The organism is Terriglobus saanensis SP1PR4, from assembly GCF_000179915.2.
Taxonomy (GTDB): Bacteria; Acidobacteriota; Terriglobia; order Terriglobales; family Acidobacteriaceae; genus Terriglobus; species Terriglobus saanensis.
Genome location: NC_014963.1, coordinates 3,736,422 through 3,849,431 on the forward strand (window position 1 = coordinate 3,736,422; position 113,010 = coordinate 3,849,431).

Consider the following 113,010-nt stretch of genomic DNA (forward strand, 5'->3'; position numbering starts at 1 on the left):
TGATCGGACCACGGCGAATCCTTACTCTCCGTTATCGGCCGAAGATCCGCATAGACCGGCTGCACCCATTCATAGAAGGTGTGCCAGACATCGTAGGTCTCCAGATGGCCTTTTTTGATAAGAAGACCAAGATGCTCATAAAAATCCAGCACCTCAAACGCGCTTACCGGCGGGTCTTCAATATCAAGCGCAAGAAGCTCCCCTTGCGGGTCAATCCGCGCCTGTGCCAAAGTGCGGCGCGCGCTCACAAACTTGTCGGAGTGGAAGAAGGCAAGCTGCTTTTCGAGGTTCGAGACGGCGCGGTACCCGCGTTCATGCCGCAGCTGCAAACCGGCATAGCCAATGGCCGCCGCGGAGGTAACCACCAGAGCGACCGTACCGATGGCCTGCGCCTCATTCCAATCAATGAACATTATGCGGGCACCTTCATACTGTGAGATGCGGGCGCCTGACAATTGGGACACCAGAAGAGATTGCGTCCTGCCATCACCTGCGTCAGGATCTTCGTTCCGCAGATCAGGCAAGGTTTGCCCTGGCGACGATAGACGTAATGCGCCTCTTCTTTCAACGGTAGACCCGTCTTCTTCGTCGGCCTGTCCTTCGGCTTCGTCGTAATGATGCGCCGGTCCACCATACCCGCCTTCATCAGCGGAATCGCATCCTTCCAGATGGCTTCGAGCGTCTTTTCGCTCACCGCGTTTCCAGGAGTAAACGGATCGAGCTTCGCGCGGAAGAGTAGCTCGGCGCGATAGATATTGCCAACCCCGGCAGCAATGGTTTGATCCATCAGCAGCGCCGCAACCGCAGTCTTTCGCGCGCGCACCTTCTCGACGAACTTCGTCGCGGGATCGCCGTTCAAAGGATCAGGCCCGAGCCGCGCTTCCAGCGCCTCCCACTGCTGCTGCGAAAAGACAGAACAGTCCGTCGGTCCGCGAAGCTCTACCCAGGCCACCTTCGCGGCCTCAATATGCCCGGTGCCGTCGTCATTGGAGTACCACGCATGCCGCTTACTCTCGCCGGGCTCTACCGGCCCCTTGATCGCCTGCGCGTCGTAGAGGCGAACGCGGAGCGCGCCTTTCTCCGGCGGCAGAGGTCCAGTGCCCTCGGAGAAATCGCCGTACATACCGAGGTGAATATGCAGGATGCGGTCTTTACCGAAGTCATAGCCGAGATGCTTGCCTACTGCAATTACCTTTTCCAGCTTGCGGTTGTCCACGAGCGCTGCGTCCTGAAAGCGGCTGCCCTCGGGAGCGTCGACGCGAATCTTCTTTCCTGCAAAGGCGGCGTTGTGTCGCTCGGCCCAGCGATGGATCTCATTGCCTTCAGGCATTGTTTCTCCGGTTAAGCAACGCGGCGACGTACTTCTTTGTTGATGACAGAGACGGCCTGTTTATAAGTAATCGCGAGTTCATAATTGGCCTGGAGATTCATCCAGAACGACGCTGGCCCGCCAAAGTATGCGGCAAGCCGATAAGCAGTATCTGCAGTAATTCCACGACGCTCGGCGACGATCTCGGTGATGCGCGTGGAAGGCACGCGGAGCGCGATCGACAATGCATTTGCGCTCAGATTCAGCGGCACAAGGAAATCTTCACGCAGAATCGAACCTGGATGAACTGGGAAGCCGGGATGATTTGGATCTCTTGGAATCGACATGAAGCACCTCAGTGATAATCCACGATTTCAACGTCTTCTGCCCCGGCCTTCGTCCATCGGAAGCATATTCGGTACTGATCATTGATGCGAATACTATGCTGACCAGTACGGTCTCCACGAAGCACTTCCAGACGATTCGCTGGAGGAAAACGAAGCGCCTCCAGATCAACTGCCGCATTAAGAGCAGCCAATCTGCGAAGCGCTGCCGAAGTAATAGAGCCAAACTTCTTGTGACGACCTTCTTTGAACAGCGTCTCCACTGCACGGTCGCGAAAAGAGAGAATCACGCGCCAAGCGTACCACGTTGAACGCTATGCGTTCAACGTGGTACGAACTAGTTTAGTTCCAGACATTCTGAATCGGCATGGCTTCAATGCGCAGCATGATATCCGGGGAAACTCCGTTGAGCTTCCGGGCGAACTCGCGGGCCTGTTCCTCGCTATCGAAGACGCTCTTTTCTTTCAATTGGCCTGCGAGGTACTGCTCACACGTCCAGAGAATGGTTTGCATAGTGGGCCTCCTTTCAGGCCTTTGATACAGTGAGGGCGCTCAGAGCATGATTGCTTGAGCGCCCTCTACTTCTTAGACACAAGTTACGCAGATTCGATTCTGCCGGTTCCCTCGTATCCGTTACCGCGTGGTGCGTTTACTTCTTTTCGTCCGCGACATCGACATACTCCGCGTCGATGACGCCTTCATCCTTCTTCGGCTCTTCGGTCGTTCCCTCTGCGGCTGTTGCGCCGTCCGTGGGACCGCTTGCGTTGGCCTTGTACATCGCCTCGGCCAGCTTGTGGCTTACGGCGGTCAGGCGGTCATGCGCTGCCTTGAGCTCGGTGGAAGAAGGCGTTCCGGTCAGCGTGGTCTTCGCATCAGCAAGGGCAGTTTCTACCTCGCTGCGGTCGGACTCGGCTACCTTGTCGCCGCTCTCCTTGAACATCTTGTCCACGTTGTAGACGAGCGAGTCGAGCTGATTGCGTGCCTCAATCTCCTCACGCTTCTCCTTGTCCTCGCCTGCATGCGCTTCGGCTTCCTTCGCCATGCGCTCAATCTCTTCCTTCGAAAGACCCGAGGAGCTGGTGATGGTGATCTTCTGGTCCTTGCCCGTGGCATTGTCCTTCGCCGTCACATTCAGAATGCCGTTCGCGTCGATGTCAAAAGTGACTTCGATCTGCGGCACACCGCGCTGCGCGGGAGGAATACCGGCGAGCTTGAACTTGCCGAGCGTACGGTTCTGCGCGGCCAGCGGACGCTCGCCCTGGAGGACGTGTACCTCAACCTCAGTCTGCGAGTCCGCAGCCGTGGAGAAGGTCTCCGTCTTCTTCGTCGGGATGGTCGTGTTGCGCGGGATCATGCCCGTGGCAACGCCGCCCATGGTCTCGATCGAGAGCGTGAGAGGTGTGACGTCGAGGAGCAAAAGGTCCTTGACCTCGCCGCCCAGAACGCCGCCCTGTACCGCCGCGCCGATCGCGACAACTTCGTCAGGATTCACACCCTTATGCGGTTCCTTGCCGAAGAGCTCCTTCACCAGGGCCTGCATGCGAGGCATACGTGTCTGTCCGCCCACGAGAACGACTTCGTCGATCTTGCTTGCGTCCACACCGGCATCGGACATCGCCTGCTTGCAGGGTCCGACCGAGCGCTGCAGAAGGTCCTCAACGAGAGACTCCAGCTTGGCGCGCGTCATCTTCTCTACGAGATGTTTCGGTCCACTCGCATCCGCCGTGATGAACGGCAGATTGATCTCCGTCTCCATCGTCGTGGAGAGCTCAATCTTGGCGCGTTCCGCCGCGTCACGCAGACGCTGCAGGGCCATTTCGTTACCCTTCGCGCGCAGGTCGAGGCCTTCCTTCTTCTTGAACTCGTCGATCAGGAAGTCCACGATGCGCTGATCCAGGTTGTCGCCGCCAAGGTGCGTGTCACCGTTGGTGGACTTTACTTCGATGACGCCGTCGCCCACTTCGAGAATCGAAACGTCGAACGTTCCGCCGCCGAAGTCATAGACCGCAATCGTCTCGTCCTTCTTCTTGTCGAGACCGTAAGCAAGTGCTGCCGCCGTGGGCTCGTTCACAATGCGCTTTACATCCAGACCGGCAATCTTGCCTGCGTCCTTGGTGGCCTGGCGCTGTGCGTCATTGAAGTACGCCGGAACCGTAATGACGGCTTCCGTGACGGACTGGCCGAGATAGTCCTCTGCCGCCTTCTTCAACTTCTGAAGAATCATGGCCGAAACTTCAGGAGCAGTAAACTCCTTGCCCTGCGCGGAGATAGCGATGTTGTCGCCATGCGCAACGACCTTGTACGGCACCATCTTCTGTTCTTCGCTGACTTCGTTGGGACGACGTCCCATGAAGCGCTTGATCGAGTAAACCGTATTCTCAGGGTTGGTGATCGCCTGACGCTTGGCGACCTGGCCGACGAGACGCTCGCCGCTCTTGGTAAACGCAACAATCGAGGGGGTCGTACGCCCGCCTTCTTCATTCGGAATAACTTTGGCCTCGCCGCCTTCCATCACGGCAACGCACGAGTTGGTGGTTCCGAGATCAATACCGATAATCTTGCCCATAATGCTTTTGAATCCTCCGTGGCCGCGATGGGCCAGATGTGCAGCCGTCTCAGGGCTAGATCCAAGATCGCACCTTGAGTGTGTTGCTGTCAAGGTATCTGATGCAAATTATGCATACCAGGATGCAGGAAACCTCGGCTAAGATGTCGCCATGCGCAAGCTCTTCTCCGTTGCCCTGCTTTGTGCCTCCGCTTTCTGTCAAACCCACCCCCTTTTCGCCCAATGGATCGAGCTGCACTCCGGCTCGACCGCCAGTCTCCGCGCCGTCGATGCTGCAAAAAGCGTCGTCTGGGCCAGCGGTACAGACGGAACAGTCCTCCGCTCCGTGGATGATGGTTCCACGTGGAACAAGTGCGCCGTACCGCAGGGTGCCGCCAAGCTCGACTTTCGTGGAATCCAGGCCGCCGACGCAGAGACCGCCGTAATCATGTCCAGCGGAAAAGGCGACCTCTCCCGGCTCTATAAGACCGTCGACGGTTGCAAGACCTGGAAACTCGTCTTCACCAACCCCGACGCCACAGGCTTCTTCGACGCCATCCGGCATGTAACCGGACGGCAGTTCTACCTTCTCGGCGATCCGGTCGGCGGGAAGTTTGCCATGTTCTTCTCGCAGGACGGTGGCGACACCTGGTTTGCCACGGATGATCCTGGCCTCGACGCCCCTTCGGGGGCCTCGGCCTTCGCCGCCAGTAACAGCGTGCTCGCCAGCGTAGGCCCGTTCCTAGCCTTCGGCACCGGCGGAACCTCGGGTGGAGCTGTGTATACGACCTATGCCAAGTGCGCTACAGGAAAGAGCGATGAAACCTGTCCTCTGGCCTGGCGGCGAGTCGCTGTGCCCGTGGGCGTGGCAAACGCGAGCGGAGGCGTCTTCTCCATTGCCGGTCGGACAACGATGTCCATGAGCGGCAAACTCACAGTCATCTGGGTAGCCGTTGGCGGCGACTACTCCGCCCCGAACGCCACCACAACAAGCGCCGCATTCTCAACAGATGGGGGAGCAACCTGGACGGCTGCGGCTCAGGGGCCGCCGGGATACAGATCTGCCGTGGTCTACAACACAGCCAACTGGCTCACGCTCGGCCCCGGCGGGACAGATCTCAGCGTCGACAATGGAAAGACATGGATACCCGTGGCAGGGGAGGCTGGCGTATGGAACGCCGTCTCGATGCCCTTCGCCGTGGGACCGAACGGTCGAATTGGCCACTGGTCCGCGACCGCAACCCGTTAGAAGAAAGGGAATTACTGAGGATTGTTCGGGCTGGTCGTCGGCGAGGTTGGAGTAGTTGGGGACGTAGTAGTAGTCGAAGATCCAGAGCCGCTTCCGAAACTGGAGCTACTTCCAAAACCACTGCCGAAGCTCGATCCGCTTGAGCCTGAGCTGCCCCCGAAGCTCGTCCCACTGGAACTGTTCCCCGTGCTCCCGCTGGCTCCGAACGAACTGGAACTGCTGCCGAGATTGGATCCGCTGCTGGACGCGATGCCGCCACCCAGGATATTGGATTTCGCCTTCATCAGTTCAATGCGAGGGTCGTAGAAAAACTCCCACTTGGCGAAGTCCTCTTCGCCGTTCCAGGCAATGATCGCCTTCCCCGTCTTATTGGTGCCCACGCCAATAAAGGGGCCCGAGCCTCCCTTGAAGTCGGACGCGGAGGTTCCACCGATCCCGCCGGTCGATCCGGAGGCACCTGTCGTGGAATTTGTCCCGAAGCTACTTGTAGAACCAAAGCTGGAAGAACCACTGGTTCCGGAGGAACTACCCGCCCCATACGAACCACTGGAACTCGAACTGGATCCAAAGCTCAATCCCCCGCTGCTGCTCGTTCCGGTGCCCGTTCCCGTCCCGGTGCCTGTACCCGATGGTGAGCCGATCCCGGCGCCCGCGCCGGTGGTGGCAAGTCCGGCAAGCGGCTCTCCGAAAAATCCCTTCAGTGTGGTCTGCTGCGTTCCCTGGCCGATCAGGCGGTACTCCTTGCCCGTCAGCGGATCGAGATAGTGCTGACGGAGATACCGGATGTTATTGGCCTTATCCAACTGGTCCATCGAGGTGGGAAACGCGCCGGACTTCTTGTAATAAAGCTGGATCGCCCGGACATACTGCTGCGCGCGATGAGTAGATTCGATTTCGCGCTCGCGCTCCAGGTCCTTGGCAACCGAAGGCGCGGCGACAGCCAGCGCGAGGAGCAGCAAAAACACGGCAACCGTAAGACCGATCAGAAGATAACCCTCTTCCCCGGTTGCGTGTTGGCGCTGGTTCGTCATATCTGTACTTTATTGGACGGTGAGAGGCAGCCGCTGGGTATTGTTGTTTTGCAAGTCCGTGACTTCGATCGAGTTCGGGCTGATGGATTTCAACTGGTAGCGGCGGCTTACGATGTCGCCCTGCGCCGCCAGAAAGACGTCGTCTCCCCGGAGCAGGAATGCCTGTCGCGAACCGTCCGCCTTGGTCGCGACTCCGAAAAAGCGCAGATCGATCGGTGGCGGTGGCGGCGGGCCGGTGAAGACGGGAGCACTTACAGCGGCTGCGCCGGTGCGGGCCGACGCAATAGCCTTCGGAATTACGGCCAGCGGCGCAGAGTTCGGGGAGAAGATATTGCGGCCATTCCCGGTATATTCCAGCGACTCCGTCAACAGCATGGCTTCCATGTGCAGGGTCGGGTCCAGCCGCGAAGAGGAAGCGACCACCTTCGCCGGACGTCCTGGTGTTCCAGGGGTGACCACGGGTGCATCCGCCACCACCGGAGTCGTGGGCGCGGGCGCTGACGGCGAAGAAGCAAACTGCGACACCATATAGATCACGCAGACGACGGCGATCACGCCAACGACTGCGGCGAGGATGGTCTGCTTGCGGTTTTCCGCGGAGATCTTCATTGCGCAGCTCCTTCACCGTTAGCAGCGGAAGGCGCAATCGGCATCGGCTCGCGCAGGTACGTCATCAGGCGCAGACGAAGATTCACAATCCCGGTCTGCTGTCCGGTAAGGCCGATGGCGGAGATCAGAAAGAAGCTGCGGTCGCGTTCGAGGCCATTCACAAATCCGGCGAGCGAGCGGTACTCCCCAGTCAGCGCCGCATCCATGACGACTTCAGTCACGCCATTGGCGGGAGGCCTCTGCAGATACTGAACACGTGACAGACGGACATTGTACTTGGTCTTCAACGCGCCCAGCTCCGCCGCAACGTTGGAGTACGCATACGGCAGGCGGCCTTCGTAGAACTTCGTCGCCTCGGCGTTCGAGACCTCGATCTTCGTATCCAGCCCACGCAGAGGACGCGCCGCCACTTCGGCAGCGACCTGTTCCGCCCGGGCAGAAGCGAGAGCATCGTCTCCCTGTGTTCCAGAGTTGCTCCAGACCAGGGCGATATGAACCAGGAGATACAAGTTCACCAACGCAAGCAGAGCCGCTCCCGCGATATGTAGATTCAGTGGAGCCAGCCAGCTGATGGCCTGTTCGCGGCTTACGCTGATCTTCATGGCTGCACCTGCTTTTCCTCGGCCGCTGCTTTAGCTTCACTTGCGCGAGCGCGTGGCTGCAGTGGGTTGTAGCCAGAGACGATCTCAAACTCTACGCCGCCCGGAAGAACCGGCGGGCCGATGTTGAACTGCGGCCCTTGCTGCTGTCCGTTTTCCTTCTGTTGCTGCGCCGACTCACCGACGAGACGAGGGGAGATAAAGCGCTTCCCTTTTTCCAGATTGCGCACCAGATCGACGGCGCGGTCGCGATCGCCAGCCACACGCATCCGGATCAGAACATCGCCTGTCACAGAGATCTGCGGTTCGATACTCAACACCTGCACACCCGCCGGAAGCACCTGCTCCAGATCCATTAGCACCGCCGTCCAGCTGAAGCTCTTGTGCGCAAAGAGGAGGTTCAGAAACTGCGCGCGATCGAGCACTGCGGCGTTCTGCGGCTGCTTCATGCGCGCTTCATTCTGGTGCCGTTCGTCCACAAGCTTTGCCGTCTGTGCGTGGATCGCGTCGAGCTTCTTCTGCTGCTCGCGCGACTTTGCCGTCAGCGTGTGCAGCCAAACCATTAGAGCGATGGCCACCACGGCCAGAGCGCCCATGGCGATGCGCAACCGCCGGAAGATCGGGCCGAGTTCAACATAGGGCCGCGTTGCGAGATTGATGGTGATGCGCATTAGAAGGAGGTCGCTCCTCGAACGCCCGCGAGATATGCTCGCGGAACCTGGGATGTCGCCGTGGCCAGCACGTCCTCCGAAGCCAGCACCGGCTTCGGCTCCAGATCAATCTCTTTGGCAAACTGCGCCGCCTCAGCATCGCGCTCGCCCGCGATGAAGATCTCGCGCGGGCCGAATCCGAGAGAGTCCTCGAAGTACGCGGCCGCTACTGTGATGGCCTGCTGCATCTCGACGGCGACAAAGTCGCTCTTTTCAAGCGTTGTGTAGGGCACGAGCGGTGCCGGGGCTTCGCCCTCGCTCTCTGCGTTGACGGGTATCTCCACACGGACGACACGCGCCAGATCCAGCGTCCGGTGCAGCAGTACTTCTCCACGACGCGTAATTGCTGTCGTGATCGAGTCGGTTCCGGCATTGACCAGAAGCACGGGCTCCGTGGCCTGTAGCGCGCCCACAGCCGCAAGGGTGCTGGGCAGAACGGAGCCGGGCTCAAAGCCGGCATCGCGCACGGCGCTCTCATACTCCGCAAGAATCGCACGCGGCATGGCAACGGCCAGCACCTGCAACGCACCACGGCCCTGCGAGATGACCTGATAGCTGACCGCAGCCGTCTCCGGTTCAAAGGAAAGAAGCTTCGTGAGGCGGAAGCGCACAACGGCCATCGCATCGGCAGCCTTGCTGGGCAGCGTATCGAAGTCGAGGAGGAGCACACGAGCGGTCGCGTCTGGAACAATCAGCGTGACATCGCGCGTGCGCATGCTGACGGATTCGAGCGCCTTGCGCAGGGCCGCGACCAGCGCGGGACGGTCCAGCACATTGCCCTCGCGCAAGGACGGCGCAAGCGTTCCATCCTGAAGTTCTGCAAACGCAACCTGTGCCAGCTTCCGCGTGGCATCGTCGGCGCGCGCGGCTGTGACGCTGCCGCTGCGAATTTCACAGACGAGACGCGGTCGCAAAGATCCTGACGAGATGGAGGAGAGAAATCGCATGGCGGGGCTTTCGCTAGTTTACTGACGGATTCCGTTTCTAGCGCATGGCCTCGATGAAGGTGACTTTGTTAATCTCTCGGAGCGTCGTAATCCCGGCACGGACACGTTGCAGAGCGGAGTCGCGCAGGAAGCTCATGCCCTTCTCGCGTGCCTTCCTTCGGATCTCAGACCCCGGACGTTTCTCCAGAAGCATATCGCGAATCTCATCGTCGAGCTCCAGCAGCTCGTGGATCGCTGATCGGCCACGATAGCCCGTGCCGCCGCATTCGATGCAGCCGGTGCCCTCTCTGAACTTGAAGTCCTTCCACTCTTCAGGATTCAGGCCGCTCTCGACGAGCTGCTCGTCGTTGTACTCCACCAGCACAGAACAGAAGTCGCAGTTCTGACGCACCAGCCGCTGGGCCAGGATGCAGTTCAGTGCAGAGACGAAGTTATATGGCTCGACGCCCATGTTCAGAAAGCGACCCAACACATCGACCACGTTATTTGCATGGACCGTCGTGAAGACAAGATGGCCCGTCAGTGCGGAGTTGATGGCGATCTGCGCCGTCTCCGCGTCACGGATCTCACCGACCAGGATCTTGTCCGGGTCATGGCGCAGGATGGAGCGCAAACCGCGAGCGAAGGTAAGACCTTTCTTCTCGTTGACCGGAATCTGCGTGATGCCGCGGATCTGGTACTCCACTGGGTCTTCGATGGTGATGATCTTGTCTTCTTCGCTCTTGATCTCGTTGAGCGCGGCATAGAGCGTCGTCGTCTTGCCGGAACCAGTCGGTCCGGTCACCAGCACCATGCCGTACGGCTCTTTAATATAGCGGCGAAAACGGGCGAGGTCCTCTTCGCCAAAGCCCACGACATCGAGCGAAAGCTTCTTGAACTTCTCCGACATCGACTCTTTATCGAGTACGCGGAGCACGGCGTTTTCACCATGCACCGTGGGCATGATGGAGACACGGAAATCGATCAGGCGGCCCTTGTAGCGCACGCGGAAACGTCCGTCCTGCGGAACGCGGCGTTCGGCGATGTCCAGCTCAGACATGACCTTAATACGCGAAAGAATCGTCTGGTGATGCTCGCGAGCAATCGGCGCCATGGCGAGTTGCAGTACGCCATCGATGCGGTACTTTACCAGCAACGAGTCGTCGTAGGTCTCAATATGCACGTCCGAAGCGCGGCGTTCGAGCGCGGAGAAGATCGTGGTATCCACCAGACGGATGATCGGCGAGATATCGTCTTCGCTGGTCAGCCGCTCGATGGAGATGTTCTCGTCCGGATTGTCGTCGGAGGAGAGAACGTCGAAGGTCAATCCCTCCGTGGCTTCCTCAAGAACGCGCTGCGACTGTTCCGTCTTCTTCAGAAGCTCATTGATCTGCGAGAGCGTGGCGACGCGCGTGACCAGTCGCTGTCCCAGCAGGCCGGAGATCTCGTCGAGCACCATCAGCTTCGACGGATCGCTGACCGCGATGATCAGTCGTCCCTCGTGCTGCTCCAGCGGGACGAAGTTGTAGCGGAACATCAGTTCCACGGGCACGGCCTTGAAGAGCTCATGCTGGATCTTGAAGTTTTGCAGGTCGACGTACTCGCAGCGATAACGCTTCGCCAGAAGATGCGCGCGCTCTATCTCGCCAAGCTCGGGGTGCGGAATTGGGATTGCCAGCGGTGCTTGTGCCATACGTGGGTTTGACTCCGAGGATACGGGAAGGGCTACCTGCTCTTCTGGAAATCTTTCGCGCTTGAAGTTCTAGTGATTGACTGCGCCTGCACCAAGTTGCAGGATCGGAAGGTAAAGCGCCATGAGAATGATGGCGACCGCAATGCCCATCACGATCAGAATCGTCGGTTCAATCAAGCTCATCGCCGCCGTCAGCGACGTTTCTACATCTTCTTCAAAAAATCCGGCGACCGAGTTGAGCATGGCGGGAAGAGCGCCGGTTGACTCACCGACCTCCACCATCTCGATGGCCAATTCGGGAAATACTTTTGTCGTCTCCATGCTGAAGGACAGGTTCTTGCCCTCCCGCACGCTCGTAACCGAGTTGAACACCGCATTCGAGATCTGGCGCGAAGAGATCGAACGTGCAGCCGTTTCAAGCGACGGCACCAGCGGAAGTCCGCCCGTAAGCAGCGTCGAAAGTGTTCGCGAAAAGAGTGCCACCTGGTACTTCAGCCATACCGCGCCAAACAACGGAATCGCCAGGCGGAACCGGTCGACCATCAGGGCACCGGCGTCCGTCTTCGACCAGCGAAAGAGTAGAAAAACGGTGATGACGAGGACGACCGCGATGTAAATCCCATAATTCTGCGCGATGTTGCCCACATGCAGAAGGAAGACAGTAATCGCAGGCAGAGGCGTGTTCAGCTGATCGTAAAGTGTGGCAAAACGTGGCACGACAAACGTAATCAGAAAGATAAAGAGCGAAAGCACCAGCGTGACCAGCAGCACCGGGTAGACCATCGAAGCCTTAAGCTTTTTCCTAAATGTCAGAGAAATTCGCTGAAAGTCGAGATAGCGCTGCAGCACCTCTTCCAGGTTTCCGGAGCGTTCACCGGCCAGAAGTGTCGTGGTGTAGACGAGCGGAAAGCCCCCTTGTGCATCGAAGGCGGCGGAGAGCGATTCTCCCGTCTTTACGCGCTCGGCAATATTTTCCAGCTGCGCCTTCAGGCGGAGGTCCTTCTGCCGCCGCCCCAGCAACTGCAGTGATCCCGGAATGGGCAAACCCGCCTTGATCAGGGTGACAAACTGCTGGTTAAAGATCAAAAAGCTTTCGAGCTTGACCTTTTTGCGCTTGCTCGCCGAACCGACGCCACGCGGTTTGACCGAGTAAACGTAGTAACCCGCCTGCGTAAAACGGCTGCGTAACTCGTCCGCAGTCGCAGCCGGAAGGGTCTGCTCCTGTACTCGGCCACGTTCATCGGCAAGCTTGATGACAAATTCGGTCATGAATGGAGTTGCAAAAGCACCTGTCTGATTTTAGACGTCATAACGTCGAGAAGGTTCGGAGGCCTGCAACAGAAAAGCCCTGCCGATGGGCAGGGCTTTTGCTTTCAAATACTTTGACTTAGACCGAGAAGGAAGATCCGCAGCCACAGGTGCTCTTGACCTGGGGGTTCTCGAACTTGAAACCCGCGGCCTCAAGCGTCTCCACGTAATCGACCGTGCAACCGTTGAGGTACATGGCGCTGGTGGCGTCGACAAAGACCTTCAGGTCATCGAAACGGACGACCTTGTCCATCATGCCCTGCTGGTTCTCAAAGGACATCGAGTATTGGAAGCCCGAACATCCACCGCCGACCACACCAATGCGAAGACCGGCGGGATGCGGATCCTGCGTCGCCATGATTTCCTTCACCTTAACGATCGCAGAAGCCGTCAGATTGACCGGCTGGGTCGATACGGGAGGTGCGTTGACGACTTCGGGAGTAGTAATGGCAGTGGCCATGTGGGTGTTCTCCTTTGCAAACTGCGCTTCGATCAATTTTATGCCTGCTGGACCCTCGCGGCAAGCCGCGATTTCGCCTGCAAGGAACACTACGGAAATTAGACGCAAAAAACGACCTCAGGATGCAGAGTTTGCCATGTACAGAGGTGCAGAAGTAGGCGTATGCTTGCCGCCGGGCGGCCCCGCCTACCCTCCGAGCCTGTGAACGTGAGCACAGACCCGCCCGGCAGAGGGACCGGTTCCACGGAACTGGAGGCTCATCATGCGCATACTCTTGATTGTCTGGGCTGGCGTTACGGCAGTGGCTGGATGCCTTCTGTTGTACCGCGCCATGCTCACACGTTATGAAGAAGATCAACTCTTTCTCGACGACGCGATCCTTTCAGAGGAACGCGAGCGCCAGAATAAGCTGCAACAGCGGCTCACACAGATTCAACCCTACCTCCGCGTTGCCGGAGGAGCGGCGGCCCTGATGTTTGTCGCCTTGATCGGTTCGCTCACCTGGCAGGCCTATCAGGCGCTTCGGTAGCCGCGAAGATTAGAACTTAGCTTATAAAGGAGTCATCCCGTTTCCCATCTGGAGGACTCCTTGCACGACTGCCTGCGCTTTGTCGCCCCCATCTGTCTGTTGTCCATGATTCCGCTTGCTCTTGCGGAACACACGCCTCGCCACAACGTCACAGACGCCGAGGTGAACGCGATCACGCGCTCCGCCCTCCTGATGGACATGCACAACGACGTCACCTCCGAGACCGTGGAGGGCTTCGACATCGCCGGGACCAACACTCGCGGGCAGACCGACCTGAAGCGCATGAAAGGCTTTCTGGGAGCAGAGTTCTTCGCCGTCTACGTCGGTGCAAACTACGTCAAGGACAATCACTCGGCAAACCGGGCCCTCCAGATGATCGACACGGTGCGTCACGACATCGTGGAAGGCCACCCCAAGGAGTTTGCCTTGGCAACCACGGCGGACGAGATACTCGCAGCCCGGCAACAGGGTAAGATCGCCGCCCTGATGGGCATCGAAGGCGGGCACGCCATTGAAGATTCACTGCGCCTGCTGCGCGACTTCTACACCCTCGGCGTCCGCTACATGACCCTGACGCACTTCAACACCAACAACTGGGCCGACTCGCAGGGCGATATCGACGATCCCAAGATCATGCATCACAACGGCCTCACACCCTTTGGCAAAGATGTCGTCCGCGAGATGAACCGCCTCGGCATGATGGTCGACATCTCGCACACGGCCGACAAGACCTTCGCCGATGCGCTCGAAGTCAGTACCGCTCCCGTAATCGCTTCGCACTCTTCCTGCCGCGCCCTCAGCGCACACACACGCAATCTCACCGACGACATGCTTCGCCAGCTTGCAGCCAAGGGCGGCGTGGCCAACATCAGCTTCGGCTGCGACTTCCTCTCCGACCGCTACTACAAAGCCGAAAAGCCTCTTGAGGCCGGGATGCGTGCACAGTACACGAAACTGATGGAATTGAAAGACCCGGCCGAGCGCGCGGAGAAGATGAAGGCCCTTCAGACCGAGATGGCTGCCAAGCTTCCTCCGGCAACGCTGGCCGACGCGGTCGCGCATATCGACCACGCCGTCCAGATCGCAGGCGTCGACCACGTCGGCATCGGCACAGACTTCGACGGTGTAGGCTGCGTTCCCGAAGGGCTCGACTCTTACGCGAAGTTCCCCAACCTCACACGGGCCCTGCTGGAAAAGGGCTACACCGCGGAAGAGATCAAAAAAATCTACGGCGGTAACATGCTCCGCGTCATGCGCGAGGTAGAAGCCCAGGCAAAAACCCTCCAAGCGAAGAAATAACGCCCGTGCCCCATTCTTCGCGGCTTCATCGCGAAGGGTGGGGTCGCGCGGAGCGCACAAACCAGATCTATCTGGGATTCAAAAAAGCAGATCCCTCCCCGCACATCGCAAAGAACGCGATGTACGGGGCACCCAAACTCTTGACCATCGAAAAATTTGTCATCCCGCAGCGAAGCGAAGGGATCTGCTTTTAAACTACCCGCCGATGTTCGCAGGTTCCATCGGATGCGGCTTCCTATGCACCCACCGCGCCAGCAGATACCTTCGCGACGGCGTCTCCACAAAACGAAACGCAATATAAGCGACGCCGATAATGATGACGTATGAAAGCCAAGGATCCAGCGTCGCAAGGTGCAGCCGGTCCGGAACATGGAAGAGATGCAGCAGAATCCATGTATTGAAGTGCAGCAGGTAGAGACAAAAGCTTGCCTCTCCCAGGATCGCAATCGGCCTCAGCGAAAGAAACCGCGTCATCCAATGCGAGCCGGTGAGCCCGAAGATCAGCGTTGCAAAGATCGGCGTCAACAAACCGCCATGCAGCATGACATAGGGCAACTTCTCAATCACCGTGTAGAAGATCGTCAGCACCGTACCCGCTGCGCTAACAGCCATCCACATCCGCACACGATCGCTCACATGGACGATGCTATGCAGACGTCCCAGCGTAATCCCCGCAAGGAAGATCGGTACATACGGAATCGGCGTGTACTTCACCGCGCGAATCCAGAACCCGTACGAGTACCTGTCCATGTGGGCGAGCCCGTCCGGATTGATCAAAAGATACGCCGTGGGTACGGTAAGCTCCAACAGCCAGAAACCGAAGAACAATGCGATGAGTCTGGAAGGAGACTTCGGCCACCAGTTTGCCCGATTGAGAAACGGAAACGCAAGGTAGAGCATCACCTCGGTCGACAGCGTCCACGCCACTGTGTTCCAGAAGGTCGCCAGCATTGGGTTCCATCCCTGCAGCAGCAGCGGCGTCAGGATGGTGCCTTCCCAGAAGTGCACATGCGTCTGGTAATGCCACTCCTGCGAATACATCTGGAGCGACACGATCAACGAAAGCAGGTAGACAGGATAGAGCCGCGCCATGCGCGCGAGGTAGAACTCGCGCACCTTCAGCGTAGCCGCACGTTCGCTGTAGTTATACGAAAGAATGAACCCCGAGATCAGCAGAAAGAAGCTGATGTAGGTAAATCCACTTTCGATCACCGGTTTGATCCACTCAATATGGGGCGGTGTGAAATGAAACAACATAATACCCAGCGCCAGAAACGTCCGCACTCCCGTCAATCCCGGAAGAGGAGGTTTGCGCACGGGCTTCAAGGGTACTTCCGGCATCTCTGAGTCCCGCTACAGCTAAGCCTTGTCCGAGATGACCAGGGAACCGATCTCTTCGCCCTGCACCGCCCGCAGAATATTTCCGCGCTCGCGCATGGAGAAGACCAGCATCGGCATGTTGTTATCGTGACAGAGCGAGACCGCAGCCGTATCCATGACCCGCAGCCCGCGCTGAATAATATCCATGTAAGTAATCCGGTCGAACTTCGTCGCATCCGGATCCTTCTTCGGATCGGCCGTATAGATACCGTCCACCGAAGTCGCCTTCAAGAGCACGTCGGCCTTGATCTCCATGGCGCGCAATGCAGCGGCAGTATCCGTCGAAAAGTAAGGATTCCCCGTGCCAGCACCGAAGATAACGATACGGTTCTTTTCCAGGTGACGCAGCGCGCGGCGACGAATATAAGGCTCCGCGACCTGGTGCATCGCAATGGCGGAGAGCACACGGCATTGGACGCCCTGCTTCTCAATGGCATCCTGCAACGCAATCGCATTGATCACGGTCGACAGCATGCCCATGTGATCCGCCGCGACGCGGTCCATGTGGATCGCCTGCTCCGCGACGCCACGGAAGAAGTTGCCGCCGCCCACAACGATGCCGACCTGGCAACCGCTGGCATGAAGCTCTGCAATCTCTTCCGCAATCCGGTGAACAAAAACGGCGTCAATGCCAAAACCACGGCCCGCAGCCAGCGCTTCTCCCGACAGTTTTAACAGGACTCTTTTGTACATTTCAAAATTGAGTATCGCACGAAGGCCTGCTTCCGGGCTCACTTTCAGACCGCCTGAAGCCCTTCAGGCCAGACGAACGAAGTCCTTGCGAAACCGCTCCCACCCTGCCTCCGCAAAGCAAATCAGCACTGTATCGCCAGGCACCTCCAGAACCTTGCCTCACCGAAGTGCGGGTGGCGCACGATGTCGCCTGAGCAAATGGCATGTTATGCATTGAGTCGTCTCAATTGGGAAATACCCCGTGCCCCATTCTTTCGCGGCTTCATGCGAAAGGGTGGGGTCGCGCAGAGCGCACAAACCGGATTTGTCGGGAAGCGAAAGAAGGAGATTCTCTCAAAAGATTTCAGAGACAATAAAAGAGCCCGGACCGAAGTCCGGGCTCTTCCAACTCAAAACAAATTACGCCTGAGGCTCTTCCGTAACAACCTTTGCCTGGGCGACGGTGAACGTCGGCTCACCCACCTTGAAGCGTGCGAAGCGGCGAACGGAGATATTCTCGCCGAGCTTTGCAATCTTCGTAGCGATGATCTGCTTCACCGACTGGCCCTGCTCCTTGATGAAGGGCTGCTCCAGGAGGCAGACTTCTTCGTAGAACTTGCTCATCTTGCCTTCGACGATCTTCTCGACGAACTCAGGCTTCTTGCCGGTGGCCAGGGCCTGTGCGCGGAAAACATCCTTCTCGCGAGCGAGATCGGCTTCGGTGACTTCTTCCTTACCCACATAGCGGGGATCGGTTGCAGCGATGTGCATCGAGATGTCGCGGAGAAGCTCCTGGAAGTCTTCCGTGCGGGCAACAAAATCGCTCTCGCAGTTCAGCTCCAGAAGAACGCCGATCTTGCCGCCTGCGTGGATGTACGTACCCACAGCACCTTCGTTGGTCGTGCGCGAAGCCTTCTTCGCCGCCGACGCCATGCCGCGCTTACGCAGAACGACGAACGCGTTCTCCATATCGCCCTGTGCTTCCTGCAGCGCCTTCAGGCAGTCGCCCATGGGAGCACCGCTCTTCTCGCGGAGTTCCTTCACCAGTTTCGCGTCAATCTTCGCTGTTTCGGTTGCCATGATGATTTCCTTTTCTAGGTTCAGATCTTATGTTTTGTGCGGCCAGCATGTGTGGACGCAAAAAGAGCGTGGCGCCATCTGGAAGCAGGCAGCCACGCTCTCAATGAGGAATCGTGAACAGCCTCTTACGCGCCTGCCTCGGCTGCAACCACTTCGGGCTCAGCTTCAGTCTCGCTCGCAGGGGCCTTGCGGATACCGCCGCCAAGAGCAGCTTCGAGGTCAACAGTCTCTTCCTCGTCAGCAGCTACCGGGGTGGACTCGGCAAATGGGGTAGCAGCGGGAGCAGCTTCTGCTTCCTCGCCGAGGAAATGAGCTTCCGTCATCACGGGCATGATGTCAGAGGTCTCCTGCGCAAACGCCTTGTCGGAGATCATCTGCACGCCTTCCGCAGCGGAGTCAGCAATCTTCGTGGTGAAGAGGCGGATCGCGCGCAGGGCGTCATCGTTACCAGGAATCACGTAGTCGACCACGGTCGGATCGCAGTTCGTATCCACAACCGCGACGACTGGGATACCAAGCTTGCGAGCTTCTGCGACGGCGATGGCTTCGTTGTTCGAATCCACAACAAAGATCGCATCGGGAAGACGACGCATCGCCTTAATACCGGAGAGGTTCGTCGCCAGGCTCTTGCGCTCGCGCTCCAGCTTGATGACTTCCTTCTTGGTGAGAAGCTCGTAACGTCCATCGGTGGACATCTCGTCCAGCTCCTGGAGGCGCTTGACCGACTTCTGTACCGTAACCCAGTTGGTCAGAAGACCACCGAGCCAGCGGGAGTTGATGTACGGCATGCCCGCACGGGTCGCTTCTTCCGCAATCGCATCCTGCGCCTGGCGCTTGGTGCCGACAAAGAGGATCAGCTTGCCGGAAGAGGTAAGGTCCGTCACAAACTTCGACGCTTCCTTGAACATCTTCAGGGTCTTCTGCAGATCAATGATGTAAATACCGTTGCGCTCGCCGAAGATATATTCCTTCATCTTCGGGTTCCAGCGCTTCGTCTGATGTCCGAAGTGAACGCCAGCTTCGAGCAACTCCTTCATCGTTATGCTTGCCATATCTTCAACTCTTTCTTGAGAGCATCCTCGGCAATGGCCGGGATTGGTCCCTGGTTCGGGAAATTTGACTCCGGTTGGTAGAACGAAACCGGAGCGCGAAGACCGAAGTCTCCGCGCCCCGGCAGGAAGATTACCGCTTCGAGAACTGGAAGCGCTTACGTGCGCCCTTCTGACCGTACTTCTTACGCTCCTTGATGCGAGCGTCGCGGGTCAGGAGGCCGTCGGCCTTGAGCACCTTGCGGAGCTCGATGTTGAACTCAAGCAATGCACGAGCGATACCCATCTTCACAGCATCGGCCTGCGCCATGACGCCGCCGCCCTTGACTGTGGTGATGATGTCGAACTGGCCTTCGACCGAGGCAGTCTGCAGAGTCCGCTTGGCGGACGCGCGCTGCTGCTCGGTCACGAAGTAGACCTCAGAGGCCTTGCCGTTGACCGTAAAGTTTCCGCCGCCAGGACGAAGAAATACGCGAGCGACCGCAGACTTGCGACGCCCCGTGCCGTAGTACTGAACCAGATCTGCCATAATCCCTCGAAACTCCCTTTATGCCGTTACTTCAAGCGGTTCTGGCTGCTGAGCCAGATGCGGATGCTTGTCGCCGCGATAAACCTTTAGCTTCGTCGCCATCTGGCGGCCCATCTTGCTCTTGGGCAGCATGCCCTTGATCGCCTGCTCCAGAATCATCTCCGGCTTGCGAACGAGCAGCTTGGAGAACTCTTCCTCACGCAGACCGCCGGGGAAACCCGTGTAGCGGCGATACATCTTCTGCTGGCTCTTGAGACCCGTCAGAACAATCTTCTCCGCATTGATCACAACAACATGGTCGCCCACATCGATGTAGGGGGTGTACTGGGTGCTGTTCTTGCCCGTCAGCACACGTGCTGCGCCGCTGGCGAAACGTCCCAGTGTCTTGCCGGTGGCGTCCAGGACGAACCACTTGCGCTTGATATCTTTCGAGCTCGGTACAAAAGTGCCCATCGTGTTTCTCCGCTCTAAAACTCTTGAATCTAAAACCCTTGCAAACTCTTCGCCATGGGAAATCTCAACCTGCAGAACACAACATCCAGCCAACACGAGCCCAAATTCCGGCCACATGCTTGGAGCAAATGGAGTGGGTGCTTTGGGGGCCCGACTTCTCTCTGGAAACAGCTTGCCGCAATCAAGCAGCCGAGCCACTCTCCGGAAGGTAGTCCGCTGACCAATAGCCAGCTTTGCCCCGGGTGGATCCACCACGCGTTCACGTTACAGTTCCAAAAGACACAGGAGGCCGTAGCGCGAATCTACGCGAGTCCTAAGAATAGCCGGAAGAGGCTGTAGAGTCAACCAAAACGGGGCGGAAAACCTCTCGCCAGCCGCTAAAGTTTACCCACCAGGGTGCCCTTTAGGGAATGGACCGCCGGCACGAGCTTTTTCTTCGGATCCAGGCGGTAAACAATCAGCAGATTGCGGTCCGGATCGTCCATCGCTGGAAACTCCGCCACCCGCGTCAACTGGTAAAACTGCGCGAGCGAGTCCATCTTGTCGTCTTCCACATAATTCCAGGCGATGAACCACCCCGGCTTGTACGCCGCAATCCGGTCCTGCAACTCCATCGTCCCGAAGTCGTCGCAGATGGAAGGCAGCCCCGTCATCAGGGTCAGGTCGCTTCCACTGATCGAAAGCACGGTGCGGCTATGACCGTGCTCCGCATCGACGACACCCTTCACCCTGGCTGCTGCATCCGCAAAGCTGTACTGAGGATGCCGGACAAAGTGCAGCGTCTCCCGCGCGTGTACCGCGCCCACCGCCGCGAAAATGCACGCAAAGACTACAGCCGCAGGCTTCCATTCGCTGGACAAGTCCTCGGCCCCGCGCACCGCCAGGATCGTCAACGGGACCGCCACCACCATGTAATACCGTGGCTGCAACGAGGCGTGATACGCCAGAAAAGCGAAGTAGCCCGCGATCCATAGTATGCAACCGGTAAACAACGGATCGCTCCAGATCCGTCTGCGAAAAATCGCCACAACGACAACAAAGACCGCGATGACGCAGATCGCTGGGCTCGTCCAGGCCGCGTTGTGAATGGTGTCCGTCACGACACTCCAGAAGGTCGCCCGCGTGATCCCCGTGTATTGGTTCGCCTGGAAAAGGTATTTGAAATCAGCGAGATAATAAGGCCGAATGGCCAGGACGAAGTACGTCCCAACGATCGCCGTCGCCGTCACACCCGCCATCACCGTTGAGAGGGCAAACCTTTTCCAGACCCGTCCCTCCCCGCACCATAGCATCCACAAGACTGCAGGCATCAGGCAGATAGCCGTCGTCTTTGTCCCGATCATCAGCGCCGCCAGGACGCCCAGACCAATCACTCTGGCCCATGACTTAATCCTGTTAGGAAAGGGGGTCCAAGCCAACCACATGGCCATCAGGGTTAACAGGATCAACATCGGTTCCAGGATTGCCATCCGTCCAAAAGCGTAAAGAAAGGGACTCACAGAAAGCATCGCCACGGCTACCGCCGGGGAGAGTTGTGCCACCAGCGCCGTTTCCCTTCCCGTGCCCCGTTTTCGCATCAGGACATAGACTGCCATCACGATGCCCACAAACACCGCGACCGCCAGCGATCTGGCCGGAACGATACCTACCCCCGTCACGCTGAAGAGCATGCCTTCCAGAAGAGGCCAAACCGGAAGCGCTGCTGCAGGATTGAAGTCCCCCGGAACTTGCCACGCCCCACGCAGGTAGTAGCGGATGGCGGCGTCTCCGTACCAACCCTCATCCGTGTATTTGGCCCAGTCCACCCAGGGAGAGTGATTGGGAAAGTCGGCCCGCAGATGCAGCGTGTGCAGAAAAAGAAAAACCCCGGCGATCGCAAAAAGGGTGACCTGGCCCAGACGGTTCTTCAAATCTTTTCCTCCACCAAACACGGAGATATCTGAACAGGAAGGACTTTTGCTTGCCGACATGTTAAACGGGAAAATCCGGATTCAGTTCCCAAAATTGCTCATTCGTAGGAGAGCGCGTCGATGGGATCTTTCCGTGAAGCCTTCCAGGCGGGATACAGCGCGCCTAACAGAGCTCCCACAAAGGCGATGAGAACGGAGCGGAGTACCCAGGCGGGTGTGACCGCAAACTCCATCGTCGGAAACTTGACGTGAAAAATGGAGCGCATCAGATACGTCACGCCTACGCCCAGAGCGATCCCGCAGACAGCCAGCATTCCCGTTTCACGCAGCACCACCGAGAGAATATAAAACCGCGATGCGCCCAGAGATTTCAGAATGCCGATCTCGCGCGTCCGCTCCATGACCGCCGTATACATCGACTGGAAGATCACGATGAAGCCGATGATGATGGCGATCCCAATGACCACGTTCAACGCAATGTTGAATCCCGGAAACTTCTCGGGCGTCAATGCTGAAAGAAATTCATCCAGCGTCTGTACGTCGTACTGCTCCATACCGTCCGTGTGTTTAATCGCCTGGCGGATCTCTTCCTGGTACTTCGGCGAGTCTTCCGTTTTGAGGTAGAACATGCTCGCCCGGCCCTCGGAATGCTCGATCGAGTTCATCGTGTCGATCGGAACGAACTTGCGTCCGCCTTTGCCATGTTCCACAATCCCGCTGACGCGGAAGGTGTGATGCATCACGTCCATGGGATCGCCTATATGAAGGCCCTTGCCGGAGTTCGCCGTAAAGTCGTCAATGATAATGTCATCCGGTCCCTGGAACGGGCCACCCTGCAGAAAAACAAAGGGCTTCAGGGCATTGAAGCTGGCATAGTCGATGCCATAGATGTTCTCGATCGACGCGCCCGCGGTCAGCTGAATATAGACAGGCGAGGCCACCAGAACGTGCGGGATCTTCTCGAAGATCGCCGATGCCTTCGCAGGCGCTGCCGCTCCACTGACGCCGATGAGGTTGCTGGTCGTTCCGGGGCGGGCAATCATGTCCATGCCGATGCCGCTATTGCGCGTCTTCTGTCCGTTCAACATACCCAGCATGATCGCCGCAATGGAGAGGATCATGATGACCTCAATCGCAACGGCAAGCGCGCTGATGATGGAGCGGAGGGGACGATATACCAGATTGCCAAGTACAAGCCTGTTCATGTCTGTCCATTGTACTGTTGGCAGACTTTGAGACAGGCGATGGAGGGCTAAGCCCCCACCACAGGAGCCGTAATCGGAGCCAAAGGGTCGCCTACTTTTACTGGCAAAGGAACCGCAACGCCATTCTTGTCCACTTCATTCGATTCGACATAGAAATGGGTGAGATTGGCCTGTCCGAACGACGTCGTAATCGCAACATCGGCGGCATCGCGTCCGGCAGCCATTAACAACCGTCCCATTCTGGGCTGATTGTGGCGCGCATCCATATCCCACCAGCGTCCACTCAGCCAGACCTGATACCAGGCACTGAAATCTCCCGCGCCCGCATACGGCACGCGAATGTCACCCAGATATCCGGTCACATAACGCGCCGGAATGTTCATCGCACGGCTCAGCGTGACCGCAAGATGTTGGAAGTCCCGGCAGACGCCTTCTCGCTCGGTGAAGACATCCATTGCCGTCTTCGTCGAGCGGGCTTTCTTGTAATCAAACGCAACCTTGTCGTGGACCCAGTCACGGATCGCCGATGCCCTGCTCCATCCTGGAAGCGTCCATTGGAAGAGATCGCTCGCAATCGCACCGAAGCGGTCCACCTCGCAGTAACGGCTGGAGAGTAGGAACTGCAGGGTATGATCCGGAAGATCCTGGATGGGGTGCTGGATCGCGTTGTATCCCTGCAGGTCCGGCTCTCCGCCGATCTCAACAAGATTCTTCCCACACAGACGCAGTGCTCCTGGGGGCGCCGTAAAGCGTGAGCACCTGTTTCCGAAGGAGTCCAGGTAATCGAAGGGCGTGAGTTCCGTCCGCGAGTTCATGTTGATATATTCCACGTTCAGATCGTCGCTGCTCCGCAACGCACCATCCAGCGACGGATGCAGGTGCAACATCGTCACCATCGGTGTCTCAACCGGCAGGTGGAACTGAATATCGAACTCCGATCGGATCAACATAGTCTTAATTTTATGCAGATTGCAGCATTTTCGTTGCTTGCAACTACTATTGCGGGCTTAAAACGACAACAGGCGAAGGTGGTATGGACCCTCGCCTGCTCTCATTCTTTCGCACCCCTATGCCTGACTTCAGGCTAACGGCTGGCGACAACCTCGCCCACACCAGCGCCGACGCGCAAGGCTTCAGCCTTGTCCGTCTTCTCCCAAGTAAACGTGTCGCCCGAACGTCCAAAGTGGCCGTAAGCAGCTGTCAGCTTGAAGATCGGGCGACGCAGATCCAGCGTTTCGATGATGCCCTTGGGCGTCAGCTTGAAGTTTTTGCGGACCAGATCTTCCAGCTTGTCTTCGGCAACCGTTCCGGTACCGAAGGTGTCCACCAGAACGCTGACCGGTTCGGCCACGCCGATTGCGTAAGCCAACTGCACTTCGCAGCGATCCGCCAGACCCGCCGCGACGATGTTCTTCGCCACATAACGCGCCATATACGCCGCAGAACGATCCACCTTGGTGGAGTCCTTGCCGCTGAACGCTCCGCCGCCGTGGCGTCCCATGCCACCATAGGTGTCCACGATGATCTTGCGACCCGTGAGACCCGTATCACCCATAGGTCCACCGATAACGAAGCGTCCCGTCGGATTGATGTGATATTTCGTGTCCGCATCCAGGAGCTCCGCGGGAATCACGGCCTGAATCACATTCTTCAGGATGTCCGCGCGCAGCGTCTCATTGGTGACTTCTTCCGCATGCTGTGTCGAGATAACGACCGCATCCACACGGACAGGCTTGTGGTTCGAGTCATACTCGACCGTCACCTGGCTCTTGCCATCGGGACGGAGGTACGACATCAGACCGGACTTTCGCACTTCGCTGAGCTTGGAAGCCAGCTTGTGCGCGAGCGAGATCGGCGTCGGCATGAGCTCAGGCGTCTCGTTGGTTGCATAGCCGAACATCATTCCCTGGTCGCCAGCGCCGCCGGTGTCCACACCCTGCGCAATGTCAGGAGACTGCTTGTTGATCGTCGAAATCACCGCGCAGGTGTTCGAATCGAAGCCATAGGCGGCGTTGTTGTACCCGATATCGGAGACGGTATCACGCACCAGCTTCTGAAAGTCGACATACGCTTCGGTCGTGATCTCACCGGCGATGACGACCAGGCCTGTGCAGGTCAGCGTCTCGCATGCAACACGGCTCATCGGGTCCTGCGCCAGGCAGGCATCCAGGATGGCATCGGAGATCTGGTCGGCGATCTTGTCGGGATGGCCTTCGGTAACGGACTCGGACGTAAATAGGAAACGATCGCGCTTAGACAAAACTTCTCCTCCACCTGCAAAACCTTTGAATTAACTCATATCAGTTTACCGTAAAGGCAAAATCGACTCTACCAGACTGATTCTGGGGAATTTCAACTGGGCGGGTTTTCAGACGAGTTCCCGCCTAATGAGCGGTCTAAACTAATAGCCCTTTTATGCAAGGCCCTTGCATAGAGCGTTCCGTCCAAGCTCTCAGTCAGATAGAGGAAGACAAACTATGCCAACGAAGCAACAACCGATCCACTCCGGTTTCGGATCGAACACCACCGCTGCGGAGACGTTGAAAGGCATGAACCTCAGCGGCAAGGTAGCCATTGTCACGGGAGGATATGCCGGGATCGGTCTCGAAACTACGCGTGCCCTCGCTGAAGCCGGTGCCACGGTGCTCGTCCCGAGCCGCACCCCTGAGAAAGCACGCCGGGCCTTGCACGGCATTTCCCATGTAGAACAGGGCCGTCTCGAACTCTTCGATCCAACTTCTATTGATGCCTTCGCCAGCGAGTTCCTTGCAAGTGGCCGCCCACTGCATATTTTGATCAACAACGCCGGCATTATGGCGTCGCCCCTGGAACGGGATACGCGAGGGTACGAATCGCAGTTTGCCATCAATCATCTAGGCCACTTTCAACTCACAGCGCGCCTTTGGCCGGCTCTCCGCAAAGCAAACGGCGCACGGATCGTATCGCTTTCCTCCCGCGGTCATCAGATCACCGGAGTCGACTTTGGCGATCCCAATTTCAATCGTCGCCCCTATGACAGATGGTCTGCTTATGGCCAATCAAAAACAGCGAACATTCTGTTCGCCGTGGAACTTGACCGGCGTGGCGAAGCGAGTGGAGTGCGTGCCTTTTCGGTTCACCCTGGGGCAATCTATACAGACCTCGCTCGTCATATGACAGACGAGGAACTCAAAGGCCGAGGATTTACCCGCAACGATCGCCACGGATCCAGTCCGGCAGGCCAATCAGTTGAGGAAGGAGGCGAATTTAAGACTCTTGAACAGGGTGCGGCGACATCGACCTGGTGCGGGACCAGCCCTCAACTCGCAGGAGTGGGCGGCGTTTACTGCGAGGACGTTGAAATCGCCCAGATCTCGGAATCGAACATTCCACTCAAGCCCGGCTTGAGACCTTACGCTATCGATTCAAAGGCAGCGAAAGGCTTGTGGACCCTCAGTGAAGGACTCACAGGAGTGAAGTTCCACGCTTAACTTGGGTCAATCTCAAAAAGAAGCACGAATTGACACAGGTCGATCACGCGTTTGCTCTGTAATCATTCTTATGAAAATTTCTTTCATCACTCTTCCCGTATTCGGCCATTTGAATCCCATGATCGCGTTAGCGCGGAAAGTTCAATCGCTCGGCCACGATGTTTCTTTAATCTCCGCAGTCGACGCGGAGCCGTTCGCCCGAACTGCCAACCTGCGCTTCATCCCTGTGGGTGAGAACGAATTTCCAATCGGGTCCCACGTCTACGTGGAGAAACTTCACAGTGAGCTGACCGCAGGTGAGGAAGGCCTTCGCACCGTCTTCTCGCTTCTGGGCCACGTAGCCGGGTCACTGTTACGGCCTTTGGAACAAGCTCTCGTAAAAGAGGGGAGCGAAGCAGTCGTGCTCGATACGTATCAGAAATATATGGAACTGGTCCCGATCCATCTGGGTCTGCCTTATATCCATGTGTCGAACGCATTGCATTTCGATGTTTCCGGAGAAACTCCGCTCTGCTTTTTCGATTGGCCGCACAGCACCGATCCGGAAGCAAAGAAGAGAAATCTGGAAGGAGTAGAAGTTTTCAGATCGCTTCTGGAGCCATCTCTCGAAGCAGCAAAAAAATATGCCGAGGAAGTCGGTCTCAGCGTGGATTGGAAGGACTTATCCACGACCACTTCGAAGCTCGCCTGGATCACACAAATCCCTAAAGACCTGGATTTTAGTGGCCCGGAGCCATCGCCTTACACCAACACCGGTTCTTTTCAGGACGACTCCGCGCGGCCTGAAGTGGCTTTTCCCTGGGAAGAACTCTCCGATGCGCCGCTTGTGTACGCCTCCATGGGAACGCTGCAAACTGGTCTGCGCCATGTATTCGAAATCATCAGGAATGTGGCAGCGGACCATAGCCAATACCAATTCGTGATCGCGATTGGTGGTGTTCTTGATCCTGCGCAGTTCGACCCGCTGCCGAGTAACGTCATTCTGGTTCGTCGCGCGCCACAACTGGAGCTTCTCAAGCGGGCCCACCTGTGCATCACCCATGCGGGCCTGAATACTGTCCTTGAGGCATTGTCGCAGGGCGTTCCGTTGGTTGCTATCCCTGTAACCAACGACCAACCCGGCGTAGCAGCAAGACTTGTGGCGAAAAAGGTCGGTCTGGCGACTTCGCTGGAAGAGCTGACCCAGCCACGGCTATCGGAGTTGGTCACTGAAGTTCTAGAGAATCCTCTTTATCGGAAGAATGCGCAAAAGATGCAGGCAGCGATCTTTTCCAGAGATGGTCTCTCGCTCGCTGCGAACCTGATTGATAAAGCGTTCAGTCAGGCTCAGAAGAGTCAGTAAGCGAGTAAGTAGAACCCCGAGTCAAGCTGTCATCAACGTATGGGGTGGTCACTCTGAGACGGACTGACCATCGCTACTTCCGCTATCGCGCCACAATCTTGTAGTGCCGTATCCACCACCAGACGCCAAAGGCCAGCGCACCAAGCACCAGCACCATCAACACCACGCCTGCCCACTTCCACAGGTCGCTGTTGCGCCGCTTGCCTCGCTGATTGCTGACATTTTCGGCAAACTCGCTCCACTCCTGCTCTTCATGGCTGCGCACACCGGACCGCCGACAGGCATCCATAAACGCGGAGACGGTCGCGTGCTCATCCAGATTGAGAAAGCGTGCGTAACTCCGAACGATTCCTTTATTGAAGACCCCACCCGGCAGCTCTCCAAACGCCTCTTCTTCCAGGGCGCGCAGGTGCCGTACGGTAATACGGGTCGCAGCGGAGATATCCTCTAACTGGATGCCCTGCCAGTTCCGTTGCTGCTTCAGTTCGCTTCCGAAATTCGCCATAGGATATGACACAGATGACCCAGTTCTGAAGACTTTATAAGATGTAAAGCGGGCCCGAAGTCTATATACGCCATCATCGGAAGAATAGTGGACACCTTTAGGTGGGTCAAAAGAATCCGCACAAAAGTAACCTATTTAGCTTTTCTAATTTGAGCGCAAGATTCGGAGTGCTCCCCCATTCCTTCCGCTCGAAGATACTTTTATGTCAGATCTCATGTTCAACCCGCCCACTACCGCACAGGTCTTCCCAACGCTTCTGCAGGATCCCCGCTGGCGCATGGTGCTGCAACGGGAACCCAGCAATGACTTTGTCTACGGCGTGACCACAACGGGAATCTTCTGCCGATCGACCTGCCCGAGCCGCCGCCCCGAGCCCGCAAACGTCCGCTTCTACAACAACGGAGCGCAAGCCCGGTCTGCTGGATTACGCCCCTGCAAACGGTGCCAGCCGGAAGATGACTCCCTTGCCCCATCCGCTAAGACAGCTGGGTTGGTCGCGAAGGCCTGCGCCTATCTCGACCTGCAGAGCGACCGGACGGTGCCGCTCTCCAAACTCGCCGAGCATGTCGGTCTTTCGCCCTTCCATCTGCAGAAGCTCTTCCGCGCAACAGTTGGGGTCACACCGCGCCAATATGTCCACGCGCAGCGCATGAAGCACTTCGCGGAACAGATCGAAGCCCACTCCATCACCGATGCCCTCTATCAGGCAGGTTTCCAGTCCTCCAGCAGGCTCTATGAAAACGCCGCGCGCGACCTCGGCATGCATCCAGGCGATCTCCGTCGCAAGGCCGCTGGATTGGAGATTCTCTACAGCATTGCAGCCTGCCCGCTGGGACGCGTCCTCGTAGCCACTACCGAGAAGGGCATCTGCGCCATAGCGCTCGGAGACACAGACGAAGAACTCCTCGCGGATCTCCAGAGACGCTTTGCCAAGGCCGACTTAGTTCCCGCTGACGACCAGGTAGCTCTCCAGCAGGTCATCGCCCTGATCGCCGAACCACAGGCGGCCCTGGCTCTCCCCCTGGACCTTCGCGCCACGGCTTTCCAGCTTCGTGTCTGGCAGCAGCTTCAACTGATCCCACGTGGCGAGACACGCTCGTATGCCCAGGTTGCCGTTGCTCTCGGAAAACCGACCGCCGCGCGAGCCGTCGCACGGGCCTGCGCCTCCAACCCGGTTGCTCTCGCCATTCCCTGCCATCGTGTCGTCGGATCTTCCGGCGCCATCACCGGATATCGCTGGGGTGTTGACCGCAAGGAAAAACTGCTCGCTATGGAGCAGGCTCATTGATCGAGCCCTGCTATCCTTAACCGTCAATCCAGGACGATCAACGAGGTTATACCGAATATGGCAACTGCAGCTCCCGCTACCACCCTTCCCTACAAAGTCGCAGACATCGCCCTCGCCGACTGGGGCCGTAAAGAGATCACCGTCGCCGAGCAGGAGATGCCCGGCCTCATGAGCATCCGCGCCAAGCATGCCGCCGCCAAGCCTCTCGCTGGCGTCCGCATCACCGGTTCACTGCACATGACCATCCAGACCGCCGTTCTTATCGAGACTCTCGTCGATCTCGGCGCGGATGTCCGTTGGGCTTCCTGCAACATCTTCTCCACACAGGACCACGCCGCCGCCGCGATCGCGAAGACCGGCGTTCCCGTCTTCGCCTGGAAGGGCGAGACGCTCGAAGAGTACTGGTGGTGTACCGATCAGGCGCTCAGCTTCCCCGGCGGCCTCGGACCACAGCTCGTCGTCGATGACGGCGGAGATGTCACCCTCCTCATCCACAAGGGCGTAGAGCTCGAGAATGGCGACCGCACCTTCGTGGACAATCCTGAAGGCAGCGAAGAAGAAGCCGTCATCAAGGCGATGCTGAAGCGCATCCTTGCGGAAGAACCGAAGCGTTGGAACAACGTCGCCAAGGAATGGCGCGGCGTCTCCGAAGAGACCACCACTGGCGTGCATCGCCTCTACGACATGATGCGCGCGGGCAAACTGCTCATCCCCGCCATCAACGTCAACGACTCTGTCACCAAAAGCAAGTTCGACAACCTCTATGGCTGCCGCGAGTCGCTCGCGGACGGTATCAAGCGCGCGACCGATGTCATGATGGGCGGCAAGATCGCCGTCGTCTGCGGCTACGGTGACGTAGGCAAAGGCTCCGCACAGTCTCTCCGGGGCATGGGAGCTCGCGTCGTCATTACGGAGATCGATCCGATCAACGCCCTGCAGGCTGCGATGGAAGGCTACGAAGTTACGACGCTCGAAGACACGCTCGGCCGCGGCGATATCTACGTCACCTGCACCGGCAACGTGGACATCATCACCTTCGAGCATATGCAGAAGATGAAGGACCAGGCCATCGTCTGCAACATCGGCCACTTCGACAACGAGATCCAGATGGAGCGCCTCAACTCCGCTAAGGATGTAGAGAAGCTCAACATCAAGCCCCAGGTGGACAAGTACACCTTCCCCTCCGGTAACCAGATCTTCATTCTCGCCGAAGGCCGCCTCGTCAACCTCGGTTGCGCGACCGGCCATCCGTCCTTCGTGATGTCCAACAGCTTCTCCAACCAGACCCTCGCGCAGCTGGATCTCTGGAAGAACAAGGACACCTACAAAGTCGGTGTCTATGTTCTGCCGAAGCTTCTGGATGAGGAAGTCGCTCGCCTCCATCTCGAAAAGATCGGTGTCAAGCTTTCCACCCTCTCCAAGAAGCAGGCCGACTACATCGGCGTGCCGGTCGAAGGTCCCTACAAGGCTGAGACCTACCGCTACTAGCCCCACCGCATCAACGCAGAAGAGGCCCTCCGGATGGAGGGCCTCTTCTGATTACAGACATCAATTCTGTTCGCGCCACTTCCTCATCCACTCGTCATCTCGACCGGAGCGACAGCTTTATCGTCGCGTAGCGGAGAGATCTGCTTCCTGCCTGTGCCCTGTAAAAAATTCAAACAATAAAATTCCCTGAACAGCAGGTTCCTCCGCTGCGCTGCGGAATGACAAAGTGTAGCGGATAACAAAACATTGGAATGACAAGTCTGCGGCATGACAAAATGGTGCAAATAAAACCCGCCTTGCGGCCTAACTCGTAGCCGTTGCCGAATCGTAGTCGTTCGCAGTAATCACCTGCACCGCAGGAGCTGTCGTAACCTGTGTATCCAGTAGCACGATCGTTCGCGCGCTTCCCTGCGGATAGGTGACGCTTGAGCCTGTGTACGTGGGTACCGTATCTGCTGAGACAACGGTTCCCGTCGGCAGGATATAGAGCTTGTAGGTCCCCACGGGCACGTTCAGGTAGCCCGTGTTGGTATCGAAGACGACGCCCGTGGCGATCGCGCTCGTCGTCAACAGAGTAGCGGAACTGGGCACAAGGTAAATATCCAGTGCGCCGATCTTGGTCGCCTCATTGAGAAAGCGAAGAGCAATCTGGCCCGAAGGTGCAGGTCCGCTCTGGTCCGCGAGCACCAAGCCTTCAAGACCCGCATTCACATTGCCCACCAGCAGCGTGAACTGCTTGCTGGCCGGAAGCGTCGCTTTGGTCGAGAGGACGGCCGTGGCCGATCCCGCTGGCTTGACCTGCACTGTGTAGGTTCCCGGAGTGATCGCTACGTACGAGGTAATCGTCCCGAAGCCAAGGTTATATGCCAGGGCAGTCCCACTGGCATAAATGTCCAGGCCACCGGAGTCGGGACTCGCGTCGATGACCCGCAACTGCGAGAAGGTTGTGCTTCCGGTCACGGATCCGCAGCCCGTCATTGCGAGTGACGAGGCCGCCATCACGGCAAGGCCGAGCGCTCGTACAACGGTCTGTCCCATTCTGGAAATCATCTGGAGGAAGCACCAGCCAGTGTGCAACGGTGCCTCTTCACTCTATCCGAATCTATCTGGCCCCACTACCGGAAAACGCTGAAACAGTACTGAAGGTACCTAAAGAAAGCGCCATTTGATATCACGAACGACCTGTTACGGCTTCGCAACACGATGCGCCACGATCCTGTCCTTGATCTTGTCGTAGGCTGTCTGCGGCAAAATGCCCTTCTGCACCAGCTGGTTCTTCATCGTATAAGGCCGTCCCTCCACAACGCGCCTCACGTAGGCGTCGCCCATGCCCGGCAGCGTCTTCAACTGCGCCGCCGTCGCCGTATTCAGATCCAGTAGCGCGTCGGTCGTCTGCGCCGCACTCCAAAAGCCCGCCAATGCCAGCACGCACACTGCAAACTGTTTCCTCATCGGCCGTTCCTCCGCTTACATTGTCGCCAAAAATACGGGCCCACGTTGACACCCCAGAGAACCCCAAGATAACCTTGAAGACAGAATGAGCACACGCTTCCATCATCACGGACACCATACCCACGCTCTCAGCGTGCCGGCGTCCGTTGCTGTGAAGGCGTAACACCGCTCACACAGATTCAACGTAACAAGACCCAGGCCCGCTGAAGCGCATAACCGCTGGCGGGCTTTGTTGTGTCCGCCGCAGAATGAAACCTAGCTTCGGCCACAACCACCAAAGGACACGGAAAGCAATGTCAGACGCAATCAAGATCGACTTCGCCAAGATGGACGGCCTCGTCCCCGGCATCGTGCAGGACGCCACGACCGGCCAGGTCCTCATGCTTGGCTTCCTCAACGAAGTCAGCTACGCCAAATCCCTCGAATCCGGCTTCGTCACCTTCTGGTCGCGCACGCGCTCGAAGCTCTGGATGAAAGGCGAGACCTCAGGCAACCGCCTGAAGATCGTCTCCGTCGCAACGGACTGCGACACCGACGCCCTTCTCTTCCGTGTAAACGTGGAAGGCGACGGCCTCACCTGCCACGAAGGCACCGTATCCTGCTTCACCAAAAATATTCCTCTGGAGACCCTCTAAACGTCATGGCAAACAAACTTAAACTCGGCATCCCCAAGGGCTCCCTCCAGGACGCTACCCTCGACCTCTTCAAGCGCGCAGGCTGGGAGATCTATGCCTCCGGACGCAGCTACTTCCCGACCATCAACGATCCTGAGATCGAGTGCATGCTCGTCCGCGCGCAGGAGATGGCCCGCTACGTAGAGACAGGCGCGCTCGATGCCGGACTCACAGGCAACGACTGGATCCTCGAGAACAACTCCGACGTCGAGCGCGTTACTTCGCTTACTTATTCCAAGGCTTCGCGCCAGAAGGTGAAGTGGGTCCTTGCCGTTCCGGAGAACTCCACCTTCCAGAAGCCGGAAGATCTCGCAGGCAAAGTCATCGCGACCGAGCTTGTGGAGTACACCAAGCGCTACTTCGCCGAGAAGAACATCCCGGTGAAAGTTGAGTTCTCCTGGGGCGCAACCGAAGTGAAGCCGCCCATGCTCTGCGACGCCATCGTGGAAGTCACCGAGACCGGCAGCTCGCTCCGCGCGAACCGCCTCCGCATCATCGAAACCCTCATGGAGTCGGAGACGCAGCTGATCGCGAACAAGGCCTCCTACACCGACGAGTGGAAGAAGAAGAAGATCGGCAACCTTTCCATGATGCTCAACGGCGCGATCGCTGCTCTCTCGCAGGTTGGCCTGATGCTGAATGTGCCTAAAGCAAACCTGGACGCGGTGCTCAATGTGCTTCCAGCGCTCTCGTCGCCCACCGTCTCGCATCTGCGCGACAGCGACTGGGTCGCCGTAAATACGATCCTGGAAGAGGCTGTCGTGCGCGAAGTCATCCCCAGGCTGAAGGCAGCAGGTGGCAGCGGCATCGTCGAATACCCGCTGAGCAAAGTCGTCCTCTAGCTCTTGTCACCCATTGCCCCTTTTTTTCATCCCGTAGCGCAGCGGAGGGATCTGCTTTTCCCCTTAGCTGCGCTATAAGAACCACCGAAAGCAAATGGGGCCCAGCCCCGAGGTAAAGCAATGAAGCTCATCCACACCTTCGGCGAATCCAAAGAGCGCGCAGACAAACTGCTTGCCGAGCTCGAAATCCGCGGGGCCTCCAACACCGCCAAGGTGGACACGACCGTCCGCACCATACTGGCCGACATCCGCCATGGCGGCGACGCCTCTCTCATCGAGTACGCCGGCCGCCTCGACGGCCTTCGCCTCGGCTGTCCCGAGAAAGGCGAGCCCGACCAGTCCTTCCGTGTCACGCGTGAAGAGATGCTGGCCGCATGGAACGACACCGAGCCCGCGCTGCAGGCCGCCATGCGTCTCGCGCAGGCGAACATTCTTGCCTTCGCCGAGCGTCAGCTTCCCAAACCCTTCAGCTTCCGCCCCGTCGAAGGCATGGAGGTCGGACAGATCGTCCGTCCTCTCTCCTCGGTCGGCTGTTACGTCCCCGGCGGACGCTATCCGCTGCCTTCGACCCTGCTGATGACGGCCACCCCCGCGCAGGTCGCTGGTGTGAAACGCATCGTCGTCTGTTCGCCCAAGCCCGCGAAAGAGACCCTCGCCGCCGCGCATCTCGCAGGCATCACCGAGTTCTATCGCATCGGCGGAGCGCAGGCCATCGCCGCGATGGCCTATGGCACCGAAACCATCAAGCCTGTAGACAAGATCGTCGGCCCCGGCAATCTCTACGTCACCGCCGCCAAGATCGCTGTCTCGCACGAGTGCGGCATCGACATGCCTGCTGGCCCTACGGAGATCGTCTACACCTCGGAGATCGGTAACCCTGCAGGCATCGCCGCTGATCTCGTTGCGCAGGCCGAGCACGACCCTGAAGCCCTCGCCATCCTCATCACCACGCGCGAAGACCTCGCCAAGCAGGTCATCGCCGAAGCCGAGCGTCAGTCCGCAGACAACGAGATCGCCAAGCAGTCGCTCGCAGCGCAGGGCTACGCCTTCGTCACCGACACCATCGAAGAAGCGCGCACGCTCACCAACCGCCTTGCGCCCGAACACCTCACCGTGGACACCGGAGCGGATCTGCGCTGGGTGCAGAACGCGGGTTCCGTCTTCATCGGCCATCACACGCCGCAGTCCATGGGCGACTACATCTCCGGCCCCAACCACGTTCTTCCTACCGGACGCGTCGGTCGCATGCGCGCCGGTCTCTCCGTGCTGGACTTCGTGAAGATCATCACCGTGCAACAGTACACACGCGCGGCGCTGCACGAGATTGGCCCGCACACCATCACCCTTGCCGAAGCTGAAGGCCTGACCGCCCACGCTGAGTCCGTGCGTGTCCGCATGTTGCTCGACGACCAGGGCCAGGACCCCGAAGGGAAGATCCAATGAGCGTTAATCCGCGCAAAGGCATTCTCAGCATGCCGGAGTACCACCCGCCACTCGCGGGCCGGAACGCCATGCGTCTCGACTTCAACGAGAACACCTTTGCCCCTTCACCGAAGGTGCTCGAGGTTTTGCAGAGCACCACGCTCGAAGACCTCACCATCTACCCGGAGCGCGAGCCGCGCGAACGCATCGCCGCAGCACACCTCGGGCTTGCGCCGGAGCATGTGCTGCTCACTAACGCCGTCGATGAAGCCATTCACCTCGTCACCTACACCTTCCTCAATGAAGGCGATGAGGTGATCTTCGCCGTACCCAGCTTCTTCATGTACGACGTGAACTGCATGGCCATGGGAGCGAACGTGATCCGGGTGCAGGCAGAGGATACGCTGGCCTTCCCCTACGAGCGCCTCCTCGCAGCCATCACGCCGAAGACGAAGCTCATCATCCTCTGCACGCCGAACAATCCCACGGGCACCACGATTCCGAGCGCGCAGATCAAGACCATCGCCGCAACCGCCCCGCATGCAGTGGTTCTTCTCGATGAAGCGTACTTCCACTTCTTCGGCGAGACGATGATGCCCGAGATCGACACCATTCCGAATCTCGTCATCGCGCGCACCTTCTCCAAGGCCTACGGCCTGGCGAACCTGCGCATCGGTCTGCTCGCAACCAACACTGGACTAATGAAGCATCTGCGTAAAGCTGCGTCGCCCTACAACGTGAACGGTATCGCCCTCCGCGCGCTGGAAGCCGCGATGGAAGACACGACTTATCTCGACTGGTACTGCGCACAGGTCACCACGGGGCGAGACAAACTCGCAACAGCTTTGAAGGAGATGCAGATTCCCTTCTGGCCGTCGCACGCTAACTTCCTTCTCACGCGCATCGGGCCGAAGCATAAGCAGCTTATCGCCGCCATGCGCACGCGCGGCATCCTTCTGCGCGATCGCTCCTCCGACCCCGGCCTGCAGGGATGCGTGCGCATCACCATCGGCGTGGAGGAGCAGTTAGAGAAGTGCATCGTTGCGCTCAGAGAATCATTAAGTGAAATCAACTGGACACCTGCCGACGCAAAAATTGTCGACACCGAAACCGAACCAGCGAGGGAATATGAGTAAGTCCGCAAGCAAGACCGTGAAGAATACAGCCGCTCTACCCGAAGTCGTTGCCGTACCGAAGGCGCTCAAGCCCCGCACCGGCAGCGTAAAGCGCGACACCACTGAGACGCAGATTGCGTTGAAGCTGATCATCGATGGCCAGGGCGTCTACAAGGTCTCCACCGGCATCCGCTTCTTCGACCACATGCTGGAGCTCTTCACGCGCCACGGCGGCTTCGACCTCACGCTCACCTGCACCGGCGACCTCGACGTCGACCAGCACCACACCGTGGAAGACGTGGGCATCGCGCTTGGCGAAGCCTTCGACAAGGCCCTGGGCAACAAGAAGGGCATTCTTCGCGCGGGCTACTTTGTCATGGCCATGGACGAGACGCTTGCCGTCGCCGCCGTCGATCTCTCAGGCCGCGTCGCTTACATCGTCGACGACAAGGTCAAGACCCGCCTCGTAGGCGACTTCCAGACCGAACTGCTCGCAGACTTCTTCGATGGCTTTGCCCGCGGCGCTCGTGCCAACGTTCACGTCAAGACGATGTACGGACGCTCGAACCATCACAAGATCGAAGCCATCTTCAAAGCATTCGCGCGGGCACTGCGTGGAGCCTGCTCACGCGATGAGCGCATGAAGGATTTGCTGCCCAGCACCAAAGGCTTGCTCTAAAAATCGAAACTGAATGTTAAAAAACAAGACATTACGACTGGTTTGCCATGCGCTCAGCGCATTCAGTCTTTTGTATTTTTGCGATCTCCTTCTGGCGATCTGTTCAGTCAATGTTCCTACCCCATCGATGTCACCTTCTCTGTGGGTTTGGTCGTTCTTGTTTTTCGCGGTTGTTCCATTGCTTTCTGGATTCTTGGCATCGCGGTGGTGGTTCATTCTTGCAGCAGCGTATTTCATAGCCATCGTTTTCGTATTCAAGCAAACGTTTCTCCCGAGACCCCTATGATCGAAGTCATCGACTACAAAGCCGGAAACCTTACCTCCGTAGTGAAAGCTCTCAATTTTCTCGGAGCGGAGACACACGTCACTCAGTCCCCCGACGACGTGCGGAATGCCACAAAGATCGTCCTCCCCGGCGTAGGACACTTCCGCGCCACGCAGCTCCTCCACGATCTCCAGCTCACCGTAGCTACACGCGAAGCCATCGCCAACGGCGTTCCCTTCCTCGGCATCTGTGTCGGCCTGCAGTGGCTCTACGACGGCTCCACGGAAGCTGACACTACCGACGGCCTAGGCCACTTCAACGCCACCGTCGAGCGCTTCCCCACACACTTCCAGGACGCCGAGCTCAAGAGCCCGCACGTAGGCTGGAACTCCCTCGAAGCGATCCGTGAAGATTCGCGTCTCCTGCGTGGCATCGCCCCCGGTTCGTTCGTCTACTACACCCACTCCTGGCGCGCGCCCGTCAGCACAGACACCGCCGCGGCCACGGAGTACGGCGGTCTGTTTACCGCCGCCGTCGAACGCAACAACGTCATGGGCGTCCAGTTCCATCCAGAAAAATCCGGCGAGACCGGCCTCCAAATCCTTCGCAATTTTTTAGAACTGTAATGACCATGGCATCGCAAGACCGGATAGAAAAATCATGCTGACCAAACGCATCATCGCCTGCCTCGACGTCCGTGACGGACGCGTCGTCAAAGGCATCCAGTTCCTCGACATCATCGACGCCGGTGACCCTGCCGAACTCGCCCACCGTCACGCTGCTCTTGGTGCGGACGAGATCGTGCTCCTCGACATCACCGCCACGCACGAGGGCCGAGGCACACTCCTCGAAACCGTGAAGCGCGCCGCCTCGCAGCTCTTTATCCCCTTCACCGTCGGCGGAGGCATCCGCTCCGCAGCGGACGCCGAAGCCGTCTTTACCGCAGGCGCAGACAAGGTATCCATCAACTCCTCCGCCATCGCGCGGCCAGAGCTCATAGGCGAGATCGGAGCGAGCTTCGGAGCCCAGGCCGTCATCGTTGCGATTGACGCACGCCGCTCCACCACCGGCAACGCCATCACCGACGCCGAGGTCTACGTCTCCGGAGGCCGCAAGCCCACCGGGCGCAAGGTCATCGACTGGGCGCGCGAGGCCGAAGATCGTGGCGCAGGCGAGATCCTTCTCACGTCCATGGACTCTGACGGCACACGCTCCGGCTTCGATGACGAACTCACCGCCGCCGTCTCCAGCGCCGTGCAGATCCCCGTCATCGCCAGCGGAGGCGCGGGAAACGCGCAGCACTTCGCCGATGTTTTCAAGGCAGGCCGCGCCGACGCCGCTCTCGCCGCCAGCATATTTCACTTCGGCGTCACCAGCAGCCGTGCCCTGAAAGAAGAACTCGCAGCGCAGGGAATCCCCATGCGCTTGCCGTGCTAATCGAATATCCAGCTAAGAAATAAAGAAGAGGCAGAATGCTTATCCCCTCCATTGACCTTATGAACGGCCAGATCGTCCAGCTTGTCCAGGGCGAAAAACTTAAGCTCGCCTTTGACGACTTCGATTACTGGATCGACCGCTTCAGCAAATATCCGCTTGTGCAACTCATCGACCTCGACGCCGCCATGCGCCAGGGCTCGAATGCCTCGCTCATCTCGCGCTTTACGGACAAGCTTCCCTGCCAGATCGGCGGAGGTCTCAAGAGCGCCGAAGACGGCCAGCGTCTCCTCGATCTCGGCGCCAAGCGCGTGATCTATGGCTCATCGCTCTTCGGTGGCGACAACGAGGCCGACCGCAAGCGCCACGCGATCCTCAATCTCCCCTTTGCCGAGAATCTGAAGAAGCAACTGGGCGAAGAGCAGCTAGTCTTCTCCGTGGATACCAAAAACGGCAAGGTTGCCGTCAAGGGTTGGAAGGAATCTGTCGACCTCACGCCGGAAGAGGCCGTCACCTGGCTCGAAGACTCCTGCGCCGCCTTCCTCTACACCCACGTCGATACGGAAGGCACCATGAGTGGCTTCCCCATCGAAGTCGCGGCGATCCTTCGCGCCTGCACCGCCAAGCAGCTCATCGTCGCCGGTGGCATCAAGTCCGCGGACGAGATCACCGAACTCGACAACATGGGCGTAGATGCCGTCGCGGGCATGGCCGTATACTCGGGGGCGATGGAGGCCTAGCCCCTTGCGCGTTCTCGCCCTCGCTGTACTTCTGCTGACGACCAACATCCCCGCACAGGAGCCAGCGCCGACGGCAGAGCAACTCCACGGCCAGCTTCCGCCCAGCAGTATCTACGACGAGATCATGCGCCCACTCGACGCCACACGCGCCGATGTGGGCAACTGGTCCGATACCGAACTCATGGCTCTCACCTCGGCCATGAACCTCTCGCACACAGAGTGCGAACGCCTCGATCCTGCTCCACACGTCGGCGAAGAGCTCTACTCGTATGCGCGCCTATGCTCACTTGGCCGCGACTGGAAGCGCACCTATAAGGCAGCCACAGAGTACGTCCTGGACGACAAGGCCCCACATCGGCCGTCCGCGTACTACCTCGCCGTGCAGGCCGACCTCAACATGCACCACGTGGAAGACGTTCTCCTTCTTCTGAAGGACATGGACACACGCCTTCCGCTTACACCGGAGACGAACGCCGTCTACGATTACGTCCTTGGACTCGTCGAGTTTGCCGTCCCCTCCGCGGGCATCGACGCCGCACTCATCCGTCAGCCCAAACTCCTTGAAGCTGTCAGCGGTCACAATCCGCTTCTCACGCCCGGCGTTGCGGAAGTCTCCGCCTGGCATCTGCAGGAGTTGCTCCGCTTCGACAACCGCGTCCCTGCCGAGATCGCCGGAGCACTCAACGATCTCCAACTCGCCATCGCCGCTCGCACAGCACCGCTCACCGCAACGGACGCGTACGCCGCAGCTGTTGCGCAGCGACGCTATGAAGCCATCGGCAAACCGATGCCTGCCTTCGACGTAAGCCGGACCGCCGGTCCAAAGACCTACGGGGCACACCTCTCCGACGTGAATCTTTACGTCCTCTATCCCGAGGACTGCGCCAGTTGTGCCAGCATCCCGGAGGCGGTGGCTGTCCTTCGCAAAGGCCTTAACATCCGCGCCCAGGCGTGGCCTCTTGTGGAGGTACGGCCAACGGAGATCAAACCTTCGCCAGCATCCACACCCAATCCGAAGACCGATCCACCAACGCTCTACACCCACGCGGAACTTCTCAAGCAGCTTGGCGCGACGGCGGTCCCGTTCTTTGTCCTGACCGACGGAAAGGGCAACGTCCGCCTGCTTACGAATGGCTCACGAGGCTGGCTCTACTCCGACGGCAACGGAGATATCCTCGCGCAGACCATGATGGAGCGCATCGTTGCTCACGACGACAATGAACGAGGCGCCGCTATGGACAAAGCCGCGCACGAAAAGCTGACCCAGCCGCAATAGTCCTTATTCGGTGTTGGCATCCGCCACGGCATAGTAGCCCTTGCGCGCCTGTACCTTGGCATCTTTGCCGCAAGTGATCTTGATGTTGCGGAAGGTACCATCCAGTTCAGCATTCTGCGGCGTATAGCTCACCAGGTACTGCGTCCGCAACTCGTCAGAGATCTGCGCAAACGCATCTTCCAGCTTTTTCCCGTTGTTGCCGACGTTGATCATGCGGCCGCCCGTCTCACGAGAAAGCCTGTCCATATCGCCCGACCCGCCAAAGCTGAAGTTGCCAAAGCCCCCCCGGTCGGCGATTAGAATCACGTAGATGATGGCGTTCGCCTTCTGCGCCGCCTCAATGGCATCCTGGAGCTTCAACTGACTGCCCTGGTCGCCGCCGTCCGTCAGAACGACCAGCACCTTCCGGCCAGCCTCCTGCCGCAGCTTGTCGTGTGCGCCGAGATAAACCGCGTCGTACAGCAGCGTGCCGCGTGGAGTTCCGTTTCCCGTAACCGACCCGGTCCCAGCGCCCGTGTTGATCTCTGCCTTGTCCAAGGCCCGCTTCAACTCGCGCGGGCTGTTGGTGTAGTCCGCCAGCATGTCCACGTTGATGTCGAATTTGATCAGAAACGCCTCGTCCTTCGGCTGTAGGACGTCCTTTAGAAACTGCGCGCCCGCGTCTTTTTCCAGCGGCAACACATTCATCTGGCTTCCGCTGGTATCCAGCAGAATGCCGATCGTCAGGGGGAGCGTCTTTTCCTGGGTAAAGTTCTTGATCTTCTGCGGGATCTTGTTCTCTTCGATCGAACAATCCTCTTTGTGCAGCCCCGTCAGAAAACCCTGTTTGTCGCGCACGCTGAAGTAGGTGTTCACCAGGTTCACGCGCACCTTGAGAGTACCGGCGCTCGAAAGCTGCGAATCGTCCTGCAAAGGAGCGGCGTCACTTGGTGGTGGAGGTCCACCCGGGCTCGGCGCTTCCTGCGACCACGCCCCACACGACAGAAGACCAAAACCCAGAACCGCAACCGAAGTGACTCGAAACATACGCATACTTCAGTTTGACGGAAAAACCTGCTTCTTTGTCTACACCTGTCCCAGAATGATCCCAGAGACACCCTAATCTTCACCAAGTCGTAGCCGATCTGGGTTCCTACCGCTCCTCGGCACAACACGCTGCGCCCTCCCGCGCGTCCAACCGAGTGACACTGATAGTCTTATTGAGCAGTTAAAGCACGGGGGTTCGCAGGTGAAGTTCAGTATTCTCGCAGTTGCCATGTCCATGATGTTCGTCGGCCAGCAGGGCCCAGAGGCCCAACAGCAGCTGCCCGACAGCCCCGCCCCCCAAATGACGGGGGTCAGCAACGTCGCGCCCGGCAAAGGCACACCACAGAACCTGCCCTCCACCTCGAGTTCGCCTGATGAGCAGGCCCCTCACCCCACTGCCCCCTCCGGCAAGAACGGCAGCGCCACCACTGCCGCCGCGGATCAGCAGGCCGAACCGGAAGGCACGACTCCTGGCGAAGGCCTCAAGGCCTTTACCCTTGCCCGTGTTCAGGTTAATTATGTAGAACTCCCCTTCACGGTGAAGGACAACAAGGGCCAACTCGTTCCGGGCGTGGATTGGCGCGAAGTACGCGTCTTCGAAAATGGCGTCCGCCAACATATCGCTTACTGGACCGTCGACGCTTTCCCCATCTCGGCGGCGTTTGTGATCGACCAGTCGCTGCCTTTTAACGTCATGGAGCGCGTCAATAACTCTCTTGCCGCCGTGCAGGGCGCCTTCGCTCCTTACGATGAGCTCGCCATCTTCACCTACAACAACGGCCCCACCATGCGCACAGACTTTACCGGAGCGCAGTCGGCCCGCGTAGCCGCTGTCCTGGAGCGCTCCAAGACCCCAGGCCGTGAGGCGCCGATGTATTACAACTCCGGCCCGCTCTCGCAGACGACCAATATTAACGGCCATCAGTTCGATCCCAACACCGCGCCCGTTCGCAACTCGAACTCCAACACCATCACCATTCCTAAAGAGATCCATACCTTGAATGACGCTATCTTCATGGCTGCGCGCTCACTTGCCGACCGTCCAGTCGGCCGCCGCCGCGTGATTTACGTCATCTCCGACGGCAAGGAACAGGGTTCCAAGGCCAAGTACAAGGAAGTCGTCCAGTATCTTCAGACGCACAACATCACCCTCTATGCCACACTGGTGGGAGATTCGGCGACGTGGGGCATCGGCTTTCTTGACCGCTATCATCTGCCGTTCATGATGCGCGACAACATCCTTCCCAGATATGTCGCAGAGACCGGCGGACAGGCTGTCTCCGAGTATCGTCAGCGCGGCATTGAACAGAGCTTCCAGAAGATCGCCGAGCAGGTCCGAACCCAATACACCATCGGCTACTACTCGCACGAACCGTTCATCGACGGAAAGTACCGCTCTACCGAAGTGACGGTTTCGCGTCCCAATTTGGATGTCATTACCAAAAAGGGATACTTCCCAACGCCCTATGACATCCGTCCCAAGACGCCCACCCCCCCTGCAGCCAAGCAATAAGAACCATAAGCGCTAGGGAAGGCTAAGATCTGGAATGCCCTTCGCTACCAATGCGATCCTGAGCCTCGGTGCCGCGCTGTGCTGGGGCGGCGGGGACTTCGGCGGAGGCATGGGCGTCAAGCGCCTCGGCGGTTCGGTCCGTGGCGCTCTCCTGGTCGTTCTTCTAGGACATTCACTTTCGCTGGCCATCGTGGGATCCAGTGCGTGGTTCCACGGAGATCCCTTCCCCCACGGCGCTCCGCTCTATTGGGGACTCGCCGGTGGCGTGGTCGCCGCTCTCTCGTTGATGGCTTTTTACATCGCCCTGTCGGCGGGACATATGGGCTCCGCCGCCGCGATCAGTGGCTTGCTCTGCGCCGCTGTGCCAGCCATTGTGTCCGCCTTTACGGAAGGCGCACCCGGCATCCTGCGCGTCATAGGCTTTGCCCTGGCGGCGATCGCAATCTGGCGGATTGCCGCGCCTGGAGCGGAAGACGCGGCGAAGCACACCAGCGATCCTCTCTTCGAACCCGGGGACCTCGATCAAAGCAGCTACCACCGCTCTTCCCTGCTCGCCCTGCTTGGCGGCCTGGGCTTCGGCTTCTACTTTGTCTCGCTGAAATACGCTGGAAATGCGGGCATTCTGTGGCCCCTGGGAACCGCCCGCATCGGCTCGACGATTACCTGCGCGCTCTCGCTTCTGTTTCTCTACGCAACGAAATCTGCAGCTCCCACGGAGACCCCAGGCCTCACCCGCAAGACGCTGCTTTGGATCGCGGCCGGAGCAGGCCTGGACACTACGGGCAATCTGCTTTTCATCGCCGCCACACGCTTCGGACGTCTGGATGTCGCGGCAGTCATCTCTTCGCTCTATCCGGCGTCCACGATCCTGCTAGCCGCATGGCTTCTGCGCGAACGCACCACGCGTCGTCAGATGATCGGCATGTTCCTGGCGCTTCCCGCAGTGGTCTTGATTACGCTTTAACCGGGTTCAGGCGAAACGCGCTGCGTCTCAAGCCTTCAGCTTGGAGATATCCACAGTACTCACGGGATATTGCAGATCCATCCCATCCAGAGCATCCACAAGGATCCTGGAGATCGCAACATTCCGGTGCCACTTGTGGTCGGACGGAATCACAAACCAGGGGGCATGTTTTTTACTCGTGTTTTCCAGAATGCTTTCGTATGCCGAAACATATTTGGGCCAGAACTTTCGCTCTGCGAAATCGGCTGGACTGATCTTCCAATGCTTTGAAGGATCGTCGAGGCGCGATTGCAGACGTCTGCCCTGTTCCGCATGGGAGATATGCAGGAAGAACTTCAACACCACGACATCGTTTCGCACCAGCATCTCTTCGAAAGCGTTGATCTCCGCAAAGCGTTCCTTGGCAGCCTTGTCGCTGACCATGCCATGGACACGTGGAGACAAAACATCTTCATAGTGCGAACGGTTGAAGATACCGATCATTCCACGCGGTGGGACTGCGGCATGGGCGCGCCAGAGAAAATCATGACGAGCTTCCAGCGGCGTCGGCACTTTGAAGGGTGTGACGTCACATCCCTGCGGATTGATGCCGGTAAAGATATGGCTGATCGTGCCGTCTTTGCCCGCAGTATCCATTCCCTGCAGAACGATCAGCAGACTCTTCTGGGCACCGGCATAGAGCTTTTCCTGCAGTGGGGCCATCTTGACGCGATGCTTTTCCAGTTCCTTCTTGGCGGCATCTTCGTCGTGAAAGTTCCCGCGTGTGGCCGTCGATAACTTTTCGAGGCGCACTTTTGTGTCCGGCTCAATGAGCCAGGGCGAACGAATTTTAGGAAAAGCGATTTTCATCCAAGCTCCACCCACTGGCCAGCAGAAGAACGCTGACCCGCGCCCTGCCTATTTAGGCTGCTCGTCCGGCTTCGGCGTCACAATGTGGGCTGCATCCTTGGGGTCATCGCTGATGCCCTTCATGCCGTCCTTGAAACCACGCAAACCTTCGCCCAGACCTTTTCCCAGTTCAGGCAGCTTGCGACCACCAAACAAAACCAGCAGAACAACGCCGATCACCAGCAAATGTGTCGGCTGAAACAGTTCACCCATGACTTCCTCCCGCGACGTACCCAGCCCGCTTGCGCAGGCTGTCCGTGCGCCTCCATTGTCGCACAATGGAATCACTGCTTTCTCTGCGTGTCTGCACGCGAACCGCCACCTTCCTGCCCCAAACGGTATATCTTTAGAGGGACGCACCATCGATCCGGAGGAACATGCGACACATATCCGCCCGGCCAGCTTTTGCCGGGAATACCCTGCTCCAGCCAGCCCACACCAAACGTACCCGCAGTGCATCCAGGATTCTTCTCGGTTTCGCGCTTCTCGCCTCCTTTTCATTCGCCGCCAAGGCGCAGGATGTGTTCAAACCGGCAGCGCCCGTCACCTATACGGAGAAGTACGAGATCTATGGCGGCGCCAGCTTCCTGAACGGCCAAGCCGGACAGAACATCCCCAAGCGCATCAACATGGGTGGCGGTGAGGTCATGGCGACTTACTTCATCACCCCGCGCATCGGACCTGCGGTCGACTTCCGCTACGAGTGGGGCACAACCCCTGTTTTCCCGAACAGCTTCTCGATTCCGACGCGTCCGGTCGTTTACCAGACCATCGGTTTGGTCGGCCTTCAGTATCACGCCTTCGGTAATCAGCACTTCGGCATCAACTATCACGCCTTCGGTGGCGTGTCGGCTGGCAAGTTCGACTCCGACCTCAAGGGCATTCCGCCTGCAGAAGTTGGCCTCTATACCAACCGCGTCAAGCCAATGGCTGCCCTTGGTGGATCGCTGGACATCAACCGCTCCGCCCACCTGGCGGTTCGGCTGTCGCCGGACATCATCATCGAGCACTTCGGAACGGAGACACGCGAGTTTTTCTCGATCTCCGCTGGCGTGATCTATCGCTTCGGACACCGCTAAACGGCTTAAAAGAAAACGGCGGAGGCCTAAGGCCTCCGCCGTTTTCTTTGCCCTGAAACTAGAACCCGTCGTGCCGGGTTTCGATAAAGTCCGTCGATACAGGGTTTTCGTAGATGGAATAGTCCCGCGTCACCACGGTAAGACCCTCCGGCGTGACAAAGTACTTCTTCCGGTCTTCCTGCGAATCATAGCCAATCACCGTCCCGTCGGGGATCTGTACGTCGCGATCGATGATCGCTCGACGGATGCGGCAGTGGCGGCCGATGTTAACGTGCGTGAAGATGATGCTGGAATCCACATCGGAGTACGAGTTCACGCGTACGTCCTGCGAAAGCACGCTCTCCCGAACGACTGAACCGGAGATGATGCAGCCCGGCGAGACTACCGAGTTGATCGCCATGCCCGTCCGTCCCGGCTCGCCGAAGACGAACTTCGCCGGCGGATACTGCGTCGGGCGCGTACGCATCGGCCACGACTTGTCGTAGAGGTTGAACGTAGGCGAGATGGAGCACATGTCCATATTTGCCTCGTAGTAGGCCTCAAGTGTGCCCACATCGCGCCAGTAAAGAGCTTCCTGACGGTTCTCGTCCACGAAGTTATAGGCGTTCATCTTGTGACGACCCAGCAACTTGGGCAGGATGTTGTGCCCGAAGTCATGTTTCGAGTCCGGATCTTCCGCGTCTGCGATCAGCTCCTGCAGAAGCACGTCGGTATTGAAGAGATAGATGCCCATCGAAGCATCCACCTTGTCCGGATTGAAGGGGGAGCGCATGGTGGTCGACTTCGGCTTCTCCTGGAAGCCTGTAATTTCACCATTCTTCGCCACTTCCACCACACCGAATCGTGAAACCTCGTCGGGATTGATGGGCAGCGTAGCGAGGGTTACGGCGGCGCCGGAGTTGCAATGCGCCTCCATCATCAAGCCGTAGTTCATCTTGTAGATGTGATCGCCGGAGAGGATCAGACAGTACTTCGGCTCCTCGGAACCGATCGAGTAGATGTTCTGGTAGACCGCGTCCGCAGTCCCCTCGTACCAGTTCTTATTAACGCGCTGCATCGGCGGCAGAATCTCGCAGAACTCGCCGAGCTCGCTGGCGACAACCGTTCCCCAACCTTCGCGAATATGACGGTTGAGGCTGAGCGCCTTGTACTGCGTCATGATGTAAACCTTGCGCAGGCCGCTATTGATGCAGTTCGAGAGCGTGATGTCGATGATGCGATATTGTCCGGCAAACGGGACTGCCGGTTTGGCGCGGTCTCGTGTCAGTGGAAACAATCTTTCGCCGGCTCCGCCAGCCAGCAAAATTCCTAACGTATCCTTCATCGTCGTTCACCCCTCGTCATGACTGCGTTCGTCTGGCTCGACAACCTGGCACATTACCTTCTGTGCAAGAGACCACTTTTCTTGGATGCAAGTTAACCGCCATAAGCACTGTCTCGCGAACTTATAGCCCCCAAGCTACTCTTTCGCTTCAAAATGAAGCAAATAGAAAAGCCGCCCCGAAGGGCGGCTCTTGAGCTATGCCGCTAATCGGTCGGTTCTTTTCCTTCATCGGGCAACGTGATGCGTAACGACTTCAAAAAACTGAGATCGTTTCGCGTAAAAGGAGCGGCACCCTCTTCCGCCTCGACGTCTGCTTCTTCGTCTTCCTCTTCCACTTCATTCAGACCGATGGTGGCTTCCAACATCAAAAGCACATCAAAACCCTGTTCGCGGATGTCCTTCACGACGCCAGCAATCTGGTCACTCTCCGAAACGGACTCGTGGATCGCCTCGCCAAGCTTCTGAATTAGTTCTTTTACCTTTGGACTCATTTGCACCTCCGCGGCGTTTCTGATTGGACGAAGAGAATCGGGCATAGATGCGTGCCCGACGAAACATCTCTTTACCTTACGTCCCGAACCGATCCATCGCAATCCGAGTCCCTGGAATTATGCCTGTCACTAAACTTTCGTGTGATGATCCGCCCAGGCGTGTTCCAACTGGTGTGCAAGTTCCTGCACCGGCTCAATCCGCTTTTTCCCTAGAACGATCCAACCTGCAGCTGCTGCGCACAAACCACCCACGGCCCATAAGAAACTTTTCATTGGAGATCATCCTTTCAATGTAACGTCAGCGAATTGGATGCACGGTCGGCCAACGGCGTCACTCGGCATTTACACTCTGGGAATGGATAAAGTACGACTAGGCCGCATCCTGGGTGCAGGCGCACGCCACGCCGCCCGCACCGCCGTACAGGCCATGGATGCAGCTACGGCTCCCGATCCTAATCCCCAGGCCAAGCGGCCAGAAGTGCTCTCCCCGCAGCAACCCCGCAGATCTCCCGAGGCAACACTCGCCTCCGTTGCACAGACGGTTCGTGCCGTGGACCAGGCCAAGCGCTCCGCAAAGCAAGCAGCGCTTGCTCCACTGAAAAAGGCGTCGAAAGCCCTCTGGCTCGAAGTCACAGGAAGCTTCTTTCTCCTCTTTGCCTTGGCCTTCGCCGTCAACGCTGCAAAGGTCCGTGACGGTATCCACATGGCTTCGGCGAATCACAATCGATTTCTTCTCTATAGTGCGCTCACGCTGCTCTTCGGATACTTCTCGGTTTCCAGCTTCATGAACGCCAACAAGCGCTGACCGCGCATCCCGCTCTCCCCCGCGATACCATGAACCTCGGAGATCTACAGATGTCAGAAACACCCTTGCGTAAAACAGCCCTCAACGCCACCCACCGCGCCCTGAAAGCCAAGATGGTCGACTTCGGCGGCTGGGACATGCCCGTCGAATACTCCGGCCTGATGGCCGAACACAACGCTGTCCGCAACGGCGTCGGCGTTTTCGATGTCTCGCACATGGGCGACATTCAGCTGCGCGGACCCGGCTCGCTCGACGCCGTGCAGAAGTTGCTCATGAACGACGCCAGCAAGCTGCAGATCGGGCAGGCACACTACTCCGCCATGCTGACACCGGAAGGCACCTTCGTCGACGATGTCGTTCTGCATAAACTGTCTGAGAACGACTACCTCATTGTCATCAACGCCGGAACGCGTGAGAAGGATGTCCAGTGGGTGCGCCAGACCATCGGCCAGATGCCCTCCACACACATCAACGACTACTCGGACATGTACACGCAGATCGCCATCCAGGGACCGCGTTCCATCGATGTCCTGCAGAAGCTCACCGACACAGATCTTTCCACGATCAAGAACTACTGGTTTACGTGGGGCAAGGTCGCCGGTCTCTATAACGTGATGATCGCCCGCACGGGCTACACGGGGGAAGACGGCTTCGAGATCTATATCCCTTCGGACGAAGCCACCAGCGCACGCGTATGGCAGGAGATCTTCGCTGCGGGTGAGGAGTTCGGCATCCTTCCCTGCGGTCTTGGCGCACGCAACACGCTCCGCCTCGAATCGTCCATGGCGCTCTACGGCCATGAGATCTCGGACACGATCAACGTTTTTGAAGCCAACCTGGGACGCTACTGCAAGCTCGACAAGGAATCCGACTTCGTCGGCAAATCCGCCCTACAGACGATCCAGAATGCTGGTGGACCGAAGCGCAAGCTCGTCGGTCTTGAAATCGTCGAACGCGGTATCGCCCGCGATGGCTACCCTGTAACGACGCTTGACGGCACCGTAATCGGCGAAGTGACCAGCGGCTCGCCTTCCGTCACGTTGAAGAAGAACATCGCCCTGGCCTATGTGCCGGTGAAGTACACCGCTCTGGATACCGAAGTCGCCGTCACCATTCGCAATCAGCCCGTAAAGGCAAAGGTCGTTCCAACACCCTTCTACAAACGCGCCAAAAAATAGACTTCCCACGCGGCGAATTTCCACCGCGAGCCAACCTCAAGTGCTTTGGGCCAAACGCCCGAGGCTCTACAATCACCTTCGGAGACGATCACGATGGCTTATCCCGAAACATACAAGTACACCAAAGAGCACGAGTGGATTGAAGTCGACGGCACCACTGGCACGATTGGTATTACCGACTACGCGCAGTCCTCGCTTGGCGACATCGTCTTCGTCGAACTGCCCAAGGTGGGAGACAAGCTCACCGCGCATGAGACCTTCGGCTCCGTCGAAAGCGTCAAGGCCGTCAGCGACCTTTACTCCCCCGTCGCAGGCACAGTCACCGAGGTAAACTCGGCCCTCAACGACGCGCCGGAGACCATCAACACCGATGCGAACAGCACATGGCTCGTCAAAGTCGCGCTGACGAACGCTGCGGATCTCGACAGCCTTCTGGACTCCGCCACCTATACCAAGTACGTCGAAGAAGAGACCGGGCACTAGGCTGAAAGCAATAAAGACAAACATCGCCGTCGCCAATCGCGGCGGCGATGTCGTTAACCTCACTGCGTCAACACAACGTCCGTCACATCCCCACCGTGCACCGCCACCCCAATGCCCGTGGCAGTGCCTACCGTCCCTCCACCCGCCACGGTGATCGTGTAATCCCCATCCGGGACCTCTTCCATGCGGAAGCTCCCGTCTGCAGCTACCAGTGCGTTCCGGCTGAAAGCAACATCACCCGTATCGTGAAGCACCACGCGGCGACGGCCTCCGTCGTCCGTGCTTCCTGAGAGATGTCCACTCACCACATGGAGCCCGCGCAGAGACACTGTAATCTCCACCCCGTTGTGCTCATCCCCTGACCCCAGCGTGAAGGTCGTCGCCCCCGACCGATGAAGGGTAGCGGGCGCATACACGATCAGGTTGGTTCCCGGATTGAACGTTCTTCCGCCGCCGGAAGTGGGCGCGGGGGCTGGCGTCGCGGCCGCGGGCAGCACCACGTTCGCGGAGACCATATAGTCTCCCGGCGGCAACCCGGCAATCCGAAATACCCCTCGGTCGTCCGTCTGCGTCGATCCGCTACCCCGCACGCCCCCTGTGCCAAGCCCGCCTCGTCCGAACTGGCTGGCGGACGTCACCGTCGTTGCGTTCGTCGCCGTTGCAACCGGAGGTGTGTAGACGCTCACAAACACATTGGCCGCAGGCGTTCCATCGTCGAACCGTACGACTCCACTGATCGCGGATCCGCGATCCACGGTCACATCCACACGCACAGACTCCGCGCCGCTCAAGGTCACCATTTGGACCTTCTGCCGCACACGAAGCTGGGCGTCCGCGCTGGAATCGGTCAGATCCGCAGAGGCCACACTCTGCAAGGGACTCACATATCCCGGCATCTGCACGTTGACGTAATAGCTGCCAGGAGCCACCCCCTGGATCAGAAACGCTCCATCCATGTCCGCCGTGACCATGCCACCGCCAAACCGCCCGCCGCCCTGCGAACCTACCTGCGGCACAGGAGACAAGGAAACATGCGCCAGGTGAGCAGGCGCGTGCGTATCTCCGCAATAAACGTGGCCCACTACCGTTCCGCCGCCGGCTTCCGGCTGAGGCCGGGCCTGAAGTGCAATCGTCGGGCCCGGTTGCCCCGCCTGTTGTGCCTCGACTGTCATCGCACCAAGAAAAAAGACCATGAGCAACCGCCGCATCGAAGCCTCCGCGTCTTATCTCACAACTTAGACCCATACTGGCGCTGCGCGGTAAGCGCATATCCGCGCAACACTCTAAAATCGTAATTGATGCGCTATCTTCCAAAGTCCCCTGCTGACCGTACCGCCATGCTTGCCGAGATCGGCGCCGCCTCCATTGACGATCTCTTCGCCACCATTCCCGCGGAGTACCAGCTCAAACGCGACCTGGACGTTCCCCGCCAGCACGGGGAACAAGAGGTCATCGAAGCCTTCAAGGCCTACTCCGCACAAAACGCGACCGGATACGCCAGCTTCCTCGGCGCTGGAGCCTACCGCCACTACCGCCCCGTCATCATCGACTCCCTTTCGCAGCGCGGTGAGTTCCTGACGAGCTATACGCCCTACCAGCCAGAGATCGCCCAGGGCACCCTGCAGGCGCTCTTCGAGTTCCAAACCATGATCTGCGACCTCACCGGCATGGAGATCGCCAACGCCAGCATGTATGACGGCTCTACCGGCGCAGCCGAAGCCGTCATGATGGCCGTCCGCGTCACAGGCCGCAACGGTGCCGTGATCGCCCGCACCGTACACCCGGAGTACCGCGAGGTTCTTCGCACCTACGCGCAGCACCAGGGCATTCCTCTCACCGAGGTGGACTACATCGGCGAATCCGGACGTGTCGACCTGGCCAAGCTCGATGCCGCCATCACCGAAGACACCGCCTGCGTTCTCATCCAGTCGCCCAACTTCTTTGGGACGATTGAAGATGTAGCTGCCGTCGCGGAGATCGCTCACGCCAAGGGAGCTCTGCTGATCGTCTCCATCGCGGAGGCTGTCTCGCTTGGCATCGTCGCTCCTCCGGTTGAAGCAGACATCGTCTCGCTCGAAGCCCAGTCCTTCGGCGTTCCTGTCGGCTTTGGCGGACCTTACTGCGGCGTCATCGCCTGCAAGGAAAAATTTCTCCGCCAGATGCCCGGGCGTCTCTGCGGTGAGACCACGGATACCGAAGGCCGTCGCGGCTTCGTCCTGACGCTCTCTACGCGCGAGCAGCACATCCGCCGCGAGAAGGCCACCAGCAACATCTGCACCAACCAGTCGCTCGTCGCTCTGATGGTCACGATCTTCCTCACCGTCTACGGTAAGATAGGCCTCCGCGAACTCGCAGAGCAAAACCTGGCCAAGGCGCACTACGCCGCAAACACCATCGGCGCCAACGGCAAGCTTCTCTTCAACTCCGCGCCGCGCTTCAACGAGTTCGTTCTGGAGACCAAGGACACCACGGAAGCCGCTAATGCTGGCCTTCTGAAAGAGAAGATCATCGGCGGCTTCCCGCTTGGCCACCACTATCCGGAGCTTGGCGCGAACGCCTCCCTCTGGTGCGCGACCGAACTCACCACTCGCGTACAGATCGACGCTGCCGCTGCAGCCCTGAAGGCATAGCTATGGATCTCGATCTTCTCAACGGAGCCGAACTGACAGCAGTCGAATTCGTTCTCGACTTCCTGCAGCTTCGCTTCGACGACAGCTTACTGACACTGCTCGCCTGGCCCGTTATCGCCGACGCCAACGGAGTCTCGATCGGCTTCGGCGACCCCGGCTATCGCGACGCCCTTTGCTTCGTCATCAGCGAAGAGGTCAAGACCGCACTTTATAACGAAGGCAATGAACTGACGCTCGAATTTGAGAACGGCGTCGTCATCGCCCTCTCTCTTCGCGAAGAAGAACTCAACTCTCCGCAGGCGGGCAGCTTCACCTCTCCAGAAGGGTTCTTTGAGTTCTAAAGGTTGGCTGCTCGTCGCGTGGGGAAAAGCAGATTCCTCCGCTTCGCTGCGGAATGACAAATTTGGTTAAGGGCACGGCTTCAGCCGTGCCACAGAGCGCGAGAAAATCGGGGCTTTAGCCCCTGAGGTCAGAAGATTATGTCAGACGAAAAGTTTATCGGCACACCGCGCAAAGCGACCACGCACACCTCGCAGAACGAGGGACTCATATTCGAGAAGTCTTCCCCCGGCAAGAAGGCTTACCGCCTCTCCGAACTCGACGTGCCTGCGGTCGACGCGTCGACTCTTCTCGGTAAATCCGTGCGTAAAGAGTACGGCGCTCTCCCCGAACTCAGCGAAATCGAGATCGTTCGCCACTTCACGCGTCTCTCCACCTGGAACTACGCCATCGACCTCGGCATGTTCCCTCTCGGAAGCTGCACGATGAAGTACAACGGCCGCGTGAACGAAGCCGTCGCGCGCTTCGAAGGCATCGCCGAAGCCCATCCCTACCAGCCCGAGTCGCTTTCGCAGGGCGCACTCGGCATCATGCACGATCTCTCGCAGTACCTCATCGAGATCACCGGCATGGACGCGATCACGCTGCAGCCCGCCGCGGGCGCGCATGGTGAATTCACCGGCATCCTGATGATCCGCGCGTATCACGAGAGCAAGGGCAACGCCCGCAAGAAGATCCTCATTCCCGACTCCGCGCATGGAACCAATCCCGCGACGGCTGCCGTCGTTGGCTACCAGGTGCAGAACCTGAAGTCGAACGCCGAAGGTATGGTCGATCTCGCTGAGTTGGAAAAGCTCGTCGACGAAGATACCGCAGCGCTCATGCTCACGAACCCGTCCACCATCGGCGTCTTCGAGAGCGAGATCCACAAGATCGCGGACATCCTCCACGCCAAAGGCGCTTTGCTCTACATGGACGGCGCGAACATGAACGCGCTCGTTGGCAAGACGCGTCCGGGCGACTTCGGCGCAGACGTGATGCACCTCAACCTGCACAAGACCTTCTCTACCCCGCATGGCGGTGGCGGCCCAGGCAGCGGCCCGGTGGCGTGCAAGGCCATCCTGGAGCCCTTCCTGCCCACGCCTATCGTCGTCCGCAAGGCGGACAAGAGCCTCGGCTTCGACTACGACCGTCCGCTCTCCGTCGGTCGCGTCCGCATGTTCTACGGCAACTTCGGCATGTTCGTCCGCGCACTGGCTTACACGCTGGCCAACGGACCCGACGGCCTGCGCCTCACCACGGAAGACGCCGTGCTCAACGCGAACTACATCCGCGCCAAGCTGGAAGGCTACTTCGATCTGCCCTTCAAGACACCATCGATGCACGAGGTCGTCTTCTCCGACAAGCTGCAGGCAAAGAACGGCGTCAAAACCGGCGACATGGGCAAGCGCTTGATCGACTATGGCTTCCACGCCTACACGGTCAGCTTCCCGATGATCGTCTCCGGCGCGATGATGATCGAACCGACCGAGAGTGAGTCGCGCGAAGAGCTCGACCTGCTCATCGATGCGCTCCAGCAGATTGCCCGCGAAGCTGCTGAAAACCCGGAGCTGGTCAAGACTGCTCCGCACACGACGCGCATCCGCCGCCTGAACGAGACCGCAGCAGCCCGCAATCCCGTCCTCCGCTGGAAGGCGCCGCCGTCTTCCATTTCGCTCACACCGGACTCCGCAGCGAAGGAGTGGTAGCCATGGCAGAATCCATCTTCTGGGACCGCAAGGAAGAACTCGAAAAGTACGAGTTCATGATGGGCACGGAACGGGGCCGTCTGGCGGTCACCATGGACGTCCTGACGGACTCGCTCGCGCTGATCGGCCAACACGGTGTCTACTGCACCTCCAACCGCAACCCGGCCGTACCCGCGCTTGACCTGCAGGCCGTCCTGGCAGGCATCAACGGTGCAAAGGAACTCATCTCCTCCGTGATGGAAGAGATGCGCAAAAAACGTGATGCCGAACTGCAGCAGCCCCCGGTGTAAACTGAACACGCGCACCCGTAGCTCAGCTGGATAGAGCGGCAGCCTCCGAAGCTGTAGGTCAGAGGTTCGAATCCTCTCGGGTGCACCATCTTTCGACACTTTGTAGATCCGAAAGGACTTACAAAGATGCTCAAGAGAGAAAAAGCTTTAGAACGGCAGCCGATCGGTCGGCTGCCGCATGTTCCTCGACTCAACCCCCTCAAAAAAGCCCTTAGCTTCATCAGCGCATTCTTCTGCAACTGTGAGCATCGTGATGCCTCGCACCCTTACCTCGGCATGCAGTTCTGCTGGGCCTGCGGCCGTGTGCGCAAGTATCGACATGGCGTGTTCTTCAATGGCTTCTGGCACCGGGAGGCGCGCTGATGGTCGCCCGCCACGTCCACTCCCAAGACCCGTCGAAGAACAAGCATCGCGGCAGAGCGGCAAGCAACGCCGCCTTCCTCGCAGCCAAACAACAGACCGAAGCCGTTCGCGAGCAGATCCTCGCTGAGCTTCGCCGGAAGCCTTTTGGTCTGACCTGCAAAGAATTGGCAGAGAGGGTCGGTCGTCCGATGCACTCCATCTCCGGTCGTATTGCGGAGTTGAAGCTGGCGGACCGAGTCCAGGCCACGGACGAGCGCCGCGACGGTGGAACCGTCATCGTCGCCCTCAATCCCCAGCGCGGCCTTCTCTCCGGAATGGAGGCACAACAGTGACCCTTCCTAATCTCGAAGCCTTCGACTTTGGGGAGTTCTTGGTCGAGGACTGCCGCCCGTTCAACCTTGCCAGCATCATCAGCTCCTTCAGCATGGCCATGGCCGCACTCGTCACTGGCGCCTTGATCGCAGGCCGTATCGGCTTTCTATGCGGGTGGTGGTAGCTATGGCAACCTGTCCAGCCTGCACGCACCCGCGTCCGACCCAAGCGCACTTCCAGATGCACCTACGGAAGAAGGAGCTGGTCACAACGAAGATGTTCATCCTTGGCCGCTGGGAGTTGGTCTATGTCCTTCCCTCGCCACAATCGTTGAACGATGGAGGGACGAAATGACCGCTATTTCGCTTAGAGTTCCGTTGGTTCCACCCTCGGTCAACCATTACAAACTACCGATCGAGCGCAGGAGCCGTTTAGGTCGCACGTGCCTCGGATTTCGCGTAACACCGGAGGGCAAGGCGTTCAAGGCTGCAATTGCGATTGCAGCAAAGGGACAGTCGATTGCGCCAGCAACGCAACGTGAACGCGACAAGATCCGCTACTACCTCGCCGTAACTATCGTTCTTGGCCCTGGACAGCGAGGCGACGGCGACAACTTCTGGAAGTGCATCGCGGATGGCTTGGTCGAAGCAGGCGTAATCCATTCCGACGCACGTGTAAAGGTCTGGCACCTCGAACTTGACGACGAAGACCGCACCAATCCGAGGACGGAGATCTTCGCCTCGGTCATGAATGGAGAGAAGTGATGGCAGACGTAAAGATGAAGACCAAGATGCTGCGGTCGGCAGTGGAGATTGTTCGCCCCGCGATTGCAAAGGCGTCCGTGGGCATCCCAGCCCTTCGGACAATCAAGATGGAGAAGATGCCCGAGGGCATGGGCATTTCGGCAAACAACCTCAACGTCGGAATTCGCGTGAACCTGCTGACAGAGTTTCCTGACGATAGGCCGGTCGCAATCTCTGCGGAGCGCCTCCTTAATTATGTGAAGTTGCTCGATACCGAAGAGGTGTCGATCACCTTCAAGAGCGACAAAGCCCGCTTCAGCTCCGGAGCCTGCCGCGCCCAGGTGCCGACGGTCGAAGGTGCTCCTGAGTTTCCGATGCCCACAGAGGGGCAGACGATCGCTATGGCTCAGGACGTCCTTTTGCGCGCCCTTCGACACGTTGCATTCGCGATGACAGAATCGGAAAACCGGTTCGTTGTCGACGGTGCCCTTCTCACCGCGAAAGATGGCTACCTGGAAGTCGCCGCCCTCGATGGGTATCGGATCTCGGTCTATCGAATCGAGATGAAGGGCCTTCCCGAGTGCGAGATCCTTCTCCCCGGTGATTTATGTGACGCGCTGCTGGCCACGCTACGCGATTGTGATGCGACCGTCTCGATACAACTTGGCGAAAGCGCAATCGGAGTTCGGATGGAAGGCATCGAAGCGCAGATCATCGAGATCCGTGCAGGCCGCCTCGCGAAGAAGTTCGCGCCCTACAACAAGATCCTCCCGGAAAACCGTCGCCTAGCGATAGTGCTTCCTGCACCGCGTCTACTGCTCGCCGCACAGCGCTGTATCGCGATGGCGGACATTAAAACGCAGTGCATCCGCATGTACTTCGAGCGTGAGTCGATCACCTTGAACGGCGCGACGCCTGACTCGGGCGACGCCGACGAGGCCGTTTCGATTGAAGGTGGACCTCAAACGAAGCTGGCCATGGCATTCAAAGGTGAGTACCTGGTCGACGCTTTGAAGAAGCTGCGCGGCGATGTGACGGTCGACATCGGCGAGAAAGACCAGGTCATGATGCTCTACGCAGAACCGTTCGAGGGAGAAACCTTGCGCTACGGCGTGATGCCCATGCGCGTGTGAGGTAGCCGCCTCCCAACGGATCAAATTTATTCGATCGAAACAGTTGTCGAACTGGTGGCGAAGGCCACCCGAAGGACGGAGCACGTTTTGAAGAAAGCAACTACGAAACAAGAGAGGAAAAGTGATGTACTCAACGCTCAACGGCCTGGAACAGTTGTCAGTGTTCTTGCTGATAGTAATGGTGACCATGGTGCTCGTCTGGCTGGTGATTCTCGTGTGCCTTTCCAGAGAGCACGAACGGGAAGAGCACACGCGGGCGAGATCGGTCAGAAGCAAACTCCCTCCACACTTCGGAAACAAGCCGGGCCCGCCCGCGAACTTGGTGATGCCATCCCCGGCTCCGTACAAAGCCGCAAAGAGATAGCAGGCCCAAGAGTGAAGGGAGGCTACGCGCAGGACCGGTGCATGACCCTTGAAGAGATCGCCAAAATTGAAGGCGTTACACGCGAACGGATACGTCAGATCGAAGCGATTGCATTGAAGAAGCTGCGGGAGAGCGGCATCACGCTCGGCATCCTGAAAGAGCTCGACGCCACTCCTTCGGCACGCCAGTATGCACGCCCAACTGGAGCTGCACGTATAGGAGGCCAATGAGATGGCCGAATTTACAGTCGGTTCGCTCTTTGCTGGTATCGGCGGCATTGACCTCGGTTTCGAGCGGGCGGGGTTCCGCACCGTTTGGCAGGTCGAGATCAACCCTTACTGCCAGCGTGTGTTGGCCAAGAACTTTCCCCATGCGGAGCGGTATGCAGACATCAGAGAGTGCGGAGCCCACAACCTCAAGCCAGTCGACGTCATTGTCGGAGGTTTCCCCTGCCAGGACATCAGCAATGCAGGAAAGCGGGCAGGAATCACCGGAGAACGGTCTGGACTTTGGGGAGAGTACGCACGCATCGTTCGCGAGCTACGACCCCGCTTCGTCTTCGTGGAGAACGTCGCAGCTTTGCTTGGACGGGGAATGGGAACAGTACTCGGAGACCTGGCCGAAATCGGGTATGACGCGGAGTGGGAAATCGTATCTGCTGCCGACGTCGGCGCTCCGCATCTCCGCGAAAGGATCTGGATTGTGGCCTACCCCAACTGTGGGCGGCGGTGGCCAAACGCTGCCAGATGGAACTACTCCTCAAGGGAAAACACCGGAAGGGCGGAAGCAGACGGTGTGCTTGGAGCGATACGTAAAGCAAGTGGAGCGCGGCATGTGGCCGACTCCTCGTGCGAACGATGCGGAGAAGCGCGGCAACTTCGATGTGATGAACCCCCGGAACGGTCTACCTGCGGCAGTGAAGATGCTGCCAACACCGAAATCCTCGATGGCGGACAAGGGAGGCAGGGGAGATCTACTTGCCATAGTGAGAACGGGCAAAGTAAGTGGCCGAAAGCATTGGCCGACGCCCAGCACGATGGATCACATCGAGCGCAAGGGAATGAGGCCGAGTCGGGCAGCGACAGGGCGGACGACAGGTTACCTGAGCGAATCAGTCAGTGGGCAGTTGAACCCAACGTGGGTCGAGTGGCTCATGGGATACCCGCTCGGGTGGACCGACTTAGAGGACTCGGTAATGCCGTAGTGCCGCAGATACCGGAAATGTTCGCACGACAGATCCGCACAGCACTGGAGGAGCAGGTGAACAATGCCTAGCGAAACGCCCACTCTGAATCGCAAGAAGATCCCGACCCAGAAGTCGCTTGGCGAACAAGCCGACTGCTTCACCAAAGACGGTCGCTATGTGTGTGGCGGAACCGTAGTCGGCTACAAGAACTCTCCCATGGTCTGCCTAGAAGATCCATTCGGAAACCAGACCTGGGCACGGGCAGACATGTGTCAGGTCCGCGATGACGCGGACGCAGCGTAGGAAGGAAAGGAAGTAGACCGTGCCGGAACCGTGGCAGAGCTGGGTAAAGATCGACATCGATGCGTGGCAAGGAAGCGCCACCGTCCAGGAGATGACGGACGCGGAGTATCGCGCTTACGACAACCTTTTGAAGGCACAGTTTCAGCAGCCTGACGGCATGCTGCCGAACGACGAGAAGGAGCTTGCAAAGCTGAGCCGCAAGCGTGCTGACTGGCCGCAGATCCGCGAGCATGTGCTTGAGCAGTTCAAGCAAGGCCCGGAAGGTCGCATCTTCAACGCGCGCATGTATAACGAATGGCTCAAAGCTCAGGAACTTCACCTCAAAAGGAAGAACGGCGGCAAGGCAACATCCGAGAGGCGATGGGGAAGCACTCCGGAAGACGAAGGTTCTAGCACTCCACAAGCTGAGCAACAGACAAACAATAGCTCACCTATAGCTCAGCTACCTGATTCCGAAGCTGAGCAACCGGTAAGAACGGTACGGAACGAGACGGAACGGAACGCCACGGAACAAGAACGGCAAAAGCCTTCCGCGACCCGCGTGGTGGAACTTGCCGAGGAGTATGAATCCATCGCAGCGCAGATCGTCTGCGCCCACCCTAGCGCGACTTCGCGCAGCATAGGGCCGATGGACGTGACACATGCGCAAGTGACTGCTGTTCTCGAAGCCGTCACCGCTGAGTGCTTGTCCACCGGTTGTTCACGCGCTATGGCCGAAGAAATCATCCTGCAGCTTACGCAGGACATCGCGAAAGCCGTCGCGCAGTGGCCACCGGGTGACAAGGGATTCTTGAGCCGCATAGAGCGCTTCTTCCGTGAGCGCGAGTACCGCAAACCAATCGAAGAGTGGCAACGAGGAGAGAAACATGCAGGCCGAAGCAATCGAGCGCAGGAGCGCACAAATCGCAATGTCGCCGCCTTCCAGCGCGCTAGCGGACTTCCGAACGACCCTGGCGCAACTCATCAAACCGGATGACTACCAGCGATCCATCAACCGTCTTCTGCTCACGATGGCGGAGGCACGGCAAGCGTCCCTCAGCGCAGAGACGTACCTGATCTACGGCAAGGCGCTGTCACCTTTCGATATGCAGGACGTCCGTGGTGCGATCGCGGAGCTTGCGATGGAGATCCGCGGCGAAGGACAGACGGCAATGCCGGAACTTGGTCGCGTGTTGGCAGTAGCAAAGCGGCTGCGTGGCCAGCGTCTCGAAGCTGAGCGACAGGAGAAGGAGCGTCGTGAGCATGAAGAGTGGGTCGAGTATCTCCGAAACAATCCGGAGGAGAGGCGGGAAAATGCCCGCATCTTTACTGACGCCGTGAGTCGCATGACGGATGATCGTCACCAGGCTGCGCCGATGGATCAGGACGAAAAGCTCCGCAGGCTTCGCGAATCCATGGCGGCGCGCACGTACGAGTGCGCTGCATGCGAGATGCGGAAGTCTTTTACACCGGCAGACTTTCGCGCTGAAGCGGACAGACGCGAGCAAGAGAGTGCGGAGAAAGAGAACGCCGCCCGATTCGCCACGGAGATGGAAGCGATCGCGCAAGGAGGTAGCGATGGAACAGCAGAATGAGAATGGAGTCCCTGACGGTGTGCCGACAGGCGAAAAGATCGTGCAAGAGCGCAGGACGTGGCTCGGAGGTTTGCTGCCACGCTTCAAACAACCGGAAGCGCTTTACTACTTCCGCATGATTGAGGTTGCGCTGGAAGAAGCGCAGGATGGGAAGAAGGGCGCACCTACAGACGAGGCTCTGCTCGCGCGCGATTGGATCGCCCGTCCAACGCCCAAGATCAGTGACCGCCTGGCGTATCTGACGAGCTTTAGTCACGCGTGCTTCGTTCTGGAGTTAGCTGAAGATGTCATCCGCTGCAGCTTGTTAGGTGTGATCGATAGAAAACAGCGCTTCGATACGCGCGAATGCGCTGAACGATTGGCTGAGCTTCAATCTCATCCTCTCGAAGGTGACGAGGTAGAACTCTTCGATGCGCCCAGAGTGGTGCCCGTTCGCGATCAGGGGGTACTTTTCGCGTGAGATGCTCCGTCGGACTCCCCTCAACAAAGTACGCGAACGCCCACGGCGTAAAGGCAAAGCGATGCCTAAGCCTGCGGTGCGTATCATGCGCGACGGCCGCGAGATCTGCACCGAAACCGCCCACGGTCGCGCGGAGTATCGACGGCGCCGTGATGCGATGTGGAGCCGGGATCACGGTATTTGTTGCATTTGCGGAACGCACGTTGATAGTGAAGACGCGACCTTTGAGCATTGGGAAGGGCGTGGGATGAACGGCGGACATCGAGACGACCGCATCGAACGAGACGGCAAACCCTACAACGGCATAGCGCACGAGCTCTGCAACAGCTTGAAGGGATCGCGGCGACAGTCATGAGACGGGCGATTCTTCGTCTCGTCCACCCGTTCGATCAGTCGTGCATCTCCGGCTCCGGGATCGCTTGCCCCTTAGCCGCACGGAAGTGGAGATTGAGAAGTAGCGACCGCAGAGCCAGGACTGCGCCCAGCGCAACCTCCCCAGAGTCCGGCCCGGACTCGGCCGACGCCTACAGCAACGCTTCCCGAACCCACTCCGTCAGGCGCATCTCGGCATCACGCGCACGTTCCTCCAGCAAGGCAGGTCACTCCGCCTCCGAGATCTTCCCGCCGACAGCCTTCGTGTATAAGGGCGGCTTCATAGAGCACCGCTTGGTCTGGATTTTGATGGGAGTTTGGATCGTGGCCGCACACTGCCTGCGCGTCGATGACAAGACAGCAAGGGGGCCGGAGGTGGGCTAAGGATCTGCAACTTCTAGAGTTCCCCTACAGCAACGTGCGCACGACTCCAGACTAACGCTTTTGCTGGCGTTTCTATTATCCGCCCTGTTTTCATGGGTTCCTGTACAGCAACCTAAGGTTGTTGTACAGGAACCATTCTGGGGTGTTGTGTCATCCCCAACCCCATGCGAAGCATGGCATTATCGCTTCTCGTATACCAGCCGCGTTTTTACGGTGAGGGCTCCCGGCTTCCACGTCTCCTCCGTAATGCTCTGGCCGTCCGTCATTCACAACAACGCCATTGAGCTTCTCGACCGTAAGAAGTCGTCGAGAGGTTTCCGATTTTATGGACAGCGTGGCTCGGGTGCCACTGTATGTTCCATGGATTACTGATTCAGCCCATCCAGCCTTGCGTCGGCGTATTGCCTCTCCATCGGGAAGCTTAGATGGAAGATCATTCCGTTCACCGCCGTAACCAGTCTTTGCGGTCGTCGATCAAGAGCTTCCATACCAAGACCGGTGCACTCTTGGGCACGATGACAAACGCGTAGATGCCTAACGCATGAACCAGTAGTCCTAACAATCCGAATTGTGCCAAATCCTTGCTTGGAGCTTTGCTCATGAGTTCACCTCTGTGAGAGGAACAGCCGCAGCACCCTGCAACTTCCTGAACAAATCGTTCTGGCTTGAGCAGTTGATTTTGAGGCAGCCTTCCGAGCTAGGTCGGAGATGACCGCCGTGTGACAAAAATCCACTCCGCCCATATCCAGGAGCTGCACATACTCGGTAAACTACGCCGCGATTGCTCGCCAGCGAAGCATCGAACTTCGCGTCTCTTTTATTGAATCGCGATCGCAGATAAATAGGGATACATTGACACTGCTCGATCAACCCAGTCACTAGGCATCCAAAGATGGCCTCCGTCACTAAGCGCAGACCGTACGGCATGTACAAACCATCGCTTCGACGGTGGGACAATCACGCACTCCGTGCAGTTCGTTCCCAATGCATCTGCCGGACTTTCCTCTGGCCCATCGTTGAGCCACTTGATGTAATCCCTTGCTGTAGCTCCTCTTCCAACTTCGATGGCTGGAAAGGCATTGAATAGCCTATGAAAGTAGTAGATTGGGTCCGGTTTTAACACAACATACGAAAAATAAGGATCTCCTGACCATTTCAGTAGCTCCTGGAGCATATTCGCAAACTCAATGGTGCAAATCTGCGCATCATCAAAGGTCAGCCTTTTGAAGGCGGTTGGTAGACGACCACTGTCGGTATCAACACATGACTTCGCCTCGAGGTAGAGATGATCGAAACGATCCTTATCCAAAATCCAATTCATATACGCACCTATTTGAGCCTGACTTTCCCCACCACGCTGCCATTATCTTTGACCTGAGCTGATGGGCCGTCTGTCGATCTAGCTTGTGAATATACCGTATATTGTCTATCTCCTTTGACATACACGGGAGTTCCATCGCTCGCCGCCGATTTTGTGAATCCACCATCTTGGAGCTTCGCTCCAATTTGGTCAGGTGTGAGCTTGATACCCTTGTTATCGATGGATCCCGGTTTGGTGAGATCCTCAATCTCATCGCTTGCGAGGCCTAGATCGCTCTCTAAGATTTCCGCCAGCAACACAGCCCATTGCGCGCTTTCAACAGATCGAGGATTTAGCTTCTTGCTCAGCCATTTATTAACTGCCAGATTGTTACGCCAATTCATAAAGTTGTCATGGGTCTGGCGAATAATTTGACCTCTCGTTAGAGGATCAGGTAGATCAACGCAGCTACCCGACGTCAGGGTATTCGTTTGTGAATTCCATAGATCAGGACCACATAAAGTAGCGTGACCATCCTCATCCCGCCTCGTCATGGGGTTATTGTTTACATAGCTATATAGGTTGAGGCTTTGCGGGTTAGCGAGAAGAACCCAGGGAACGGGGCTCGGACTATCCGCCCAGTCTGGTGACATAAATCTGCCCAGGCTGCTCGCGTAATACCTCGCCCCGAAGTTATCTAGGCCGCTTTCGGCGTCTCGTTCTTTGCCGGTAAATTTGTAACGGTTCGTAGTGGCGGCGGGATTTGGCTCTTGGCCGAAGGGCAGGAATTCCCCTTTCCACAGAAGGGTACCTGAGGCATCTAACTCCAACTGAGACGTCCCTACCTGATCCGCGATCATCCAGCGATAGACATTGTTTGGGTCGACACGAGCTATTTTCTTCCCGTTAGCGAAGATGTAGTCGGTCCACCAACCGTTCTGGTCTTTCTCGCTTAACAACTCACCGCCGAAGGAGCTGTATTCCCGGAAGGATATGCTGTGGCCTGAGCTATCCAACTGATCGGCCCGAACCCGTGCGCCCATCGCGTCGTAGCTATAGAGCGCCTTCAGATTTAGCGTACTATTCTGTGCCGCATAGAGACGGGACATGCGGCTTTCCGCATCCCACGTGTACGCCTGTGCATTACTGTTCGGCGTACCCCAGCACAATAGGTTTCCCGCTGCATCGTAGCCCGTGGTCTCTCCGTTTGCGCCGACACAACTGAACCGCGCTTCAAGTGCGGAGCCGCCGCGGAGGTACCGATTGTTCGCATCGTAGTCGACGCTGGGGGCAAGCGCTTGCGTCCCCGGGACCTGCGTCATGTTTCCGAAGGAGTCATAGCCATACGCCATCTGTTGCATACCGACGAAGTTCGGTCCAGTCCATGAGATGAGCCGATTGAGGCTGTCGTAACTCATGGATTGGCTGTAGAGTGCGCCCGCGGTCCCATCCGCAATACTCCAGATGTTGCCGTTATTGCTAGATTCGCTGCCGCAAGCACCTGTTGCATTCGGCTGAAAATGATAGGTCTTGTTTAGGTAAGTGTTCGACCCTTGAGTGACCACATCGGTGCATGTTTGTAGCCGATTGTTCTGTCCAAATTTTTCTACAACACCATTGCCGTAGCTCAGGCTCTGAACGGCACCGTTGGGGAAATAGCTCATCGCCGAAACCATCACTTTGTTCAGGCTTTCATCCGTCACTGCCGTTAAACGGCCCGCCGCGTCATAGTCCTTCCGAAGTGTACGTCCATCAGGATAGGAGATCCGCAGCGGATTGCCGGTCAGATCGTATGTAGTATTGATGCTGTGCGACGTGGATCCCCATTCAGAGGGCGGCGCTCCAGTCCAGTGATTGAGCCGGCCAACGTTGTCATAACCAAAGTATTGGTCGTCACAGTTCTTACGACTATTGATGTCGCAGGTATTGCCAGCTAGGTCTGGGTTAAACGATCGGATAAAGCTTAGATGCCCGACCAAATTGCCGCCAAGCAACGAAGTAGCTCCCCAGGTTCCCACTAACCCGTCATAGAAGTAAAGATCCGTCGACGCGCCCAAGCGTGATTTCGATGTCAGGCGATTCAACGCATCATAACCGTAGGTCGCTGTTGCCCCGCGAGCATCAGTTTTCGCCATAAGGTTCCCATTTGCGTCGTAACCATTTGAGCAAATTCCACTAGTCCAAGTTCCGTAGCAGATTGTTCCCGTCTCCGGATTGGTCGCTGTGATAAGCCGCGAAAGCGAGTCATACGTGAAGCTGCGAGAACGCCGAGCATCGCCCGCAACTCCAGTCTGGGTCGCAGTCGTAAGATTCCCGAGAGAGTCGTAAACATAGCCGGTGGAAGCACCGGTTGGCTCGATCACATTGCCGAGGCGGCCTAGCGCATCGTAGTTTCGTGACCAGGTGTGTCCGGTCTCATCGGTAAAGACGGTCTGGCTACCGTTATAAGACCACTGTTGGGTAGAGCCATCCGGCTGCGTCTGGAGTGTCTTGCGGCCTAGTGAGTCGTAGGTGTAACTGGTCGTTGCAAATGAAGAATCAGTAAGGCGATAGGGATTGCCCGCCGTGCTGATTCGGCCAAGATTGTCGTAGCCGTAATCCGCCGTGTAAATTTGGCTACTACCGCTTTCCGTAGTCGTCGCCGTCAAAACGCGCCCCAAGCCATCAAAGGACTTTGCTTTGTTTATCGTCTGCCCAGCAGTGTTCTCGGCGATCTGGACATTCTCAAAAGCGGGGGCGGAGTCGGAGCGGGAGAACTGCTGCCATCCACCATCCGGAAAGCTGATCCGATTCACTCTCGCGAAGTTGTCATAGGACGTCGTCGTCCAATTGTTGTTTAGATCGGACGCCTCCAGCCGGGTTCCAGTGCAGAAGTTGTACCGGAAATTAGAAGTATGCTGAAGCGCATCCTGAACCTGGGTGAGATATGCAAATTCATTGCTGGATGACGGAGCGCATCCCAGCGAAGACCACGCGTCTTGATAGTGGAAATTCGTGACGTGACCGAGCGGATCTGTAGTGGCGACCACATTGCCTGTGTCATCGTAAGACTGAAGACTATCGATCGGTCCGGTACCATTCAGGGTGTAGCGTCTGACACGAGTGAGATTCCCTCGATAATTTCCTACTTGGATATGGGTTGAGCTGTCCGCTCCCGTTACAGCCAGACCATTGCTATAGACATCGTATTCGTTGTCTGTTTTCGCCATGCCACCGCCCGTGCCCGTGACCGTTTGCGAAGAGATGAGGCTCCAGTTGTATTGCAAACCTTGCTCATAACCGGTTGGTGTGGTCTCTGTATCCCGGATAAGCGCCCCGTCGAAGCCGAAGATTTTCTCGCTCGTGACAATCGGGCTTTCACCAGGCGCAGGAGTCTCGTTACAGTTGGTCTGGGAATAGGGATACTGCGGGCAAATAAAATTCTTGGTGAAGTATCCATAGGTTGCCTTGGTCGCTACCTGGGGCTGTCCCCCCGAATAAAGCGTTGTTGTGACTTGACTCTTTTGTTCGGCCGTATCGTATTGCGTACTGATGGCTTGTAGCGGTGTACTCTCTCCCTGATAGATCACGCGATTCGATTCGAGGGCCTGGTGCTGGATCATCGGGATGAAATCCACATGCGTCCGTCCGTCGCTATTGCGGACATCGATTCCACTATTCTCACCTAGCCCAAGCGTGTGAATCGTCGGAGTATAGGTGGTTCTCACTTCTGGGGAACACCGCCCTGAAGAATTGGAACAAAAATACTTCGCGCTCACTTCACGATGCGACATGTTCGAGCAAGTGATGCCAACATAAGCTCCGTTGACCTGCTCTGATCCAGGAAAGTCGGTGTACTCATAACGAACATATCCTCCCGTGGGATAGTTCACGCGTGTGAGTTCCTCCATTCCGTTCAACGTCAGTGTATAGGTCCGTGAGGGTGAACCCGAAAACGTGACGGTGTAGATGCTTCCTAACGGAGAGAGTGTCGAGGTCGTATTCTGCGACTCGCCGACCGAATCTGTGCAGGTTGCCTGTAGTGTAATGGGGTCGCTCGTGAGCACGCGATGGATGCTGATCGTGCGGTCTTGTCCATCCTCCCCTTTATAGGTGACAACCCAATCGGTCGTTGAACCAGGGCTCAACTGTCCTTTGGAGTCCGTGATTGGATTACTACTCGTCGTGATGGTTACGGTTCGACCGACAGTATCTTTGATACTGTAATTCCCTGTGAAGCCATCGAAGGCATACGTAATGACGTTGCCGTTTTTATCGGTATCCTGGTTTCCCCGAAGTTGCGACCCGTCCGGGCGAAAAAGGCCGCCATTGTTGAAGTCCAAGCGATAGAGCGAACCATCGTAGGCATCCGACACATGCTTTTCCAGCTCTGGATGAGCAATGTCCCCCATGCAGTTGGTGATATTGCCAAAGGAGTGAGGTGCCCCAGTTTCATCGAGATACACATATCCAGCCGAGCAAATGATATTGACGTAGCCGGAGGGCTGTCCAAAAGCATCGTGCAGAACATCTTGTCCTACGACGGGATTGGATGAAGCCACAATTTGCGGGATATGAATCGGACTGTCAGTAAACCAGTTTGGCAATTGCCAGCCTCCAAAGACTCCGTAGGCCGAGGTCTCATTGACTGGATCGAAAGGCCTCTCGTTCAGCGTTGGAGAGAGCGCCTTGCTGTTGAAAACGAGATTGAGATGCAGATCATGCCCGGCTCTGCCGGGAAGCGAAACGAGTGGCAGCGTAAACTGCACGTTCCCATTCGTGAGATTAATATTCTCGTCGTTTGGGGAATAAACGCCGTCCGCAGGGAGCCCCGTTTCATTCGCGGGCGTGATGGGCGACTGCGCCCAGAGAGAAACGACGGACTGGAGCAAAATGAAGGCGAGGGCAGGCAGAATCTTGCGCATAGTAGGCATCGGAGTCTTCCGGAATTACTGCAAGGGCTGAAGAGCAAGTGTGATGGGCGCGACGTTCCCGTGTTGCAGTGTGATCTTCGAAGGAAGAGCAACTCCAGAGACATTCATGTAATTGGAATATTCGAGAGTCGTCAACGTGAAAGAGTCGGGGGAACTTGGAGGATGGCCGCAAATTCTTATTATTTTTACAAGACCACTTTGTGGATCCAATTCAACTTCGGCTGCGGCGGAAGTCGCTGGCGCAACGGGCTCTCTCTGAATGAGAAAAAGCGTGTCGCTCTTCCTTGAAACCTTCACCTTGCCGCTGCTGACCAGATCTTGAGGCAGCAGATCCTGGGGAAATATGAAACGGTGCGTCAAGTTATCTCGTAAGGGCTTACCCCCTGCAAGCAAACGCGTCCGATCCTTATTCAAATCGATTTTGAGGTTGGACACGACCGACGTTTGAACAGCTGCGGAGAGGCTCAGTTGGCCTGCGAGCTCGATGTGACCTGAACCGATGGGAGTGATGGCCTTCTCTAGCGCTGCCATAGCGGCGTCATCGGATTGGAGCGACTCGAAGGCAGGAGGACGACATAAGGCAGGATGTTCCTCTGCGACATAACGGTGGAGCACAAGGGTCTGAGAGTGAAGAGAGCCCGCCTGTAGAAGCAGGATGGACGCCATAATGCAAAACACGATTTTTGCGCGTTTCAAGGAGACCCTTTCGTGAGTCTTTGATCGAATATCCACTTCGCAGGATTTCGGTTAGGTGATGTGCTTTGGGAAGCCTAGACGAAACAGATAGTACAGGAACGATGAAGTGAGGGCCGAAAAATTTGTATAAATTCTCGCTTTCGACTGCAACGAAAACAGATCTTTCTAGCCCCGCCGATGGATGCGCTTCTCCGGGCTCCTAACCGAGGAGTGACGCCGGTCCCTGATTCCGAAAGGTACTTCCCGGATCTTCGCTTTTGCGGGTGACGCGCCACCGCACGGTCGACCTAGCGACAGGGTTTTTGCCAGTTCATTTCCATTTCCATGATTCTCCGGGTTAGATGCCCGCAGATTTGCCCAATGAGATGGAGTGCCTCGACATAGAGGACGTAGCTTCCATGCTTGGCAAGTCTGAGCGGATGATCCGTAACTACATCAAAGACAATGGGTTGCCATTCGTTGGCGATGGACGAGAGCGGCGCTTTATCTGGGCAAAGGTGCTGGAGTGGTACGTCGCTTATCGGATCAATCTTGATGGAAATCGCGGAAATGGACTCGGCGCTTCGTCCCTCGCTCCGCAAATTCCGACTTCCGAAACTTTCGACGAGGCCGCCCTCCGAAAGTTGAGAGCTGAAGCTGACCTGGTCGAACTCAAGCTCGCCAGTGCGCGCGGCGAAGTCGCGGCCATCGCCGACGTCGAGCGCGTACTGGCGGCGTCGAGCATTTCAATCCAGACTCAGCTTCTCGCCGTGCCGTCCCGCCTTGCGACGCAGATGCTTGGCCTGGAAGACCACGGGCGCGCCATTGCGATTCTCGAAGCGGAGATGCGTCAGGTCCTTACCAACCTCTCCACAATTGATGCCGTGCGCGAAGCTACCGGCCTGGCCGACCGCGAGGCGGATCTCAGTTGAGCCCGTACGCGACATCTCTTGAGGGTATAGAGCGCCTTCGGGTCGCGTTCACCAAGGGGCATGCCCTTCTCGCTCCTCCTCCGCCGCTGACGCTCTCGCAGTGGGCTGACCTGTACGCGTATGTTCCGCCCGAGGCTGGCGCGTTTCCGGGTAAGTTCTATACCGGCAGCGCGGAGTATCAACGTGGCATCCAGGACGCGATCACTGACCCGACCATCGAGACCATCGTTATGCAGATGTGCTCTCAGAGCGGGAAGACGCAGATCCAGATGAATACCCTTGGCTTCTTCTCTCACTATCAGCCATCGCCGATCTTGTTTGTACAGGCGACGGAGGGTGAGGCGGAGAAATTTTCCAAGAATCGCATTGCGAAGATGATTCGCTCTACTCCCGTGCTTAGGAAGCTCTTCCCGTCCCCTCGCGCGCGTGATTCGGGAAATACGCTGCTCAATAAGGAATTCCCAGGCGGTGTTCTTATCCTCGCGGGTGCTAACGCCCCGGCTGGACTCGCCTCCATGCCCATTCGCATCCTGGAGATGGATGAGGTCGATCGTTATCCGGAGAGTGCGGGCACTGAAGGCGACCCGGTCGATCTAGCCCGCAGGCGCACGTCGACGTTTTGGAACAAGAAAGAAATCCTAGCCTCGACGCCTGGCATTAAGAACCTCTCCAGAATCGAGAAAGCAGAGGAGGAATCTGATCGCCGCCGGTACTTCGTACCGTGTCCGCACTGCGGAACGTTTCAGGATCTCCGGTGGAGGCGGCTTCAATACACCATCGACGGCGGCACTGGCCGGATCATCGATGTCTTCTATGCGTGCGAATTCGGCTGCGAGATCCGCGAACGGTCGAAGCACGAGATGATCCGGAAAGGAGAATGGCGAGCGACGGCCGAGAGCCGCGATGGAAAGACCGCGGGCTTCCACCTAAATGCTTTGTATCCTCCGTGGCTGAAGTGGACTGATCTGGTGAGCGAATGGCTCACGGCGAAGACATCCCTCGAACGTAAGAAGACCTTCATCAACACACGCCTAGCTGAGACGTGGGAAATCCGCGGCAAGGGTGCCGACCTTCACGAACTGGAGAAACGGAAGTCTGAACTGGAATTCGCCGAAGAATTACCGGCTGGAGTGTTGTTTATCACTGCTGGCGTTGATGTGCAGGATGACCGCCTGGAGTGCACCCGCTTCGGTTGGGGAATGGATGAAGAGCGCTGGGTGATCGATCATGAGATCTTCCGTGGTGATCCCTCTTTGCCAGAAACCATTACAGGTGAAGACGGGAAAAAGATCCGAAATGTAGATAGTCCGTGGGCTCACCTCGAAGCGCATCTCCGCACGTCACTGTCCCATACGCTCGGCGTCACAATGACCGTCGCATGCGCGCTGATCGACTCCGGTGGTCACCATACGGCGCGGGTCTACGAGTTCACGAAGAAGAACGCCGCGCGGCGCTGGCACGCCATCGTTGGCCGCGCCGGTATCGGGAAACCGCTGGTCAGCAGGGGGAGTGAGCAGGGACCGTCGCATGCCATGCTCTACACGGTCGGCACGGACACAGCGAAAGAAGACATCTTTACAAGCTTCCAAGTGAAGGAAGAGGGTGTCGCCTACTGTCATTTTTCCAAGGGTTTAGCTCCGGAGTACTTTCGTCAGGTAACCAGCGAGCAGTTGGTGAAGGTGACAAGAGATTACGTAACGAAGCTGGAGTGGAAGAAAAAAGGAGAACGGAACGAGGCGCTCGATTGCTTTGTGTACGGCCGCGCTGCAGTTGCCGTACTTCAGCCAAAGTACAAGTCCATCCAGCAACGATTGACGGAGCGCGTCGAGAAGTTGAAGGAAAAAAGAATGAAGGAAGTCGCGCTCCCGGAAGAGAAGCTGCCAGATCCTCCTCCAGAGCCGGAAGTTCAAAAGGTGAGTACCGCGCGAGTTCCGAAGCGGAGAAAGCGAGGATACGTCAACGCGCACAAGCACTGGTGAGTCGGTTTCGATGGTGAGAGATATTCGGCTATTGATGGTGTCGCTCCTGAGCGCATACGAGCGCTACATGATGCATAACAATAGGAATCTAATGTTATACATTCGTGTTTGTCGACCAGCAGGAGGCGACGAACCAAGATGGGACACGGAATGGATTCGTCCGAAATTGCATAAGCGAATAAAAGGCGAACGCAATATGATCTCTCTCAGCACTCAATAGGACATATAGCCTGCCCGGCATGCCGGCTGGCGAACGAGAAGATCATGAGCATTGACACTGGACTACCTGGACTTTACTTCCCTGTTGCTGCGGACCGATGGATGGAATGGCGCCAGCCCTACCTGAAAAATGGAACTGCAGGAACTTACCTAACCTACATCGCAGGTCTTGACCGCTTCTTTCGAGCTCTTCGACTGGAAGAGATAACCCCTGGCCACATGCGTGAATACCAGATACATCGCTCCCGAAATGAGGGCGGATTCTGGGCTAAAGCCGCAGGTCCCAGCGTCGTCAATCACGAACTCAATACGCTCTCTCAGATCCTCGATCACGCTGGCCTGTGGGAGCCGATGAAGAAGTTCTACACCCCTCTAAAACTCCCCCGGTGGACCCCGCCCCGAACTATGACGCAAGCGGAAGAGGATCAGCTATTCGCTATTGCGGCAAGCAATCCGGATTGGGAGCTTGCTTATCTTGTCGCGTCGATCACGAACAATACGACTGCGAGCGGAGTCGAACTTCGCTATCTGAAGATCTCCGACGTCATGCTCCACACGAACCCGCCTCAAATTCACATCGCCAGCGATGCTGTGAAGAACGAGTTTCGTGGAAGACGTATACCTCTCAATGAAACCGCTCTAAAGCAGTTCGAGCGAGCGTTGATGAGGGCACACAGGCTGGGATCTACGCAGCAAACTCATTACCTCTTTCCTCTTCGAGTCCACCGTGGCGCATATGACCCAACGCGTCCTGCAAGTTCGTCATGGCTGCGTAAGCCATTCGACGAGCTACGTAAAGCTGCGGGCCTGCCTTGGCTTCGTCCACATGATCTTCGCCACCAGGCAATCACCCGCATGCTTGAGTGTGGTGCACCCGAAACGAGCGTCATGGCAATCGCGGGTCACGTTTCACGTCAGATGATGGAGCACTATTCACACACACGCATGGACGCAAAAATGGAAGTGCTTCGCGCGATCGAGCCGCAGCGGTTTTCCCCAGCTCTTCGCAGAAGAGCCTAGATACAAGCTTTAGCTTGCATAAAAATAGCTGTTGACGAAGAGCGAATGTTTCTCTAGATTCAGTTTCATACACACAAGGTTTCAATACCTTGTTTCACCCGGAAGCTTAGAGCGGCAGCCTAAGAAGTAAGAGCGGCAGCCTCCGAAGCTGTAGGTCAGAGGTTCGAATCCTCTCGGGTGCACCATATCGAGAGGCCTCGTACATCCGAAAGGGTTACGAAGATGCCCAGAGCATTACACACTTAGAGCGGCAGCCGATTGGTCGGCTGCCGCTTATTCTTTATTTCCATCCCTTCCCTCACCTCGGACTTGTGCTCAACTGCGTTCCGCGCATCTTTGCCAACGCGAGCCTCGTCCATTTAGGCAGACGACTATGACCCTTACCACCTCGCTTCGCTTTCTAATAGCCGGATGCTTGTTTGGCCCTGTGATCTCTCCTGTGTCAGGGCAGCAGCGGACCCAGTCCGCAACACAATACAGGGCCGAGCAGTTCGCCGGGGTCGACCTTGGGGCAAAGATCGTGGCCGCCGACGCGGCCATGAAAGCAGCTGGGGTGGCTGAAGGTACGATCAGCGTGAATGCCTCGGGAAGCGTCCCCAGTCCCATCTCCCTGAGTCAGGGGCACTCCCTGCGTCTCAATGCCCCGGTGACACTCAATGCGGTCATCACGCTCACCGGCAATAATAAGGTGAGCTGTGCTTCTGGCGTTTTGATCACCGTGCACGCGGGTTTTGGTTTTAAATCGACCGGCGACAACCCAAGCTTGCAGGACTGCAAGTTCGCTGGTGACGGCTCGGCCGATGCGACCGCCCTGTCTACCTCCAATTCTTCTCACATAAAAATGAGCAACGTCCAGGGTAAGAACATCGGCATCGTCCACACCATGGGAGGTGCGGATCTGCAGGTCTCTCATGTTTCGGTGACGGGAGCGGTCTACGGCGTGGTGTTCCAGGGGACCAACAACGTGACTGCCGAGGATGTCGCCTGCGACGGTACCGCGAACTGCGTGCAGTGGTTCAATCGCGACTCCAACTTCAACGCCGGTGGCCCGAACTCAAGGGCGATGGTGCAGTCCATGGGTGCGGGTCATTACCGTCTTAACAACATCCGATGTCATAATGTGACCGCCTGCGCCTGGGGCTCCGTGGGATACGACGCCGTGGTCTCTAACAGCGTAGCGGTCAACTGTGCGGACGTGTGTTTCGATGCGGAAGGTTCCATGGACATCAACTTTCTGAATGACACAGCAAGCGGCGGCAAAAACGGCGATGGTTCGGTCTTTTTCTTCAGCAACAATGTAAGTTTTACGAACCCCCACTTCACTGCCGCCGGATTTCTCATCAAGGTCTACAACTCGTCGCTCAACCCGAACCTGAGCTCGGGCCTTCACGTGACCGGAGGTCTACTGGATTGCGGCAAGAGCATCTGCACGGGCTTTGGCGGAGACGCATGGACGGACCTGACGATCGAGGGCGTCGAATTTCGCAACGCGACCATCACAGCGGCCACGCAGGGCGGCGGATCGCATCTGCGCAATAACCATCTGCTCTTCAACGTGGAAGCTGGCGCTCCTTTCAGCGCCGTTGGACTTCCAACCCGTATCTTCGGTTCGCTCACCGAGATCGAAAGCAACCGCATCGAAGGGGTAACGCAACCCGCAAAATCTTCCGGAATTACGGTGGAATCGAGTTACTTCAACGCAACCCAGACCTTCCAGATTCGCAACAATACCATTACCGGCTTCCCCATCGACATCTACACGGCAAATGACGGGGCTAACGTCGGCGTCGGCACCGATGTGGTTCTCGACGGGAACCGAACGGGATCGAATACCGTGATCCACGTTCATCCCGGAGCCAACCACGACACTTATTCCGAAACCAGCCGCTTCACTCTGAGCGGGGGGAAATGGATCAAGGCGGACCTATCGCAGCCGGGACCTGCGAAAGCTTCTCCCCGGTAAAGAAAGTCCAACGCCGCATCCTGCGCTACCTATTCTTTCTTCTCGCAAAAAATCGCACTGGATAGCAGATGGGCAGCTTGATCGATTTCTGCTGCGTAACCCCGTACATGGACGGTGGACGACCCGTCACGTTCGATCAGGTAGGCCAGACTTCGAATGCGCTCGAGTTCCGATGAAGTTAACTGCGCAATATTTTCGGATATATCAGGTGTGCGACAAGCTCTTACTGCGGATTTCTTTTCGGCTGTTATATACCTTTCGTTCATGGCATCACCCTTTACCCACAGCATTTTTTGAGATGCTTTCAAATCAGTCAGTCAACGGACTAGATCGTTACTGCGGATTTAGGGAGTCGTTTTCTGACATATTGTGGCGAGATGTGGCATCGCTTATGCCTGTTAGTGGTCTAAGTTATGTAAGACTCGAACTCTTCAAAGCAGAAGCAACGCAGAAAAGCCCCGACGGCTGCCAGGGCTTTTCTGATGCTTCTGCTTTCGGGTTAGAAGAATAGCTTTGCGGTGAACTGCATCTGACGCGGCCCAAACAGGACGCCGGAGGTGGAGCTCGGTGTTCCAAACGCTGGGGTACCAGTGTAAGGAACGATATCCGTCGTGTTGCTGTATTGGAATGCCGTCGTGTTGTACGACAGAATCTGCTTCCGGTTGGCTACGTTGAATGCTTCGACAAAGAGCTGCATTTTGACGTTTTCGTGGATGGGGAAGTCACGCGAAACGCGGGCATCCACATTGCGAACGCCGTTGCTTGGAAACGCATTACGCTTGAACTGGGGTGCACGTCCAGTGGAGGGCGATGGGCTGTTACCCACCGAACCTCCTGTCACACCACCTTCAAAGCCGCCGGAAGCATTACCACTCATACCAGCAGTGAGAGGAGTTCCAGTCTGCTCTGTTGCGATGACTCCCAGACCCCAGCCGTTCACGGCGTAGCTTGCAAAGTGATTCGACAGAGCAAGTTTCGGCGACCACACAAGGCTGCCGACAAAACGACCGCGCATATCCAGATCGGAACGGCTGTATTCACTCAGCGTACCGGGGTTCTTCAGATTGAACGGATCCAGAATCGTGTCGGTACCGTTGAAGGTACCGAACTGTCCGGGAACCTGTCCGCCGTCGATTGCCTTGGCCCAGGTGTAGTTAACCAGCAGCTCGATCTGATGGCTGAAGGGCTTGCGAATGGTAAAGGCAGCGGAGTGATACCAGGAGTTCACACCCGAGTAGCCTACAAGGATTCCGCCATCGTTCGGAGAAGGACGGCCCAGAGAGCTGGCGTAGAAAGGAACGGTTACCTGGCTCGTTACCGGGCCAGTTGCAGAAGTACGAATGGAGTAAGTCCGCGTCTGCGTTGTGTGGGGTTGGTTTGCGTCGATGAAGTAAGGCAGACGCATACCGCGCGTTCCAACATACGCAACCGTCAAGCTGACGTTTCCAGGAAGCTGCTGTTCGACCGCAAGATCCATGGAGTGGGTGTAGGGATTGGTGAAGTTTGGATCCTGACCTCGGAAGGAAAGCTTCTGCAAGCCTGCCGAACCATTGACAGTGGGAGTCACTGCACCAGCGAATGGAGCAGCCAAGGGCAGGCCCGGCGGCGTGAACAGAACACCGATGTTGCTCGGCGAACCTGCGGGGAAGGTATACGTTACGGGAGTGATGTTGGCATTTGCAGGGGTGGACTGCGCAACGCTCAGCGAATACGCCTGCTGATAGACACCGTTCTCCACCCGCGTGGCATAGAAGGTTGAGTTGGAGGTGAGGCCATAGAAGATGCCATAGCCTCCGCGGACTACAGTGCCCGTATAGGGGGACCACGCAAAGCCGATACGCGGCTGGATCATCTTGTAGTTTGTCTTGATCGTTTTGGTAAAGAAGTTACCGAGCGGAGAAGCTACACCGTTAAAGCTTGTGGTGTACGGATTTGGAGGTTGAGGCACAAGTTGCGTGTCGTAGCGTACCCCGATGTTCATCGTAAAGTTCCCCGAAGGCTTCCAGGTATCCTCGATGAACCCCGCGAGATCCTTATTCCAGAAGTCGTCCGCACCGATATGAGTGATGGGATCGTTCACCTGCGCGAAGCTGGAGTAATGGCGTCCACCGTTTACACCAAAGACGTCCTGCACCCAGTTATTGAAAGCTGCCTGCGTTCCACTGACCACGTTATTCGCCGTAGCGCTGCAAGGAGTGATGCCTTGAACTGTAGGATCCGCGCACTGGTTATTGAGTGCGGCATAGGAATATACGCCGCCGCCCTGGAAAAGATTTGCGAGATACTCGTGGATCAGGTTCACATCAACGCCTGCCTTGAAGATGTGGCGTCCCCATACCTTGGAAATCGTGTCAGCAGCTTGCCAGCGATGCTCGTCAGGAAATGCGAGACGAGGAAGGGCATTCGGCATGCCGTAAGCCTGTACGCCCGAGATCGTAACCGAAGGTCCAGGAGCATTCGCCGAGGTAACTTCGAGATCGCGGCCCCATTGGAAGCGAAGCGCATTCGTCATGGTGGAACTTAGAACCGATTCCCAGTTCGCGATGAAGAACCGCTCATGGAAATCGGCGCGACCGTTTGCCGAAGCAGAATTTGCCGTAGCCGTTGTTGCCGTGTTGTAACCATTGGGCAACTTGTAGTTTTCGAAGTTGAATTCAGCGCTGATATGGTTATTGCCATTGAGCTGATAGTCAAGACGCGGGAAGAAAATGTCCTGCTTCAAAACTCGGGGAGCGGGGCCCGCAAGGCTGAGGAGGTAATTCTTCGCCAAGGTGCAGTTGGCTGCGTTCACACCGTTGGGGCAGGTAAAAGTGGAAATCGGCGCGGAAGAGCTATAGAGAAGCGGGCTCGAACGGCGGAATCCATCATAAGTAAAAAAGTAGAAGAGCTTATCCCGAATAATTGGACCACCCACCGAGCCGCCAAACTGCTGCTGCTGGTGAATTGCCGGCTGAAGCAGTGCAGCATTCGCGCCGGGCTGACGTCCGTTGAACTTCGTAAGCGGATCCAGCGCATTCAAGGTCGGGTAACGGAGGTAGTAAAACAGATCACCGTGAATGGTGTTCGTTCCATTCTTCGAAACGGCATTAATCTGTCCGCCCGCAGCCTGACCGAACTCCGCAGAGTAACCAGAAACAGAAGACTGGAATTCCTTAATCGAGTCCTGCGAGAACACGTACGGTGCACCGCTGGTACGGCCGCGGCCTTCTGAAAAGAACGCCTGCTGATTGTTCGCGCCGTCGATCAGGTTCGTGTTGTAGAGACCCGAAATACCGCGATAAGAGATAAGACCGCTGCTGCCATCGGGAACTACGTTCGTGCCAAGCAGTACAAAGTTGTCATAACGACGACCCGCTACCGGCAAACCACTGACCAACGTCTGATCGATGGTTTGCGAGACGTTCGTCTTGTCTTCCTCGATGAGGGGTGGAGCATCAGTCACGGTCACTTCCGCATTGACGGAGGCCGCGGGAAGACTCGCATCCACGGTCAAAACCGCACCTACGGTTAGAATCAGGTTTTTGTGGTCTACCTTGCCAAACGAACCGCCGCCAACAATCACTTCGTAGCGACCAGACTGCAGAAAGGTCGAGTTGAAGCTACCGTTTCCATTCGTTGTCAGGGAACGCGTCGCGCCCGTGTCGGTGTTGATGATTTGCACCGGGGCATTGGGAATCGCGGCACCCGAGCCGTCCGTCACATTACCTGAGATTGTGCCGTTACCGGCGGTCTGTGCATAGCCCGTCGTTGCCGTCAGCGTACAGGCAGCCATAACCCCAGCCGCAAGGACACTACTGAATACCAGATTCTTAAATTTCATAAATTGCGTCGCTCCTCAGAATTGTTGCGTCCCGCCCCCGCGAATTGCGGCGATGCGGGCTTAGAGAAATACGTTCGGCTGCTCGCTCGAACTCTCGAAAACACACCAGAGTTCCCCGTTCAGTGAACACATGAATCAGGATTTTGGTGATATTTCTAGCCTCAGGGACACCCCTCCCCCATGTCAAGGACATTCCCCGACGAAAAGACAAAAGGCAGCCCTTGGGGCTGCCTTTTCCACAGTATGGATAAGAAATTTACTTGGCTGTCATCGCAAGCTGCTGCTGGTACTCCTCGAACGGGCCCTTGTGGTCCACGATCTTGTTGTGCTCGAAGTGCCAGACGCGCGTTCCAACTTCTTCGATCAGATCCTGATCGTGCGTCACCAGCAGTACCGTACCTTCATATTTCTGGATCGCCTGGTTAAGGGCATTAATGCTCTCCAGATCAAGATGGTTCGTCGGTTCGTCCAGGATCAGGATGTTCGGCTTCTGCAACATCAGCTTGCAGAAGAGGAGCCGGGCAGATTCGCCACCGGAGAGGGCCTCGGTCTTCTTGGTTCCCTCTTCGCCGCGGAAGAGCATCTGTCCCAGAATCCCGCGGATCTCTTCGACGGTCTTCTTCGGGTCATAGCCGTGGAGCCACTCGGAGACCGTGGTTCCCTTGCGGATCGCCGCCGTATGGTCCTGCGCGAAGTAGCCAATCTGCGCCTCGTGACCCCACTTGACCACACCGGAGGTGCGCTCGAAGTCGTTGTCCTGCACATCGTCCACACCGCTCAAAAGCGACTTTACCAGCGTCGTTTTGCCTGTGCCGTTACGTCCGATGAGAACGACCTTGTCGCCTCGTGTCAGAGAACTCGAAAACGGCGCGAAGACTTCCTTGCCGTCGTAGTTCTTCGTCACGGCTTCAATCTCGAGCACATGTTTGCCCGAAGGACGCATCTGGTCGAAACGGATGAAGGGGCGCTGAATGTTGGAGCGAGCAAGCTCGGTCGTGGCCAGACGCTCCACCTCCTTCTTACGGCTGTTCACCTGACTGGAACGGGTACCGGCGCTGAAGCGGGCGATAAAGTCGTTGAGCTGGGCGATCTTCTTCTCGCGCTCTTCGTTCTGTCCTTCGATACGCGTACGAACGCTGGTCTTCTGCAGCACCATGTCGTCGTAACCACCGTTGTAGGTGATGATCGTCTGATAGTCGATGTCCGCAATATGCGTGCAGACATTGTTCAGGAAATGCCGGTCATGCGAGATCGTGATCAGCGTTCCGTTGTAGCGCTGGAGAAAGTCCTGCAGCCAGTGGATCGAGTCAAGATCGAGAGAGTTTGTCGGTTCGTCAAGCAGCAGGGCCTGCGGATCGCCGAAGAGGGCCTGCGCCAGAAGCACACGCACCTTCTGTCCGCCCTGCAGCTCGCTCATCTTGCGCTCGTGGACTTCATCGGGAATGTCGAGCCCCTGCAGCAGGATGGCCGCGTCGCTCTCGGCTTCGTAGCCGTTTTCTTCGCCGACAATGCCTTCGAGTTCGCCGAGGCGAATGCCGTCGTTGTCCGTGAGGTCGGGCTTGTTATAGAGAGCCTCGCGCTCTTCCATCGCCGCCCAGAGCGGCTTGTTGCCCATAATGACGGTGTCGATCACGCGGTAGGCGTCGAACGCGTACTGGTCCTGGCTGAGTACGCCGAGCTTCTTCGGGCGTACGACATTGCCCTTCTGCGGCTCGTGCTCGCCGGTGAGGACCTTCATAAAGGTAGATTTCCCGGCGCCATTCGGCCCGGTCAGGCCATAGCGACGGCCTGCGATAAAGGTTGTGCTGACGTCCTCGAAAAGGATCTTCGAACCGTAGCGCATAGAGACATTCGAAACTGAAATCATGGCGTTACTTCTATTGTACCCCTCGGGCAAAAGCCCCGTTTCCAGTGCAATCTCGCCTCCATCCCATGAAATCGGCTACCATCGGAAAGCGCCTCAGAAACCTCAGGAGAGACACCAGACATGAAGCCCACCCCCGGAAAACTCGCCGGTCTGAAAGCCGTCTCAGACGCCCGCGGCGTCATCGCCGCCGCCGCCATGGACCAACGCGGATCACTCAAGAAATCCCTCGGTGCAGCCCGCGGCGCGGACGCCAACGATCACGATCTGGAGGTCTTCAAGACCCTCGTGACCCGCGTGCTCACGCGCTATTCCTCCGCGATCCTCCTCGATCCGGAATTCGGCCTTCCTGCCGCCAAGGAGCGCAACAGCGCTGGCCTTCTGCTCGCCTACGAAAAAACCGGCTACGATTCCGCCACGAAGGGCCGCCTTCCTGACCTCCTCGACGTCTGGAGCGTCCGCCGCCTGAAGGAAGCTGGCGCAGATTGCATCAAGATCCTGCTCTACTACTCGCCCTTTGAAACCACTGAAATCAATGACCTGAAGCACGCCTGGGTCGAACGCATCGGCGACGAATGCAACTATCACGACATTCCCTTCTTCCTCGAAACCGTCGGGTACGATGTCGATGGCAAGGGCGAAAAGACTCTCGATTACGCGAAGAAAAAGCCCGAAGTCGTCTCCGGCTCCATGGCGGAGTTCGGCAAGGCACGCTACTCGGTCGACGTTCTGAAGGTGGAAGTTCCCATCGAGATGAGCTTCGTCGAAGGCACGCGCGCGTACAAGGGAGAATCCGCCTACACCCGCGCGGAGGCCCTGCAGCACTTCCGCGATGCAGAATCGATGACGCACAAGCCCTTCATCTACCTCTCCGCTGGCGTCTCCAACCCGGTCTTCATTGAAACGTTGGAACTCGCCGCCGAAAGCGGAACGAAGTTCAACGGCGTCCTCTGCGGCCGCGCCACATGGAAAGACGGTATCGACGTCTACGGCAAGAAAGGCGCGGATGCCTTTGAAGCGTGGCTCGAAGACGAAGGCGTAAAGAACATCGAAAACGTCAACGCAGCTCTCAAGGCCGCCACCCCCTGGTACACGAAGTTCGGCGCGAAATCGCTGGCAGAGCTCGGCTAGCCCCTTACCCGTTTGTCATCCCGTAGTGAAGCGAAGGGATCTGCTTTTACAGTTATCCATGCCGCAAAAAAGGCCCGAAGCGACTGCTTCGGGCCTTCCTCTTTCGAATCGCCTCAGTGCGTTTTATGCAGCGCCGTCGTAGCCAGCATCCCACCCAGCCCCATCGTCTCCACCGCAGAAGACGGAACGATCACCATCGATCCACGTTCCTTGATGGCTTCATAAAGCATATTCATCGCTCGCAGATGGAGCGCAGTGGGATTGTTGGCGTAGACCTCAGCCGCCTCCGCGAACTTCGCTGCAACCTGTAGCTCTGCGTCACCAAGGATGATCCGGGCCTGCCGCTCGCGTTCGGCCTGCGCCTGTTGCGACATCGCATCTTCCAGGGCCTGCGGAATGCGGACATCCCGAATCTCCACGGACTGCACCGTAATCCCCCACGGGTTCGTCTTGCTGTCGAGATTCCGTTGCAGCTCCTGTCCAAGCGTTTCGCGGCTTGTGATCATCTCGGCCAGATCATGCCGCCCAATCGATTCACGCAACGCTGTCTGTGCGCTGCGGCTGATGGCGTCTTCAAAGTTAGCCACTTCCAGAATGGACTTCTCCACGTTCCACACCAGCCAGAAGATGATCGCATCCACATTGACTGGAACCGTATCCTGCGTCAGCGCGGACTCCGCCGTCACCGTGCTGATACGCACGCGTTGATCGACGAAAGCACTGAGCGTGTCCACGATGGGGATCATCAGGAATAACCCCGGCCCCTGGAGTCTGCGGTAGTGTCCGAAGCGAAGCACAGCTACCTTCTCCCACTGCCGCACCACCTTCACGGAAAACAGGAAGAAGGAGCCAATGAGTGCGGCCACGACGATCGGAATCGGATTGGCCGCCCATGCTGCTCCGGTACCACCCACCGCCACGCAAACCACCAGGATGGCTACTCCCGGTGTGCTGATCTCCATAGGAATACGCATTGCTTATCTCCTCCGTGTAGCTTCCTTGGTCGCGTACTTTTTCAGGGCTTCTTCCAGCTCGTTCAACGTAAACCCACTGGCTCCAGCGCGGGCGACGAACTCATTTACAAGTTGTTCCATCTGTCTCTTACGAACGCCGCTGTCCCGCTCCGTCTGCTGTTCCGCGATAAAAGTTCCGGTCCCCTGCTGGGTCTCCAGCAGGCCGCGAATCTCCATCTCGCGATAAGCGCGCGTCACCGTATTCGGATTGATCGCAAGATCGACTGCGAGCTGTCGCACAGTAGGCAGCTGCTCACCAGACTTCAGTCCGCCCGATGCCAGGGCGCCATGCACCTGGTCGATCAGCTGTCGATAGACAGGCACACCGGTCTCCGGATTCAGATGGAAGCGGAATGAAAGTCGCGCGCTGGAGTTCTTGCTTTTCATTTCTATTGACTAGTGTACTAATTGTTTAGTACACTAGTCAAGCGCAGGAGATTAGAAAATGATCTGCTTCCGGCGAAACATCCTTTGTCTGTTTGTCCTCATGGCAACATCGACCTTTACTGCAGAGAGTCAGATGTACCCCGCCAAAAAGCATCAGCTCTATCTCAACTGCATTGGCGAACGACGCGGTCCGGTCGTGGTCTTCGAATCCGGCCTGGACAACACAAGTTCTGATTGGAGCAAGGTACAGACGGAGGTCGCGAAGTTTACCGAAGCCTGCAGTTACGATAGGGCAGGCCTCGGCAAAAGTACGACCGATGCCACACCCGGCTATGGTCCGGCAGCCGACACTCTGGAGGAGAAGGTTGAGGACCTTCGTCAGTTACTTTTGTCCGCTCATATTCCGCCGCCCTACCTGAGCGTGGGCCACTCGGCAGGCGGCATCCTCGTCCGCAGGTTTGCCTCAAAGTATCCCGATACGGTGCAGGGAATGGTGCTGGTCGATTCCGCTCACGAAGAACAGGTGTGGCGCTTTATCGATATCGATCCGAAGGTCATTCAGGGCGTTTCGTTGAAACCAGACGACCTACGCAAAGGAGGCATGCTGCCTGCGCGCGAACGTTTCGCGTGGAACACTCAGATACCGCTCATTGTGATTGAGCATGGTCGTTCCATCACAAGAGACGGCCTGACGAAAGCCCATGAAGCAGAGTTTGAAGCCGCCATGCACTGGATGCAAAAAGACCTCGCCAGTCGATCTCCCCAGGGCGAGCTGCGCACAGCCAAACACAGCGGTCACGACATCGAGCTAGAAGAACCCGCTGTCGTGACCAGGGCCATTCAAGATATCTGGGACAAGCTGGAAACGGGAAAGTAAGCGTCCAGCCTACTCCCACTCAATCGTTCCGGGTGGCTTGGATGTAATGTCATAGACCACGCGATTGATTCCGCGGATCTCGTTCACAATGCGCGAAGAGATCGTTTTCAACACCTCGTACGGCAACGGAGCCCAGTCCGCCGTCATACCGTCTTCCGACTCCACGGCGCGGATGGCGCAGGTGTACGCGTACGTGCGCTGATCGCCCATCACACCCACGCTCTTCACCGGCAACAGCACGGCGAAGCTCTGCCATAGCTTGCCGTAGAGACCAGCCCTCTTGATCTCCGTGACAACGATCTCGTCGGCTTCCTGCAACAGTGCTACGCGGTCCGGCGTAATTTCGCCGACGATACGTACGGCAAGCCCTGGGCCGGGGAACGGTTGACGATCCAAGATCTCGTCCGGCATTTTGAGATCGCGGCCGATGCGTCGCACCTCGTCTTTGAAGAGATCGCGCAGAGGCTCGATGAGCTTCAGCTTCATGTTCTCCGGCAGGCCACCCACATTGTGATGGCTCTTGATCGTCTGCGAAGGTCCTTTGACGCTGGAGGATTCGATCACGTCGGGATAGAGCGTTCCCTGCACCAGCCACGCCACTTCGCTGTCTGAAGCTTCTGCCGCAAGGATCTTTGCCGCCTCATCATCGAAGACGGTGATGAACTCGCGACCTATGATCTTGCGCTTCGTTTCGGGATCCGTGATGCCGCCAAGCTGCGAGAGGAAGCGCTTGGACGCATCCACGGCAACGACCTTCAGGCCGAGCTTCTCGCGCATCGTCGCTTGCACCTTGGTGAACTCGTCCTTGCGCAGAACGCCGTTGTTCACGAAGATGCACGTCAGACGATCACCGATCGCGCGTTGCACCAGCACAGCGGCAACGGAGGAATCCACGCCGCCGGAGAGACCACAGATGGCATGTCCCGAACCGACCTGCTGTTTAATCTTCTCCACCGTCGTCTGGATGAAGTGTTCAGGAGTCCAGTCGGCCTTCGCTCCGCAGATGTCGAAGACGAAGTTATGCAGCAGCTCCGTTCCCTGCGGCGTGTGATGCACCTCGGGATGAAACTGCACAGCCCAAATCTTGCGCTTCTCGTCCGCAATACCAGCAGGCGCATGCTCCGTCTTCGCCGTAAGCTTGAATCCCGGCGGCATATCTACTACGGAATCGCCGTGCGACATCCACACATCCAGCTGCTCAGGCAAACCACCAAAGATCTTGGTCTGCGCGACGATGTCAATCATCGCGTTGCCATACTCCCTCTTGGCTGCGGGTTCAACCTTGCCGCCGAGATGATGGGCGATAAACTGCATGCCGTAGCAGATCCCAAGGATCGGCATGCCCAGGGCCAGCACCGCAGGGTCGGCCTTTGGCGCGTCGTCGTCATAGACCGAGCTGGGACCGCCGGAGAGAATCACGCCTGCTGGCTTGTACGAAAGCACTTCATTCAACGACGCCGTGCATGGAATCACAACGGAAAATACATTGAACTCGCGGATGCGGCGCGCGATGAGCTGCGTGTACTGTGCGCCGAAATCAAGAATGACAATGGTGGAGTTCGAATTAGGAGTAGGCACAGCTTCATTGTAAATCTGGCCGCTCCCCCTCAAGTAAAAAAGCGCACACAGATCGCTCTGTGTGCGCCCAATACGGATCGGATACAACCGCCTACGATGGGTCTTTCTGCCGGGTGCTCGTGACGCCTGTAAGAATGGCGGCTCCGACCAGCACAAGGTCCACCACCACAATCCAATGCTGCGGAATGTGAGCCAGGTGCATGCCATACGTGACACCACCGATCAAGATCAAATACCCAACCAGATAGATACCAAGGGACATGTCGTTCACTCTCCTGAAGTTTTGCTCTACGGGAAAGTGTGATGCCGTCCTTCGGCAAAGTGTCTCTTGTAAACCTAAGATTTCACTGATTCGGTCGCGGCCCAGAGGTGGAGATACCCCGCCAGCCGCGCCACGTGGAAGAAGTCCGAACCGATGCAATAGACCACCCCGACACCGAAGGTCCACCAGAAAAGAAAATCATCCGTGATCACTGTTTGAAAAGGAAGCGGCGTCGCGGAGAAGACGAGCGCCAGTACCAGCAAGGCGATCTTCACGATGCCCATGACCAGATTAATCTCGACCAATCCCCCCCTCAGACCTCCGAGGCGCATCGCGGCACGCAGACTCGCAACCGGCCCCAGACCATCGCGCATCGCCAGAAGTGGAGCCGCGGTAAAGATCCACCCAATCGCGGCCCAAAAGAGAAACAGCCCCAGAGACAGTGCAATCGCTGCGGCGATGTAGACCATCACCTGCGGCTCCTCGCCCGCCTCAGAGGGTTGCAAAATCGTCTTCTGCGCCACTGCCGAAAGCGCGAACCACCACAGGGCCGCTCCACCACAGAGAGGAATCAGACGGACCACATTCAGAACGAGAAGCGTGAAAGGTCGCGCGTGAAGGTTCTCGTCCATCCGTCGGAGGACAAGAGTCCGTCCCAATGCAGAGACAATCGCCCACGCAAGAATCAGCAACGGCGCGAGCCACTTCGCCACAACAAGTGCAGGAGGCGCCACCATCATCAGCGCCTGCGCTACTGTGGCTGAACCCCGCATTGGATCAGTCAAGAGTTGATTGATCGAAAGCTGCGCGATGCCCGTAGAGCGCCATGGAACACTCGCCAGGATCTGGCTGCCGTAGTGCATGAGAGCGAGCAGGGTGGGAATCCCGAAAATCCAACGCCACGCAATCTCCAGCAACGTCAGCGAAGGCCGGTTCCGGCACCAAGTAATCGTCGCAACAAAGTTCTGCGTAGGACGCAGCTGCGCATCGATCTTCTGCTGAGGCGTTGGCATCACTTCACCACGATGTTGACGAGTTTGCCCGGCACATAAATCACCTTCACGATCGTCTTGCCCGCCAACCGAGCGGCGACTTTTTCATCTGCATACGCCGCAGCCTTGATCGCATCCTCGCTGGCATCGGCGGCAACACGCACCACACTCGCCAGCTTTCCATTGATCTGGACCGGGATCTCGATCTCGTCTTCCTTTGCCAACTCCGCATCTGCGACGGGCCAGCTTGCACGGAAGACAGGCCCCTCGTTACCGAGCAGTCCCCACAGCTCCTGCGAGAGGAACGGAGCGAACGGCGCAAGCAACAACGTCAAGACGCGGAAGACCTCCGTCTGCGTCTCCACGGCAATCGCGCCGCCATCCATCAACGCCTCACTTGCGCTGATCTCGTTCATCAGCGTCATAACGGAGGCAATGCATGTATTGAAGTGCCAGCGGCCGCTGAAGTCCAGCGTGATCTTCGCAATTGTCTGATGCAGTTTGCGCAGCAGCTTCATGCCTTCGGGCGTAAGCGCCGCGAAGGAACCAGCATGCGTCTTCTTCTCGCGCTTCTCATGCGCCGCAATCGCCGGTGCGTACTTCGTGGTCAGCCGATAGACACGTGCTAGGAAACGCGAGATGCCCGCAACGCCATCTTCCTGCCACTCAAGATCGCGGTCCGGGGGTGCGGCAAAGAGAGCATACATGCGCGTTGCATCCGCGCCATACTTCGCGATCATCTCGTCAGGGGAGACGATGTTCCCCTTGGACTTCGACATCTTCGCGCCATTCTTGATCACCATGCCCTGCGTGAAGAGACGCGTCGCAGGCTCATCGTTCTCGATCAGGCCGAGGTCGCGCATCACCTTCGTCCAGTAGCGCGAATAGATCAAATGCAGGATCGCGTGTTCCACACCACCGATGTACTGGTCGATGGGAAACCAATAGTTAGCCTTTGCCGAATCGAACGGAGCGCTGTCGTTCTTCGCATCCGTGTAGCGATAGAAGTACCAGCTCGAATCGACGAAGGTGTCCATCGTGTCCGTCTCGCGCTTCGCCTCGCCACCGCAGGTCGGGCACTTTACGTTGACAAACTCCGGCACACGCGAGAGCGGCGAACCGCCCTCACCGCTGATGTCGATCTTCTCCGGCAAGAGCACGGGAAGCTGCTCCAAAGGCACCGGCTGCATGCCGCACTCGTCGCAGTAGACGATCGGTATGGGCGTACCCCAATAGCGCTGGCGGCTGACGCCCCAGTCCTTCAGGCGATACGTCACCGTCGCTTTGCCGAAGCCATTCGCCTCAGCGTACGCAGCCATCTCTCCCTGCGCTTCCAACGGATTCTTTCCCGTCCAGTCGCCGGAGTCGATCAGCACGGCTTCGTCCTCGCCACTGTAGGGCAATGCTAGTTCGTCTATGTCGACATTCGGCGCGACGACACGCTTGATCTCCAGACCGTACTTCGTCGCAAACTCAAAATCGCGTTCGTCATGCGCAGGCACGCTCATGATCGCGCCGGTTCCATAATCCGCAAGAATGTAGTTGCCAATCCAGATCGGAACCTGTTCGCCGTTGAAGGGATTCGTCGCGAACTTGCCCGTCGCCACGCCCTGCTTCTCGATCGCACCGAGAGAGTCAGCTTCCTTGGCAATCTTCTGCTGCTCGATCATCGCGTCGATCTGCTGCTGCAACGCGGAGTCGGCTGCGCCGAACTCCTTTGCCAGCGGATGCTCCGGCGCAATCTGCACACTGGTCGCGCCAAAGATCGTATCGATGCGCGTGGTGAAGACCGTGATCGTATGGCTGGTGCCGGTGACATGGAAGATGACCTCCGCGCCCTCGCTTCGACCGATCCAGTTCCGCTGCATCGTGCGGACCTTCTCCGGCCATCCGTCAAGCTTGTCGATGCCGTCCAGCAACTCGTCCGCGTACTTCGTGATGCGGAAGAACCACTGCGTCAGGTCGCGCTGCTCCACGACCGTGTCTTCATGACGCCAGCAGCGGCCGTTGACCACCTGCTCGTTCGCCAGCACCGTCGCGCACTGCGGACACCAGTTCACCTTCGACTGTTTGCGATAGGCAAGGCCCTTCTCGTACATCTTCAGAAAGAGCCACTGGTTCCACTTGTAGTAATCCGGTAGACAGGTGGTGACCTCGCGCTGCCAGTCGTAGCTCAAACCCATGCGGCGCATCTGCACGCGCATCTCGGCGATGTTGCCCAGCGTCCACTCGCGCGGCGGAATGTTGTTCTTGATCGCGGCGTTCTCCGCCGGAAGCCCGAACGAGTCCCAACCCATCGGATGCAGCACATTGAAACCGCGCATCCACTGGTAGCGCGCCAGCGCATCGCCGATGGAGTAGTTACGCACATGCCCCATGTGCAACTGACCGCTCGGATAGGGCAGCATCTCCAGAACGTAGTACTTCGGCTTGCCCTCGGTTACGTCCTCGGCGGCGTAGAGAGACGCATCCACGTCCCAGATCGCCTGCCAGCGGGGTTCAATTTCGGAAGGGGTGTAACGCAGCGGCTGCGTGGGATCAATGATTTGCTCTTCAGACATGTCAAATCGATTGTATCGCCGCGCCGTTTCTAGGTAGCGACTCTCCCATTCACCGTTGCTCTTGCTGCTCGATGTCACTGAGAATTTTGTAGCCTTTCGGGGGATAAAACGATGTGGCATCTGGTTCTTTCTGCACGATCTCCGTGAGTTCAGCCCTATACACTTCAGGGTCACCAACTTTTAGGACCAAAATCTCCTGAAGTTCGGGCGAATACCAACCTTCTGCAACCGTCGCCGTTGCAGTACGTGTTACCCGTTTGCCAAGTACACGAACTCCATCGAGCAATTTGGCACCAAGCGGCTCAATGTGCGATAGACCACCTCCCGGTTCCTTCTCGTCTCGCACCATATCGCCCTCCTTTACTGGCGGGCTTGCAGGTTGCCGATGAAGAATTCGGCTCTCACAACGGACTCTAGCCGTAGGCTGACCGGCCCTAGTCCGTGGCTCACTCCATGTAAGGTGACAGTGCGCTACGGGGTCATCAACCGTTATCTCGCGGATGTCCAGAATCTTGCCGTCAGGTCCAGGCCACTTTATCAGCGTTTCGGAGTACAAACGCCCGGCGCTGTCGCGCATCTGCGTAGCTTTTTGTGAAAACGTCCCCACCTCCCCGTTTGGCATAGGGGAGTGAGTCGTTGTCACCATCACACCCACATATGGTCGTCCGACCACGGGCATTAACGTGCTCGTAACCTCGCTATCCGGCGGATACCACGACGCCGGAAAACGCGCCGAAGGCGGAGCTACATCGCGCTCCACCTTCACCTGAGCCTTCACGCTCACACAAAGCAATGCCAGCAACAAAATTTCTCTTCGCATCGCGAGGATTTTATCCCGCAGCCAGAGCCCGCAGCGTACTCATATTCCGCAAAATATCTCCCGGCTCGTCCACCGGCGTCTCCGCGATGAAGGCCGCATGCGCAAACCGAGGATCCCGCAGCAAGCGCCGAAACGCCGCCGCTCCAATCGTTCCATCCCCAATGTGCTCGTGCCGGTCGAGCTTCGAGCCGCAGGCGGCCTTGGCGTCGTTGCAGTGCCAAAGCAGCACATGCTCCAGACCGATCGTCTCGGAGATCTGCTTCACCGTATCCTCGTAGCCTGCCTCGCTCACAATGTCGTACCCGGCAACATGGACGTGGCAGGTATCCAGGCAGACAGCCACCGGGGCGCACTTTTGCAGATGCTTGTGCAGCTCACCGACCTGCTCCAGCTTGCCGCCCAGCGAAAATTCCGCGCCTGCGGTGTTCTCCAACAGAATCTTGAAGCTCGCGTCCTGCCAGGCAAGGCCGTCAATCGCCCGTTCGATACCCTCGGCGGCGTACGCCAGTCCCTGGTCGCGCGTCAGCCCCTTGTACGACCCTGGATGCAGCACCAGGTACTCCGCACCTAGCGCGAGAGCCCGTTCCACCTCTCCGCGAAACGCCGCCGTCGCGTTCTGCCGGACCGACTCCGTCTGGGAGCACAAGTTGATCAAATAGCTGGCGTGGATCGAAACGGGACTGATCCCGTGCTCCGCACGAAGCGCCTTCATCTTCGCCGCGTCTTCCGGCTTCACCGCAGCCGCCTTCCACTGCCTTGGGGACGAGGAAAAAATCTGAAAACAGTTCGCTCCGCACTCCACCGCCCGCTCCACCGCGGTAAAGGTTCCCCCCGTGGTGGAAAGGTGCATGCCGATGCGCTTCGTCGCTTTGGTTGTCTCTGCCATCCCTCAAGAATACTGCGACACCCCGACGCCGGCTGTGTATCCTTGGCGCATACCCCGGAGATTGATTTATGCCTCAGAGCTTCAAGAGCCACGCCAAGTGGGATCCCATGACGCATTTCGTCCTCATGCCCCTCGCCCTCATCCTCGTCATCGGGTTTGCCCGCGCCTTGTATGTGCGCCCAAACCCGAATCACTTCGGTTTATTGCTCATGGCGATCACGATTCTGCTGCTCGTGGAAAAGACCCGCCTCTACGCGCTCAAGAATCAGGACCGCATCATCCGCCTGGAAGAGCAGATCCGGCTCTCCCGCCTCATGCCCACGGAGCCTGCGATCGTCGAAGCCCTCTGCGTCGACCAGCTGGTCGGCCTGCGCTTTGCCTCGGATGCGGAAGCTCTGGAGCTGGCTCGCCGCGCCGTGCGTGAAAACCTCGGACGGAAGCAGATCAAGGAAGCGATCACCGCCTGGCGGCCGGACGAATGTCGCGCTTAGTACCTGAACGCAGAAGAGCCCGGGCACATGGCCCGGGCTCTTCTGCATAAATCCAGTTACTTCGTGATTTCAACACCGCGCCAGAAGGCGATGTGATGCTTTACCTGGCGGGCCGCCGGTTTGGGATCGGGGTAATACCAGGCGGCGTCGGGATTCTCCTGGCCGTCTACCAGAAGCGTAAAGTAGCGGGCCTGCCCCTTCCACGGGCAGCTTGAGCTCGTCGAGCTGGAGCGCAGGAACTCGCGCTTTACTGTCTCTTCGGGGAAGTAGATATTGCCTTCGATCATCTCGGTCGTTTCGCTCTCGGCCACAGTCTGGCCGTTCCACATTGCCTTTGCCATTTCGCTCAACTCTCAATCTATCAATGATTTCGCGCAATAGAACCGCGCGTTTTGGAGCTTGACGCATAGGTCCGGCCAGCTAGGCCATTTGTCTCATTATAACCGATTATCGCAACACAGAAAAGGGCTGGTGCCGACACGGGGTCGACACCAGCCCTTCGGAGGAGTAAAGGCCTAAGCGACAGCTTCGACCAGGGGACGCGTTTTCTCCGGATCGGGTCGTGCCAGAGGAGTCGCCTCTTTCGCAGGAGCTGTCTCCACGGCGACGCCCGTGTCCTTCTCAAACGTGCATTCGACCACCGGAGTTGTGACTTCCTCTGCACCCTTTTTCTTGCGGCGCTTGGGAAGTGCTTCCGTATTGTTCGGGCAGACAAGGTGGATGGTTCCCTCTTTCGCCACCTCAAGCAGGTAGCTCGAGTTGCACTTCGGGCATGGGCCGGATACCAGCTTCTGGTTCGAGGTGAAGTCGCACTTCGGGTAATTGGTGCAACCGTAGAAGTAGTTGCCCGTGCGCGCCTTACGCTCGGCAATCGCACCACCGTCCTTGGGGCAGGGCACGTCGAGAAGCACCTGCTTCACGTATTTGCACTTCGGATAGCCGGAGCAGGAGACGAACTCGCCATAGGCGCCGGTGCGTTTCACCAGCTCCATGCCGCAGAGCGGGCAAGGTTCGCCAGTAGGCTCTGGCGGTTTCTGCTGCACCTTCTGGTTCAGGCGACGAACCGTCTTGCACGGCGGATCCGCGTTGTAGTCCTGGCAGGCCATGAAGGGTCCCCATGGACCGTTCTTGAGGACCATCTGCTTGCCGCAGTTGTCGCAGTACTCTTCTTCCTCTTCCGTGCCCTGGGCATCGCCCGCGGCGAGGTCCGGCTTGTCCGCATAGTTCTCTTTCGTGAAGTCGCAGGAGACGGGATCGGCAACGATCTTCTTGCCGCGTTCCGCCGCCAATTTCAGAGCGGCAGTCAGCTCCTTGGCATCGTGAACTTCTTCAGAGAAAGCCTCCGCGTCATCCACCATTCCCTTGATGGCGAAGGGGAACTTGAACTTGGCCGTGATCTTCGTTGCGACAGCCTTCGCGTCCTTTTTGTAACCGGAAACGGCAATCGTCATCGGCTTAATCTTGGAGTAGTTCGAGCAGGCATAGAAGCTGCCGAACTTGCCCCAGCGCAGGATCAGGGGCGAGCCGCACTTTTCGCACTTCTCGTCCGTGGGTTTCTCCCAGCGCTTGATCTCCTCCATCTCCTCCGAGGCGATTTTGATCTCGTCCGTCAGATGGGTGTAGAAGCCGTCCAGCAGGCTGGTCCACTTCTCTTCCCCGCTTTCGACGAGATCGAGCTCGTCTTCGAGCTTGGCCGTGTACGCCATGTCGAAGATGTAGGGGAAGTTCTTCACCAGAAGGCTCGTGACCACCATGCCGATCTCCGTCGGGATGAACTTCTTGGAGATCTTCTTCACATAGTCGCGTTCCTGGATCGTATTAATGATGGAGGCATAAGTCGATGGACGGCCGATGCCGCGCTCTTCCAGCTCCTTCACCAGCGAGGCTTCGTTGAAGCGTGGCGGCGGCTCGGTAAACTTCTGCTCCGTCACAATGTCGACCAAGTCCAGAGCCTGTCCCGCCTTGAGCGCGGGGAGAGACTTGTCCTCGTCCTCCTCACCTTCGCCGGGGTTCTCCGTCTTCATCGCGTCGGCGGTCTTCTGCACCATGGCGTCGGACTTCGCCGGTTCGGCGACCTTCAAAAATCCGTCGAACTTCAGAACAGATCCGGTCACGCGCAGGTTGTAGGTACGGTCGGCCTTGGCTTCGATCTCGACCGCAGTCTGGTCGTAGACGGCAGCCGTCATCTGGCTGGCGACGAAGCGCTGCCAGATTAGGCGATAGAGCCGGTACTGCTCGTCCGAGAGGAACTTCTTGATCTTCTCCGGAGTCATCGCCACATGCGTCGGGCGAATGGCTTCGTGGGCGTCTTGCGCATCTTTTTTGCCCTTGAAGCTGTTGGGCTTCTCTGGCAGATACTTCTCGCCCAGGCTTTTGATGTACGTCCGTGCTTCGCTGATCGCCTCGGGCGAAACACGCGTCGAATCGGTACGCATGTAGGTGATCAAACCCACCGTGCCTTCCGGCCCGAGCTCGATGCCTTCATACAAGCGCTGTGCCACACCCATCGTCCGGCGCACGTTGAAACCAAGCCGGTTGGCCGCGTCCTGCTGCAGGCGCGAGGTGCTGTAGGGAGCCGGGGCGTTCCTGCGGCGTTCTTTCGCTTCCACGCTGGCGACAGTCCACTTCGCTTTTTCCAGTTGAGCAACGGCGTTCTTAGTGGTCGATTCGTCGGCAAAAGCGGGAGCGCCGACGGTCTCTACCGAGATCCGCTGTCCATCCACGGCGTAGAGCCGAGCCGTGAAGTTCTGCTTGTTTCCCGAAGGGCGCAGGTTCGCGTCCACGGGCCAGTACTCCACGGGGTTGAAGGCCTTGATCTCGTTTTCGCGGTCCACGATCAAACGCAAGGCCACCGTCTGCACACGTCCGGCGGAGAGACCACGGCGGACCTTGTCCCAGAGCAGCGGAGAGATCTCGTAGCCCACCAGGCGGTCCAGAACGCGGCGTGTTTGCTGCGCGTCCACCAGGTTGGCATCGACCTTGCGGGCGTGGGTGAAGGCTTCGATAACGGCCTTCTTGGTGATCTCATTAAAGGTGACGCGCTGGATCGTGGACTTGCCCTTCAGCGAGCCCGTCAGCTGCATCTCCAGATGCGCGGCAATGGCTTCGCCTTCGCGATCGGGATCGGGCGCCAGAAAGACAGCGTCAGCCTTGGCGGCCAGCTTCTTGAGCTTCTCGACGAGCTTTTCCTTACCCGGAGAAATGATGAGTTGCGGTTCAAACGTACGCTTCTTCAGCTCGACGCCGATGCCGTTCTTTGGCAGATCCATGATGTGGCCCAGAGAGGCTTCCACAATATAGTCACTGCCGAGATATTTATTGATCGTCTTGGCCTTTGCAGGCGACTCCACGATCACAAGATTTTTTGCCATTTTGCCACTTCTTTCTAACTACTCCCGCCATCGGGCGGACAACCGCATTCTGAGCCATTGTCTCCGTGAACCTAACACGGTTTCCTGTTGGCCGTCATTTCTGTCCTGCAAGTCACAGTTGCAGTATTCGACCCCATAAACAACAAAAGGTTTCTTAATGCCTTCCTCGGAAGGTCTCTAAAAGGTCCGCAGATAATTTTTCCCGGGGATCTGCCGCACCTTGCCAGCAAGCTCCAACTCGAACAAAGCATTGAAGATTTCCGCCGAAGGGAGAATCCCCTCCAGGCTCTCGATCAGCAGATCGAGCTGGATGCTCTCATCCATCCGCAGCAGATCGTAGACCTTCTGTTCTGCTGTGGACAGGGCCAAACCATTGCCCTGCTCCGGAAATAGAGATGCGGTACCCCCGGCTTTCGATTCAGACCCGCCCCCTACCCTGCCTTCCAGCTCCACACGGACCTGGCTCGGAAGCTCCTCCCAGACATCTTCCCACGTCGCTGTGAGCTTAGCTCCCTGTTTGATGAGGGTGTTCGGTCCCCAGGCGTTTTTGTTGGTCACGTTTCCAGGTACGGCGTAGACGTCGCGGTTCTGCTCCAACGCGCAACGTGCGGTGATCCGCGTGCCGGAGTGTTCGGCGGCCTCCACGACGAGAACTCCCACGGACATTCCCGAAAGGATCCGGTTGCGGATGGGGAAGTTCTGCGGCGCGGGAAAGGTCCCGAGGGGATATTCGCTCACAATGGCGCCGCCGCCCTGCAGAATCTCCTCTGCCAGACGCTTGTTCTCCTTGGGGTAGATGACGTCGATGCCCGTTCCCCAGACGGCAACGGTCTTCCCATTAGCTTCTAACGCTCCCTTGTGGGCATAGGTGTCCACGCCGCGCGCCATGCCGCTGAAGATCGCCATGCCACGGTTGGCGAGGTCACGCGAGAGCATCTGCGCCATCCCGGCACCGTAGGGCGAAGGTTGCCTTGTGCCCACAACGGCGATCCCGGCGTAGGCAAGCAGACGGATATCTCCCCGATGCCAAAGCACTGCCGGAGGATCGTAGATCTCGCGCAGCCGCTCCGGATACGCGATGTCGTCGTACGTGATGAAGTCTGCTCCCGCCTGGGAGATGCGTTCGATCTCTTCTTCGGCTACGGTCTTCGCTTTGCCGTCCGCGATGTAACCCGCCGAACTTCCGGGCATGCCCAAACCTTCAAGCTGGGTGAGGTCTGCACGCAAGAGATCGCTCGGCTGGCGCAGACGAGACATCGCGCGCAACGCACGGGCCTGTCCGATGCCAGGGGTCAGGATGAGCGCCATCCAGGCCAGTCGATCTTCGGATTTTTGGGGGCCCTGCCTGTTTCGTACTGCTTTACTTTCCGTAACGGTGTTGCTCTCTGCCACACTGGAACTCTGCTGCATCGTGCGTTTCCTCTCGCTGGATGGGTGGGCGAATGAAGACGTTATACAACAGAAGTAAGACAATTCCGGACACATCCGAGTCAACCTTTCCTCCCAACGCGTCTGTAACCAAGAGTTCCCATGCAAAATCTCCTCTCCAGCCACGCCGCTCTTGCTGTCTTCGCCTTCGCGGGACGCAGCACGTTCATGGCGGATTTCTTCAAGCTGGGGGCGATCGGTCTCTTTCTTTTATCCGTTGTAGACGCCTCTTTTGTTCCACTTCCTCTGCCCGGTGCAAGCGATCTGCTCATCGCTCTTTTGGCGGCACGCCAGCATGCGTGGCTCATCCTCACGCTGGCGGCTACGGCCGGTTCCGTTTTGGGAGGGGCCGCGTGTTACTACGTAGGCTCTCTCGGCGGCGTCCACATGCTGGAGAAGCGCGTTCCAGCCCGGTACTTCGGGCGCATCACGCATTGGGTGGAGAAGAATGCCTTCCTGGCGGTGGCTGTTCCGGCGATTCTGCCCCCGCCCTTTCCCCTGATTCCGTTTGTGCTGGCGGCTGGAGCGCTCAAGATGCCGAAGCGCAAGTTCTTCATGGCCTTTACAATTTCGCGCGCTCTGCGGCACGGCCTCTTCGCGTGGCTGGGCCTGCATTATGCGAACAAGTTGAAGTTTGTCTGGACGCTCTTTGAGAGCCGATGGGCCGCAGTGGTCCTGATCGTTTTCTGGATCGCCATCATCGCGGCAGTCGTCTACGGGATTTGGAGCCTGGTTCGCACCACCCGTGCGAACCGCTCCAATACCCGGCAGCCTGAGCCCGCCTAAGCTCTAGAACTCCCACTGCAAAAGCGTCGCGCCGACGGTGAAGCCCGCGCCGACACTGGCCAGAAGCACAAGTCCACCCTTCTTCAGGCGACCTTCCTCCAACGCCGTTCCAATCGCAAGCGGGATCGTTGCAGCCGTAGTGTTTCCGTAGCGATCGATGTTGATAATGACCGAATCCACCGGCATTCCCAACCGTTCCGCAGTCGACAGGATGATGCGTTTGTTCGCCTGATGCGGGATGAAACAGGCGAGTTCCGATCCCTCGATGCCGTTGCGTTCAAGGATCTTCTCCGCGGCCTCTGCCATCTTGCGGACGGCAAACTTGTATACCGCCTGTCCATCCTGATGGATGTAGTGCATGCGCTTATCCAGCGTCTCCTGACTGGTGGGATGCAAACTGCCGCCGCCGAGCATGTTGAGGCTGGCTCCGCCGGAACCGTCTACCTCGTGCCAGAAATCCACGAGACCGACTTCATCGCCTTCACACGGCTCCAGCAGCACGCAACCTGCACCATCGCCGAACAAAATGCAGGTGGATCGGTCGGTGTAATCGATGATCGAACTCATGACGTCGGCGCCGATTACCAGTACCTTCTTATGTGCTCCACTCTCCACGAACTTAGCACCCACCTGAAGCGCGTAGACAAATCCGGAACAGGCTGCGGAGAGATCGAACCCCCAGGCATGCGGCGCACCGAGTTTGTTCTGTACAAGGCAGGCGGTAGCTGGAAAGGTCATATCCGGCGTTACCGTCGCGACGAGGATCGCGTCGATCTCACTCGCATCGATGCCGCGCATCGCCAGGCATCGCTTGGCCGCCTCTACCGCGAGATCGCTGGTCGCCACGCCCGGATCCACGATATGACGCTCGCGGATACCGGTCCTCTCCTGGATCCACTGGTCGTTTGTGTCCACCATCTTTTCCAGATCGGCGTTGGTCAGCAACTTAGGCGGAACATACGTTCCCACGGCGGAGATCTTTGCGCGCACCGGAACGCGCACCTTCAAGGTCAAGCTCACTCTTTGGTCCTCCATGGCTTTGTTGGCCACAAGGACAAGAATACCGGAGTCGCGAACCAGCGCGGACTTGCATGCCGTGGAAAGAGTTTTGAGTGGGGAGAAAGTAAAAGCACCGGGCGACCTACTGCGCACGCACTAGCCCGTTACCGTTGCTTCCTTCCGGACCTGGCGGGGTTGGCGGGATTACGTCGCGTAGGGCCCGGCACTGCTTTATCGTACCATCGCTCGCCGGAACCCAAAACCTACTCCGTCTCGGTCCAAAATATAACGTCCAGCAAAATATCGTTTTATATATATTCCTGTTTTATGAAATAAGTTGGCATCCTCTCGTGTTTTTTGTCACCAGAGGAGTTCTTTATGACCACCTTTGCTCGTATTTCCATCCCCGCCCCCTTCCACAAATCAACCCGAACGAAGCTCTTTCCCTTGGCTCTTGTCGTCGGAGTAATGCTTGGCGCCATCGCCTTCCCTTGCCAGGCGGCAACGCCGAACCAGGTGCTGGTCATCATCAACAATTCAAGCCCAACTTCGAGGGCGATCGGCATGCAGTATGCCCAGAAACGAGGCGTGACTGATGTACTGCGTGTTCAGTGCATTGACTCTTCTCGGAGCCAGGACAACGAAACGATCGGTTTCGCCGAATATCAGCAACAGATTGAAACTCCCATTCGTGCCTACCTGCAGACGCATACCCAGATCAACTTCATCGTGACAACCAGAGGTGTCCCGATCCGCGTCTCTGGCGGGCAGACAGGCGAGGCATTTAGTGGAACGACGGAAACTTCGCTGGACAGCACACTTGCCGCGCTGGACTACGATAAGCTGGCTGGCGCCGAACTCATTACTTTCAACGATCCAGCTGGTTTCGCCGTCGGAACCGCCTGGAAAAATCGTTATTGGAATGCAAATGAGCCTTTCACGCATGCGAAATTTGGCGGCTACCTTGTCACCCGTCTGGATGGCTACACTCTTCCAGATGCGGAGGCATTGACCACTCATTCGTTGGCAGCGGAAAAAGGACTCAAGCCGGGTAAGTTCCTGTTGGACGTTCAGCCGGACTTCGTGATCAACGACCCGAACGAACAACCCAGACCTCTTCCAAGCCCAATCATCACGGAAGAAAGTGCTTTTGCCGACTTTAATGCAGATATGGTGAAGGCTGGTCAGAACCTTATGACGAGGGGCTTTTCAGTGGACCTTGATCTGAATGAGGCCTTCGTAGGAAACCAAACCAATTTACTTAGTTATTGGTCCTGGGGCAGTAACGACCCCTTTTTCAATCAGGCGGCCTATAACTCTCTGAAATTTACTCCGGGGGCCATAGGAGATACTGCAGTTTCGACGAGTGCCCGTAGTTTCTTTCCGCAGAGCTTTGGTCAATCCATGATTGCCGACCTTATCCACCAGGGAATCACTGGAGTGAAGGGTTATACGGATGAGCCATTGCTCCAGGCCATCTCCTCTCCTTCCATCGCCCTGGACCGATACACGAGGGGTTTTACCCTTGCCGAAAGCTTCTATGCCGCCTCTAATTTTGTGGGGTGGACAGATGTTGTTGTCGGAGATGCGCTCAGCCATCCCTATCCATCACAGCCTGCAACAACGTCCCACAAGTAATAGATCGCCGCTCCACCTCCGATGCTTGCCATCGGAGGTGGAACGATTCTTCCCTATTTTGCTTTTACAGGGACGAGCACGAAGAAATGGCCAAATCAGGGATTTCCCACAATTCCCTGTAAACTGGTAGGAGTGTCCATTGATCCCAATTCGACCAACGCAGCCGTGCTCGAAGCCCCGTTCAGCGACAAACTCCGCGTAGGCTTCGTCTCGCTTGGCTGCCCGAAGAACCTCGTCGACTCCGAAGTCATGATGGGCATGCTTCACCACGCGGGCGCGGAGTTGACTCCCGCCGCCTCGGACGCCGATGTCATCGTCATCAACACCTGCTCCTTCATTGATTCGGCCAAACAGGAGAGCGTCAATACGATCCTGGAGATGGTGCAGCACAAGGTCGCCAACGGCGGACGCGCGCAGAAGATTATCGTGGCCGGATGTCTCGTCGAACGGTATCGCGACGAGATCATGAAGAACATCCCTGAAGTCGACGCGGTCGTCGGCACAGGCGAGCTTGACGGCATCCTGGCCGCTGCAGGCATTCATCAGCCGAAGAACGATTCCCCTTTCAATATTCTGAGTGAATCCTCCCTCATCGACCGTGCACCTTCGGCGGTCCACAAGCACTCTCAAACGGAAGTGAACGAGCAGGCCTCGCGCGCGGAAGGCAACCTCCGCGAACAGCAGGGCCGCTTCTCGCGCATGGACTGGGACGGCGCGACTGCTGCGCTTCCCTCCTACCTCTACGACGACGAGACGCCGCGCATCCTCACGACGCCGCGCGCCTCCGCGTACATCAAGATCGCCGAGGGCTGCGATCATCCCTGCGGTTTCTGCATCATCCCGCAGTTGCGCGGCAAGTTTCGCTCGCGCCGCATCGGTTCCGTTCTTGCGGAAGCAGCATCACTTCTGAAGCAGGGCGTTCGCGAGATCACGCTGATCGGCCAGGACACGACCTGCTACGGCGAAGATCTGGGCATGAAGGACGGCCTGGCCACGCTGCTCGAAGCACTCGCAACCATGAACGTGGAAGGCATCGGCCCCATCAAGTGGCTCCGCTTCCTCTATGCCTATCCGAACAAGGTCACGACGAAGCTGCTCGAAACCATCGCGGCGCACGACAATATTTCGAAGTACCTTGATGTTCCCCTGCAGCATGCCGCTGCCGGAACACTCAAGCGGATGAAGCGCGGCGGTTCGGGCGCGATCTTCCTCAAGATGATCGAGAAGGCTCGCAATATCGTTCCCGGTATCGTGATCCGCACCAGCTTTATCGTCGGCTTCCCCGGTGAGACGGCTGCGGAGTTCGAGGAACTAGAAAGCTTCATTCAACAGGCCCGCATCGACTGGCTCGGCGTTTTTACTTACTCCGATGAAGAAGGCGCAGCGGCCTTCGATCTGGGTGAAAAAGTCCCGAAACGGACCATCGAAGCGCGCCGCCGCCGCATCATGCGCACGCAGCAGAAGATCTCTGCCAAGGCGCGCGAGCAGTGGATCGGCAAACAGATGGAAGTGCTCGTCGAGGGTGTCTCGGAAGAGACCGACCTTCTCTGGGAGGGCCGCACCATGCTCCACGCCCCCGAAATCGACGGCAAGGTGCTCATCAACGACTTCGGCGACCACGAAACTCTGGTTCCCGGCAGCTTTTATCGTTGCGAGATTACCGAAGCTCACGACTACGACGTGGTCGCCCGCATTCTCGACTAGATAAGAAAAAGGCTCCCGGGCGGGAGCCTTTTCTCTATCTGAAGCAGGAGACTAAGATCCCTGCTTGGCTTGCTCATAACCCTTCTGGAAGTTCGCGCGATACGCGTCACGTGCTTCTTTCTTCACAGGTGGGTGGACATACAGGTGCGATGCGGTGGCGTCGATCTTGCGCTTTGCCGCCGTATCCATCTTGAGGGCTTCCTGGCCGTCGTGGAACGCCTGCTCCTGCTCGGGGTTCATCGACATGTTGGCAGCAGGTGCGCTGTTTTGTGCTGTTTGTGCCGAAGCCACCATCGAGGTGCCGGCGAACATCGCTACTGCGATCAGGGGTGTTACGAATCGAATTGTTTTGTTTGCTGCATGGGTCATGGTGAAGCCTTTCTGCATGGTGCCGCCAAAGATAGTACGCCTTCTTGATCGCCAGAAGCAATTCAACCCGCACTCCTATGGAGAGTCGCAGAACACGGATTTATCATCAAAGATTGAAATGGCAACCCAAAAGACCCTCCACTGCCCGATCTGCCGCAAAGACGTCGCCCTTGACGACCCCAATGTTCCCTTTTGCAGTGACCGATGCCGCGTCATCGACCTGGGGAAATGGGCCTCCGGCGAGTACAAGATCACCTCGCCCATCCTCGATCCCGACGTGCTCGCTGATCTGGACAACGCCCAGCTTCGTAAATTGAACGAAGATACGGACGACGATGATTGATCCGGCCATCGAAGAGATGACGCACTCGACCGTGGGCCTTGGCGGAGTCCACCGGACGCGCTGGGCCTGGCTTGTCGGCACCTTCTTTGGCGCGGGCCTGCTCAAGCCAGGACCCGGCACCTACGGCTCCATTGCCGCGACATTGATTTGGTATGCCGTCGCGCGCAGCGTGCATCCGCTGCATCTGGTCGCGATCACATTAGTCATGGCGCTTGCTGCAACGCTGATCGGCATTCCTGCGGCAACACGCGTTGCCGTGGAGAGTGGACGCAAGGACCCCCAGATCGTCGTGATCGACGAGGTTGCGGGTCAGTGGCTTGCGCTGGCGTTGATGCCCCCCCGATGGGAGTACGCCTTACTCGGCCTTCTTCTCTTCCGGCTCTTCGATATCACCAAACCCCCACCCGTTCGTCAGCTTGAACGCCTTCCGCAGGGAACAGGCATCGTTGTGGATGACCTTGCCGCAGGAGCTTATGCACTGATCGTCGCGACGATAGTTTTGCATTTCACAGGACGATAAAAATCTTCGGCCAAACGTTCTCTGGCGAGCCGGTGTGCTCCGATATTTATTGGCCGAAGATCGATCTCCGGAGACGTCTCCACTCACAGCGAATATATGCACTGAGCTTAGCGCTCGAATTCATAAGTTTATGTATCAAATACTGTTAAAATTGCCCCATGCTTGCTGGTGGTTGGATTCCGGCCCCTCCACTCCTTCGACAAACAATTTACATTGCCTAACGGCTCGGTAGCCGCATTGCGGGAGGAGTCAAGCATTACCCAACCACGGCACGTTCAAGACAACCACTCTCCGTCTCAGCCTGCAGACTCCAGCAGACTACTTTTTATCCTTTGTTGCGGAGTTCTCACGCTCGGTGTCTTTTCTTTCCTGCTTGCATGTTTTCTTCCGATTTACACTGATGAAATCACGTGGAAGGCTATCCTGGGGCGGCTCAACTATAGCCACATGCGAAGCATCACGTTAACTCTCCAGCCGTCCTGCGTCGCAAATTATACGTTCAAGACCCCTCGCATTCTTCTGCCGGCACGAATGATCGATACCTGGAGTTTTGAAGGTCTCTCGACCCCCTTGCGCATGCGTCTCTGGGGCGTCGGATTGGCTTTGGGATGGCTCCTTCTTACCTGGCGAGAACTCTGCGTCTACCTCGAAGGTCGCATTCGCAAGTGGGAAGTTGCCGGGCTGCTAGTAGCGTGGTCCACGCTCGGGGTTATGCCCTTCCTTTTGGTATTGGGCCGACCAGAGCAGGTACTTCTTCTAGGATCTACTCTGCTCCTGCTTCGCGCGCTTCGAGTCAGGCCGCAAGAGCGTTCCGCCTGGACTCAGGCATGTGTTGCAGCCGGGATACTGGCTCTTACCTGGTATCTTCTGTGCTCGCACCCCAGAGGCACATTTCTTATACCTCTCGCGTGCATGTGCTTGTACAGAAGGGTTAGCCTCCCCTGGGTTCGTAATTTGGCAATAGGCCTTGCAAGCATTCTTGGCTTTTCAACGCAGGCAGCTTGGCATACTCTCTGGACCTGCGACCAGGATCCGCAGTTCGCCCGGATTCTTTCCTCCTCAAACTTGGGCACGGCTTACAGCCTGGGCCTTACGCGTCAATTCCTGCTTGAGCTTGCTCGATCTCTCGCCACCCCTGAGGCATGGTTCTTGAAGGCTTTCGTGCCAAAAGCCAATTACACCGCGAGCATGATTTCCCCTTTTGCTTTCCGCGGAGCTTTTCCTCTCCGCGTAGCCATCCTGGCTGGATCCAGTCTGGTTGTCGCCCTCGGTCTAGTGGCCGCCATTGTTTGCGCCTACCAAGCCCTGAGACGACGCACGGATAAATCTCTCGCGTTGACACTTCTGTCAGGCTGGTTGATCTATCTGGCAAGCGTAGGAGTTCGTCTTCAAAAAAACGATTATGAGGCGGCCCTCCTTCAGCCTCTTATCGGGCTTCTCGCGATCACTTCAATCCTAGCCCTACCGGCAACCGAACCAGATCACTTTCCCGACAGGCTCATGGAGTTCTTCCGGCGCATTTGGCCATCCGCTCGCTGTCTTCTTCTTTTTATTTCAATTTTGAGCCAGTGTGCCTTCTTGTACGCCTATCGAGATCAGGCACTCCATCAATGGAGTCAGCCCGGTCAGACTCCTGGGCAACCGCTTTCCGTGGATCTCGCCGGTTACGGCGCTGCTGCAGCGCGAATTCGGCATTCCGCGGCGAAGTGTGGCATCTTTCCGGGAGCACCAGCCCAGCACTTGGTTCTGGACGAGCCAAGCTACTTCGTCTTTCGAAGCAGCAGAGAGCCTTTCTTTGCGCTTATTTTTGACGATCACATTTGGGGGGGCTATCGACCGGATCCGACGGATCTCTTTCGTGCACAGGGCTCACAAGGGTTTGTAGCAGCTTGCAATCGATTTCCTAGTTCGATGAGAGGTGAAGCGATACGGGACGGCGATCTATGTTGCCTTCCCGCATTCCATTAGAGTGAGCAGCAGCACATGCATGGCTTCTGCCGGAGCGGATCTAAGCGTGCCAAGAAGGGTTGCCAGCGCTGGCCCGTAAATCAGCCCGATACAATATATTCCGCAGAAAAATGGCCTACGGGATATAGCTAAATACTTAGGCAGTTGGGCTAACGCCTGCTAGGAGGCAAAAATGTGCAGGCAACAAGCCTACTCTTTTGCCTAGAATGTAGGATGAGCCATGGAACATCCCGAAACTCCTGATCTTCCGCCAAACACAGTGAATGCAGCCAACGTCGATGAGGTCATTGAGGCCAAATCGATTGGTTCGCGCATCCGCAGCCTCAGGCTCCGCCGTTCTATGGGGCTGGTGGATCTCGGCAGTGCCGCAGGACTCTCAGCTAGTTTTCTTTCGCAACTGGAGACCGGCCGGGTCGTTCCTACTCTGAGAAATCTGGCACGCATCGCCTCCGTCTTCGACAAAGACCTCTCCTACTTTTTCCGCGACGAGAAGAAGAGCTTTTTCCGGATCTCGCGCGCGGAGAACCGCATTCGCCTGCCCGCTGGCGAGAAGAGCAATCCTGTTCTGCTCGCCGAAAGCATGAGCGTCCTGATTCCGGATCGCAGCACGATTCCCTGCATCGCGGACTTCCTTCCTGGAAGAACCGGTGACGCATTCCATCCGCGATCCTCCGCCGGTTTGGAGTTTATTTACATCATCGAGGGATCTCTCACCGTCCGCACGGATCAGGAGACGGAGGTACTTGAAGAAACGGACTCCGCCTGGCTGGATGGCGCCGCCAGGCGTGAGTATGAGTGCACCTCCAAAGGTCCGGCAAAGGCCCTGATCATTACCTTTCCGAAAGACGCTGCCGTCGCAAACTGATGAGGCAACCACAGAAGCCATTGCGTCACCACAACAGCAGGCATACCCTTAACCTATGACTTTGCTTGGTTCTCTGCTTCACCCAGCGCATCCCCCGGCACCACATCTGGACCAGTTGATTCCCTCCGCCGCCATGCCCGGAGGAGAAGTAGAGATCCGGGGTACGCATCTTGCCGCGCAAAACGGGATACTGCCGACCGCCACGATTGGAGATGTGGCCGCCCGCCTCACCATGACAGGCAGCGTGCGCGCCATGCTTCGCGTCAACGATGGAACAATCTCCGGTGACATCGCGCTTCTGAAGCAAAATACAAAATCGAACTTGCTGCCCCTCAGTGTTGCAGTGCCTCTAGCGGACAATCTGAACCCCGTCGCCAACCCTGCAATGGATGTCGACGGGAACCTTTACTGCACGCTCTCCGGACCGCGCGGGCAACAGACACCGGTCTCCATCTTCCGCATCGACCGCGACTTTCAAATGCGTCCCTTCGCTCGCGAAATCCTCAACGCCACAGGCCTTGCCTTTGACCGCGACGGCTATCTCTACTGTTCTTCACGTGCCGAAGGAACCGTCTACCGCATCTCTCCTGCAGGTGCTGTCACTACCTATGCTGAAGGCATGGGGATTGCGACCGGGCTTGCCTTCGATGAATACGGCAACCTCTTCGTCGGTGACCGCAGTGGGTCGATCTTCAAGATCGCTCCCGGCGGAGAGATCTTCGTGCATGCCACTCTCGAATCGTCGATGGCCGCGTATCACCTCGCCATGCTCGATGACGGAACCCTCCTCGTCTCCGCACCCACCACTGCGAGCCACGATGTGATTCACGCCGTCTCCCCGGATGGAGAAGTCGGCGTCTACTTTCGCGGCCTCGGTCGGCCGCAGGGTATGGCCGTAGACACCAAAGGAAACGTCTTCATCGCGGCATCGCTCGCGGGCCGTCGCGGTATTGTCCGCATTACGCCACAGAAGCAGGCGAGCCTCGCCGTATCCGGGCCTAACCTCATCGGTCTTTGCTTTACGGAAGATGGGACGGCCGCACTCGCCACGCGGGATGCTCTCTTCCATATCGATCTACAGACAGAGGGAAGGCCGCTCTTTTGATCTCAGCTATGCAATTGACCCAGATATCTTTTCATGGTTCCGTTGCCCTCGTGGAGGCCCGCCCATGATCGCTGAAATCATCGCAGTGGGCTCGGAGATGCTGACGCCCTTCCGGCAGGACACGAACTCTCTCGCGCTCACGGCAGAACTCAACCTCCTTGGCGTTCAGGTGGCCTTCAAGACGGTCGTTGGCGATTCTCTGGAACACCTCACAGACGTTGCCAGGATCGCGCTTTCACGCGCGGACATCATCGTCTTCTCCGGCGGTCTGGGGCCAACGGAAGATGACCTGACCCGCGAAGCCGCAGCCTCTGCACTCGGCCTGAAACTTGTTCGCGTTGAAGCCATCATCGCGGGCCTGCACGAGCGATTCGCGGCACGCAAGATTCCGATTACGCCGAACAATCTTCGCCAAGCCGACGTACTCGAAGGCGCGGAGAGTCTGCCAAACGCCAATGGTTCCGCGCCCGCACAATGGCTCGACACCGCCTTCCGCGCACCGAATACAGAGACGGCGCATCGCAAGATCGTCATCCTGCTTCCGGGGCCACCGAAAGAACAGCAGCCCATCTTTCACGACCAGTGCGTCCCACGCCTGCGCCTCCTGCTTCCGCAGCGGGCGATCGCAAAGAGGATGCTTCGCATCGCCCTTGCACCGGAGTCGCAGATCGACGCGCGCGTCTCTCCGATCTACAAGACCTATCCCGATGTGGAGACCACGATTCTCTTCACCCTCGGAGAAATTCAACTTCACTTCCTCTGCGCCAAAGCGACGTTGGAAGAGGCCCAGCAGCGCGTTGATGAGCTGACGGAAAAATGTGAGCGCGAACTGGACGACCTGGTCTTCTCCGCAACCGGGGAGTCGCTCGAAACCGTCGTCCTGCTTCTGCTTGGCATGCGCCACCTCACCCTGGCCACGGCAGAGAGCTGTACGGGAGGTCTCGTAGCGGAACGGCTTACCCGCGTACCGGGTTCCTCGCGTACCTTTCTTGGCGGCGCGGTGGTCTACGCCGACGAGATGAAGACGAAGTTCGCGGACGTTCCCGCCGAGTTGATCCGCCAGCACGGCGCTGTGAGCGAAGAAGTCGCCCGCGCCCTCGCGGAAGGCATCCGCCGTCGCACTGGCGCGTCCCTGGGCATCGGCATCACCGGCATTGCAGGGCCCGGCGGAGCTACCCTGAACAAGCCCGTAGGCCGCGTCTATCTCGGTCTTGCCGACGGAATTTCCGTCGAGGTCAAACAACTCGATCTCACCGGAGACCGCGAACGTGTACGCTGGTTTGCCGCACAACACGCGCTGAATATGTTGCGTCACAAGTTGATGTAAACTCACTCGGTCGCAAGGGAAATCATGCACATCTGGATCATTGCTCTCGTCATCGCCTATCTGCTCGGTTCCATCCCCTTTGGATACCTGCTTGTCCTCGTCTTTCGCAAGGAAGACATCCGCGCCACAGGTTCCGGCAACATTGGAGCGACCAACGTAGCGCGGTCCGGAGCCAAAGGTCTGGGCGCGCTCACGCTGTTTCTTGACGCCCTCAAGGGCTTTCTCGCCGTCGTCATCGCGCGGCATCTCGCCCAACAACTCACCTCACCGCAGGACTATAAGCTCGTCGCCCTGGCAGGCGTCGTCGTCGTGATCGGGCATATCTTTCCGGTCTGGCTCGGCTTCCGTGGAGGCAAAGGCGTGGCCGCCGCGCTTGGCGTCTTTCTCGCATGGGCTCCGCTCAGCGCCCTGATAGCCGTCGCGGTCTTCCTCGCCATCGTTTTCCTCACGAAATACGTCTCTGTGGCGTCTCTGCTGGCGGGGTATGTCTTCGTGGTCATCGCCATCGCGACGGACAACAAGCATCTCCTCTTCGTCGATCTCTGCTACGTCGCTATTCCCGTCATCGTTACCCTCAAACATCACGGCAACATTCGCCGCCTAATGGCAGGCACAGAAAATCGGTTCGGAAGCAAAGCATGAGCAAAATCGCAGTCCTCGGTGCCGGTGCCTGGGGCACCGCCATCGCTATCTCCCTCGTTCGCCGCGGCGGTCACGAAGTCTGCCTTTGGGCCCACTCCCCCGCACATGCGGACGAGATGCGCGTCACCCGCGACAATATGCGTTACCTCGCAGGCTTCGTTCTGGATCCTTCGCTGACGCTTCCGCTTTCTCTTGAAGAAGCCGTTACAGGCGCGGACGTCATCGTCTCCGTCACGCCGTCGCAACATCTCCGCGCCACCATTGCCGAGATCGCTCCGCTCCTGCAGCCGCATCAGGTCCTTGTTTCCGCCAGCAAGGGCATTGAAGACGACAGCCACCTGCGCATGTCCCAGGTGATGCAGTCGATCACCGGCAATCCCGTGGCGACGCTGGGCGGCCCCTCCTTCGCGCGCGAAGTCGCCGCAGGCATGCCTACCGCCGCCGTCATCGCTTCAGCCGACCTTGCACTGGCTCAGCGCCTGCAGACGGAGTTTTCGTCGGAGTCCTTCCGCCTCTACAGCAACGCAGACATTGTCGGCGTCGAACTCGGCGGAGCCCTCAAAAACGTCATCGCCCTGGCTGCGGGCGTGGCCACCGGTCTGAACCTGGGTAGCAACACCGCCGCCGCTCTGATGACGCGCGGCATGGCGGAGATCACGCGCCTTGCCATCGCCTGCGGAGCGGAGCAGAAGACGCTCGCCGGTCTAGCCGGCATGGGCGATCTCGTCCTCACCTGCACGGGCACCCTTTCGCGCAATCGCACCGTGGGCGTGGAACTTGGCAAAGGCCGCAAGCTCCCGGAGATTATCGAGAGCCTGAACGGCAAGGTCGCCGAGGGCGTTCGCTGCACCTCCGCTGCGCTGGGCCTCGCCTCTGTCCACGGCATTGAAATGCCCATCACGGAGCAGATGAACCAGGTCCTCCACCATAACCAGGCTCCCCTGGACGCTATCCGCGCCTTGATGACCCGTCCCGGCAAGGACGAGTAGCTCCAGCCCCGCGAACGATTACACTTATTCCTATGGCCTTCTCCCTCTTCGGCAAAAAACCCAAGCCCACATCCGAAGAGGATCAACCCAAGCGCAGCTTCTTCGAACGTATGCGCGACGCCGTCGCCCCGGATCTCTCGCTCGCGGAAGAAGTTGAGCGCGAAGAAGAGCTCCAGCAGGAAGAAGAGCAACAGCCGGTATCTCTTCCTGAAGAAATGTACGAGCAGGACAATGAGGAAGAGAACTCCAGCGGCTTTTTCGCCCGGATGCGCCAGGCGGTCACGCGCACCCGCGAAAGTCTCAACAGTGGCATCGACTCCGTCCTTGCCCTGACGCGCGAAGTAGACACCGCAACCCTCGACGAGCTTGAAGCCGTTCTTATCACCTCCGACATCGGCGTCGACACAGCGCAGGAGATCATCGCCACCCTACGCCAGCGTGCGCTGCGTGAAGGCATCGACGGCGGGCCGGAGCTCAAGCGGCTTCTGAAGCTCGAACTCCTGAAGATCCTCAACTCGGTGCGGTCCCCCGTGGCGCGCGCCGCCACGCCCCCAGAAGTCATCATGATGGTCGGAGTGAACGGCACAGGCAAGACGACCACCTCGGGCAAGCTCGCCGCACTCTTCCGTGCGCAGCATCGCACCGCTCTCCTTTGCGCGGCGGATACCTTTCGCGCCGCGGCCATTGAACAGCTTGAGGTATGGGCGCAGCGTTCCGGCGTCGATATCGTGAAAACGAAGCAGGGCGGCGACCCCTCGGCGGCTCTGTATGACGCGCTGAACGCAGGCAAGGCACGCAAGGTGGACGTCGTGATCATCGACACCGCCGGACGCCTGCACACCAAATCCGGCCTGATGACCGAACTGGACAAGATGCGCCGCACCGCCGCGAAGGTCATACCGGATGCGCCACACCAGACCTTCCTGGTGATGGACGCCACCACCGGCCAGAACGGCATGCAGCAGGCCCGGCTCTTTACGGAGGCTGCGCAGGTCACCGGCATCGTGCTGACCAAGCTGGACGGCACGGCGAAGGGCGGCATCGTGATCGCCATCGCCCGCGAACTCGGTCTGCCGGTCGTCTACTGCGGCATCGGCGAAAAGATGGAAGACCTCATCGCCTTCGACGCAGACGCCTTTGTAGACTCTCTACTCGGCGACTAAGACAACCGTCCGATAGGAAGAAGCAGCGGCATTGCGTATCGTGGAAGCAATTCCACGATCTCGAAAGGGTGCCCATGCTCAACTCCTCCCTCGGCAGTTCTGTAAGCAGACGACGTTTCCTCCGCTGGTCCCAGGCTGCGATGGCCGCAGTGGGCGCGGCGCCCCTCTTCGGTCGCTCTGCAGAAGCCGCGGCTCCAGCAAGCTCCATTGCCCCAGTCGACTACTACGAGAAGCTCAACGTGCGGAAGCTCATCAACGCACGCGGTACCTTCACCGGTCTGACCGCCGCCGTGATGCCACTGCAGGTGCAGCGCGCCGTCGCGGAGGCCGCGCTGCATCCCGTCCATCTGGAAGAACTGCAAACCAACGCCGGGGCATACATCGCGAAGAAGCTTCGCTGCGAAGGTGCGATGGTGACGTGCGGCGCATCCGCTGCTCTGTCGCTCGCAACGGCGGCTTGTATCCAGTCCGCGAACAACTGCCTGCCGATGGACATTCCCCAGGAGATCGGCACGGCGAAGTTTCCGAAAAACGAAGTCATCGTGCAGAAGTCACACCGCTACGAGTACGACCACGCCATGTTCCTCTGCGGCATCAAGATCGTGGAGGTCACGACGTTGGAAGACTACAAGCGCGCCTTCACGCCCAACACCGTGATGACGAACTTCTTCAACTCCACGCGCTCCGGGCAGATCGATCAGCCGCAGTGGCTTGAGATCGCGCACCAGCACAACGTTCCCTGCCATCTGGATGCGGCGGCAGATATGCCTCCCATTGAGAACCTCTGGAAGTACACCGGCATGGGCTTCGACCTGGTCGCCTTCTCCGGAGGCAAAGGCATCCGCGGACCGCAGAACGCCGGTCTCCTCCTTGGGAAGAAGAGCCTCATCGATCTGGCAGCGCAGAACAACAATCCACACATGGGCGTGGGACGTGGCATGAAGGTGGCCAAGGAGCAGATCGTCGGCATGGTCGCCGCCGTGGACTGGATTCTCGAACAGACGGACGAGGGCATGGAGCACGAGTACCTCCGCCGCGCCAACGTCGTTCTGCACGCACTCAAAGACATCCCGACGATTCAATCGACCTTCTTCACCGAACCGATCGCGAACCACGTCCCCATCCTGATGCTCACGTACGACCCCGCCGTCGTCGGCATCAAGCCGGAAGACGTTCTCACCAGACTGCGCGCGCTCAATCCTTCCATCGAACTCGCCAGTGGCCAGGGAAATACGATCGGCGTCAGCACGTGGATGCTCCAACCCGGCGAGGAACTCATCGTGGCTCGCGAGCTGTATAAGGTGCTCAAGTCGGCGAAGGCGTAGGCTGTCAGACAA

At 57.9% G+C, this 113,010-nt stretch carries 111 protein-coding genes, 1 tRNA gene and 1 other RNA gene (1 of these 113 cut by a window edge); 59 read left to right on the forward strand and 54 right to left on the reverse strand.

The genetic code is table 11. From position 1 onward, the window contains the following. The 6 genes from ACIPR4_RS15050 to dnaK all read right to left on the reverse strand — a co-directional run. Positions 1 to 413 carry the 5' portion of a hypothetical protein gene (locus tag ACIPR4_RS15050; RefSeq protein ID WP_013569517.1) on the reverse strand. 208 nt of this gene lie to the left of the window's left edge, so 413 of the gene's 621 nt are visible here — the first part of the coding sequence; its start codon is at positions 411 to 413; the stop codon falls past the left edge of the window. Continuing rightward, complete coding sequence (locus tag ACIPR4_RS15055; RefSeq protein WP_013569518.1) at positions 413 to 1,330, reverse strand: Fpg/Nei family DNA glycosylase; 918 nt, start codon at positions 1,328 to 1,330, stop codon at positions 413 to 415. Before ACIPR4_RS15055 ends, ACIPR4_RS15050 begins: the two co-directional genes overlap by 1 nt. An 11-nt stretch (positions 1,331 to 1,341) precedes the next feature. Continuing rightward, entirely contained in the window at positions 1,342 to 1,656 is a 315-nt protein-coding gene (locus ACIPR4_RS15060; RefSeq protein WP_013569519.1) for a HigA family addiction module antitoxin, read from the reverse strand. A gap of 8 nt (positions 1,657 to 1,664) precedes the next feature. Beyond that, positions 1,665 to 1,943, reverse strand: a complete 279-nt coding sequence (locus tag ACIPR4_RS15065) for a type II toxin-antitoxin system RelE/ParE family toxin (protein WP_013569520.1) — start codon at positions 1,941 to 1,943, stop codon at positions 1,665 to 1,667. 52 nt (positions 1,944 to 1,995) lie between these two features. Beyond that, complete coding sequence (locus tag ACIPR4_RS22785; protein ID WP_013569521.1) at positions 1,996 to 2,166, reverse strand: hypothetical protein; 171 nt, start codon at positions 2,164 to 2,166, stop codon at positions 1,996 to 1,998. Positions 2,167 to 2,302: 136 nt separating this feature from the next. Continuing rightward, positions 2,303 to 4,219 (reverse strand): molecular chaperone DnaK, encoded by a 1,917-nt coding sequence (gene dnaK / locus ACIPR4_RS15070; protein WP_013569522.1) that lies wholly within the window; start codon positions 4,217 to 4,219, stop codon positions 2,303 to 2,305. A gap of 151 nt (positions 4,220 to 4,370) precedes the next feature. On the opposite strand from dnaK, the gene ACIPR4_RS15075 reads away from it, so the two are divergent. Beyond that, positions 4,371 to 5,447 carry a beta propeller repeat protein gene (locus ACIPR4_RS15075; protein ID WP_013569523.1) on the forward strand — a complete coding sequence of 359 codons (1,077 nt, stop codon included), beginning with the start codon at positions 4,371 to 4,373 and terminating at the stop codon, positions 5,445 to 5,447. Positions 5,448 to 5,458: 11 nt separating this feature from the next. On the opposite strand, the gene ACIPR4_RS15080 is transcribed toward ACIPR4_RS15075, so the two are convergent. The 8 genes from ACIPR4_RS15080 to ACIPR4_RS15115 form a co-directional block, all read right to left on the reverse strand. Next, the gene (locus ACIPR4_RS15080) at positions 5,459 to 6,478 is read right to left on the reverse strand and encodes a hypothetical protein (RefSeq protein ID WP_013569524.1); all 1,020 of its coding nucleotides are present in this window, start codon (positions 6,476 to 6,478) and stop codon (positions 5,459 to 5,461) included. A gap of 9 nt (positions 6,479 to 6,487) precedes the next feature. Continuing rightward, positions 6,488 to 7,087, reverse strand: a complete 600-nt coding sequence (locus ACIPR4_RS15085; protein ID WP_013569525.1) for a hypothetical protein — start codon at positions 7,085 to 7,087, stop codon at positions 6,488 to 6,490. After that, a complete protein-coding gene (locus tag ACIPR4_RS15090; protein ID WP_013569526.1) occupies positions 7,084 to 7,689 on the reverse strand; it encodes a hypothetical protein in 606 nt (201 codons plus the stop codon). Before ACIPR4_RS15090 ends, ACIPR4_RS15085 begins: the two co-directional genes overlap by 4 nt. Further along, a complete protein-coding gene (locus tag ACIPR4_RS15095; protein WP_013569527.1) occupies positions 7,686 to 8,357 on the reverse strand; it encodes a PilN domain-containing protein in 672 nt (223 codons plus the stop codon). The genes ACIPR4_RS15090 and ACIPR4_RS15095 overlap by 4 nt, the downstream gene beginning before the upstream one ends. Beyond that, positions 8,357 to 9,343: a type IV pilus biogenesis protein PilM gene (locus ACIPR4_RS15100; protein WP_013569528.1), complete on the reverse strand. Its 987-nt coding sequence runs from the start codon at positions 9,341 to 9,343 to the stop codon at positions 8,357 to 8,359. The genes ACIPR4_RS15095 and ACIPR4_RS15100 overlap by 1 nt, the downstream gene beginning before the upstream one ends. 37 nt (positions 9,344 to 9,380) lie before the next feature. Further along, positions 9,381 to 11,015, reverse strand: coding sequence for a GspE/PulE family protein (locus tag ACIPR4_RS15105; protein WP_013569529.1), 1,635 nt, complete (start codon positions 11,013 to 11,015; stop codon positions 9,381 to 9,383). 69 nt (positions 11,016 to 11,084) lie between these two features. Then, positions 11,085 to 12,284: a type II secretion system F family protein gene (locus ACIPR4_RS15110; RefSeq protein ID WP_013569530.1), complete on the reverse strand. Its 1,200-nt coding sequence runs from the start codon at positions 12,282 to 12,284 to the stop codon at positions 11,085 to 11,087. A gap of 118 nt (positions 12,285 to 12,402) precedes the next feature. After that, positions 12,403 to 12,783: a HesB/IscA family protein gene (locus ACIPR4_RS15115; RefSeq protein ID WP_013569531.1), complete on the reverse strand. Its 381-nt coding sequence runs from the start codon at positions 12,781 to 12,783 to the stop codon at positions 12,403 to 12,405. A 262-nt stretch (positions 12,784 to 13,045) separates the two neighbouring features. Between ACIPR4_RS15115 and ACIPR4_RS15120 the strand changes: the two genes are divergently transcribed. Both ACIPR4_RS15120 and ACIPR4_RS15125 read left to right on the forward strand, forming a co-directional pair. Beyond that, entirely contained in the window at positions 13,046 to 13,312 is a 267-nt protein-coding gene (locus ACIPR4_RS15120) for a hypothetical protein (protein ID WP_013569532.1), read from the forward strand. 60 nt (positions 13,313 to 13,372) lie between these two features. Beyond that, the gene (locus tag ACIPR4_RS15125) at positions 13,373 to 14,611 is read left to right on the forward strand and encodes a dipeptidase (RefSeq protein ID WP_013569533.1); all 1,239 of its coding nucleotides are present in this window, start codon (positions 13,373 to 13,375) and stop codon (positions 14,609 to 14,611) included. 195 nt (positions 14,612 to 14,806) lie between these two features. Here ACIPR4_RS15125 and ACIPR4_RS15135 read toward each other — a convergent pair whose 3' ends face one another. The 10 genes from ACIPR4_RS15135 to metK all read right to left on the reverse strand — a co-directional run bounded on the left by ACIPR4_RS15135 (position 14,807) and on the right by metK (position 25,149). After that, complete coding sequence (locus ACIPR4_RS15135) at positions 14,807 to 15,952, reverse strand: acyltransferase family protein (protein WP_013569534.1); 1,146 nt, start codon at positions 15,950 to 15,952, stop codon at positions 14,807 to 14,809. Positions 15,953 to 15,970: 18 nt separating this feature from the next. Then, positions 15,971 to 16,684, reverse strand: a complete 714-nt coding sequence (gene pyrH / locus ACIPR4_RS15140; protein WP_041586125.1) for a UMP kinase — start codon at positions 16,682 to 16,684, stop codon at positions 15,971 to 15,973. A gap of 399 nt (positions 16,685 to 17,083) precedes the next feature. Continuing rightward, a complete protein-coding gene (locus tag ACIPR4_RS15145) occupies positions 17,084 to 17,743 on the reverse strand; it encodes a translation elongation factor Ts (protein ID WP_013569536.1) in 660 nt (219 codons plus the stop codon). A gap of 125 nt (positions 17,744 to 17,868) precedes the next feature. Continuing rightward, positions 17,869 to 18,795: a 30S ribosomal protein S2 gene (gene rpsB, locus ACIPR4_RS15150; RefSeq protein ID WP_013569537.1), complete on the reverse strand. Its 927-nt coding sequence runs from the start codon at positions 18,793 to 18,795 to the stop codon at positions 17,869 to 17,871. A gap of 130 nt (positions 18,796 to 18,925) precedes the next feature. Further along, positions 18,926 to 19,321, reverse strand: coding sequence for a 30S ribosomal protein S9 (gene rpsI / locus ACIPR4_RS15155; RefSeq protein ID WP_013569538.1), 396 nt, complete (start codon positions 19,319 to 19,321; stop codon positions 18,926 to 18,928). An 18-nt stretch (positions 19,322 to 19,339) separates the two neighbouring features. Continuing rightward, positions 19,340 to 19,774: a 50S ribosomal protein L13 gene (gene rplM, locus ACIPR4_RS15160; protein ID WP_013569539.1), complete on the reverse strand. Its 435-nt coding sequence runs from the start codon at positions 19,772 to 19,774 to the stop codon at positions 19,340 to 19,342. A gap of 377 nt (positions 19,775 to 20,151) precedes the next feature. Further along, positions 20,152 to 21,684 (reverse strand): ArnT family glycosyltransferase, encoded by a 1,533-nt coding sequence (locus ACIPR4_RS15170; protein ID WP_013569540.1) that lies wholly within the window; start codon positions 21,682 to 21,684, stop codon positions 20,152 to 20,154. 98 nt (positions 21,685 to 21,782) lie between these two features. After that, a complete protein-coding gene (locus ACIPR4_RS15175; RefSeq protein WP_013569541.1) occupies positions 21,783 to 22,889 on the reverse strand; it encodes an ABC transporter permease in 1,107 nt (368 codons plus the stop codon). 47 nt (positions 22,890 to 22,936) lie between these two features. Continuing rightward, positions 22,937 to 23,839: a transglutaminase-like domain-containing protein gene (locus ACIPR4_RS15180; protein WP_013569542.1), complete on the reverse strand. Its 903-nt coding sequence runs from the start codon at positions 23,837 to 23,839 to the stop codon at positions 22,937 to 22,939. 134 nt (positions 23,840 to 23,973) lie between these two features. Then, entirely contained in the window at positions 23,974 to 25,149 is a 1,176-nt protein-coding gene (gene metK, locus ACIPR4_RS15185; RefSeq protein WP_013569543.1) for a methionine adenosyltransferase, read from the reverse strand. A 217-nt stretch (positions 25,150 to 25,366) separates the two neighbouring features. On the opposite strand from metK, the gene ACIPR4_RS15190 reads away from it, so the two are divergent. Then, on the forward strand, positions 25,367 to 26,359 hold the full coding sequence (locus ACIPR4_RS15190) for an oxidoreductase (RefSeq protein ID WP_013569544.1): 993 nt from the start codon (positions 25,367 to 25,369) through the stop codon (positions 26,357 to 26,359). 70 nt (positions 26,360 to 26,429) lie between these two features. Continuing rightward, positions 26,430 to 27,701 carry a nucleotide disphospho-sugar-binding domain-containing protein gene (locus ACIPR4_RS15195; protein ID WP_013569545.1) on the forward strand — a complete coding sequence of 424 codons (1,272 nt, stop codon included), beginning with the start codon at positions 26,430 to 26,432 and terminating at the stop codon, positions 27,699 to 27,701. A gap of 82 nt (positions 27,702 to 27,783) precedes the next feature. Here the strand turns inward: ACIPR4_RS15195 and ACIPR4_RS15200 are convergent, their stop codons facing one another. After that, positions 27,784 to 28,206, reverse strand: a complete 423-nt coding sequence (locus ACIPR4_RS15200; RefSeq protein WP_013569546.1) for a helix-turn-helix domain-containing protein — start codon at positions 28,204 to 28,206, stop codon at positions 27,784 to 27,786. Between the two features lie 202 nt (positions 28,207 to 28,408). Between ACIPR4_RS15200 and ada the strand changes: the two genes are divergently transcribed. Next, positions 28,409 to 29,494: a bifunctional DNA-binding transcriptional regulator/O6-methylguanine-DNA methyltransferase Ada gene (gene ada / locus ACIPR4_RS15205; protein WP_222829238.1), complete on the forward strand. Its 1,086-nt coding sequence runs from the start codon at positions 28,409 to 28,411 to the stop codon at positions 29,492 to 29,494. Between the two features lie 57 nt (positions 29,495 to 29,551). Next, complete coding sequence (gene ahcY / locus ACIPR4_RS15210; RefSeq protein WP_013569548.1) at positions 29,552 to 30,982, forward strand: adenosylhomocysteinase; 1,431 nt, start codon at positions 29,552 to 29,554, stop codon at positions 30,980 to 30,982. Positions 30,983 to 31,285: 303 nt separating this feature from the next. On the opposite strand, the gene ACIPR4_RS15215 is transcribed toward ahcY, so the two are convergent. Both ACIPR4_RS15215 and ACIPR4_RS15220 read right to left on the reverse strand, forming a co-directional pair. Continuing rightward, positions 31,286 to 32,032 (reverse strand): DUF4397 domain-containing protein, encoded by a 747-nt coding sequence (locus ACIPR4_RS15215; protein WP_041586127.1) that lies wholly within the window; start codon positions 32,030 to 32,032, stop codon positions 31,286 to 31,288. 135 nt (positions 32,033 to 32,167) lie between these two features. After that, positions 32,168 to 32,434 (reverse strand): ComEA family DNA-binding protein, encoded by a 267-nt coding sequence (locus ACIPR4_RS15220; protein ID WP_013569550.1) that lies wholly within the window; start codon positions 32,432 to 32,434, stop codon positions 32,168 to 32,170. Positions 32,435 to 32,727: 293 nt separating this feature from the next. Between ACIPR4_RS15220 and hisI the strand changes: the two genes are divergently transcribed. The 5 genes from hisI (at position 32,728) to hisB (ending at position 37,166) form a co-directional block, all read left to right on the forward strand. Continuing rightward, entirely contained in the window at positions 32,728 to 33,069 is a 342-nt protein-coding gene (hisI, locus tag ACIPR4_RS15225) for a phosphoribosyl-AMP cyclohydrolase (protein WP_013569551.1), read from the forward strand. A 5-nt stretch (positions 33,070 to 33,074) separates the two neighbouring features. Further along, a complete protein-coding gene (gene hisG, locus ACIPR4_RS15230; RefSeq protein ID WP_013569552.1) occupies positions 33,075 to 33,950 on the forward strand; it encodes an ATP phosphoribosyltransferase in 876 nt (291 codons plus the stop codon). 120 nt (positions 33,951 to 34,070) lie between these two features. Next, a complete protein-coding gene (gene hisD, locus ACIPR4_RS15235) occupies positions 34,071 to 35,393 on the forward strand; it encodes a histidinol dehydrogenase (RefSeq protein WP_013569553.1) in 1,323 nt (440 codons plus the stop codon). Next, positions 35,390 to 36,508, forward strand: a complete 1,119-nt coding sequence (gene hisC / locus ACIPR4_RS15240) for a histidinol-phosphate transaminase (protein WP_013569554.1) — start codon at positions 35,390 to 35,392, stop codon at positions 36,506 to 36,508. The genes hisD and hisC overlap by 4 nt, the downstream gene beginning before the upstream one ends. Continuing rightward, the gene (hisB, locus tag ACIPR4_RS15245) at positions 36,501 to 37,166 is read left to right on the forward strand and encodes an imidazoleglycerol-phosphate dehydratase HisB (RefSeq protein WP_013569555.1); all 666 of its coding nucleotides are present in this window, start codon (positions 36,501 to 36,503) and stop codon (positions 37,164 to 37,166) included. Before hisC ends, hisB begins: the two co-directional genes overlap by 8 nt. Here hisB and ACIPR4_RS22560 read toward each other — a convergent pair. Then, a complete protein-coding gene (locus tag ACIPR4_RS22560) occupies positions 37,113 to 37,424 on the reverse strand; it encodes a hypothetical protein (protein WP_187290194.1) in 312 nt (103 codons plus the stop codon). The genes hisB and ACIPR4_RS22560 overlap by 54 nt on opposite strands. Positions 37,425 to 37,448: 24 nt before the next feature. Here ACIPR4_RS22560 and hisH point away from each other — a divergent pair, with 24 nt between their 5' ends. Genes hisH through ACIPR4_RS15265 form a run of 4 tightly spaced genes read left to right on the forward strand, consistent with a single transcriptional unit; the run spans position 37,449 to position 40,881 of the window. Then, the gene (hisH, locus tag ACIPR4_RS15250; protein WP_013569556.1) at positions 37,449 to 38,057 is read left to right on the forward strand and encodes an imidazole glycerol phosphate synthase subunit HisH; all 609 of its coding nucleotides are present in this window, start codon (positions 37,449 to 37,451) and stop codon (positions 38,055 to 38,057) included. A 34-nt stretch (positions 38,058 to 38,091) separates the two neighbouring features. Next, a complete protein-coding gene (gene hisF / locus ACIPR4_RS15255; RefSeq protein WP_013569557.1) occupies positions 38,092 to 38,868 on the forward strand; it encodes an imidazole glycerol phosphate synthase subunit HisF in 777 nt (258 codons plus the stop codon). Between the two features lie 35 nt (positions 38,869 to 38,903). Beyond that, positions 38,904 to 39,605 carry a 1-(5-phosphoribosyl)-5-[(5-phosphoribosylamino)methylideneamino]imidazole-4-carboxamide isomerase gene (locus tag ACIPR4_RS15260; RefSeq protein ID WP_013569558.1) on the forward strand — a complete coding sequence of 234 codons (702 nt, stop codon included), beginning with the start codon at positions 38,904 to 38,906 and terminating at the stop codon, positions 39,603 to 39,605. Between the two features lie 4 nt (positions 39,606 to 39,609). Continuing rightward, a complete protein-coding gene (locus ACIPR4_RS15265; protein WP_013569559.1) occupies positions 39,610 to 40,881 on the forward strand; it encodes a thioredoxin domain-containing protein in 1,272 nt (423 codons plus the stop codon). 3 nt (positions 40,882 to 40,884) lie between these two features. Here ACIPR4_RS15265 and ACIPR4_RS15270 read toward each other — a convergent pair whose 3' ends face one another. Further along, positions 40,885 to 41,913: a VWA domain-containing protein gene (locus ACIPR4_RS15270; protein ID WP_013569560.1), complete on the reverse strand. Its 1,029-nt coding sequence runs from the start codon at positions 41,911 to 41,913 to the stop codon at positions 40,885 to 40,887. A gap of 196 nt (positions 41,914 to 42,109) precedes the next feature. Here ACIPR4_RS15270 and ACIPR4_RS15275 point away from each other — a divergent pair, with 196 nt between their 5' ends. Beyond that, positions 42,110 to 43,420 (forward strand): VWA domain-containing protein, encoded by a 1,311-nt coding sequence (locus tag ACIPR4_RS15275; protein ID WP_144312448.1) that lies wholly within the window; start codon positions 42,110 to 42,112, stop codon positions 43,418 to 43,420. A gap of 34 nt (positions 43,421 to 43,454) precedes the next feature. Continuing rightward, entirely contained in the window at positions 43,455 to 44,384 is a 930-nt protein-coding gene (locus ACIPR4_RS15280) for a DMT family transporter (RefSeq protein WP_013569562.1), read from the forward strand. Positions 44,385 to 44,411: 27 nt separating this feature from the next. On the opposite strand, the gene ACIPR4_RS15285 is transcribed toward ACIPR4_RS15280, so the two are convergent. Then, positions 44,412 to 45,233: a polyphosphate kinase 2 family protein gene (locus ACIPR4_RS15285; RefSeq protein ID WP_013569563.1), complete on the reverse strand. Its 822-nt coding sequence runs from the start codon at positions 45,231 to 45,233 to the stop codon at positions 44,412 to 44,414. A gap of 48 nt (positions 45,234 to 45,281) precedes the next feature. After that, on the reverse strand, positions 45,282 to 45,485 hold the full coding sequence (locus ACIPR4_RS15290) for a Sec-independent protein translocase subunit TatA/TatB (RefSeq protein ID WP_013569564.1): 204 nt from the start codon (positions 45,483 to 45,485) through the stop codon (positions 45,282 to 45,284). A gap of 164 nt (positions 45,486 to 45,649) precedes the next feature. On the opposite strand from ACIPR4_RS15290, the gene ACIPR4_RS15295 reads away from it, so the two are divergent. Continuing rightward, positions 45,650 to 46,351, forward strand: a complete 702-nt coding sequence (locus tag ACIPR4_RS15295; protein ID WP_013569565.1) for a hypothetical protein — start codon at positions 45,650 to 45,652, stop codon at positions 46,349 to 46,351. A gap of 58 nt (positions 46,352 to 46,409) precedes the next feature. Here the strand turns inward: ACIPR4_RS15295 and glgC are convergent, their stop codons facing one another. From glgC to ACIPR4_RS22790, 3 genes are all read right to left on the reverse strand, one after another. Further along, complete coding sequence (gene glgC / locus ACIPR4_RS15300) at positions 46,410 to 47,675, reverse strand: glucose-1-phosphate adenylyltransferase (RefSeq protein WP_013569566.1); 1,266 nt, start codon at positions 47,673 to 47,675, stop codon at positions 46,410 to 46,412. Between the two features lie 203 nt (positions 47,676 to 47,878). Continuing rightward, positions 47,879 to 48,166, reverse strand: coding sequence for a hypothetical protein (locus tag ACIPR4_RS15305; RefSeq protein ID WP_013569567.1), 288 nt, complete (start codon positions 48,164 to 48,166; stop codon positions 47,879 to 47,881). Between the two features lie 129 nt (positions 48,167 to 48,295). Next, positions 48,296 to 48,439 carry a hypothetical protein gene (locus tag ACIPR4_RS22790; protein WP_013569568.1) on the reverse strand — a complete coding sequence of 48 codons (144 nt, stop codon included), beginning with the start codon at positions 48,437 to 48,439 and terminating at the stop codon, positions 48,296 to 48,298. 82 nt (positions 48,440 to 48,521) lie between these two features. Here ACIPR4_RS22790 and ACIPR4_RS15310 point away from each other — a divergent pair, with 82 nt between their 5' ends. From ACIPR4_RS15310 to gcvH, 3 genes are all read left to right on the forward strand, one after another. Continuing rightward, a complete protein-coding gene (locus ACIPR4_RS15310; RefSeq protein WP_144312449.1) occupies positions 48,522 to 48,971 on the forward strand; it encodes a hypothetical protein in 450 nt (149 codons plus the stop codon). 50 nt (positions 48,972 to 49,021) lie between these two features. Continuing rightward, a complete protein-coding gene (gene gcvT / locus ACIPR4_RS15315; RefSeq protein WP_013569570.1) occupies positions 49,022 to 50,149 on the forward strand; it encodes a glycine cleavage system aminomethyltransferase GcvT in 1,128 nt (375 codons plus the stop codon). A 93-nt stretch (positions 50,150 to 50,242) separates the two neighbouring features. Further along, positions 50,243 to 50,632 (forward strand): glycine cleavage system protein GcvH, encoded by a 390-nt coding sequence (gene gcvH, locus ACIPR4_RS15320; RefSeq protein ID WP_013569571.1) that lies wholly within the window; start codon positions 50,243 to 50,245, stop codon positions 50,630 to 50,632. 59 nt (positions 50,633 to 50,691) lie between these two features. Here the strand turns inward: gcvH and ACIPR4_RS15325 are convergent, their stop codons facing one another. After that, positions 50,692 to 51,840, reverse strand: a complete 1,149-nt coding sequence (locus ACIPR4_RS15325; protein ID WP_013569572.1) for a hypothetical protein — start codon at positions 51,838 to 51,840, stop codon at positions 50,692 to 50,694. A gap of 90 nt (positions 51,841 to 51,930) precedes the next feature. Between ACIPR4_RS15325 and gcvPA the strand changes: the two genes are divergently transcribed. The 18 genes from gcvPA to ACIPR4_RS22565 all read left to right on the forward strand — a co-directional run bounded on the left by gcvPA (position 51,931) and on the right by ACIPR4_RS22565 (position 62,372). Beyond that, complete coding sequence (gene gcvPA, locus ACIPR4_RS15330; protein ID WP_013569573.1) at positions 51,931 to 53,262, forward strand: aminomethyl-transferring glycine dehydrogenase subunit GcvPA; 1,332 nt, start codon at positions 51,931 to 51,933, stop codon at positions 53,260 to 53,262. A 2-nt stretch (positions 53,263 to 53,264) separates the two neighbouring features. Further along, on the forward strand, positions 53,265 to 53,603 hold the full coding sequence (locus ACIPR4_RS15335; RefSeq protein ID WP_013569574.1) for a hypothetical protein: 339 nt from the start codon (positions 53,265 to 53,267) through the stop codon (positions 53,601 to 53,603). A 138-nt stretch (positions 53,604 to 53,741) separates the two neighbouring features. Next, positions 53,742 to 55,289, forward strand: a complete 1,548-nt coding sequence (gcvPB, locus tag ACIPR4_RS15340) for an aminomethyl-transferring glycine dehydrogenase subunit GcvPB (protein ID WP_013569575.1) — start codon at positions 53,742 to 53,744, stop codon at positions 55,287 to 55,289. A 2-nt stretch (positions 55,290 to 55,291) separates the two neighbouring features. After that, complete coding sequence (locus ACIPR4_RS15345) at positions 55,292 to 55,579, forward strand: hypothetical protein (RefSeq protein WP_013569576.1); 288 nt, start codon at positions 55,292 to 55,294, stop codon at positions 55,577 to 55,579. 11 nt (positions 55,580 to 55,590) lie between these two features. After that, positions 55,591 to 55,667, forward strand: a tRNA-Arg gene (locus ACIPR4_RS15350). 38 nt (positions 55,668 to 55,705) lie between these two features. Continuing rightward, positions 55,706 to 55,942 (forward strand): hypothetical protein, encoded by a 237-nt coding sequence (locus ACIPR4_RS22210; protein ID WP_013569577.1) that lies wholly within the window; start codon positions 55,706 to 55,708, stop codon positions 55,940 to 55,942. Continuing rightward, positions 55,942 to 56,274: a hypothetical protein gene (locus tag ACIPR4_RS15360; protein WP_013569578.1), complete on the forward strand. Its 333-nt coding sequence runs from the start codon at positions 55,942 to 55,944 to the stop codon at positions 56,272 to 56,274. The genes ACIPR4_RS22210 and ACIPR4_RS15360 overlap by 1 nt, the downstream gene beginning before the upstream one ends. Then, positions 56,271 to 56,438, forward strand: coding sequence for a hypothetical protein (locus ACIPR4_RS22795; RefSeq protein ID WP_013569579.1), 168 nt, complete (start codon positions 56,271 to 56,273; stop codon positions 56,436 to 56,438). Before ACIPR4_RS15360 ends, ACIPR4_RS22795 begins: the two co-directional genes overlap by 4 nt. Before the next feature lie 2 nt (positions 56,439 to 56,440). Further along, positions 56,441 to 56,608: a hypothetical protein gene (locus tag ACIPR4_RS22800; protein WP_187290195.1), complete on the forward strand. Its 168-nt coding sequence runs from the start codon at positions 56,441 to 56,443 to the stop codon at positions 56,606 to 56,608. Further along, positions 56,605 to 57,018 carry a RusA family crossover junction endodeoxyribonuclease gene (locus tag ACIPR4_RS15365; RefSeq protein ID WP_013569580.1) on the forward strand — a complete coding sequence of 138 codons (414 nt, stop codon included), beginning with the start codon at positions 56,605 to 56,607 and terminating at the stop codon, positions 57,016 to 57,018. Before ACIPR4_RS22800 ends, ACIPR4_RS15365 begins: the two co-directional genes overlap by 4 nt. Next, positions 57,018 to 58,130, forward strand: a complete 1,113-nt coding sequence (locus tag ACIPR4_RS15370; protein WP_013569581.1) for a DNA polymerase III subunit beta — start codon at positions 57,018 to 57,020, stop codon at positions 58,128 to 58,130. The genes ACIPR4_RS15365 and ACIPR4_RS15370 overlap by 1 nt, the downstream gene beginning before the upstream one ends. 216 nt (positions 58,131 to 58,346) lie before the next feature. Next, complete coding sequence (locus ACIPR4_RS23405) at positions 58,347 to 58,724, forward strand: sigma factor-like helix-turn-helix DNA-binding protein (RefSeq protein ID WP_342612285.1); 378 nt, start codon at positions 58,347 to 58,349, stop codon at positions 58,722 to 58,724. Position 58,725: 1 nt separating this feature from the next. Continuing rightward, on the forward strand, positions 58,726 to 59,769 hold the full coding sequence (locus tag ACIPR4_RS22980) for a DNA cytosine methyltransferase (protein ID WP_013569583.1): 1,044 nt from the start codon (positions 58,726 to 58,728) through the stop codon (positions 59,767 to 59,769). Then, complete coding sequence (locus ACIPR4_RS15390) at positions 59,762 to 59,983, forward strand: hypothetical protein (protein WP_013569584.1); 222 nt, start codon at positions 59,762 to 59,764, stop codon at positions 59,981 to 59,983. Before ACIPR4_RS22980 ends, ACIPR4_RS15390 begins: the two co-directional genes overlap by 8 nt. Positions 59,984 to 60,002: 19 nt before the next feature. Beyond that, positions 60,003 to 60,959, forward strand: a complete 957-nt coding sequence (locus tag ACIPR4_RS15395; protein WP_013569585.1) for a YdaU family protein — start codon at positions 60,003 to 60,005, stop codon at positions 60,957 to 60,959. Further along, entirely contained in the window at positions 60,892 to 61,557 is a 666-nt protein-coding gene (locus tag ACIPR4_RS15400; protein WP_144312450.1) for a hypothetical protein, read from the forward strand. Before ACIPR4_RS15395 ends, ACIPR4_RS15400 begins: the two co-directional genes overlap by 68 nt. Next, positions 61,541 to 62,017 (forward strand): hypothetical protein, encoded by a 477-nt coding sequence (locus ACIPR4_RS15405; RefSeq protein WP_013569587.1) that lies wholly within the window; start codon positions 61,541 to 61,543, stop codon positions 62,015 to 62,017. The genes ACIPR4_RS15400 and ACIPR4_RS15405 overlap by 17 nt, the downstream gene beginning before the upstream one ends. Positions 62,018 to 62,078: 61 nt before the next feature. Then, a complete protein-coding gene (locus ACIPR4_RS22565; protein WP_144312451.1) occupies positions 62,079 to 62,372 on the forward strand; it encodes an HNH endonuclease in 294 nt (97 codons plus the stop codon). Between the two features lie 1,218 nt (positions 62,373 to 63,590). Here the strand turns inward: ACIPR4_RS22565 and ACIPR4_RS22985 are convergent. From ACIPR4_RS22985 to ACIPR4_RS15420, 3 genes are read right to left on the reverse strand one after another with little or no spacing between them, the layout of a single operon-like run. Continuing rightward, positions 63,591 to 64,094, reverse strand: coding sequence for a hypothetical protein (locus tag ACIPR4_RS22985; protein WP_013569591.1), 504 nt, complete (start codon positions 64,092 to 64,094; stop codon positions 63,591 to 63,593). Between the two features lie 8 nt (positions 64,095 to 64,102). Then, a complete protein-coding gene (locus ACIPR4_RS15415; protein ID WP_013569592.1) occupies positions 64,103 to 68,986 on the reverse strand; it encodes an RHS repeat domain-containing protein in 4,884 nt (1,627 codons plus the stop codon). Positions 68,987 to 69,001: 15 nt separating this feature from the next. Next, the gene (locus tag ACIPR4_RS15420; RefSeq protein ID WP_187290196.1) at positions 69,002 to 69,682 is read right to left on the reverse strand and encodes a LolA-like protein; all 681 of its coding nucleotides are present in this window, start codon (positions 69,680 to 69,682) and stop codon (positions 69,002 to 69,004) included. 341 nt (positions 69,683 to 70,023) lie between these two features. On the opposite strand from ACIPR4_RS15420, the gene ACIPR4_RS15425 reads away from it, so the two are divergent. The 4 genes from ACIPR4_RS15425 to ACIPR4_RS15440 all read left to right on the forward strand — a co-directional run bounded on the left by ACIPR4_RS15425 (position 70,024) and on the right by ACIPR4_RS15440 (position 75,774). Next, on the forward strand, positions 70,024 to 70,593 hold the full coding sequence (locus ACIPR4_RS15425) for a helix-turn-helix domain-containing protein (protein WP_083811948.1): 570 nt from the start codon (positions 70,024 to 70,026) through the stop codon (positions 70,591 to 70,593). Continuing rightward, positions 70,590 to 72,572, forward strand: a complete 1,983-nt coding sequence (locus ACIPR4_RS15430; RefSeq protein WP_013569595.1) for a phage terminase large subunit family protein — start codon at positions 70,590 to 70,592, stop codon at positions 72,570 to 72,572. The genes ACIPR4_RS15425 and ACIPR4_RS15430 overlap by 4 nt, the downstream gene beginning before the upstream one ends. Positions 72,573 to 72,836: 264 nt before the next feature. Continuing rightward, a complete protein-coding gene (locus ACIPR4_RS15435) occupies positions 72,837 to 73,811 on the forward strand; it encodes a tyrosine-type recombinase/integrase (protein WP_041586132.1) in 975 nt (324 codons plus the stop codon). Positions 73,812 to 74,184: 373 nt separating this feature from the next. After that, entirely contained in the window at positions 74,185 to 75,774 is a 1,590-nt protein-coding gene (locus ACIPR4_RS15440) for a hypothetical protein (protein WP_013569597.1), read from the forward strand. Positions 75,775 to 76,273: 499 nt separating this feature from the next. Here the strand turns inward: ACIPR4_RS15440 and ACIPR4_RS15450 are convergent, their stop codons facing one another. After that, a complete protein-coding gene (locus ACIPR4_RS15450; RefSeq protein ID WP_013569599.1) occupies positions 76,274 to 79,594 on the reverse strand; it encodes a TonB-dependent receptor in 3,321 nt (1,106 codons plus the stop codon). Between the two features lie 256 nt (positions 79,595 to 79,850). Continuing rightward, entirely contained in the window at positions 79,851 to 81,461 is a 1,611-nt protein-coding gene (locus ACIPR4_RS15455; protein WP_013569600.1) for an ABC-F family ATP-binding cassette domain-containing protein, read from the reverse strand. Between the two features lie 120 nt (positions 81,462 to 81,581). Between ACIPR4_RS15455 and ACIPR4_RS15460 the strand changes: the two genes are divergently transcribed. Further along, positions 81,582 to 82,589, forward strand: coding sequence for a tagatose 1,6-diphosphate aldolase (locus ACIPR4_RS15460; RefSeq protein ID WP_013569601.1), 1,008 nt, complete (start codon positions 81,582 to 81,584; stop codon positions 82,587 to 82,589). A 113-nt stretch (positions 82,590 to 82,702) separates the two neighbouring features. Here ACIPR4_RS15460 and ACIPR4_RS15465 read toward each other — a convergent pair whose 3' ends face one another. Together ACIPR4_RS15465 and ACIPR4_RS15470 are read right to left on the reverse strand one after the other, a co-directional pair. Beyond that, on the reverse strand, positions 82,703 to 83,563 hold the full coding sequence (locus ACIPR4_RS15465; RefSeq protein ID WP_013569602.1) for a slipin family protein: 861 nt from the start codon (positions 83,561 to 83,563) through the stop codon (positions 82,703 to 82,705). A gap of 3 nt (positions 83,564 to 83,566) precedes the next feature. Continuing rightward, entirely contained in the window at positions 83,567 to 83,989 is a 423-nt protein-coding gene (locus ACIPR4_RS15470; protein WP_013569603.1) for a GntR family transcriptional regulator, read from the reverse strand. A 133-nt stretch (positions 83,990 to 84,122) separates the two neighbouring features. Between ACIPR4_RS15470 and ACIPR4_RS21815 the strand changes: the two genes are divergently transcribed. After that, on the forward strand, positions 84,123 to 84,866 hold the full coding sequence (locus tag ACIPR4_RS21815) for an alpha/beta fold hydrolase (RefSeq protein WP_187290197.1): 744 nt from the start codon (positions 84,123 to 84,125) through the stop codon (positions 84,864 to 84,866). A gap of 9 nt (positions 84,867 to 84,875) precedes the next feature. On the opposite strand, the gene guaA is transcribed toward ACIPR4_RS21815, so the two are convergent. From guaA to ACIPR4_RS15500, 6 genes are all read right to left on the reverse strand, one after another. Further along, positions 84,876 to 86,444: a glutamine-hydrolyzing GMP synthase gene (gene guaA, locus ACIPR4_RS15480; protein ID WP_041586860.1), complete on the reverse strand. Its 1,569-nt coding sequence runs from the start codon at positions 86,442 to 86,444 to the stop codon at positions 84,876 to 84,878. Positions 86,445 to 86,535: 91 nt separating this feature from the next. Next, the gene (locus ACIPR4_RS22805) at positions 86,536 to 86,706 is read right to left on the reverse strand and encodes a hypothetical protein (RefSeq protein ID WP_013569606.1); all 171 of its coding nucleotides are present in this window, start codon (positions 86,704 to 86,706) and stop codon (positions 86,536 to 86,538) included. A gap of 74 nt (positions 86,707 to 86,780) precedes the next feature. Then, positions 86,781 to 87,719, reverse strand: a complete 939-nt coding sequence (locus ACIPR4_RS15485) for a hypothetical protein (RefSeq protein WP_013569607.1) — start codon at positions 87,717 to 87,719, stop codon at positions 86,781 to 86,783. Beyond that, positions 87,719 to 90,259 carry a leucine--tRNA ligase gene (leuS, locus tag ACIPR4_RS15490; protein WP_013569608.1) on the reverse strand — a complete coding sequence of 847 codons (2,541 nt, stop codon included), beginning with the start codon at positions 90,257 to 90,259 and terminating at the stop codon, positions 87,719 to 87,721. The genes ACIPR4_RS15485 and leuS overlap by 1 nt, the downstream gene beginning before the upstream one ends. Positions 90,260 to 90,308: 49 nt before the next feature. After that, entirely contained in the window at positions 90,309 to 90,608 is a 300-nt protein-coding gene (locus tag ACIPR4_RS22570; protein ID WP_144312454.1) for a hypothetical protein, read from the reverse strand. 481 nt (positions 90,609 to 91,089) lie between these two features. Next, the gene (locus ACIPR4_RS15500; RefSeq protein WP_013569610.1) at positions 91,090 to 91,965 is read right to left on the reverse strand and encodes a deoxyribonuclease IV; all 876 of its coding nucleotides are present in this window, start codon (positions 91,963 to 91,965) and stop codon (positions 91,090 to 91,092) included. A gap of 68 nt (positions 91,966 to 92,033) precedes the next feature. Here ACIPR4_RS15500 and ACIPR4_RS15505 point away from each other — a divergent pair, with 68 nt between their 5' ends. Further along, positions 92,034 to 92,456, forward strand: a complete 423-nt coding sequence (locus tag ACIPR4_RS15505; RefSeq protein ID WP_013569611.1) for a DUF6526 family protein — start codon at positions 92,034 to 92,036, stop codon at positions 92,454 to 92,456. Positions 92,457 to 92,512: 56 nt separating this feature from the next. Here ACIPR4_RS15505 and ACIPR4_RS15510 read toward each other — a convergent pair whose 3' ends face one another. From ACIPR4_RS15510 to dprA, 3 genes are all read right to left on the reverse strand, one after another. Then, positions 92,513 to 92,797, reverse strand: coding sequence for a DUF427 domain-containing protein (locus tag ACIPR4_RS15510; RefSeq protein ID WP_013569612.1), 285 nt, complete (start codon positions 92,795 to 92,797; stop codon positions 92,513 to 92,515). A gap of 174 nt (positions 92,798 to 92,971) precedes the next feature. Then, entirely contained in the window at positions 92,972 to 95,827 is a 2,856-nt protein-coding gene (gene topA / locus ACIPR4_RS15515; protein WP_013569613.1) for a type I DNA topoisomerase, read from the reverse strand. 177 nt (positions 95,828 to 96,004) lie between these two features. Then, positions 96,005 to 97,237 carry a DNA-processing protein DprA gene (dprA, locus tag ACIPR4_RS15520; protein ID WP_013569614.1) on the reverse strand — a complete coding sequence of 411 codons (1,233 nt, stop codon included), beginning with the start codon at positions 97,235 to 97,237 and terminating at the stop codon, positions 96,005 to 96,007. Between the two features lie 120 nt (positions 97,238 to 97,357). Between dprA and ACIPR4_RS15525 the strand changes: the two genes are divergently transcribed. Beyond that, the gene (locus ACIPR4_RS15525) at positions 97,358 to 98,041 is read left to right on the forward strand and encodes a YqaA family protein (protein WP_013569615.1); all 684 of its coding nucleotides are present in this window, start codon (positions 97,358 to 97,360) and stop codon (positions 98,039 to 98,041) included. A gap of 3 nt (positions 98,042 to 98,044) precedes the next feature. On the opposite strand, the gene ACIPR4_RS15530 is transcribed toward ACIPR4_RS15525, so the two are convergent. Continuing rightward, complete coding sequence (locus ACIPR4_RS15530; RefSeq protein ID WP_013569616.1) at positions 98,045 to 99,061, reverse strand: beta-ketoacyl-ACP synthase III; 1,017 nt, start codon at positions 99,059 to 99,061, stop codon at positions 98,045 to 98,047. Positions 99,062 to 99,168: 107 nt separating this feature from the next. After that, positions 99,169 to 99,266, reverse strand: an RNA gene (ffs, locus tag ACIPR4_RS21960) — signal recognition particle sRNA small type. 152 nt (positions 99,267 to 99,418) lie between these two features. Between ffs and ACIPR4_RS15535 the strand changes: the two genes are divergently transcribed. Both ACIPR4_RS15535 and rimO read left to right on the forward strand, forming a co-directional pair. Next, the gene (locus ACIPR4_RS15535; RefSeq protein ID WP_013569617.1) at positions 99,419 to 100,678 is read left to right on the forward strand and encodes a TIGR03790 family protein; all 1,260 of its coding nucleotides are present in this window, start codon (positions 99,419 to 99,421) and stop codon (positions 100,676 to 100,678) included. A 138-nt stretch (positions 100,679 to 100,816) separates the two neighbouring features. After that, positions 100,817 to 102,382: a 30S ribosomal protein S12 methylthiotransferase RimO gene (rimO, locus tag ACIPR4_RS15540; RefSeq protein ID WP_245536535.1), complete on the forward strand. Its 1,566-nt coding sequence runs from the start codon at positions 100,817 to 100,819 to the stop codon at positions 102,380 to 102,382. A gap of 51 nt (positions 102,383 to 102,433) precedes the next feature. Here the strand turns inward: rimO and ACIPR4_RS15545 are convergent, their stop codons facing one another. Then, on the reverse strand, positions 102,434 to 102,769 hold the full coding sequence (locus tag ACIPR4_RS15545) for a hypothetical protein (RefSeq protein ID WP_245536361.1): 336 nt from the start codon (positions 102,767 to 102,769) through the stop codon (positions 102,434 to 102,436). Between the two features lie 100 nt (positions 102,770 to 102,869). Between ACIPR4_RS15545 and ACIPR4_RS15550 the strand changes: the two genes are divergently transcribed. The 9 genes from ACIPR4_RS15550 to ACIPR4_RS15595 all read left to right on the forward strand — a co-directional run bounded on the left by ACIPR4_RS15550 (position 102,870) and on the right by ACIPR4_RS15595 (position 112,998). Next, complete coding sequence (locus tag ACIPR4_RS15550) at positions 102,870 to 103,094, forward strand: DNA gyrase inhibitor YacG (RefSeq protein ID WP_013569620.1); 225 nt, start codon at positions 102,870 to 102,872, stop codon at positions 103,092 to 103,094. Further along, positions 103,087 to 103,614: a phosphatidylglycerophosphatase A family protein gene (locus tag ACIPR4_RS15555; RefSeq protein ID WP_013569621.1), complete on the forward strand. Its 528-nt coding sequence runs from the start codon at positions 103,087 to 103,089 to the stop codon at positions 103,612 to 103,614. Before ACIPR4_RS15550 ends, ACIPR4_RS15555 begins: the two co-directional genes overlap by 8 nt. A 2,188-nt stretch (positions 103,615 to 105,802) precedes the next feature. Next, complete coding sequence (locus ACIPR4_RS15565) at positions 105,803 to 106,447, forward strand: helix-turn-helix domain-containing protein (RefSeq protein WP_013569623.1); 645 nt, start codon at positions 105,803 to 105,805, stop codon at positions 106,445 to 106,447. A gap of 55 nt (positions 106,448 to 106,502) precedes the next feature. Beyond that, entirely contained in the window at positions 106,503 to 107,552 is a 1,050-nt protein-coding gene (locus ACIPR4_RS15570; RefSeq protein WP_013569624.1) for a Vgb family protein, read from the forward strand. A 64-nt stretch (positions 107,553 to 107,616) separates the two neighbouring features. Next, positions 107,617 to 108,879 (forward strand): competence/damage-inducible protein A, encoded by a 1,263-nt coding sequence (locus ACIPR4_RS15575; RefSeq protein WP_013569625.1) that lies wholly within the window; start codon positions 107,617 to 107,619, stop codon positions 108,877 to 108,879. Positions 108,880 to 108,903: 24 nt separating this feature from the next. Further along, positions 108,904 to 109,521 (forward strand): glycerol-3-phosphate 1-O-acyltransferase PlsY, encoded by a 618-nt coding sequence (plsY, locus tag ACIPR4_RS15580; protein ID WP_013569626.1) that lies wholly within the window; start codon positions 108,904 to 108,906, stop codon positions 109,519 to 109,521. Further along, complete coding sequence (locus tag ACIPR4_RS15585; RefSeq protein ID WP_013569627.1) at positions 109,518 to 110,510, forward strand: NAD(P)H-dependent glycerol-3-phosphate dehydrogenase; 993 nt, start codon at positions 109,518 to 109,520, stop codon at positions 110,508 to 110,510. The genes plsY and ACIPR4_RS15585 overlap by 4 nt, the downstream gene beginning before the upstream one ends. Positions 110,511 to 110,542: 32 nt before the next feature. Next, complete coding sequence (gene ftsY, locus ACIPR4_RS15590) at positions 110,543 to 111,673, forward strand: signal recognition particle-docking protein FtsY (RefSeq protein WP_013569628.1); 1,131 nt, start codon at positions 110,543 to 110,545, stop codon at positions 111,671 to 111,673. Positions 111,674 to 111,747: 74 nt separating this feature from the next. Beyond that, positions 111,748 to 112,998, forward strand: coding sequence for an aminotransferase class V-fold PLP-dependent enzyme (locus tag ACIPR4_RS15595; RefSeq protein WP_013569629.1), 1,251 nt, complete (start codon positions 111,748 to 111,750; stop codon positions 112,996 to 112,998). Positions 112,999 to 113,010: the final 12 nt, after the last annotated feature.

Excerpts from the sequence above, each read along its gene's own strand:
- ACIPR4_RS15055 (WP_013569518.1), bottom strand. The coding sequence starts at position 1,330 with ATGCCTGAAGGCAATGAGATCCATCGCTGGGCCGAGCGACACAACGCC.
- ACIPR4_RS15060 (WP_013569519.1), bottom strand. The coding sequence starts at position 1,656 with ATGTCGATTCCAAGAGATCCAAATCATCCCGGCTTCCCAGTTCATCCA.
- ACIPR4_RS22785 (WP_013569521.1), bottom strand. The coding sequence starts at position 2,166 with ATGCAAACCATTCTCTGGACGTGTGAGCAGTACCTCGCAGGCCAATTG.
- dnaK (WP_013569522.1), bottom strand. The coding sequence starts at position 4,219 with ATGGGCAAGATTATCGGTATTGATCTCGGAACCACCAACTCGTGCGTT.
- ACIPR4_RS15075 (WP_013569523.1), top strand. The coding sequence starts at position 4,371 with ATGCGCAAGCTCTTCTCCGTTGCCCTGCTTTGTGCCTCCGCTTTCTGT.
- ACIPR4_RS15080 (WP_013569524.1), bottom strand. The coding sequence starts at position 6,478 with ATGACGAACCAGCGCCAACACGCAACCGGGGAAGAGGGTTATCTTCTG.
- ACIPR4_RS15085 (WP_013569525.1), bottom strand. The coding sequence starts at position 7,087 with ATGAAGATCTCCGCGGAAAACCGCAAGCAGACCATCCTCGCCGCAGTC.
- ACIPR4_RS15090 (WP_013569526.1), bottom strand. The coding sequence starts at position 7,689 with ATGAAGATCAGCGTAAGCCGCGAACAGGCCATCAGCTGGCTGGCTCCA.
- ACIPR4_RS15095 (WP_013569527.1), bottom strand. The coding sequence starts at position 8,357 with ATGCGCATCACCATCAATCTCGCAACGCGGCCCTATGTTGAACTCGGC.
- ACIPR4_RS15100 (WP_013569528.1), bottom strand. The coding sequence starts at position 9,343 with ATGCGATTTCTCTCCTCCATCTCGTCAGGATCTTTGCGACCGCGTCTC.
- ACIPR4_RS15105 (WP_013569529.1), bottom strand. The coding sequence starts at position 11,015 with ATGGCACAAGCACCGCTGGCAATCCCAATTCCGCACCCCGAGCTTGGC.
- ACIPR4_RS15110 (WP_013569530.1), bottom strand. The coding sequence starts at position 12,284 with ATGACCGAATTTGTCATCAAGCTTGCCGATGAACGTGGCCGAGTACAG.
- ACIPR4_RS15115 (WP_013569531.1), bottom strand. The coding sequence starts at position 12,783 with ATGGCCACTGCCATTACTACTCCCGAAGTCGTCAACGCACCTCCCGTA.
- ACIPR4_RS15120 (WP_013569532.1), top strand. The coding sequence starts at position 13,046 with ATGCGCATACTCTTGATTGTCTGGGCTGGCGTTACGGCAGTGGCTGGA.
- ACIPR4_RS15135 (WP_013569534.1), bottom strand. The coding sequence starts at position 15,952 with ATGCCGGAAGTACCCTTGAAGCCCGTGCGCAAACCTCCTCTTCCGGGA.
- pyrH (WP_041586125.1), bottom strand. The coding sequence starts at position 16,684 with ATGTACAAAAGAGTCCTGTTAAAACTGTCGGGAGAAGCGCTGGCTGCG.
- ACIPR4_RS15145 (WP_013569536.1), bottom strand. The coding sequence starts at position 17,743 with ATGGCAACCGAAACAGCGAAGATTGACGCGAAACTGGTGAAGGAACTC.
- rpsB (WP_013569537.1), bottom strand. The coding sequence starts at position 18,795 with ATGGCAAGCATAACGATGAAGGAGTTGCTCGAAGCTGGCGTTCACTTC.
- rpsI (WP_013569538.1), bottom strand. The coding sequence starts at position 19,321 with ATGGCAGATCTGGTTCAGTACTACGGCACGGGGCGTCGCAAGTCTGCG.
- rplM (WP_013569539.1), bottom strand. The coding sequence starts at position 19,774 with ATGGGCACTTTTGTACCGAGCTCGAAAGATATCAAGCGCAAGTGGTTC.
- ACIPR4_RS15175 (WP_013569541.1), bottom strand. The coding sequence starts at position 22,889 with ATGAACAGGCTTGTACTTGGCAATCTGGTATATCGTCCCCTCCGCTCC.
- ACIPR4_RS15180 (WP_013569542.1), bottom strand. The coding sequence starts at position 23,839 with ATGTTGATCCGATCGGAGTTCGATATTCAGTTCCACCTGCCGGTTGAG.
- ACIPR4_RS15190 (WP_013569544.1), top strand. The coding sequence starts at position 25,367 with ATGCCAACGAAGCAACAACCGATCCACTCCGGTTTCGGATCGAACACC.
- ACIPR4_RS15195 (WP_013569545.1), top strand. The coding sequence starts at position 26,430 with ATGAAAATTTCTTTCATCACTCTTCCCGTATTCGGCCATTTGAATCCC.
- ACIPR4_RS15200 (WP_013569546.1), bottom strand. The coding sequence starts at position 28,206 with ATGGCGAATTTCGGAAGCGAACTGAAGCAGCAACGGAACTGGCAGGGC.
- ada (WP_222829238.1), top strand. The coding sequence starts at position 28,409 with ATGTCAGATCTCATGTTCAACCCGCCCACTACCGCACAGGTCTTCCCA.
- ahcY (WP_013569548.1), top strand. The coding sequence starts at position 29,552 with ATGGCAACTGCAGCTCCCGCTACCACCCTTCCCTACAAAGTCGCAGAC.
- ACIPR4_RS15215 (WP_041586127.1), bottom strand. The coding sequence starts at position 32,032 with ATGATTTCCAGAATGGGACAGACCGTTGTACGAGCGCTCGGCCTTGCC.
- ACIPR4_RS15220 (WP_013569550.1), bottom strand. The coding sequence starts at position 32,434 with ATGAGGAAACAGTTTGCAGTGTGCGTGCTGGCATTGGCGGGCTTTTGG.
- hisI (WP_013569551.1), top strand. The coding sequence starts at position 32,728 with ATGTCAGACGCAATCAAGATCGACTTCGCCAAGATGGACGGCCTCGTC.
- hisG (WP_013569552.1), top strand. The coding sequence starts at position 33,075 with ATGGCAAACAAACTTAAACTCGGCATCCCCAAGGGCTCCCTCCAGGAC.
- hisD (WP_013569553.1), top strand. The coding sequence starts at position 34,071 with ATGAAGCTCATCCACACCTTCGGCGAATCCAAAGAGCGCGCAGACAAA.
- hisC (WP_013569554.1), top strand. The coding sequence starts at position 35,390 with ATGAGCGTTAATCCGCGCAAAGGCATTCTCAGCATGCCGGAGTACCAC.
- hisB (WP_013569555.1), top strand. The coding sequence starts at position 36,501 with ATGAGTAAGTCCGCAAGCAAGACCGTGAAGAATACAGCCGCTCTACCC.
- hisH (WP_013569556.1), top strand. The coding sequence starts at position 37,449 with ATGATCGAAGTCATCGACTACAAAGCCGGAAACCTTACCTCCGTAGTG.
- hisF (WP_013569557.1), top strand. The coding sequence starts at position 38,092 with ATGCTGACCAAACGCATCATCGCCTGCCTCGACGTCCGTGACGGACGC.
- ACIPR4_RS15260 (WP_013569558.1), top strand. The coding sequence starts at position 38,904 with ATGCTTATCCCCTCCATTGACCTTATGAACGGCCAGATCGTCCAGCTT.
- ACIPR4_RS15270 (WP_013569560.1), bottom strand. The coding sequence starts at position 41,913 with ATGCGTATGTTTCGAGTCACTTCGGTTGCGGTTCTGGGTTTTGGTCTT.
- ACIPR4_RS15280 (WP_013569562.1), top strand. The coding sequence starts at position 43,455 with ATGCCCTTCGCTACCAATGCGATCCTGAGCCTCGGTGCCGCGCTGTGC.
- ACIPR4_RS15285 (WP_013569563.1), bottom strand. The coding sequence starts at position 45,233 with ATGAAAATCGCTTTTCCTAAAATTCGTTCGCCCTGGCTCATTGAGCCG.
- ACIPR4_RS15290 (WP_013569564.1), bottom strand. The coding sequence starts at position 45,485 with ATGGGTGAACTGTTTCAGCCGACACATTTGCTGGTGATCGGCGTTGTT.
- ACIPR4_RS15295 (WP_013569565.1), top strand. The coding sequence starts at position 45,650 with ATGCGACACATATCCGCCCGGCCAGCTTTTGCCGGGAATACCCTGCTC.
- glgC (WP_013569566.1), bottom strand. The coding sequence starts at position 47,675 with ATGAAGGATACGTTAGGAATTTTGCTGGCTGGCGGAGCCGGCGAAAGA.
- ACIPR4_RS15305 (WP_013569567.1), bottom strand. The coding sequence starts at position 48,166 with ATGAGTCCAAAGGTAAAAGAACTAATTCAGAAGCTTGGCGAGGCGATC.
- ACIPR4_RS22790 (WP_013569568.1), bottom strand. The coding sequence starts at position 48,439 with ATGAAAAGTTTCTTATGGGCCGTGGGTGGTTTGTGCGCAGCAGCTGCA.
- ACIPR4_RS15310 (WP_144312449.1), top strand. The coding sequence starts at position 48,522 with ATGGATAAAGTACGACTAGGCCGCATCCTGGGTGCAGGCGCACGCCAC.
- gcvT (WP_013569570.1), top strand. The coding sequence starts at position 49,022 with ATGTCAGAAACACCCTTGCGTAAAACAGCCCTCAACGCCACCCACCGC.
- gcvH (WP_013569571.1), top strand. The coding sequence starts at position 50,243 with ATGGCTTATCCCGAAACATACAAGTACACCAAAGAGCACGAGTGGATT.
- ACIPR4_RS15325 (WP_013569572.1), bottom strand. The coding sequence starts at position 51,840 with ATGCGGCGGTTGCTCATGGTCTTTTTTCTTGGTGCGATGACAGTCGAG.
- gcvPA (WP_013569573.1), top strand. The coding sequence starts at position 51,931 with ATGCGCTATCTTCCAAAGTCCCCTGCTGACCGTACCGCCATGCTTGCC.
- ACIPR4_RS15335 (WP_013569574.1), top strand. The coding sequence starts at position 53,265 with ATGGATCTCGATCTTCTCAACGGAGCCGAACTGACAGCAGTCGAATTC.
- gcvPB (WP_013569575.1), top strand. The coding sequence starts at position 53,742 with ATGTCAGACGAAAAGTTTATCGGCACACCGCGCAAAGCGACCACGCAC.
- ACIPR4_RS15345 (WP_013569576.1), top strand. The coding sequence starts at position 55,292 with ATGGCAGAATCCATCTTCTGGGACCGCAAGGAAGAACTCGAAAAGTAC.
- ACIPR4_RS22210 (WP_013569577.1), top strand. The coding sequence starts at position 55,706 with ATGCTCAAGAGAGAAAAAGCTTTAGAACGGCAGCCGATCGGTCGGCTG.
- ACIPR4_RS15360 (WP_013569578.1), top strand. The coding sequence starts at position 55,942 with ATGGTCGCCCGCCACGTCCACTCCCAAGACCCGTCGAAGAACAAGCAT.
- ACIPR4_RS22800 (WP_187290195.1), top strand. The coding sequence starts at position 56,441 with ATGGCAACCTGTCCAGCCTGCACGCACCCGCGTCCGACCCAAGCGCAC.
- ACIPR4_RS15365 (WP_013569580.1), top strand. The coding sequence starts at position 56,605 with ATGACCGCTATTTCGCTTAGAGTTCCGTTGGTTCCACCCTCGGTCAAC.
- ACIPR4_RS15370 (WP_013569581.1), top strand. The coding sequence starts at position 57,018 with ATGGCAGACGTAAAGATGAAGACCAAGATGCTGCGGTCGGCAGTGGAG.
- ACIPR4_RS22980 (WP_013569583.1), top strand. The coding sequence starts at position 58,726 with ATGGCCGAATTTACAGTCGGTTCGCTCTTTGCTGGTATCGGCGGCATT.
- ACIPR4_RS15390 (WP_013569584.1), top strand. The coding sequence starts at position 59,762 with ATGCCTAGCGAAACGCCCACTCTGAATCGCAAGAAGATCCCGACCCAG.
- ACIPR4_RS15400 (WP_144312450.1), top strand. The coding sequence starts at position 60,892 with ATGTCGCCGCCTTCCAGCGCGCTAGCGGACTTCCGAACGACCCTGGCG.
- ACIPR4_RS15405 (WP_013569587.1), top strand. The coding sequence starts at position 61,541 with ATGGAACAGCAGAATGAGAATGGAGTCCCTGACGGTGTGCCGACAGGC.
- ACIPR4_RS22565 (WP_144312451.1), top strand. The coding sequence starts at position 62,079 with ATGCCTAAGCCTGCGGTGCGTATCATGCGCGACGGCCGCGAGATCTGC.
- ACIPR4_RS22985 (WP_013569591.1), bottom strand. The coding sequence starts at position 64,094 with ATGAATTGGATTTTGGATAAGGATCGTTTCGATCATCTCTACCTCGAG.
- ACIPR4_RS15415 (WP_013569592.1), bottom strand. The coding sequence starts at position 68,986 with ATGCCTACTATGCGCAAGATTCTGCCTGCCCTCGCCTTCATTTTGCTC.
- ACIPR4_RS15425 (WP_083811948.1), top strand. The coding sequence starts at position 70,024 with ATGCCCGCAGATTTGCCCAATGAGATGGAGTGCCTCGACATAGAGGAC.
- ACIPR4_RS15435 (WP_041586132.1), top strand. The coding sequence starts at position 72,837 with ATGAGCATTGACACTGGACTACCTGGACTTTACTTCCCTGTTGCTGCG.
- ACIPR4_RS15440 (WP_013569597.1), top strand. The coding sequence starts at position 74,185 with ATGACCCTTACCACCTCGCTTCGCTTTCTAATAGCCGGATGCTTGTTT.
- ACIPR4_RS15450 (WP_013569599.1), bottom strand. The coding sequence starts at position 79,594 with ATGAAATTTAAGAATCTGGTATTCAGTAGTGTCCTTGCGGCTGGGGTT.
- ACIPR4_RS15455 (WP_013569600.1), bottom strand. The coding sequence starts at position 81,461 with ATGATTTCAGTTTCGAATGTCTCTATGCGCTACGGTTCGAAGATCCTT.
- ACIPR4_RS15460 (WP_013569601.1), top strand. The coding sequence starts at position 81,582 with ATGAAGCCCACCCCCGGAAAACTCGCCGGTCTGAAAGCCGTCTCAGAC.
- ACIPR4_RS15465 (WP_013569602.1), bottom strand. The coding sequence starts at position 83,563 with ATGCGTATTCCTATGGAGATCAGCACACCGGGAGTAGCCATCCTGGTG.
- ACIPR4_RS15470 (WP_013569603.1), bottom strand. The coding sequence starts at position 83,989 with ATGAAAAGCAAGAACTCCAGCGCGCGACTTTCATTCCGCTTCCATCTG.
- ACIPR4_RS21815 (WP_187290197.1), top strand. The coding sequence starts at position 84,123 with ATGTACCCCGCCAAAAAGCATCAGCTCTATCTCAACTGCATTGGCGAA.
- ACIPR4_RS22805 (WP_013569606.1), bottom strand. The coding sequence starts at position 86,706 with ATGTCCCTTGGTATCTATCTGGTTGGGTATTTGATCTTGATCGGTGGT.
- ACIPR4_RS15485 (WP_013569607.1), bottom strand. The coding sequence starts at position 87,719 with ATGCCAACGCCTCAGCAGAAGATCGATGCGCAGCTGCGTCCTACGCAG.
- leuS (WP_013569608.1), bottom strand. The coding sequence starts at position 90,259 with ATGTCTGAAGAGCAAATCATTGATCCCACGCAGCCGCTGCGTTACACC.
- ACIPR4_RS22570 (WP_144312454.1), bottom strand. The coding sequence starts at position 90,608 with ATGGTGCGAGACGAGAAGGAACCGGGAGGTGGTCTATCGCACATTGAG.
- ACIPR4_RS15500 (WP_013569610.1), bottom strand. The coding sequence starts at position 91,965 with ATGGCAGAGACAACCAAAGCGACGAAGCGCATCGGCATGCACCTTTCC.
- ACIPR4_RS15505 (WP_013569611.1), top strand. The coding sequence starts at position 92,034 with ATGCCTCAGAGCTTCAAGAGCCACGCCAAGTGGGATCCCATGACGCAT.
- ACIPR4_RS15510 (WP_013569612.1), bottom strand. The coding sequence starts at position 92,797 with ATGGCAAAGGCAATGTGGAACGGCCAGACTGTGGCCGAGAGCGAAACG.
- topA (WP_013569613.1), bottom strand. The coding sequence starts at position 95,827 with ATGGCAAAAAATCTTGTGATCGTGGAGTCGCCTGCAAAGGCCAAGACG.
- dprA (WP_013569614.1), bottom strand. The coding sequence starts at position 97,237 with ATGCAGCAGAGTTCCAGTGTGGCAGAGAGCAACACCGTTACGGAAAGT.
- ACIPR4_RS15525 (WP_013569615.1), top strand. The coding sequence starts at position 97,358 with ATGCAAAATCTCCTCTCCAGCCACGCCGCTCTTGCTGTCTTCGCCTTC.
- ACIPR4_RS15535 (WP_013569617.1), top strand. The coding sequence starts at position 99,419 with ATGACCACCTTTGCTCGTATTTCCATCCCCGCCCCCTTCCACAAATCA.
- ACIPR4_RS15545 (WP_245536361.1), bottom strand. The coding sequence starts at position 102,769 with ATGCAGAAAGGCTTCACCATGACCCATGCAGCAAACAAAACAATTCGA.
- ACIPR4_RS15550 (WP_013569620.1), top strand. The coding sequence starts at position 102,870 with ATGGCAACCCAAAAGACCCTCCACTGCCCGATCTGCCGCAAAGACGTC.
- ACIPR4_RS15555 (WP_013569621.1), top strand. The coding sequence starts at position 103,087 with ATGATTGATCCGGCCATCGAAGAGATGACGCACTCGACCGTGGGCCTT.
- ACIPR4_RS15565 (WP_013569623.1), top strand. The coding sequence starts at position 105,803 with ATGGAACATCCCGAAACTCCTGATCTTCCGCCAAACACAGTGAATGCA.
- ACIPR4_RS15570 (WP_013569624.1), top strand. The coding sequence starts at position 106,503 with ATGACTTTGCTTGGTTCTCTGCTTCACCCAGCGCATCCCCCGGCACCA.
- ACIPR4_RS15575 (WP_013569625.1), top strand. The coding sequence starts at position 107,617 with ATGATCGCTGAAATCATCGCAGTGGGCTCGGAGATGCTGACGCCCTTC.
- plsY (WP_013569626.1), top strand. The coding sequence starts at position 108,904 with ATGCACATCTGGATCATTGCTCTCGTCATCGCCTATCTGCTCGGTTCC.
- ACIPR4_RS15585 (WP_013569627.1), top strand. The coding sequence starts at position 109,518 with ATGAGCAAAATCGCAGTCCTCGGTGCCGGTGCCTGGGGCACCGCCATC.
- ftsY (WP_013569628.1), top strand. The coding sequence starts at position 110,543 with ATGGCCTTCTCCCTCTTCGGCAAAAAACCCAAGCCCACATCCGAAGAG.
- ACIPR4_RS15595 (WP_013569629.1), top strand. The coding sequence starts at position 111,748 with ATGCTCAACTCCTCCCTCGGCAGTTCTGTAAGCAGACGACGTTTCCTC.